Annotated in this window: 105 protein-coding genes and 3 pseudogenes (1 of these 108 cut by a window edge); 57 read left to right on the forward strand and 51 right to left on the reverse strand. The window is 72.0% G+C overall.

All coding sequences use genetic code 11. From position 1 onward, the window contains the following. Window positions 1–175: 175 nt before the first annotated feature. Entirely contained in the window at window positions 176–1,060 is an 885-nt protein-coding gene (locus tag RAN62_RS29715; protein WP_305788114.1) for an alpha/beta fold hydrolase, read from the reverse strand. Window positions 1,061–1,133: 73 nt separating this feature from the next. On the opposite strand from RAN62_RS29715, the gene RAN62_RS29720 reads away from it, so the two are divergent. The 3 genes from RAN62_RS29720 to RAN62_RS29730 all read left to right on the forward strand — a co-directional run bounded on the left by RAN62_RS29720 (window position 1,134) and on the right by RAN62_RS29730 (window position 5,079). Further along, window positions 1,134–1,688 (forward strand): TetR/AcrR family transcriptional regulator, encoded by a 555-nt coding sequence (locus RAN62_RS29720; protein ID WP_305788115.1) that lies wholly within the window; start codon window positions 1,134–1,136, stop codon window positions 1,686–1,688. Between the two features lie 45 nt (window positions 1,689–1,733). After that, window positions 1,734–3,530, forward strand: coding sequence for a bifunctional 3'-5' exonuclease/DNA polymerase (locus tag RAN62_RS29725; RefSeq protein WP_305788116.1), 1,797 nt, complete (start codon window positions 1,734–1,736; stop codon window positions 3,528–3,530). Between the two features lie 181 nt (window positions 3,531–3,711). Further along, window positions 3,712–5,079: a cytochrome P450 gene (locus RAN62_RS29730; RefSeq protein ID WP_305788117.1), complete on the forward strand. Its 1,368-nt coding sequence runs from the start codon at window positions 3,712–3,714 to the stop codon at window positions 5,077–5,079. Here RAN62_RS29730 and RAN62_RS29735 read toward each other — a convergent pair. Both RAN62_RS29735 and RAN62_RS29740 read right to left on the reverse strand, forming a co-directional pair. Next, on the reverse strand, window positions 5,076–5,630 hold the full coding sequence (locus RAN62_RS29735) for a TetR/AcrR family transcriptional regulator (protein ID WP_305788118.1): 555 nt from the start codon (window positions 5,628–5,630) through the stop codon (window positions 5,076–5,078). The genes RAN62_RS29730 and RAN62_RS29735 overlap by 4 nt on opposite strands. 159 nt (window positions 5,631–5,789) lie before the next feature. Next, window positions 5,790–6,188, reverse strand: coding sequence for a PASTA domain-containing protein (locus RAN62_RS29740; RefSeq protein ID WP_305788119.1), 399 nt, complete (start codon window positions 6,186–6,188; stop codon window positions 5,790–5,792). Between the two features lie 276 nt (window positions 6,189–6,464). Between RAN62_RS29740 and RAN62_RS29745 the strand changes: the two genes are divergently transcribed. From RAN62_RS29745 to RAN62_RS29770, 6 genes are all read left to right on the forward strand, one after another. Beyond that, on the forward strand, window positions 6,465–7,724 hold the full coding sequence (locus RAN62_RS29745; protein ID WP_305788120.1) for an ABC transporter substrate-binding protein: 1,260 nt from the start codon (window positions 6,465–6,467) through the stop codon (window positions 7,722–7,724). Further along, window positions 7,721–8,701 carry a carbohydrate ABC transporter permease gene (locus RAN62_RS29750; protein ID WP_305788121.1) on the forward strand — a complete coding sequence of 327 codons (981 nt, stop codon included), beginning with the start codon at window positions 7,721–7,723 and terminating at the stop codon, window positions 8,699–8,701. The genes RAN62_RS29745 and RAN62_RS29750 overlap by 4 nt, the downstream gene beginning before the upstream one ends. A 37-nt stretch (window positions 8,702–8,738) precedes the next feature. Then, window positions 8,739–9,557: a carbohydrate ABC transporter permease gene (locus RAN62_RS29755; protein ID WP_305788122.1), complete on the forward strand. Its 819-nt coding sequence runs from the start codon at window positions 8,739–8,741 to the stop codon at window positions 9,555–9,557. A 6-nt stretch (window positions 9,558–9,563) separates the two neighbouring features. Beyond that, a complete protein-coding gene (locus RAN62_RS29760) occupies window positions 9,564–10,757 on the forward strand; it encodes an ABC transporter ATP-binding protein (protein WP_305788123.1) in 1,194 nt (397 codons plus the stop codon). A 70-nt stretch (window positions 10,758–10,827) separates the two neighbouring features. Next, window positions 10,828–10,983: a hypothetical protein gene (locus RAN62_RS29765; protein ID WP_305788124.1), complete on the forward strand. Its 156-nt coding sequence runs from the start codon at window positions 10,828–10,830 to the stop codon at window positions 10,981–10,983. A gap of 28 nt (window positions 10,984–11,011) precedes the next feature. Then, window positions 11,012–11,404 carry a DoxX family protein gene (locus tag RAN62_RS29770; protein ID WP_305788125.1) on the forward strand — a complete coding sequence of 131 codons (393 nt, stop codon included), beginning with the start codon at window positions 11,012–11,014 and terminating at the stop codon, window positions 11,402–11,404. 24 nt (window positions 11,405–11,428) lie between these two features. Here RAN62_RS29770 and RAN62_RS29775 read toward each other — a convergent pair. Both RAN62_RS29775 and RAN62_RS29780 read right to left on the reverse strand, forming a co-directional pair. Then, a pseudogene (locus RAN62_RS29775) lies at window positions 11,429–11,968 on the reverse strand (DinB family protein); the annotation flags it as partial. A 13-nt stretch (window positions 11,969–11,981) separates the two neighbouring features. Further along, window positions 11,982–12,533 carry a TetR/AcrR family transcriptional regulator gene (locus tag RAN62_RS29780; RefSeq protein ID WP_305788126.1) on the reverse strand — a complete coding sequence of 184 codons (552 nt, stop codon included), beginning with the start codon at window positions 12,531–12,533 and terminating at the stop codon, window positions 11,982–11,984. An 81-nt stretch (window positions 12,534–12,614) separates the two neighbouring features. On the opposite strand from RAN62_RS29780, the gene RAN62_RS29785 reads away from it, so the two are divergent. After that, window positions 12,615–13,598, forward strand: a complete 984-nt coding sequence (locus tag RAN62_RS29785; protein ID WP_305788127.1) for an NAD-dependent epimerase/dehydratase family protein — start codon at window positions 12,615–12,617, stop codon at window positions 13,596–13,598. Window positions 13,599–13,603: 5 nt separating this feature from the next. Here the strand turns inward: RAN62_RS29785 and RAN62_RS29790 are convergent, their stop codons facing one another. Then, window positions 13,604–14,974 carry an FAD-dependent oxidoreductase gene (locus RAN62_RS29790; RefSeq protein ID WP_305788128.1) on the reverse strand — a complete coding sequence of 457 codons (1,371 nt, stop codon included), beginning with the start codon at window positions 14,972–14,974 and terminating at the stop codon, window positions 13,604–13,606. Between the two features lie 141 nt (window positions 14,975–15,115). On the opposite strand from RAN62_RS29790, the gene RAN62_RS29795 reads away from it, so the two are divergent. Further along, the gene (locus RAN62_RS29795) at window positions 15,116–15,349 is read left to right on the forward strand and encodes a zinc-binding dehydrogenase (protein ID WP_305788129.1); all 234 of its coding nucleotides are present in this window, start codon (window positions 15,116–15,118) and stop codon (window positions 15,347–15,349) included. 78 nt (window positions 15,350–15,427) lie between these two features. Here the strand turns inward: RAN62_RS29795 and RAN62_RS29800 are convergent, their stop codons facing one another. After that, entirely contained in the window at window positions 15,428–15,838 is a 411-nt protein-coding gene (locus RAN62_RS29800; RefSeq protein ID WP_305788130.1) for a hypothetical protein, read from the reverse strand. A gap of 444 nt (window positions 15,839–16,282) precedes the next feature. On the opposite strand from RAN62_RS29800, the gene RAN62_RS29805 reads away from it, so the two are divergent. Further along, on the forward strand, window positions 16,283–16,690 hold the full coding sequence (locus tag RAN62_RS29805) for a hypothetical protein (protein WP_305788131.1): 408 nt from the start codon (window positions 16,283–16,285) through the stop codon (window positions 16,688–16,690). 4 nt (window positions 16,691–16,694) lie between these two features. Here the strand turns inward: RAN62_RS29805 and RAN62_RS29810 are convergent, their stop codons facing one another. The 4 genes from RAN62_RS29810 to RAN62_RS29825 all read right to left on the reverse strand — a co-directional run bounded on the left by RAN62_RS29810 (window position 16,695) and on the right by RAN62_RS29825 (window position 22,022). Next, window positions 16,695–19,307, reverse strand: coding sequence for an MGH1-like glycoside hydrolase domain-containing protein (locus RAN62_RS29810; protein WP_305788132.1), 2,613 nt, complete (start codon window positions 19,305–19,307; stop codon window positions 16,695–16,697). A gap of 113 nt (window positions 19,308–19,420) precedes the next feature. Next, on the reverse strand, window positions 19,421–20,035 hold the full coding sequence (locus RAN62_RS29815) for a hypothetical protein (RefSeq protein WP_305788133.1): 615 nt from the start codon (window positions 20,033–20,035) through the stop codon (window positions 19,421–19,423). A 74-nt stretch (window positions 20,036–20,109) separates the two neighbouring features. Continuing rightward, on the reverse strand, window positions 20,110–20,796 hold the full coding sequence (locus RAN62_RS29820; protein ID WP_305788134.1) for a response regulator transcription factor: 687 nt from the start codon (window positions 20,794–20,796) through the stop codon (window positions 20,110–20,112). After that, window positions 20,793–22,022: a sensor histidine kinase gene (locus RAN62_RS29825; protein WP_305788135.1), complete on the reverse strand. Its 1,230-nt coding sequence runs from the start codon at window positions 22,020–22,022 to the stop codon at window positions 20,793–20,795. The genes RAN62_RS29820 and RAN62_RS29825 overlap by 4 nt, the downstream gene beginning before the upstream one ends. A gap of 198 nt (window positions 22,023–22,220) precedes the next feature. Here RAN62_RS29825 and RAN62_RS29830 point away from each other — a divergent pair, with 198 nt between their 5' ends. Next, window positions 22,221–22,664 carry a DUF1707 SHOCT-like domain-containing protein gene (locus RAN62_RS29830; RefSeq protein WP_305788136.1) on the forward strand — a complete coding sequence of 148 codons (444 nt, stop codon included), beginning with the start codon at window positions 22,221–22,223 and terminating at the stop codon, window positions 22,662–22,664. A 93-nt stretch (window positions 22,665–22,757) separates the two neighbouring features. Further along, entirely contained in the window at window positions 22,758–23,594 is an 837-nt protein-coding gene (locus tag RAN62_RS29835) for a metal-dependent hydrolase (protein WP_305788137.1), read from the forward strand. 37 nt (window positions 23,595–23,631) lie between these two features. Here the strand turns inward: RAN62_RS29835 and RAN62_RS29840 are convergent, their stop codons facing one another. The 3 genes from RAN62_RS29840 to RAN62_RS29850 form a co-directional block, all read right to left on the reverse strand. After that, complete coding sequence (locus tag RAN62_RS29840; protein WP_305788138.1) at window positions 23,632–24,651, reverse strand: ATP-binding protein; 1,020 nt, start codon at window positions 24,649–24,651, stop codon at window positions 23,632–23,634. A gap of 90 nt (window positions 24,652–24,741) precedes the next feature. Continuing rightward, window positions 24,742–25,620 carry an SDR family NAD(P)-dependent oxidoreductase gene (locus RAN62_RS29845; protein WP_305788139.1) on the reverse strand — a complete coding sequence of 293 codons (879 nt, stop codon included), beginning with the start codon at window positions 25,618–25,620 and terminating at the stop codon, window positions 24,742–24,744. A gap of 113 nt (window positions 25,621–25,733) precedes the next feature. After that, complete coding sequence (locus tag RAN62_RS29850) at window positions 25,734–26,294, reverse strand: TetR/AcrR family transcriptional regulator (RefSeq protein ID WP_305788140.1); 561 nt, start codon at window positions 26,292–26,294, stop codon at window positions 25,734–25,736. A 70-nt stretch (window positions 26,295–26,364) separates the two neighbouring features. On the opposite strand from RAN62_RS29850, the gene RAN62_RS29855 reads away from it, so the two are divergent. After that, on the forward strand, window positions 26,365–26,997 hold the full coding sequence (locus RAN62_RS29855) for a GNAT family N-acetyltransferase (protein WP_305788141.1): 633 nt from the start codon (window positions 26,365–26,367) through the stop codon (window positions 26,995–26,997). Window positions 26,998–27,034: 37 nt separating this feature from the next. Here RAN62_RS29855 and RAN62_RS29860 read toward each other — a convergent pair whose 3' ends face one another. Further along, the gene (locus tag RAN62_RS29860) at window positions 27,035–27,229 is read right to left on the reverse strand and encodes a hypothetical protein (protein WP_305788142.1); all 195 of its coding nucleotides are present in this window, start codon (window positions 27,227–27,229) and stop codon (window positions 27,035–27,037) included. Between the two features lie 83 nt (window positions 27,230–27,312). Here RAN62_RS29860 and RAN62_RS29865 point away from each other — a divergent pair, with 83 nt between their 5' ends. After that, the gene (locus RAN62_RS29865) at window positions 27,313–27,753 is read left to right on the forward strand and encodes a MarR family winged helix-turn-helix transcriptional regulator (RefSeq protein WP_305788143.1); all 441 of its coding nucleotides are present in this window, start codon (window positions 27,313–27,315) and stop codon (window positions 27,751–27,753) included. A 126-nt stretch (window positions 27,754–27,879) separates the two neighbouring features. Continuing rightward, on the forward strand, window positions 27,880–28,149 hold the full coding sequence (locus RAN62_RS29870; protein WP_305788144.1) for a hypothetical protein: 270 nt from the start codon (window positions 27,880–27,882) through the stop codon (window positions 28,147–28,149). 158 nt (window positions 28,150–28,307) lie between these two features. Here RAN62_RS29870 and RAN62_RS29875 read toward each other — a convergent pair whose 3' ends face one another. Beyond that, window positions 28,308–30,284 (reverse strand): SCO7613 C-terminal domain-containing membrane protein, encoded by a 1,977-nt coding sequence (locus RAN62_RS29875; protein ID WP_305788145.1) that lies wholly within the window; start codon window positions 30,282–30,284, stop codon window positions 28,308–28,310. Between the two features lie 215 nt (window positions 30,285–30,499). On the opposite strand from RAN62_RS29875, the pseudogene RAN62_RS29880 reads away from it, so the two are divergent. Further along, window positions 30,500–31,036, forward strand: a pseudogene (locus RAN62_RS29880) (ATP-binding protein); the annotation flags it as partial. Here RAN62_RS29880 and RAN62_RS29885 read toward each other — a convergent pair. Genes RAN62_RS29885 through RAN62_RS29895 form a run of 3 tightly spaced genes read right to left on the reverse strand, consistent with a single transcriptional unit; the run spans window position 31,033 to window position 32,742 of the window. After that, entirely contained in the window at window positions 31,033–31,419 is a 387-nt protein-coding gene (locus tag RAN62_RS29885) for a TIGR03668 family PPOX class F420-dependent oxidoreductase (RefSeq protein ID WP_305788146.1), read from the reverse strand. The pseudogene RAN62_RS29880 and the gene RAN62_RS29885 sit on opposite strands and share 4 nt — an antisense overlap. Continuing rightward, window positions 31,416–32,249, reverse strand: a complete 834-nt coding sequence (locus RAN62_RS29890) for an LLM class F420-dependent oxidoreductase (protein WP_305788147.1) — start codon at window positions 32,247–32,249, stop codon at window positions 31,416–31,418. The genes RAN62_RS29885 and RAN62_RS29890 overlap by 4 nt, the downstream gene beginning before the upstream one ends. A gap of 46 nt (window positions 32,250–32,295) precedes the next feature. Further along, window positions 32,296–32,742: a hypothetical protein gene (locus tag RAN62_RS29895; protein WP_305788148.1), complete on the reverse strand. Its 447-nt coding sequence runs from the start codon at window positions 32,740–32,742 to the stop codon at window positions 32,296–32,298. Window positions 32,743–32,829: 87 nt separating this feature from the next. On the opposite strand from RAN62_RS29895, the gene RAN62_RS29900 reads away from it, so the two are divergent. Beyond that, complete coding sequence (locus RAN62_RS29900) at window positions 32,830–34,692, forward strand: NAD-binding protein (protein ID WP_305788149.1); 1,863 nt, start codon at window positions 32,830–32,832, stop codon at window positions 34,690–34,692. Next, the gene (locus RAN62_RS29905) at window positions 34,607–35,107 is read left to right on the forward strand and encodes a hypothetical protein (protein ID WP_305788150.1); all 501 of its coding nucleotides are present in this window, start codon (window positions 34,607–34,609) and stop codon (window positions 35,105–35,107) included. Before RAN62_RS29900 ends, RAN62_RS29905 begins: the two co-directional genes overlap by 86 nt. Here RAN62_RS29905 and fxsT (RAN62_RS29910) read toward each other — a convergent pair. Beyond that, complete coding sequence (fxsT, locus tag RAN62_RS29910) at window positions 35,050–37,863, reverse strand: FxSxx-COOH system tetratricopeptide repeat protein (protein ID WP_305788151.1); 2,814 nt, start codon at window positions 37,861–37,863, stop codon at window positions 35,050–35,052. The two genes, RAN62_RS29905 and fxsT (RAN62_RS29910), sit on opposite strands and share 58 nt — an antisense overlap. Window positions 37,864–38,030: 167 nt before the next feature. On the opposite strand from fxsT (RAN62_RS29910), the gene RAN62_RS29915 reads away from it, so the two are divergent. Genes RAN62_RS29915 through RAN62_RS29930 form a run of 4 tightly spaced genes read left to right on the forward strand, consistent with a single transcriptional unit; the run spans window position 38,031 to window position 41,308 of the window. Continuing rightward, window positions 38,031–38,870 (forward strand): AAC(3) family N-acetyltransferase, encoded by an 840-nt coding sequence (locus tag RAN62_RS29915; RefSeq protein WP_305788152.1) that lies wholly within the window; start codon window positions 38,031–38,033, stop codon window positions 38,868–38,870. Continuing rightward, window positions 38,870–39,067: an FxSxx-COOH-like cyclophane-containing RiPP peptide gene (locus RAN62_RS29920; RefSeq protein WP_305788153.1), complete on the forward strand. Its 198-nt coding sequence runs from the start codon at window positions 38,870–38,872 to the stop codon at window positions 39,065–39,067. The genes RAN62_RS29915 and RAN62_RS29920 overlap by 1 nt, the downstream gene beginning before the upstream one ends. Continuing rightward, complete coding sequence (locus RAN62_RS29925) at window positions 39,060–40,196, forward strand: FxsB family cyclophane-forming radical SAM/SPASM peptide maturase (protein ID WP_305788154.1); 1,137 nt, start codon at window positions 39,060–39,062, stop codon at window positions 40,194–40,196. The genes RAN62_RS29920 and RAN62_RS29925 overlap by 8 nt, the downstream gene beginning before the upstream one ends. Beyond that, on the forward strand, window positions 40,193–41,308 hold the full coding sequence (locus RAN62_RS29930; protein WP_305788155.1) for an aKG-HExxH-type peptide beta-hydroxylase: 1,116 nt from the start codon (window positions 40,193–40,195) through the stop codon (window positions 41,306–41,308). Before RAN62_RS29925 ends, RAN62_RS29930 begins: the two co-directional genes overlap by 4 nt. Here RAN62_RS29930 and fxsT (RAN62_RS29935) read toward each other — a convergent pair. The 5 genes from fxsT (RAN62_RS29935) to RAN62_RS29955 all read right to left on the reverse strand — a co-directional run bounded on the left by fxsT (RAN62_RS29935) (window position 41,281) and on the right by RAN62_RS29955 (window position 49,779). Then, window positions 41,281–45,174, reverse strand: coding sequence for an FxSxx-COOH system tetratricopeptide repeat protein (gene fxsT, locus RAN62_RS29935; protein WP_305788156.1), 3,894 nt, complete (start codon window positions 45,172–45,174; stop codon window positions 41,281–41,283). The two genes, RAN62_RS29930 and fxsT (RAN62_RS29935), sit on opposite strands and share 28 nt — an antisense overlap. After that, entirely contained in the window at window positions 45,171–45,866 is a 696-nt protein-coding gene (locus RAN62_RS29940) for a TIR-like protein FxsC (RefSeq protein ID WP_305788157.1), read from the reverse strand. Before RAN62_RS29940 ends, fxsT (RAN62_RS29935) begins: the two co-directional genes overlap by 4 nt. 153 nt (window positions 45,867–46,019) lie before the next feature. Continuing rightward, entirely contained in the window at window positions 46,020–47,153 is a 1,134-nt protein-coding gene (gene fsxC, locus RAN62_RS29945) for an FxsC protein (RefSeq protein WP_305788158.1), read from the reverse strand. A 437-nt stretch (window positions 47,154–47,590) separates the two neighbouring features. Continuing rightward, a complete protein-coding gene (locus RAN62_RS29950; RefSeq protein ID WP_305788159.1) occupies window positions 47,591–49,378 on the reverse strand; it encodes an anthranilate synthase family protein in 1,788 nt (595 codons plus the stop codon). A 164-nt stretch (window positions 49,379–49,542) separates the two neighbouring features. Beyond that, window positions 49,543–49,779, reverse strand: a complete 237-nt coding sequence (locus RAN62_RS29955) for a hypothetical protein (protein ID WP_305788160.1) — start codon at window positions 49,777–49,779, stop codon at window positions 49,543–49,545. Window positions 49,780–49,927: 148 nt separating this feature from the next. On the opposite strand from RAN62_RS29955, the gene RAN62_RS29960 reads away from it, so the two are divergent. The 3 genes from RAN62_RS29960 to RAN62_RS29970 all read left to right on the forward strand — a co-directional run bounded on the left by RAN62_RS29960 (window position 49,928) and on the right by RAN62_RS29970 (window position 53,015). Then, a complete protein-coding gene (locus RAN62_RS29960; RefSeq protein ID WP_305788161.1) occupies window positions 49,928–50,302 on the forward strand; it encodes a response regulator transcription factor in 375 nt (124 codons plus the stop codon). A gap of 18 nt (window positions 50,303–50,320) precedes the next feature. Further along, on the forward strand, window positions 50,321–52,288 hold the full coding sequence (locus RAN62_RS29965) for an ATP-binding protein (RefSeq protein WP_305788162.1): 1,968 nt from the start codon (window positions 50,321–50,323) through the stop codon (window positions 52,286–52,288). Window positions 52,289–52,382: 94 nt separating this feature from the next. Then, window positions 52,383–53,015: an FMN-dependent NADH-azoreductase gene (locus RAN62_RS29970; protein ID WP_305788163.1), complete on the forward strand. Its 633-nt coding sequence runs from the start codon at window positions 52,383–52,385 to the stop codon at window positions 53,013–53,015. Here RAN62_RS29970 and RAN62_RS29975 read toward each other — a convergent pair. Continuing rightward, window positions 53,002–53,382, reverse strand: coding sequence for a winged helix-turn-helix transcriptional regulator (locus RAN62_RS29975; RefSeq protein ID WP_305788164.1), 381 nt, complete (start codon window positions 53,380–53,382; stop codon window positions 53,002–53,004). The two genes, RAN62_RS29970 and RAN62_RS29975, sit on opposite strands and share 14 nt — an antisense overlap. Before the next feature lie 9 nt (window positions 53,383–53,391). Then, on the reverse strand, window positions 53,392–54,213 hold the full coding sequence (locus RAN62_RS29980; protein WP_305788165.1) for a helix-turn-helix transcriptional regulator: 822 nt from the start codon (window positions 54,211–54,213) through the stop codon (window positions 53,392–53,394). An 86-nt stretch (window positions 54,214–54,299) separates the two neighbouring features. Here RAN62_RS29980 and RAN62_RS29985 point away from each other — a divergent pair, with 86 nt between their 5' ends. The 4 genes from RAN62_RS29985 to RAN62_RS30000 all read left to right on the forward strand — a co-directional run bounded on the left by RAN62_RS29985 (window position 54,300) and on the right by RAN62_RS30000 (window position 57,930). Continuing rightward, a complete protein-coding gene (locus RAN62_RS29985) occupies window positions 54,300–55,223 on the forward strand; it encodes an SDR family oxidoreductase (protein ID WP_305788166.1) in 924 nt (307 codons plus the stop codon). Next, entirely contained in the window at window positions 55,220–56,494 is a 1,275-nt protein-coding gene (locus RAN62_RS29990) for a M20/M25/M40 family metallo-hydrolase (RefSeq protein ID WP_305788167.1), read from the forward strand. Before RAN62_RS29985 ends, RAN62_RS29990 begins: the two co-directional genes overlap by 4 nt. Window positions 56,495–56,511: 17 nt before the next feature. After that, the gene (locus RAN62_RS29995) at window positions 56,512–57,096 is read left to right on the forward strand and encodes a TetR/AcrR family transcriptional regulator (RefSeq protein WP_305788168.1); all 585 of its coding nucleotides are present in this window, start codon (window positions 56,512–56,514) and stop codon (window positions 57,094–57,096) included. A gap of 108 nt (window positions 57,097–57,204) precedes the next feature. Then, a complete protein-coding gene (locus RAN62_RS30000; RefSeq protein WP_305788169.1) occupies window positions 57,205–57,930 on the forward strand; it encodes an SDR family NAD(P)-dependent oxidoreductase in 726 nt (241 codons plus the stop codon). 118 nt (window positions 57,931–58,048) lie between these two features. Here RAN62_RS30000 and RAN62_RS30005 read toward each other — a convergent pair whose 3' ends face one another. Continuing rightward, on the reverse strand, window positions 58,049–58,798 hold the full coding sequence (locus tag RAN62_RS30005; protein ID WP_305788170.1) for an oxidoreductase: 750 nt from the start codon (window positions 58,796–58,798) through the stop codon (window positions 58,049–58,051). A gap of 42 nt (window positions 58,799–58,840) precedes the next feature. Between RAN62_RS30005 and RAN62_RS30010 the strand changes: the two genes are divergently transcribed. Beyond that, complete coding sequence (locus tag RAN62_RS30010) at window positions 58,841–59,350, forward strand: TetR/AcrR family transcriptional regulator (RefSeq protein WP_305788171.1); 510 nt, start codon at window positions 58,841–58,843, stop codon at window positions 59,348–59,350. Here the strand turns inward: RAN62_RS30010 and RAN62_RS30015 are convergent. Continuing rightward, window positions 59,337–60,506 (reverse strand): cytochrome P450, encoded by a 1,170-nt coding sequence (locus tag RAN62_RS30015; protein WP_305788172.1) that lies wholly within the window; start codon window positions 60,504–60,506, stop codon window positions 59,337–59,339. The two genes, RAN62_RS30010 and RAN62_RS30015, sit on opposite strands and share 14 nt — an antisense overlap. A 51-nt stretch (window positions 60,507–60,557) precedes the next feature. Next, entirely contained in the window at window positions 60,558–61,406 is an 849-nt protein-coding gene (locus RAN62_RS30020; RefSeq protein WP_305788173.1) for a PHP domain-containing protein, read from the reverse strand. 140 nt (window positions 61,407–61,546) lie between these two features. Between RAN62_RS30020 and RAN62_RS30025 the strand changes: the two genes are divergently transcribed. Continuing rightward, window positions 61,547–61,810: an SCO0607 family lipoprotein gene (locus RAN62_RS30025; protein WP_305788174.1), complete on the forward strand. Its 264-nt coding sequence runs from the start codon at window positions 61,547–61,549 to the stop codon at window positions 61,808–61,810. Window position 61,811: 1 nt separating this feature from the next. Here RAN62_RS30025 and RAN62_RS30030 read toward each other — a convergent pair whose 3' ends face one another. Continuing rightward, window positions 61,812–63,020, reverse strand: coding sequence for a pyridoxal phosphate-dependent aminotransferase (locus tag RAN62_RS30030; RefSeq protein ID WP_305788175.1), 1,209 nt, complete (start codon window positions 63,018–63,020; stop codon window positions 61,812–61,814). Window positions 63,021–63,092: 72 nt separating this feature from the next. Between RAN62_RS30030 and RAN62_RS30035 the strand changes: the two genes are divergently transcribed. Further along, on the forward strand, window positions 63,093–63,542 hold the full coding sequence (locus RAN62_RS30035; protein ID WP_305788176.1) for a hypothetical protein: 450 nt from the start codon (window positions 63,093–63,095) through the stop codon (window positions 63,540–63,542). Between the two features lie 4 nt (window positions 63,543–63,546). Here the strand turns inward: RAN62_RS30035 and RAN62_RS30040 are convergent, their stop codons facing one another. From RAN62_RS30040 to RAN62_RS30050, 3 genes are all read right to left on the reverse strand, one after another. Continuing rightward, window positions 63,547–64,125: a DUF2716 domain-containing protein gene (locus RAN62_RS30040; protein ID WP_305788177.1), complete on the reverse strand. Its 579-nt coding sequence runs from the start codon at window positions 64,123–64,125 to the stop codon at window positions 63,547–63,549. Window positions 64,126–64,337: 212 nt separating this feature from the next. Then, window positions 64,338–66,551, reverse strand: coding sequence for a discoidin domain-containing protein (locus RAN62_RS30045; RefSeq protein WP_305788178.1), 2,214 nt, complete (start codon window positions 66,549–66,551; stop codon window positions 64,338–64,340). Window positions 66,552–66,761: 210 nt separating this feature from the next. Next, window positions 66,762–67,577 (reverse strand): helix-turn-helix domain-containing protein, encoded by an 816-nt coding sequence (locus tag RAN62_RS30050; protein ID WP_305788179.1) that lies wholly within the window; start codon window positions 67,575–67,577, stop codon window positions 66,762–66,764. A gap of 82 nt (window positions 67,578–67,659) precedes the next feature. Between RAN62_RS30050 and RAN62_RS30055 the strand changes: the two genes are divergently transcribed. After that, window positions 67,660–68,358 carry an SDR family NAD(P)-dependent oxidoreductase gene (locus RAN62_RS30055; RefSeq protein ID WP_305788180.1) on the forward strand — a complete coding sequence of 233 codons (699 nt, stop codon included), beginning with the start codon at window positions 67,660–67,662 and terminating at the stop codon, window positions 68,356–68,358. Here RAN62_RS30055 and RAN62_RS30060 read toward each other — a convergent pair. Then, the gene (locus RAN62_RS30060) at window positions 68,352–69,932 is read right to left on the reverse strand and encodes a sensor histidine kinase (RefSeq protein ID WP_305788181.1); all 1,581 of its coding nucleotides are present in this window, start codon (window positions 69,930–69,932) and stop codon (window positions 68,352–68,354) included. The two genes, RAN62_RS30055 and RAN62_RS30060, sit on opposite strands and share 7 nt — an antisense overlap. Before the next feature lie 227 nt (window positions 69,933–70,159). Here RAN62_RS30060 and RAN62_RS30065 point away from each other — a divergent pair, with 227 nt between their 5' ends. Genes RAN62_RS30065 through RAN62_RS30075 form a run of 3 tightly spaced genes read left to right on the forward strand, consistent with a single transcriptional unit; the run spans window position 70,160 to window position 73,085 of the window. Next, complete coding sequence (locus tag RAN62_RS30065) at window positions 70,160–70,537, forward strand: response regulator transcription factor (protein WP_305788182.1); 378 nt, start codon at window positions 70,160–70,162, stop codon at window positions 70,535–70,537. Then, a complete protein-coding gene (locus RAN62_RS30070) occupies window positions 70,537–71,640 on the forward strand; it encodes a HEAT repeat domain-containing protein (RefSeq protein WP_305788183.1) in 1,104 nt (367 codons plus the stop codon). Before RAN62_RS30065 ends, RAN62_RS30070 begins: the two co-directional genes overlap by 1 nt. Beyond that, on the forward strand, window positions 71,637–73,085 hold the full coding sequence (locus RAN62_RS30075) for a glycosyltransferase family 2 protein (protein ID WP_305788184.1): 1,449 nt from the start codon (window positions 71,637–71,639) through the stop codon (window positions 73,083–73,085). Before RAN62_RS30070 ends, RAN62_RS30075 begins: the two co-directional genes overlap by 4 nt. On the opposite strand, the gene RAN62_RS30080 is transcribed toward RAN62_RS30075, so the two are convergent. After that, complete coding sequence (locus tag RAN62_RS30080; RefSeq protein WP_305788185.1) at window positions 73,050–73,691, reverse strand: DUF3159 domain-containing protein; 642 nt, start codon at window positions 73,689–73,691, stop codon at window positions 73,050–73,052. The two genes, RAN62_RS30075 and RAN62_RS30080, sit on opposite strands and share 36 nt — an antisense overlap. A 62-nt stretch (window positions 73,692–73,753) precedes the next feature. Here RAN62_RS30080 and RAN62_RS30085 point away from each other — a divergent pair, with 62 nt between their 5' ends. Beyond that, window positions 73,754–74,356: an SAM-dependent methyltransferase gene (locus RAN62_RS30085; protein WP_305788186.1), complete on the forward strand. Its 603-nt coding sequence runs from the start codon at window positions 73,754–73,756 to the stop codon at window positions 74,354–74,356. A gap of 13 nt (window positions 74,357–74,369) precedes the next feature. On the opposite strand, the gene RAN62_RS30090 is transcribed toward RAN62_RS30085, so the two are convergent. Beyond that, window positions 74,370–74,639, reverse strand: a complete 270-nt coding sequence (locus RAN62_RS30090; protein WP_305788187.1) for a Txe/YoeB family addiction module toxin — start codon at window positions 74,637–74,639, stop codon at window positions 74,370–74,372. Then, window positions 74,636–74,899 (reverse strand): type II toxin-antitoxin system Phd/YefM family antitoxin, encoded by a 264-nt coding sequence (locus RAN62_RS30095; protein ID WP_305788188.1) that lies wholly within the window; start codon window positions 74,897–74,899, stop codon window positions 74,636–74,638. Before RAN62_RS30095 ends, RAN62_RS30090 begins: the two co-directional genes overlap by 4 nt. A gap of 122 nt (window positions 74,900–75,021) precedes the next feature. Between RAN62_RS30095 and RAN62_RS30100 the strand changes: the two genes are divergently transcribed. The 3 genes from RAN62_RS30100 (at window position 75,022) to RAN62_RS30110 (ending at window position 77,942) form a co-directional block, all read left to right on the forward strand. Beyond that, window positions 75,022–76,011: a YxiH-YxzG fusion protein gene (locus tag RAN62_RS30100; RefSeq protein ID WP_305788189.1), complete on the forward strand. Its 990-nt coding sequence runs from the start codon at window positions 75,022–75,024 to the stop codon at window positions 76,009–76,011. A 68-nt stretch (window positions 76,012–76,079) separates the two neighbouring features. Beyond that, window positions 76,080–77,204 carry an outer membrane protein assembly factor BamB family protein gene (locus RAN62_RS30105; RefSeq protein ID WP_305788190.1) on the forward strand — a complete coding sequence of 375 codons (1,125 nt, stop codon included), beginning with the start codon at window positions 76,080–76,082 and terminating at the stop codon, window positions 77,202–77,204. A gap of 87 nt (window positions 77,205–77,291) precedes the next feature. After that, on the forward strand, window positions 77,292–77,942 hold the full coding sequence (locus RAN62_RS30110; protein WP_305788191.1) for a hypothetical protein: 651 nt from the start codon (window positions 77,292–77,294) through the stop codon (window positions 77,940–77,942). On the opposite strand, the gene RAN62_RS30115 is transcribed toward RAN62_RS30110, so the two are convergent. Together RAN62_RS30115 and RAN62_RS30120 are read right to left on the reverse strand one after the other, a co-directional pair. Continuing rightward, window positions 77,937–79,106 (reverse strand): PP2C family protein-serine/threonine phosphatase, encoded by a 1,170-nt coding sequence (locus tag RAN62_RS30115; protein WP_305788192.1) that lies wholly within the window; start codon window positions 79,104–79,106, stop codon window positions 77,937–77,939. The two genes, RAN62_RS30110 and RAN62_RS30115, sit on opposite strands and share 6 nt — an antisense overlap. A gap of 67 nt (window positions 79,107–79,173) precedes the next feature. Continuing rightward, window positions 79,174–80,037: an EamA family transporter gene (locus RAN62_RS30120; protein WP_305788193.1), complete on the reverse strand. Its 864-nt coding sequence runs from the start codon at window positions 80,035–80,037 to the stop codon at window positions 79,174–79,176. Between the two features lie 69 nt (window positions 80,038–80,106). Here RAN62_RS30120 and RAN62_RS30125 point away from each other — a divergent pair, with 69 nt between their 5' ends. The 5 genes from RAN62_RS30125 to RAN62_RS30145 all read left to right on the forward strand — a co-directional run bounded on the left by RAN62_RS30125 (window position 80,107) and on the right by RAN62_RS30145 (window position 83,837). Then, entirely contained in the window at window positions 80,107–80,964 is an 858-nt protein-coding gene (locus RAN62_RS30125; RefSeq protein ID WP_305788194.1) for a LysR family transcriptional regulator, read from the forward strand. A 31-nt stretch (window positions 80,965–80,995) separates the two neighbouring features. Beyond that, entirely contained in the window at window positions 80,996–81,679 is a 684-nt protein-coding gene (locus RAN62_RS30130; protein WP_305788195.1) for a phosphatase PAP2 family protein, read from the forward strand. Window positions 81,680–81,716: 37 nt separating this feature from the next. After that, window positions 81,717–82,409 (forward strand): phosphatase PAP2 family protein, encoded by a 693-nt coding sequence (locus RAN62_RS30135; RefSeq protein ID WP_305788196.1) that lies wholly within the window; start codon window positions 81,717–81,719, stop codon window positions 82,407–82,409. A gap of 9 nt (window positions 82,410–82,418) precedes the next feature. Further along, the gene (locus tag RAN62_RS30140; RefSeq protein WP_305788197.1) at window positions 82,419–83,066 is read left to right on the forward strand and encodes a pentapeptide repeat-containing protein; all 648 of its coding nucleotides are present in this window, start codon (window positions 82,419–82,421) and stop codon (window positions 83,064–83,066) included. Between the two features lie 69 nt (window positions 83,067–83,135). Then, entirely contained in the window at window positions 83,136–83,837 is a 702-nt protein-coding gene (locus tag RAN62_RS30145; protein ID WP_305788198.1) for a GyrI-like domain-containing protein, read from the forward strand. Here the strand turns inward: RAN62_RS30145 and RAN62_RS30150 are convergent. Beyond that, complete coding sequence (locus RAN62_RS30150; RefSeq protein ID WP_305788199.1) at window positions 83,791–86,301, reverse strand: NACHT domain-containing protein; 2,511 nt, start codon at window positions 86,299–86,301, stop codon at window positions 83,791–83,793. The two genes, RAN62_RS30145 and RAN62_RS30150, sit on opposite strands and share 47 nt — an antisense overlap. A 194-nt stretch (window positions 86,302–86,495) precedes the next feature. Here RAN62_RS30150 and RAN62_RS30155 point away from each other — a divergent pair, with 194 nt between their 5' ends. From RAN62_RS30155 to RAN62_RS30165, 3 genes are read left to right on the forward strand one after another with little or no spacing between them, the layout of a single operon-like run. Next, window positions 86,496–89,105, forward strand: coding sequence for an AfsR/SARP family transcriptional regulator (locus tag RAN62_RS30155; RefSeq protein WP_305788200.1), 2,610 nt, complete (start codon window positions 86,496–86,498; stop codon window positions 89,103–89,105). Window positions 89,106–89,122: 17 nt separating this feature from the next. Next, window positions 89,123–89,701: a DinB family protein gene (locus tag RAN62_RS30160; protein WP_305788201.1), complete on the forward strand. Its 579-nt coding sequence runs from the start codon at window positions 89,123–89,125 to the stop codon at window positions 89,699–89,701. A 55-nt stretch (window positions 89,702–89,756) separates the two neighbouring features. After that, entirely contained in the window at window positions 89,757–90,170 is a 414-nt protein-coding gene (locus tag RAN62_RS30165) for a chymotrypsin family serine protease (RefSeq protein ID WP_305788202.1), read from the forward strand. Window positions 90,171–90,251: 81 nt separating this feature from the next. Here the strand turns inward: RAN62_RS30165 and RAN62_RS30170 are convergent, their stop codons facing one another. The 5 genes and pseudogenes from RAN62_RS30170 to RAN62_RS30190 all read right to left on the reverse strand — a co-directional run bounded on the left by RAN62_RS30170 (window position 90,252) and on the right by RAN62_RS30190 (window position 99,209). Next, on the reverse strand, window positions 90,252–92,468 hold the full coding sequence (locus RAN62_RS30170) for a transglutaminase TgpA family protein (RefSeq protein ID WP_305788203.1): 2,217 nt from the start codon (window positions 92,466–92,468) through the stop codon (window positions 90,252–90,254). Beyond that, on the reverse strand, window positions 92,462–93,598 hold the full coding sequence (locus RAN62_RS30175) for a DUF58 domain-containing protein (RefSeq protein ID WP_305788204.1): 1,137 nt from the start codon (window positions 93,596–93,598) through the stop codon (window positions 92,462–92,464). Before RAN62_RS30175 ends, RAN62_RS30170 begins: the two co-directional genes overlap by 7 nt. 476 nt (window positions 93,599–94,074) lie before the next feature. Next, window positions 94,075–95,064, reverse strand: a pseudogene (locus RAN62_RS30180) (AAA family ATPase); the annotation flags it as partial. A 21-nt stretch (window positions 95,065–95,085) separates the two neighbouring features. Beyond that, window positions 95,086–97,740, reverse strand: a complete 2,655-nt coding sequence (locus RAN62_RS30185; RefSeq protein WP_305788205.1) for a fibronectin type III domain-containing protein — start codon at window positions 97,738–97,740, stop codon at window positions 95,086–95,088. A gap of 125 nt (window positions 97,741–97,865) precedes the next feature. Next, window positions 97,866–99,209 (reverse strand): fibronectin type III domain-containing protein, encoded by a 1,344-nt coding sequence (locus RAN62_RS30190; RefSeq protein WP_305788206.1) that lies wholly within the window; start codon window positions 99,207–99,209, stop codon window positions 97,866–97,868. A gap of 198 nt (window positions 99,210–99,407) precedes the next feature. On the opposite strand from RAN62_RS30190, the gene RAN62_RS30195 reads away from it, so the two are divergent. From RAN62_RS30195 to RAN62_RS30205, 3 genes are all read left to right on the forward strand, one after another. Beyond that, window positions 99,408–100,652: a vanadium-dependent haloperoxidase gene (locus tag RAN62_RS30195; RefSeq protein WP_305788207.1), complete on the forward strand. Its 1,245-nt coding sequence runs from the start codon at window positions 99,408–99,410 to the stop codon at window positions 100,650–100,652. Window positions 100,653–100,798: 146 nt separating this feature from the next. Beyond that, window positions 100,799–102,043 carry a lamin tail domain-containing protein gene (locus RAN62_RS30200; RefSeq protein ID WP_305788208.1) on the forward strand — a complete coding sequence of 415 codons (1,245 nt, stop codon included), beginning with the start codon at window positions 100,799–100,801 and terminating at the stop codon, window positions 102,041–102,043. Between the two features lie 116 nt (window positions 102,044–102,159). Beyond that, the gene (locus RAN62_RS30205) at window positions 102,160–103,998 is read left to right on the forward strand and encodes a pectate lyase-like domain-containing protein (protein WP_305788209.1); all 1,839 of its coding nucleotides are present in this window, start codon (window positions 102,160–102,162) and stop codon (window positions 103,996–103,998) included. A gap of 1 nt (window position 103,999) precedes the next feature. Here the strand turns inward: RAN62_RS30205 and RAN62_RS30210 are convergent, their stop codons facing one another. Next, on the reverse strand, window positions 104,000–104,653 hold the full coding sequence (locus RAN62_RS30210; protein WP_438874572.1) for an HNH endonuclease family protein: 654 nt from the start codon (window positions 104,651–104,653) through the stop codon (window positions 104,000–104,002). Between the two features lie 93 nt (window positions 104,654–104,746). Between RAN62_RS30210 and RAN62_RS30215 the strand changes: the two genes are divergently transcribed. Continuing rightward, window positions 104,747–105,199, forward strand: coding sequence for a DUF4383 domain-containing protein (locus RAN62_RS30215; protein ID WP_305788211.1), 453 nt, complete (start codon window positions 104,747–104,749; stop codon window positions 105,197–105,199). 31 nt (window positions 105,200–105,230) lie between these two features. On the opposite strand, the gene RAN62_RS30220 is transcribed toward RAN62_RS30215, so the two are convergent. Continuing rightward, complete coding sequence (locus RAN62_RS30220; RefSeq protein WP_305788212.1) at window positions 105,231–106,214, reverse strand: radical SAM protein; 984 nt, start codon at window positions 106,212–106,214, stop codon at window positions 105,231–105,233. 48 nt (window positions 106,215–106,262) lie between these two features. On the opposite strand from RAN62_RS30220, the gene RAN62_RS30225 reads away from it, so the two are divergent. Continuing rightward, a complete protein-coding gene (locus RAN62_RS30225) occupies window positions 106,263–107,171 on the forward strand; it encodes an AraC family transcriptional regulator (protein WP_305788213.1) in 909 nt (302 codons plus the stop codon). On the opposite strand, the gene RAN62_RS30230 is transcribed toward RAN62_RS30225, so the two are convergent. Beyond that, window positions 107,145–107,777: a TetR/AcrR family transcriptional regulator gene (locus RAN62_RS30230; RefSeq protein ID WP_305788214.1), complete on the reverse strand. Its 633-nt coding sequence runs from the start codon at window positions 107,775–107,777 to the stop codon at window positions 107,145–107,147. The genes RAN62_RS30225 and RAN62_RS30230 overlap by 27 nt on opposite strands. A 97-nt stretch (window positions 107,778–107,874) precedes the next feature. Here RAN62_RS30230 and RAN62_RS30235 point away from each other — a divergent pair, with 97 nt between their 5' ends. Both RAN62_RS30235 and RAN62_RS30240 read left to right on the forward strand, forming a co-directional pair. Further along, window positions 107,875–109,077 (forward strand): cytochrome P450, encoded by a 1,203-nt coding sequence (locus RAN62_RS30235; protein ID WP_305788215.1) that lies wholly within the window; start codon window positions 107,875–107,877, stop codon window positions 109,075–109,077. 2 nt (window positions 109,078–109,079) lie between these two features. Then, window positions 109,080–109,274, forward strand: a complete 195-nt coding sequence (locus RAN62_RS30240) for a ferredoxin (protein ID WP_305788405.1) — start codon at window positions 109,080–109,082, stop codon at window positions 109,272–109,274. On the opposite strand, the gene RAN62_RS30245 is transcribed toward RAN62_RS30240, so the two are convergent. Next, window positions 109,226–111,193 (reverse strand): putative bifunctional diguanylate cyclase/phosphodiesterase, encoded by a 1,968-nt coding sequence (locus RAN62_RS30245; RefSeq protein ID WP_305788216.1) that lies wholly within the window; start codon window positions 111,191–111,193, stop codon window positions 109,226–109,228. The genes RAN62_RS30240 and RAN62_RS30245 overlap by 49 nt on opposite strands. A gap of 112 nt (window positions 111,194–111,305) precedes the next feature. Further along, window positions 111,306–112,258 carry the 3' portion of an ABC transporter substrate-binding protein gene (locus RAN62_RS30250; RefSeq protein ID WP_305788217.1) on the reverse strand. 289 nt of this gene lie beyond the right edge of the window, so the window shows 953 of its 1,242 coding nt (coding positions 290–1,242); the start codon falls outside the window, past its right edge — the gene reads right to left on this strand; its stop codon occupies window positions 111,306–111,308.

The raw sequence follows: 112,258 nt of genomic DNA on the forward strand, positions 1-112,258 counted from the left end.
GGCGGCGGTTGGCGCGAGTGGTTCCTCGACAACAACCGCGGCTTCCGGTTGCACGCCGGGCTGGTGTCGGGGTGGCCGACCTGGAGCGCATCGCCCACAAGATCGCGGGTTGCCTGATCCGTCGCGGGGGCTTCCGCGGGGGGCCCGGCCGGGACCGGGCCACCCGCCGGGCCGGTCAGCCGAGCTTGCGGCTCAGGAAGTCGTGGATGAGCGGGAAGACCTCGTCGGGGCGGTCCTCGAGCAGGAAGTGGCCGCTGTCGAAGAGGTGGAACTCGATGTCCTTCAGGTCGCGCTTGTAGGGGTGGGCGCCCGCGGCGGGGAAGATGACGTCGTTCGCGCCCCAGACGACGAGGGTGGGCGGCTGGGTGGTGCGCAGCCATTCCTGCACCGCCGGGTAGAGGCCCGGGTTCGTGCCGTAGTCGAGGAAGTAGTCGAGCTGGATCTCGTCGTTGCCGGGCCGGTCGAGCAGGGCCTGGTCGACGGTCCAGTTGTCGGGTGAGATGCGGGAGGGGTGGGCCATCCCGTCGGTGTACTGGAACGTCGTGGCGTCCAGGGTGATCAGGGTGCGGAGGGCGTCGCGGTTCTCCCGGCTGGGGTCGGACCAGTAGCGCTTGATCGGCGCCCAGAAGTCGTTGTCCAGGCCCTCGTCGTAGGCGTTGCCGTTCTGCACGACGAGCGCGGTGACGGCGCCGGGATCCGCGAGGGCGAGCCGCCAGGCGGTCGGCGCGCCGTAGTCGAAGACGTTGACCGCGTACCTGGTCACGCCGAGCTTCGTCAGCAGCTTTCGCACGTACGCGGCCGCGTTGTCGAAGGTGTAGGCGAACTCGGCGTGGCCGGGGGCGGCGCTGTGGCCGTAGCCGGGCAGGTCGGGCGCGATGACCCGGAAGCGGTCGGCGAGATGCGGGATCAGGTTGCGGAACATGTGCGACGAGGTCGGGAAGCCGTGCAGGAGCAGGACGACGGGGGCGTCGGCCGGGCCGGCCTCCCGGTAGAACATCTCGAACCCGTCGAGGTCCTCGGTCTTGTACTGCACGACGGTGGAAAACGGTGTCGTTGTCATGGCGACGACCATACCTACCTCTAGGTATGGTGGCAACCCTACCTCCAGGTATGGACGTTGCTAATCTTGTGGCATGGACAACAGGCGGCTGATCATCGATGCGGCCAAGGGGCTCTTCTGGCATCGCGGCTACTCGACCACGAGCCCGAAGCAGGTGATGACCGAGGCCGGTGTCGGGCAAGGCAGCTTCTACCACCACTTCCCGGCGAAGGCCGATCTCGGTCAGGAGGTCGTGCGGGAGAACGGGCGGGATCTCGTCGCGTCCGTGCGCGCCGCGATGGAGGGACTGCCGACGGGCCGCGAGCGTCTGGCCGCGTTCCTCGGGTCGGCCGGCGACGCGCTCGGTGGCTGCCGGATCGGAGGCTTCGCGTACGACGCCGGGATAGTCGACGAGCCCGGTCTGCGCGAGCCCCTCGGTGCCGCGTTCAACGAGTTGACCGGCCTGCTCGAGCAGGTTGTCCGGGAAGCTCAGGACGACGGCACCGTGTCGCCGAAGCTCGATCCGGCGACGACCGCTGCCACGCTGCTGGCTGTCGTCGAGGGCGCGTTCGTCCTCGCGCGGGCCACCGGCCGGCAGGCTTCCGCGGACGCGGCGACTGCCGGCGCTCTCGCGCTGCTGGACGGGTGACGCGGGTCGGCCAAAAGTGTCGTACCCCGGCGGCAGAATGAGTTCGTGCTGGTAGCCGTGGTTCCGTTGGAGGGCGGCCGGCACGGTGCTGGGCTGCTCCAGGCCGTGTCCGCCGACGGTGCCGTGCTGTCCGCGCCCGAGCGGGTGGCCGATCTGCCGGCCGCGATCGCCGAGCGTGAGCGGGCCGGGTCGCCGCGCTGGCTCTGGGCCGCCACGGCCGAGGTCTATCCGCCGCTGCTGCGAGCCGGAGTGCGGGTCGCGCGCTGCCACGACGTCGAGCTGACCGAGGCGCTGCTGTCCGGGCACGCGGGCCGGTGGGGAGAGCCGCGCTCGCTGGCGGCGGCTTTTGCCCGGCTCACCGGGGCGCCCGTGCCGCCGGATCCGCCGCCGCGCTCGGCCGAGCCGCCCGGGTTCGCCCAGGCGGCGCTGTTCGAGACGGGCGCGTCACCGCCGCCCGTGGCCGCCGACCGGGTGCTCGACGCCCTAGTGCGGGTCTATGCCGACCAGCATCGCCGGATCAATGCGCTCAGCGAGACGTCGTCGTCCGAGCCGGCGGTGGCCGGCGGCGCGCCCGTTGCCGCGGGGCGGTCCGTGGCCGGCGACGCGCCCGTCGTGGCGGGGCGGTCGGTGGCGTCGCGGAAGTTCGAGTTGCTCGTGGCGGCGGAGTCGGCGGGGGCGCTGGCCGGGGCGGAGATGGGTCACCTCGGCCTGCCGTGGCGCGCCGACGTGCACGACCGGCTGCTGCGGGAGTTGCTCGGGGCGCCGCAGCCGGTGGGCCCGCCCCGGCGGCTGGCCGAGCTGGCGGGGCGGATCAACGACGCTTTCGGCGTACGGGGGCTGCATCCCGACTCCCCGGCCGAGGTGCTCCGGGCCTTCGCGCGGGCCGGGGTCGACATTCCGAACACGCGCGCGTGGGTGCTGCGCAAGGTCGATCATCCGGCCGTGGCGCCGCTGCTCGAGTACAAGGAGCTCTACCGCATCTGGACGGCGCACGGGTGGGCGTGGCTCGACGCGTGGGTGAGCGAGGGGCGGTTCCGGGCCGAATACGTTCCGGGCGGCGTGGTCTCGGGGCGGTGGGCGACCCGGGGCGGCGGGGCGTTGCAGGTGCCCAAGGTGGTGCGGCGGGCCGTGGTGGCCGACCCGGGCTGGACGTTCGTGGTCGCCGACGCCGGGCAGCTGGAGCCGCGCGTGCTGGCCGCGGTCTCGGGCGACTCCCGGCTGGCCGCCGCGGGCGAGGCCGACGACCTCTATGCCGCCCTGGCCGCCGACTCCTTCGCCGGTGACCGGGCCAAGGCCAAGGTCGCGCTGATCGGCGCCATGTACGGGCAGACCGGCGGCAACGCGATCCCCGCCCTCGCCGTGCTGCGCAACCGCTATCCGATCGCGTTCGAGTATGTGGAGGCGGCCGCGCGCACCGGGGAGGCCGGGGGACTGGTCCGCTCGTGGCTCGGCCGCACCTGCCCGCCGTCCGCGAGCGCGTGGCGCGACGCCGGCCTCGATCCGCCCGAGGAGGTCGCCGGCAGCGCCGACGCGCCGCAGGGGGGTGCCCAGGGCCGGGCCCGTGGCCGGTTCACCCGCAACTTCGTCATCCAGGCGACCGCCGCGGAGTGGGCCCTGGCGCTGCTCGCGACCCTGCGCACCGAGCTGGCCGGGATGCGCGCGGAGCTGGTGCTCTATGTCCACGACGAGGTCGGCGTGCACTGCCCGGAGGAGGAGGCCGACGCCGTGGTGGCCGCGGTCCGCAGCGCCGCCGACCGGGCGGGGCGGCTGCTCTTCGGGCACACGGAGGTCCGCTTCCCGCTCGACGTCGCCGTCGTCGAGTGCTACGCCGACGCGAAATAGCAGGCGGGCGGCACGCCGGCGCGGAGCCGTTCAGCGCGAGCCAAAAGCATGACCCGACCGGCGTCACAGGCACGGGGGCCGCCGAGGTGGCCGGCCACGTGACGGGGCCAGGGTCGTCAGCCATGGGCCGGTGTTACGATCTCGCGCAAGTTAACACCCGTCAACTTGAAGGACCTCATCGATGCCGACCGTTGCCGATCTCCCCGAGCCGCCCGGTCTCCCTGTTCTGGGTCACGGCCCGGCCCTGGCCCGCGGCGGCACGATGCACCGCACGCTCTACCGGTGGCGCAAGCAGTTCGGCTCGACGTACCGCGTCCGGCTGGGCCCGGCCTCCGCAGTCGTCACCTCGGCGACGGACGTCATCGACATGGTCCTGCGCGAGCGTCCGGGAACGTTCCGCCGCGCCGGCTACCTCAGCGACGTCATCGATGAACTGGGTGGGCACGGCCTGTTCAATGCCGAGGGCGACGACTGGCGCCGGCTGCGCCGCAGCGCCGTACCAGGGCTCAGCGTGGCCTCCCTGCGGGACGCGTTCGCCACCATGGTCCGGTCGACCGGTCGTCTGCGCGACCAGTGGAAGACGGGGCGGCCGGACGAGCGCGTCGAGGTCCTCGACGATCTGATGCGCTACACGCTCGAGGTGATCGGCAGCCTGACCCTGGGCCACGACCTCGATGCTGTCCGGCGACCACAGGAGGACGGCCTCCATCAGCGCCTGCCATTGATCGCCTCGACGGTGGTCCGCCGGATGTACAGCCCGCTCCCGTACTGGCGCCTGTTCCGCCTCCCGGCCGACCGCCGCACCGACTCTGCTCTGGCGGAGGCGGGCGAGCTGATCGCCGAGCGTTATGCCGATGCGCGGCAGCGGATGAGCGCAAGCGAGGCGCCCACGTGCTATCTCGACAGCTTGGTCAAGGACAGCCTCGACGGCGGTGAGCCGCTGATGGAGCGGGACGCAGTCGGCGCTGTCGTCAACATGCTCGTCGCAGGAGAGGACAACACGGCCGCTCAGGTCGCCTGGGCGATGTATCACCTGGCCAGCTACCCGGAGGTGCAGGCGAAGGTGCGGGCCAAGACGGCGGACGTGCTGGGCGACCAGCCTTTCCCTGCCGACGCGGCCTCGCTGGCGAGGCTGAGCTACGTCGAGGCCGTCGCCAAGGAGACGACGAGGGTCAGCCCACCGTCGCCCTACATCATCATGGAGGCCGCCGAGGACACCGCGGTGCCGCACGGCACGGAATCACTGCGGGTCGATGCCGGCACGGTTCTCATCCTGCTGCTCGACGACGGCACGGAGCCCGGCCAGTTCCGGCCCGAGCGCCACCTGCCGGGCGCGGCCCCGGTGCCGGCGTCCCGGCAGTTCGGCGGCGGACCGCGCTTGTGCCCCGGCCGCAACTTGGCCCTGATCGAGAGCATGCTGCTCATCGCCATGGTGTGCCACAACTTCACCATCGAGCTGGACACTTCCCGTGGCCCGGTCGGCGAACGGGTCACGCTCTCGGTGTTCCCGACCAATCTTGGCGTACGGCTGCGGCCGCACCGGAGCTAACCGGCGAGGTCCCACGCGGTGAGCAGCCGGTCCAGCTGCACCGCCGGCTGCTCGGGCCACGGATGGTCGGGCTTGTGGATGCGCAGCGACACCACCCCGTGGATGGAGGCCCAGAGATCCTGGGCGGTGAGTCCCGGCGCGCCCCCCGAGTCTTCCAGGAGCTCACCGATGCGCCCCAGCAGCGCGTCCGCGGCGTCGCTGTGCACATGATCGGCACCCAGCTGATCAGCGCTCTCGAAGCGCAGTTGGTAGAGGCCCGGATTCGCCAGACCCCAGGTCAGATAGCCGTGCGCGAGACCGCGCAGCCGTTCCCGCGGCGGCCGGCCAGGATCGTCCGCCCCGGCGACTCCCTGGACGAACGACGCGTCGATGCGCAGCAGGACAGCCTGGTTGAGGTCGCTCTGCGAGGCGAAGTGCCGATAGACCGCAGTGGCCGAGACACTGCACGCCCGGGCGACCGCCCGCAGCGACGGAACCGCGAGTGACATCCTGGTCGACGCGAGTTCGACCGCAGCCACCAGCAAGTCGTCGTACAGGTTGTCGCTGCGCACCCGTCACCTTTCGGCTTGCCCCTGGCTTCCGCTGAACGATAACCGCAGCGAGCGACGCTGAACCCCGGCCGGTGCAGAACTCGCCCAGGAGCGCCGTCCCGGCCACTGCAGAAGCTCCGGCGAGTGCCGTTGCGGTACTGAGCCGATCACCGGCCGGGTTCAGCGGGCGCAGAAGAGCACGATGAGCGTGTCCGTGGCGAGCCGCCGCCCGGGTGCCACGGACTGGGTGCGGACGGTCCAGCTTTCCGGCAGTACCACCCAGCTGTCGTTGCGCGTGCCCAGCGAGACGTTGGTGAAGCCGAGGCCGCGCAGCTGCTCCTCCGCGACGGCCGCGTTCTCGTGGCGCAGATCCGGCACGGTGAGCTGCGGCGATGCGGCCCTGGCCGGCCGTGACGGCGGCGGCGGCGAGGCGGGCGTGGTCGACGGCGACGACGCGATCCAGGTCGAGTCGTCGTCAATGACCGCGCCGGCGACGACCCCGCCGCAGCACAGGACCAGCGCACCGGTGACCGCGGCGACGGCTTTGAGCACGCGGCCCGGCGACCACGAATGAGACACGAGCACCTCCCCGCGGTCGATCATCGGCCTTCGGCGCCGGGCCGGGCCACGGCCGATCGGCTGTCTGCCCGCGGCCCCGCGGCCCGAGCCGTGCAAAGGAACCCGGCGACCCGATCCCGGCATGATCCGGACACTTCCGGCGCGCGATCCGGCCGGTGACGTGCGAACCCGAGGTGGCGACCGCATGGATCGCACGTTGCGTGTTTGTTTCGTGACCACTACGGGCAGGACGGTCTCACGTCGACGAAGTGACCTAGATCACTATTGGGAGGGTCGATGGCACGAAACACATCCCGGCTCGGGTGCGCCCTCGCCGCATTCGCACTGCTGACGCCGCTGGCCGCGTGCGGATCGGGAGACGACGGCGGGCCGCCGAAGCTCAATCTCTACCAGTTCCCGGTGGAGAACATGCAGACGGTCATCGACAACTGCAACCAGGCTGCCGCGGGCCGCTACGAAATCGTCTACCAGGTGCTGCCCCGGGCGGCCGACGACCAGCGCGTCCAGATGGTGCGCCGGCTCGCCGCCGAGGACGACAGCATGGACATCCTGGGGCTCGACGTCACGTGGACCCAGGAATTCGCCAGCGCGGACTGGATCCGCGAGTTCACCGGGGCGGACAAGACCGAGGTGGAACAGGGCACCCTCGCCGGGCCGCTCGCCTCCGCCACGTACGAGGGAAAGCTCTTCGCCGCTCCCAACAACACGAACGTGCAGCTGCTCTGGTATCGCAAGAGCCTCGTGCCCGCGCCGCCGAAGACGTGGGACGAGATGATCCAGCAGGCGCTGCAGCTCAAGTCGCAGGGGAAGCCCTATCGGATTCTGACGATGGGTGCCCAGTACGAGGGCCTGGTCGTCCTCTTCAACACGCTGGTCGCCACGGCGGGCGGCCGCGTGGTCAGCGACGACGGCAAGACCGCCGTGATGGACGCCGGTGCGACCCGGGCGCTGCAGCAGATGCGCACGCTCGCCACCGCCGGGGTCACGAGCCCGTCGTTCAGCAACCAGATCGAGGACGACGTGCGGCTGGCGTTCCAGAACGGCGACGGCGCCTTCGAGCTCAACTGGCCCTTCGTCTATCCGTCGATGCAGAACGACGCGCCCGAGGTGGCGCAGGACACGGGCTGGGCCCGCTTCCCGGCGCTGGACGCGAACACGCCGAGCAAGGTCACCATCGGCGGCTCGAACCTTGCCGTCAGCGCGTTCAGCAAGCACCCGGACCTTGCCTTCGAGGCCGTCAAGTGCCTCCGCAACGCCGCGAACCAGAAGTACCTCGCTATCAACGCGGGCCAGCCGCCGAGCATCGAGAGCGTCTACGCGGAGCCGGAGATGGCCGAGGCCTACCCGATGCGGGACGCGATTCTCGACGAGCTCAAGGACGCCGTGCCGCGCCCGCTGACCCCGGCCTACCAGAACGTCTCCACTGTGGTGTCCGAGCGGCTGTCCCCGCCCGCGTCGATCGATCCCGCGGCGGACACCGGCGGCCTCAAGCAGGCGATCCAGGACGCCATCGACTCCAAGGGGGTGCTCCCGTGAGCATCGGTTCGACCACGCCGGGCGCCGCGGCGGCCGGAGAGCAGACCCGGGAACAGGTACGCCCGGAGCGCGCCACGCGCCGCAAGAAGCCCCTCAGCGAGGGCAAGCGCCAGGAACGCCGGCTCGGCTGGCTGCTCTGCGCGCCCGCCGCGTTCGTGATGGTGGCCGTCACCGCGTACCCCATCCTGTACTCGTTCTGGTTGTCCCTGCAGCGGTACGACCTCAAGTTCCCGGACGAGCGCGAGTTCGTGTGGTTCGAGAATTACGTCACCGTGCTGGGCAACGGCTACTGGTGGAGTGCCTTCGGCGTGACGATGCTCATCACGGTCGTGTCGGTCGTGATCGAGCTGGTGCTCGGCATGGGACTCGCGCTGATCATGCATCGCACGCTGATCGGGCGCGGGCTGGTGCGCACTTCGGCCCTGATCCCGTACGGCATCGTGACGGTCGTCGCGGCGTTCAGCTGGCGCTACGCGTGGACGCCGGGCACCGGATATCTCGCCAACCTGGTCTCGCCCGAGGGTGCCCCGCTGACCGAACGGGCGAGCGCCCTGGCCATCATCATCGGGGCGGAAATTTGGAAGACCACGCCGTTCATGGCGCTGTTGCTGATGGCGGGGCTGGCGCTCGTACCGGATGATCTGCTCAAAGCGGCATCGATGGACGGCGCTTCCGCGTGGCAGCGGTTCGTGCGCGTGATGCTGCCGGTGATGAAGCCGGCCATTCTCGTCGCGCTCCTTTTCCGCACGCTCGACGCCCTGCGCGTCTTCGACAACATCTATGTGCTGACGGCCGGGGCGAACAACACCTCCTCGGTGTCGATGATCGCCTACAACAACCTCATCCGCGGATTGAACCTCGGCATCGGCTCAACGATGTCGGTGCTCATCTTCCTCACCGTGGCGATCATCGCGTTCGTCTTCGTGAAGCTCTTCGGCACAGCAGCACCCGGCAGCGACGACGGGAGCAAGCGATGAAGCTCTTCGGGGCCGGATCCGGCGAGGGGGCAATGCGGTGAACGCGAAACTGAAGTGGGGCCTGCTCGACGCGATCGTCGTCGTCTTCGCCCTCGTTCCGGTGCTCTGGATCGTGTCGCTGTCGTTCAAGACGACCGCCACCCTCACCGACGGCAATTTCATCCCGCGCGATTGGACGCTGGAGAACTACCGGACCATCTTCCAGACCGATCAGTTCGTCCGGGCCCTCGTCAACTCGATCGGCATCGCGCTGATCTCCACGGTCATCGCCGTGGTGCTGGGCACGATGGCCGCGTACGCGATCAGCCGCCTCGATTTCCCGGGCAAGAGCCTGCTCGTCGGGGTCTCGCTCCTGATCGCCATGTTCCCGCAGGTGTCGCTCGTGTCGCCGCTGTTCGACATCGAGCGCCAGGCCGGGCTCTTCGACACGTGGCCGGGGCTCATCCTGCCCTACATCACCTTCGCCCTGCCGCTCGCCATCTACACGCTGTCGGCCTTCTTCAAGCAGATCCCGTGGGACCTCGAGAAGGCGGCCAAGATGGACGGCGCCACCCAGGCCGAAGCCTTCCGCAAAGTGATCGCGCCGCTCGCCGCGCCGGGCGTCTTCACCACCGCGATCCTCGTCTTCATCTTCTGCTGGAACGACTTCCTCTTCGCCATCTCCCTCACCTCGACCGAGCAGTCCCGCACGGTCCCGGTGGCGCTCTCCTTCTTCACCGGCGCCTCCCAGTTCGAGGACCCGACCGGCGCGATCTCCGCCGCCGCCGTGGTCATCACGATCCCCATCATCCTGTTCGTGCTGTTCTTCCAGAAGCGCATCGTCGCGGGCCTCACCTCCGGTGCTGTGAAGGGCTAGGAATCCATGGCAGACATCGTTCTCGACAAGGTCACCAAGAGCTACCCGGACGGCACCGTCGCCGTCCACGGCATCGATCTGGAGATCGCCGACGGCGAATTCATCATCCTGGTCGGGCCGTCCGGCTGCGGCAAGTCCACGACCCTCAACATGATCGCCGGACTGGAGGACATCACCTCCGGCGAACTGCGCATCGGCGGTCAGCGCGTCAACGACAAGGCGCCCAAGGACCGCGACATCGCGATGGTGTTCCAGTCGTACGCGCTCTACCCGAACATGACGGTCCGGGAGAACATGGCCTTTCCGTTGCGCCTGGCGAAAATGGACAAGCAGCTGATCAACCAGAAGGTCGAGGAAGCGGCGCGAGTGCTGGAGCTCACGTCCTACCTCGACCGCAAGCCGGCCAACCTCTCCGGCGGCCAGCGCCAGCGCGTCGCCATGGGCCGGGCCATCGTGCGCAGCCCCAAGGCCTTCCTCATGGACGAGCCGCTGTCCAACCTGGACGCCAAGCTGCGCGTCCAGATGCGTACCCAGGTCAGCCGGTTGCAGAAGCAATTGGGCACGACCACCGTCTACGTCACCCACGATCAGACCGAGGCCATGACGCTCGGCGACCGGGTCGTGGTCATGCGCGCCGGTTACATCCAGCAGGTCGGCGACCCCCAGACCCTGTACGACAGCCCGGTCAACCTCTTCGTCGCCGGCTTCATCGGCTCCCCGGCCATGAACTTCCTGCCCGTGACGCTCGAGTCGGGCCTGCTGCGGTCGCCGCTCGGTGACCTGCCGCTCAGCGACCGCCTCGGCAGCGTGCTGTCGGCGGCCGACGCCCCGCGCAAACTCATCATGGGCATCCGCCCCGAGCACTTCGAGGACGCCCGCCTGGTCGAGGGCACCGACGGCTTCACCTTCACCGCCCCCGTCGACCTGGTCGAATCCATGGGCTCCGACAAGTACGTCTACCTCAACGTCGACACCCGCGGCGGCGACACCCCGGCCTCCACCGACCTGGCCGAGCTGGCCGCCGACGCGGGCGGCGCCGACCTGCCCGAGCAAAATGGGCTGGTCACGCGGCTGTCGGCCGAGTCCCGCGTACGCGAAGGGGCCGACGCCCGGGTCTGGCTCAACCTCGACAAGGTCCACCTCTTCGACCCGTCCACCGGCACCAACCTGACCCTCCGCGAGGAGGTCGCCGCCGGCTGACGCCTCGTGCGGCCCGCGCAGCGCCCCGGCGTCGCGCGGGCCGTCGCAGGTTCCCTAGGCGGCTCCGGCGGTGCGCAGCCGCCGAGTCACCGTCGCCGTCGCGGCGGGACACGTTCTTGTGGAGGGCGGGGAAGACGTCGTCCTCGTCACGCAGGCGGGCGCCGTCGAGCCGGGCCACGGCGATCGTGCCGGTGGCGAGCGAGGCGACGATCTCGTCGAGGGTTGAAGCGGTCATCGGTGGAGACGATAGCGGGATGAAGACTTCGCGGATCGTACGCGCGGCGGGTCAGGTGGCGCTCGGGGCGGCCCTTCTCACCGCGGGCAAAGGCCACCTGACCACGCGGCGCCAGGAGTTCCAGGCGCAGGTGCCGAAGTGGTTCCCGGCCGACCCGGACACGGTCGTGGTCGCGTCCGGGTTCGTGGAGCTGGCCCTCGGCGCCGCCCTGCTGGTCACGTGGCGTCAGCCGGCGCGGCGGCTACTGGGCACGGGGGTGGCGGCCTTCTTCGTCGGGGTCTTCCCGGGCAACATCGCCCAGTTCGTCGAGCGCAAGGACGGATTCGGTCTCGACACCGACGGCAAGCGCGCCCTGCGTCTGCTCGGCCAGCCCGCCCTTGTGGCCTGGGCCCGCGCCGCCACCCGCGACTGAGTCCACCGCCGCCGGAGGAAAGGCCCGCGCCGCTCGCTCGATCGTCGCGACGTGGGCCGCGCGGGCCGCCGGGTCGATCTCTTCCTCGAACTCGGCCCGCAGCCCGGTCCGGCCGTCGAGCTGCTCGCGCAGGATGTCGGCGTGACCGGCGTGCCGGGTGGTCTCCTGCAGCACGTGGAGCATGATGCCGAACAGCGTGACGTCCGGCCGCGACCACCACGGCACGTGGCCGGGCGCGTCGAGGGCGAGCTGCCCGATCGTCGCGTCCGCGTGCCGGCGGGCGCGCCGATAGAAGCCGACGATCTGCTCGCGGGTCTCCGCCGGGGTCACCCACAGGTCGCTGCCGTCCGCGTCCTGCCATCGGCCCAGCGGCTCCGGGGACGGGCGGCCGAAGACCTCGCCGAAGTACCAGGCTTCCAGCGTCGCCAGGTGCTTCACGAGGCCGAGGAGATTGGTGCCCGTCGCCGTCAGGGGGCGGCGGATGTCGTACTCGGACAGGCCGTTGAGCTTCCAGAGCAGCGCCTCGCGGACCGTCTCGAGCCGGGCGTACAGGATGTCCTTCATGGCGGCGAGCTTGTCACGCCGCATCAACCGGGGCGCCGTAGCGCAGACCGTCGACCAGCAGCGCCACCATGCGCTCGTTGGTGGCCGCGGAGCCGGCGGAGCAGAGCAGCTTCACCGCGCTCAGGAACTCGCCGGCGTCGACGTCGCCCCGGATCGTGCCGGCGTCGGCCGCTGCCGTGAGGAGGGCGGCGAGGGCGGGTTCGAAGCGCTCCCGGAAGTAGGCCGGCAGCGGGCCGACGTCCGGGTTGCCCGACTGGACGGCCGCCGCGAGTCCGCGCCGGCTGCGCAGGAATCCGGTGAAGTCGCGCAGCCACAGGACCAGGGCGTCGTACGGCTCGTGCTCGGCGGCCAGGGTGACCGCGGTGCCGGCGCAGGCGTCGACGTCGTGGCGGAAGACCGCGGTGACCAGGTCGGCGCGGTCGGGGAAGTGGCGGTAGAAGGTGGCGAGCCCGACGCCCGCCCGGCCGGTGATCTCACGGACCGGGGCGTCGACCCCGGACTCGGCGAAGATCTCGCGCGCCGCCTCGATCAGCGCGTCGACGTTGCGTTGCGCGTCCGCTCGCATGGGGCCCCTTGCATAAGTGAGAACGTGTTCCATATATTGGCTAACTGATAGGCCGTTCCACTTAGAGATGGTAGGGCAGTCATGAGAGTTCTGGTGACCGGGGCCACGGGTTTTCTGGCCGGACACTGCATCGCGGAGCTGCTGGGCGCGGGCTGCGCGGTTCGCGGCACGGTCCGCAACCTGCGTACGGCGGACGTGGCGCACCTGCGCGCGCTGCCCGGCGACCTGGAGTTCGTCGAGGCCGACCTGTCCTCGGACGCCGGCTGGGCCGAGGCGGTGGCCGGGTGTGACTACGTCTGGCACGTGGCGTCGCCGTTCCCCAGCAGCGTCCCGCGCGACGAGAATGAAGTGATCCGGCCCGCCGTCGACGGCACGTTGCGAGTGCTGCGGGCGGCCGAGTCGAGCGGGACCGTGCGACGCGTGGTGATGACTTCCTCGGGCCTGACCGTGCAGGGCGCCGACGTCTCCACCGAGGCGGACTGGGCCGACGCGGACACCGCGGCCCCGTACCCGAAGAGCAAGATCCTGGCCGAGCGGGCGGCCTGGGAGTTCGCCCGCAACTCGCGGGTGGAGCTGGTCGTGCTCAACCCGGGCGCCATCTTCGGGCCGTTGCAACGCGCCGCGGGCACCAACTCGGTGGAGATGATCGGGCGCATGATGCGCGGCGCCCTGCCGCTGGTGCCGAAGATCGGCTGGACCGTCGTCGACGTGCGCGACCTCGCCCGCCTGCACCGGCTCGCCATGGAGACGCCCGCCGCGGCCGGCCGGCGCTACATCGCCGGCGACCAGTTCATCTGGGCGCGGGAGATGGCGGGCGTGCTGGCGGACCGCTACCGGCCGCGCGGTTATCGGATCCGGACGGGCGCGATGCCGTACGCGATGATGTGGTTGATCGCCCGGGTCGATCCGAGCGTGCGCCTGGGCCTCTCCTTCTGGGGCCGCCGGCATCCGGTCAGCGCCGCCAAGGCGGAGAAGGAGCTGGGCTGGGTGAGCCGGCCCCCGGCGGAGTCGGTGCTCGACACCGCCGAGAGCCTGATCGAAACCGGTCTGGTGCCCCGGCGCTGAGGGACTCAGTCCGCGATCGCCGGGAGCAGCGCCTCGGCACCGGTCCAGATGCGGGCCGAGTTGTGCGAGTGGAACGCGGCGCCGGACCAGTACGTGTTGTTGCGCCCCTGCAGCGCGTTGAGCCGCCGGTAGAAGCCCGCGGCGATCGCCTCCGGCGACACGTGCAGCTCGAACGGCACGTGCCCGGCGAACACCTCGAAGCCCTCGAAGCGAATCGGATAGGCGCTGACCCGCTCGAGGTCCGCCCGGATCGCCCGGCGCACCCGGGCGTCGGACAGCGGCGTCTCACTGCCGTACTTGACGCTGTAGACGCCCGGGATCCCGCTCGGGTTGATGCCGTAGATCCCGGGCAGTGGCGGCAGGTGGTACGGCGTTTCCGGAGCGATGTTCTCCAGCCCGAGGCCGTCGGGCAGACCCGCCAGCCGTACCACGCCGGTGTAGTAGGCACCGCTCACGAACTGCCCGAACAGCTGCTTCTCGTACGCGTCCAGGTCGAACCCCGCGAAGGCCCGCAGCCGCGGCGGGTACGTGACCACGAGCTTGCGGGCGACGATCAGCCGCGGTCCGCCGGGGGTCGAGACGAGCACCCGTACGCCGGAACGCTCCCGCGTCACCCGCACCGCCCGCGCCCCGAGCAGCACGTCGTCGCCGAGATGGTCGGTGGCCCGCTCGTACAGCAGGCTGTTGTCGTGCGCGGCGGTCGTCAGATAGGAACCGGCCAGCGTGTTCCGCACCACGCCCTGCCCGACCAGGTTGAGCGCATAGAGGGCGGGAAGACCGAGCAGATCCCCGATTCCCTGCCCGTACGCGAAGAGGAGCGGCACGATCGACCCCAGGTCGTGCTTCGCCACGAAGTCCCGGAAGGGCGCCACGAGCTCAGCCGGCACCGGGTCGGGCAGCTCGATCCGCGTGTCCAGCGGCCCGTACCGGCTGATGAGCTCGTAGTAGGCCGGCAGCGCGACCGGCGCCGGCGGCGTGTGCTCGACGCGCCGCCCGGTGCGGAAGTCGATGTACGCCGTCTCGCCGCCGAGCCCGCCCACCGGCACCAGCTCGATCCCGAACCGCCCGAAGTGCCGCCGCACCACCGGCTCGTCCTCCAGCACGACCACGCCGATGTCAACCGTGCCGCCGGTCCGCGGATCGTGCCAGGTTTCGGTGTGCCCGCCCAGCCGGTCGCTCGCCTCCACCAGGGCGACGCTGCGCCCCAGATCCCCGAGCCGCACGGCGATGTAGGTGCCGGCCGACCCGCCCCCGAGCACCACCACGTCGCGCCGCACCACCGGCACCCCGGCCGCCGCCGACGCCGGCGAGGCGACGAGGGGCGCGGCCGCGGCCGACCCCATCAGCGCGAGCATCTGCTTCCGAGTCAGTCCCATGCGAGCTCCTCCAGTCGTCGGCCCGCCACCGACCGTATGCCCGACCCTCCGCTGTGGACTGTCCGGTGCCCGACAACCGGCCGGCTCGGCCGCCGGTCAGGGCCTGTCGTCCGCGACCCGGAGCACGACCTTGCCCCGGGTGTGGCCCTGTTCCGCCTCCCGGTGCGCGGCAGCCACCTCGCCCGGGGCGTCCACCTGCGAGGCCTGGTGGTCGAGGCCGACCACGCGGGCCTGAGCGCCGTCGCCGGCCTGGCCGACCAGGGCCTGCTCCGGCCCCACATCGACGCGACCTTCCCGCTCGCCGAGGCGGCCGCGGCCCACGCCCGCGGGGAGTCCGGCCGGACCACGGGCAATATCGTTCTGACCGTACGCTGACGCCCTGCCGGTGTCCGCGAAAGCCGCCGGACACCGGCAGATTGTCCGGGGACAAGTGACGCTTCCGTGGCATGACGATCAGTCGTGCATGGCTGCGTCGAAGTGCACGGCCACCTCATCAGCGATGGCTTCGACATGGCGAGTGCCATCGACTTCGATGACGCGCATGCCCAGGGCTTCGGCGCGTTCGGCGGCGTCGGCCGCGAGGAGCCGGTCACGCTCCAGACGGTTGCGCCGAGCTTGCGCGGGATCAGGGAGGTCGGCGCCGAAGGCGGCAGCGCGGGGAAGGGTCGCGGCCTGGTGCCGGCGCCACTCGTCGGTAGGAACCAGCACGACCATGCGTCGCCGATCGTCGATCACGGTGGCGACCAGGTCGGGCCGGAGGTTCCATCCGTCGACCAGTACCGGGCGCGGAGAGACCAGCGCTCGCAGATCGTCCAGCACCCAGGAGAACCGTTCGGCGAAGCTGTCGAGCGCCTGGTCGGCCATCTGCCGCGCCGAGAGTTCGGTCCAGTACTCCGCCCAGTCCGTTGCTGGCTCGCCGCGGCGAAGGCGTTCTGCGATCCGCCGGTCCTCATGCGACCGGGAGTCCTGGTAGTCGCAGTGGTAGTGGGTGAGGCCGAAGCGACTCGTGAGGATGGCGCCGATCGTGGTCTTGCCCGACCACTGTCCGCCGCCGATTCAGAGGGCGTTACGGATTGTCCCGTCCCGGGTCCATTGCATGGCATCGAGACTGCTCCGGCATCGGTGAAAGAAACAGTCTTGTTCTTGGCGCGGCCGCGACGAGCCGGAGCCGTCTTTGTACGCGGCGAACGGGGCGGTGGGGGTGGGCGTGACTCCCGGGTTCGGGCCACGGTGCGGCGGTGTGCGACTGCGGGCGGCTTCCGGCGGCGATTCTTGTCCTCAGACGTTGTGCTGCCGAAAGGATGAATCGTGAAGGTCACCCATGGTGCCGTTGCCGCCGCTCTCGCCCTGACCGGGGTCGCCGTGGCGAGTCCCGCGCAGGCCGCCGCGCCGAAGCCTGGAGTCGTTGTGGATTACGCCTACCACGCGGTCAAGGTCAAGCCCGCGACGTTCTACCCGTACAAGGATCTGTATTTCAGCAGCGTCAAGTGGACGTCGCTGGGCAGGACGACGGGCTATGCCACCGCGGTGCAGAACGTCAACACGTGCAAGCCGAGCTGCGCCGACGCGAACTACAAGAGGACCAAGGTCAAGCTGAAGTTCACGACCGTGAAGCTGTCGGACTGCCGCAAGGTGTTCAGCAAGGTCAAGGTGACCGAGATCAAGTCGAAGAAGGTGCGGACGTTCGCCCTGCCGGTGTTCAAGAAGAGCTGCTGACCGATCAGCGGTCGTGGAGGGTGAGGATCAGGTCGACGACGAGGGCGGTCCAGCCGGTCTGGTGCCAAGCGCCCAGGCCGGCGCCGTTGTCGCCGTGGAAGTACTCGGGGAAGGCGATCAGGTCCTTCCAGTCGGGGTGGGTCTGGAAGAGTTCGTTCTTGCCGTAGATCGGGCGCCGGCCCCAGGAGTCGGGCACGAAGAGGGCGATCAGGCGGCGGGAGAGGTCGTCGGCGACGCTGGTCAGGGAGCACTTGGTGGTGGCGCCGGTGGGGTACTCGACCATCAGGTCGTCGCCGTAGAAGGCGGCGAACTCGCGGAGGGCCTCGATGAGGAGATAGTTGACGGGCATCCACAAGGGACCGCGCCAGTTGGAGTTGCCGCCGAAGAGGCCGCTCGTGCTTTCCGCGGGTTCGTAGCCGACCGTGAAGTCCTGGCCGCCCAGGGAGACTGCGAAGGGCTTCTCGAGGTGGGCCCGGGACAGGGAGCGGAGGCCGTACGGGGAAAGGAACTCCTCGGGATCGAGCATGCGCGCGAGAATGCGCAGCAGCTGGTCCTGACCCACCATCGACAGCAGGCGCTGCTGGCCGCCGGAGCGGGAGAGGCGCCGCGCGCTGATCACGTCGCCGTAGTCGCCCTGGCTGGCGAGCATCCAGCGCAGCCGGGCCGCCAGCTCCGGGAGCCGGTTGAGCGTGCCCGCGGTCAGGCGGGTGGTCGCGGCGAGGGGGAGCAGGCCGACGATCGAGCGGGCCTTGAGCGGCATCTTGTGGCCGTCGGGCAGGCGCAGGACGTCGTAGAAGAACGAGTCCTCGTCGTCCCAGAGGCCCTGGCGATAGGCGGCCTCGGCGATGTACGCGAAGTGCTCGAAGAACTTCGTCGCCATGTCCTCGTACGTGCGGTCGTGCAGGGCGAGGCGCAGCGAGATGTCGAGCAGGTTGAGGGCGTACATGGCCATCCAGCCCGTGCCGTCGCTCTGCTCGAGGACGCCGGCGACGGGCAGCGCGGCCGAGCGGTCGAAGGGGCCGACGTTGTCGAGTCCGAGGAAGCCGCCCTCGAAGACGTTGTTGCCGCCGACGTCCTTGCGGTTGACCCACCACGTGAAGTTGAGCAGCAGCTTGTGCATGACGCGGGCGAGGAAGTCGTGGTCGCGCCCGCCGTCGATCTCGAAGACCCGCAAAGCAGCCCACGCGTGTACGGGTGGATTGACGTCACCGAACGCCCATTCGTACGCGGGAATCTGGCCGTTGGGGTGCATGTACCACTCGCGGAGCAGCAGCAGGAGCTGTGACTTGGCGAACCCCGGGTCGACGCGCGCGATCGAGACACAGTGGAAGGCGAGGTCCCAGGCGGCGTACCAGGGGTACTCCCACGGGTCCGGCATGGAGATGACGTCGAAGCTGGCCATGTGCCACCAGGCGTTGTTGCGCCCGTAGCGGCGGCCGGGAGGCGGGGGAGCCGAGCCGGGGTCGCCGTGCAGCCACTGCTTGACGTCGAAGTGGTAGAACTGCTTGCCCCACATCAGACCGGCGATGCCCTGCCGCGCGACGGCGGCCTCCTCGGCGGACGCGGCGGCCGGGATCAGATCGGTGAAATAGTCATCAGCCTCGGCCTTTCGCGCGGCCACCACATCGTCGAAATCCGAAAAATCGGGAATGTTCGAAGCGTCGCTCAGCCGGAGCCGGATCGAGCGGCTCTCGCCGGGGCCCAGAGTGACCGCATAGTGCAACGCGCCCTTGGTCCCGACGCCGGCCGGATTGACGGTCGGCGCCCCGGCGATGAGGTGGTCATTGATCCCGTCCTTGGGGAACAGGCTCGTGCCCGGCAGGCCCCACAGCCGCTGCGAGTTCGTCTCGTTGTCGCACATCAGCGCGGGCGGCGATCCCTCGCCCTGCAGCGACAGACCGTCGAGGCTCCGGTGCTCGCCGACGATGCGGCCCGGCGACCCGGTGAGCTTCGGCACCGTGCGCCCGGGCAGGCCCCACGACCACGTGTTGCGGAACCAGAGCGTGGGCAGGACGTGCAGCGTCGCCTCGTCGGGACCGCGGTTGGAGACGGTGACGACCATGCACATGTCGCGCGGGCCGGCCTTGGCGTAGTCGACGGTCACCACCCAGAACCGGTCGTCGTCGAACACGCCGGTGTCGGCCAGCTCGAACTCCGGCTCGTCGCGCGAGCGCCGGCCGTTGACCGCGACCAGTTCGTCGTACGGGAAAGGGGCCTGGGGGTAGTGATAGCGCCACGTCATCCAGCTGTGCGTGGGCGTCGAGTCCTGGTACCACCAGTACTCCTTGGCGTCCTCGCCGTGGTTGCCGCCGTCGCCGCCGAGCCCGAACATCCGCTCCTTGAGGATCGGGTCGCGCCCGTTCCACAGGGCCAGGGCGAAGCAGAAGGTCTGCCGGTCGTCGCACACGCCGGCCATGCCGTCGTCGTTCCACCGGTACGCCCGGGAGCGCGCGTGGTCGTGCGGGAAGTAGTCCCACGCCGTGCCGTGCTCGCTGTAGTCCTCGCGGACGGTGCCCCAGGCTCGCTCGGCCAGGTAGGGCCCCCAGGCGCGCCACGGCTGCTCGCCCGAGTCCGCCTGCGCCAGGCGCTCGCGCTCCGCCACGCCGCCCCTCCTCATGTCCGTCTTTCAACTCTAACGGAAAGGCGACCGCAGTGATCCACTTCAAGGCCCGCGCACGTTCAAGGCCCGCGCACGGGATTCCGTGCGCGGGCGGGGGTGGCCCCGAGGGGTCAGCGCTTGGCGGAGATGGTGACGGCCGTGCCGCCGGTGGTGGTGCCGGTGCCGGTCAGGCCGACCGTGGCGCCGATCGGGAGGTTGGCCAGCGACACCTTGGCCCCGTTGACTGTGACCGTGGCCTTGGGGTCGACGTTCAGCTTGACGGTGGCGCCCGAGGTGGTGTTCACCGTCACGGTGCCCTTGGCGGCGTCGACGGCGGAGACCGTGCCGGAGAGGTTGAGCGACCAGCGGGACAGCGCGGCCACGAGCTTGGCCGACCGGACGCCGCCGGTGGCGGTGCCGGTGACCACGACGGTGGCGCCCGGGGGCAGGGCGGTCAGCGCGACCTTGCGGCCGTCGAGCGAGACCGCCGCCTTGGCGTCGACCGGGATCACCGAGGTGGCGCCGGTGGGCAGCTTCACCGTGACGGTCGTGGTGGTGACGGCGGCGACGGAGCCCGCGGAGACGAAGGGCAGGGCGACGTTGGCGTCGACCTTGACGCTGGTGCCGCCGTCGACGTTCACGCCGGCGGTGGCGGTGGCTGCCATCGCAGGGCCGGCCGCGGCGAGCCCGGTCAGGGCGATCCCGGCAACGGCGGTGACGACGGCGGCACGGTGACGCAGGCGCATTCAGGGTCTCCTTCAGCGTTTCTTCCGGTGAGGTGACCCCAGCAATCGGTAACCGCTTTGTAACTCTGAGTGTTTCAGCTGAGCCAGCCCGGGCGGATCAGGCCGGCCTCGTACGCGAGCACGACCAGTTGCGCCCGGTCACGCGCCCCGGCCTTGAGCATCGTGCGGCTGACGTGCGTCTTCGCGGTGGCCGGGCTGATCACCAGGCGGGCGGCGATCTCGTCGTTCGTCAGACCCTCGCCGACCAGGACCAGCACCTCCCGCTCGCGCTCGGTCAGCGGGGCGAGCCGCCGCTCGGCCTCCTCCGGGGGCGCTGCCGTCCGCCCGCGCCCGCCCGGCCCCGCGAACTCCCCGATCACCCGCCGGGTCACGCTCGGCGACAGCAGCGCGTCCCCGGCCGCCACCGCGCGCACGGCCCGGATCAGGTCGACCGGCTCGGTGTCCTTGACCAGGAAGCCCGAGGCGCCCGTACGCAGCGCCTCGAACACGTACTCGTCCAGCTCGAACGTCGTCAGGATCACCACCCGGGTCCCGGCCAGCGTCGGCTCGGCGGCGATCCGGCGCGTGGCCTCGAGCCCGTCGACCCCGGGCATGCGGATGTCCATGAGGACGACGTCCGGCCGCGTGGCGAGCGCCACCCGCACCGCCTCGAGCCCGTCGCCCGCCTCGCCGACCACCTCCAGGTCGGGCTCCGCCCCGAGCAGCGCCCGGAAGCCCGCCCGCACCAGCACCTGGTCGTCGGCCAGCAGCACCTTGATCACGACTGCTCCCCGTCGGTCGGCAGCACGGCCTCCACCAGATAGCCCCCGTCGTCGAGCGGTCCCGCCGTCAGCTTCCCGCCCAGCGTCTCCGCCCGCGCCTTCATCCCCGCGATGCCGCTGCCCTCCTCCGCCGTCCCGGCGATGCCCCTGCTTTTCTCCGCCTCGCCGCCGGTCTCCGCCGCCGCCGGCGCTTCGTTGCGAATCGCCAGGCCGAGCACCCCGGGCCGGTAGTCGATCGTCACCGTCGTCGCCGCCGCCCCCGCGTGCCGCCGGACATTGGTGAGAGCCTCCTGCACGATCCGGTAGGCCGCCCGATCCACCTCGGCGGGCAGCTCCCGGCGCGGGCCCGTCACCGTGGTGGTCACCGTGAGCCCCGTGCCCGCGGTCAGGTCCTCCAGCCGGTCGAGCCCGAGCGCCGGCTGCCGGGGCGCCGCCTCCTCCTCGGGCCGCAGCGCGCCGAGCACCGAACGGACCTCGCGCAGCGCCTCCGAGCTGGCCGTCTTGATCGCGCTGAGCGCCTCGCGGGCCTGCTCGGGGCGGCTGTCCATGAGGTGCAGCCCGACCCCCGCCTGCACGTTGATCAGCGACAGGTGATGTCCCAGCACGTCGTGCAGCTCGCGCGCGATGCGCAGCCGCTCGTCCGAGGCCTGCCGGCGCTCCTGCTCCTGCCGGGCGCGCTTCTGCTCGGCCTGCGCCCGCGCCTGCTCCGCCTGATAGGCCGCCCGGCTGCGCGAGCCGTTGCCGAACACCAGCGCCAGGACCACGGCGACCCCGGTCAGCACCGCCTCGCGCAGACCGATCCGGGCTTCGGCGGGCACGCCCAGCCGGGCGGCGAAGGTCCAGGTCACCATGACCCACACGAGCCAGCCCGCCGCCGCGACCGGGAGCGCCGGCCGGCCCCGCCCGATCTTGGCCGCGTGGAAGAGGGCGATCATCGGCGCGACCGCGAAGGTCCAGTGCGGCTCGGTCGTCGTGGCGTAGCCGATGCTCGCCGCCGCGGCGACGGCCAGCACCACGAGCGGCGCCCGCCGCCGGAACACCAGGGCCAGCGGCCCGATCACGAGCAGGGCCGCGGCGATCAGGTGCAGCGGCGGGTCGTGGGCCAGCGCCTCACGCATGTTGCCGAACCCGTGGAAGCCCAGCGCCATGACCGCCGCGAACCCGACGGGGGGCTCCCGGTGCTGCTGGCGCCGGCCCTCGGGCGGCTGCCACGAGTGGTCGCGCATGCCCCGACGCTACGGCACCCGGCGGGGCGGGACATCCGACCACGGGGAGACGCGGGACGGCCCTCGCGTACGACCGGGGGAGTACGCCCGGGGTGTCACGTGCGCCCCGGGTGGACGTACCGGATGGGCCCCGGGGGCGACGCCAAGCGCGGGCGATCGGCGGACGCTGGGACGCAGCCGAAGAAGAAGGAGCACGTCATGACCGCACCGAATCCGTCCGGCCCGGCCCGGATGCGGACCTCCGACACCGAGCGCGAGCAGATCGCGGCCATCCTGCGCGCGGCGATGGCCGAGGGGCGGCTCACCCTGGAGGAGGGGGAGGAGCGCCTGGGCGTCGTCTACGCGGCCAAGTTCCGCGACGAGCTCGCCCCGCTGACCGCCGACCTGCCGCACGGTGGCCGCGACGCCCTCGCCCGCACCCCCGAGGCGCGCGCCATGATCCGCCGGGAGACGGGCGGGCGCTTCGCGTTCATTGTGGTGCTCGGCGCCGTCCTCACCGGCCTGTGGTTCCTCTCCGGCGCGCACTTCTTCTGGCCGGCGATCCCGCTCGCGTTCCTGGTCCTGGGCACGATGAAGCACGCCCGGCACGCGCACCATCCTCATTGGCACTCCTCCGCGCGTCCGCGATCCAGCTGGGAGTGATCTTCATAACTACCCCGTAGCGGTGGCGGTCGTTGCCCGCCTTGCCCCCTGATGCGACAGTGGGCGTCCTCTGCGAAAGGGTGGGCAACGACGATGATGGGTCCGTCCCACGCGCTCTCGGGCGCGGCGGTCTGGCTGGCGGGCAGCTGGGCCCTGGACTTCTTCGCCGGGTACGAGCAGAGCCCGCTGGCCGTAGGCATCGGCGCCACGGTCTGCGCCGGCGGGGCTCTGCTGCCCGACCTGGACCTGTCCGGAAAGGTCACCCGCAACCAGGGCGGCGCCACGGTGGCCCGGACCTTCGGCGTCTTCTCCCTCTTCCTCGCCGAGGTGGTCGAGAAGATCTCGCTCGGCGTCTACACCGCCACGAAACTCAGCCGCGACCCCCGCCGCAACAACGGGCACCGGACGTTCACCCACACGCTGCCCTTCGCGGCGCTGGTCGGGTGGGGGACCACGGCGCTGGCCACCGCGTACGGGAAATGGGCTTTGCTCGGCATCGTCTTCTTCATGGCCGGCCTGGCGCTGCGCGGGCTCTTCGACGAGTGGGCCGAGCGGGCCGGCTGGGTCATCGTCACCGTCTCGGCCGCCGCCATCGCCTGGTTCACGGCCGCCAACCTGCCGGGCGACCGGGGCTATCCGATGCTGGGCTTCGCGGTGGCGGTCGGCTGCGTGGTCCACCTCTTCGGCGACATGATCACGAAGAACGGCGTACCCATTCTGTGGCCGATTCCGATCAACCGGCGCATGTGGCGGATGATCGGCATCCCGAACAGCATCGCGGTCAAGGTGGGCGGCAAGACGGAGACCGTGGTGCTGCGGACGATCTTCACGGTGGTGGCGGTGCTGTCGATCGCCGGAATGTTCGCGCCGCACGTGCTGCACCAGCTCAACCTCGACGTGTGGGCCGGCGACTCTTCCGAGGGGCCCTGACCGTCGGTTCTCGTTCGGCGGCTGTGGGCGGGTGCGGTCAGGACGGTCCGGCCGGGCGGCGGCTGCGGCGGGCGAAGGCGGCGGCGCGGGTGTGGGCGGTCTCGGCGCGGGCGAGGGCTCCGCTGTGGAGGCGGGGGCGGGTGTTGGCGGTGGCGGCCCGTACGGTGAAGGTCTCGCCGGTGCGCCACATGCCGATGTCGTCGCAGGCCTGCCGGGCCAGCCACAGGCCGATGCCGGTGCGGCGCGCGTCGGGACTCGGCCGGTAACCCGCGTCCGGCGCCGGGCGCCCGGCCCCGCCGTCGGTGACCCGGCATTCGACCGCCGCCGCCGTCACCCACAGGGTCAGGCCGACCGGCGGGGCGCCGTGGCGATAGCTGTTCGTGAGCAGCTCGTTGACGGCGGCGACGAAGTCGGTCCGGACCAGCGTCGCGACGTCGGCGAGACAGGCTGTGAGCTGCCGGCGGATGCTGCCCAGGTCGGTGATGGAGGCCGAGCCGGTGATCCGCAGCCTCGGCTCGACCGCCGGCACGGGCGGCGGCCGGTCGGGCGCGAGCTGCCGGAGCACCGCCCCGGGATCGGCGTGACCCGCCTCCGCCACCGGGCCCGCGACGGTGAGCCGGTGCGGGTGGCTGCGGCGCACGGCGGCCAGCAGCGGCGCGGGCGTGTCGGCCGGGTACGCGCACACCACCGTGATGCCGCTTCCCGGCAACGTCAGGTCCAGGGCCGCCTCGAAGTGCGCGGCCCGCTCCCAGGCGGCCCGGTCGTGGCCGTGGTCGGCCTCCCCGATGACCACGGCGCCGGGGGCCACGCCGCCGAGCCGGTGATAGGCGGCTACCGCGGCGGCCGGCCGGGTGTGGGCGTCCAGCCGGTCCACCGGGCCCGGGGCGCCCTGGCGTTCGCCCGCCGCCTCGAGCAGGTCCGCGAGGGGCGCGCGGTGCTCGGGGCGGCAGGCGAGCACGACCGGGCCGGCCGGGACGGGGCGGGCGGCGGCCACCTGGGTGAGCAGGTCGTCGACGTCCTGATAGATCAGCGCGACGTGCTGGGCGGGGTCGCTCATGCTCACCACTCTGGAACCGTTGCTGGAGCGATCACACTACCCCCGCCGGACCCCGCCGAATCGTCCCGACTGTGCGGGTTGCCCCGGCTTCTACGCGGCGTCGATCAGCTTGGTGATGTCGCTCAGGTCGGCGTCGCTGCCGTAGTCCGCGGCGGCGCTCACCCTGCGCCAGGCGCGGGTCTCGGCGAGCCACCGTTCCGCGGCGGGCTCGGTGACTCCGGCGGCGTCCGAGCCCAGCAGCAGCCGTTGCGGCGGGTCGGGCAGCTCGGCCACGCGGAGCAGGATGCGCGCGGCGCGGTCCGGGTCGCCGGGCTGCTTGCCGTCGGACTGCTTGCGGTAGGCGTGCATCGCCCCGACCGACGCCGCGTAGTCGGGACCGACCTCGGCGATGTCCATCGAGGCGCCGCCCCAGTCGGTGCGGAAGCCGCCCGGCTCGACGATCACCGTGCGTACCCCGAAGGGTGCCGTCTCGGCCGCGACGACCAGCGAGAAGCCCTCGACCCCGAACTTCGCCGCCTGGTAGGCGCCCAGCCCCGGCGACCCGCCGACCCGGCCGCCGACCGACGAGATCTGCAGGAACAGCCCCGACCGCTGCCGGCGGAACACGGGCAGCGCGGCCGTGGTGACGTTGACGACACCGAACAGGTTGGCCTCGATCTGGGCCCGGAACACGTCGGCCGGCATCTCCTCGACGGGGGCGCTGTCCGCGTAGCCGGCGTTGTTGACGACGACGTCGAGACGGCCGAACTCGGTCACGGCCGTCGCCACGGCCCGGTCGGCGGCGGCGCGGTCGGTGACGTCGAGGGGTACGGTGCGGACGCGGTCCGCGTACCGCCGGGTCAGGGTTGTCAGGTCCTCGGGACGCCGCGCCGTCGCGATCAGCATGTGGCCGGCGGGGTCGGCGAGGACGGCTTCGGCGAGCGAACGGCCGAGGCCGCGGGATGCGCCGGTGATGAGCCAGGTGCTCATGGAGATCCCCTCAATTCGGGCGGTTTGCGACCGCTGGGTGGGCGGTCTTCGCGACCGCTGGGTGGGCGGTCTTCGCGACCGCCGGGTGGGCGTTCTTCGCGGCCGCTGGGTGGTCAGGTGGTGAGGCGGCGGACGGCTTCGACGACTGCCGCGCGGTGGCCGGCGATCGTGGCGCGGGGCATCGCGGTGGCGCTGCCGGGGAGCCAGGCGCTGGCCAGCGCGAGCGTGAAGACCAGCAGATCGTCGGGGGAGAAGCTGCCGGGCACGGCCCCGCGGCGCTGGGCGTCGGCGACCAGGGCGGCGTTGACCTCGAGGGACTCGTTGAGCTCGGCCGGGTTGCGCTGCTCGGCGCCGGACTCGAGCCGGTGCCAGGTGGCGAGCTTGAGCTGGTGCGGGTGCGCGATCAGGTAGTCGAAGAGGCGCCCGGCGTAGCCCGGCAGATCGTCCGCGGTGAACGGCACCGCGGCGAGCAGGCGCCCGACATGGGTGTCGAGGACCGTGCCGAACAGCTGCTCCTTGTTGCCGAAGTACGCATAGACCAGCGACTTGTTGGCCCGGGCGGCCGCGGCGATGCGGTCGACGCGGGCCCCGGCGATGCCGAAGGTCGCGAACTCGTCCGTGGCGGCGGCCAGGATCCGGGCCTTCGTCGCCGTGGCGTCCCGCGCGTTGCTCATGCCGCCACGGTATCTAACTAACTAGTTGGTTGCGTCATGTTCCACGTCACACCGGTAGGCTCCGGCGACTGTGGACATCGCTGACATGATCATGGCGTGGGGCCGCGGCTGGGCCGTCTCGCGCGGGGTGCCGCCGCCGGTCGAGGTGCCCGGCGGGTTCCGGGCCGAGGTGGGGCTTCCGCACCATCGGGTACGTCACGTCCTGCACACGTGGTCGGCCGAGTCACTGCACGCTCTGGTGTTGCCGGACTCTGCCCCGGGCGCCTGGGTGAAGGTGGTCGGCAGTCGCGACGATCTGCGCGCCGCCTTGCCCGCGCCCTGGACGACGGCCGCCGACGGGTGGCTCATGAGTACCGAGTTCACCGTGGAGCCCGGCCGGCCCGTGGCGCCGTACCGGACAGAAGTGACCGAAAGCGGCGGGACCGTCACCGCGGTGGCTCGCGACGCGGACGGCACCCCGGCCGCCTGGGCTCATCTGGCGCGCGCGGGCGCCGTCGGCGTGGTGGACCGGGTGGAGACCGCGCCGGAGCATCGCCGGCGGGGCCTGGGCAGCGCGGTCATGCGGGCGCTGGGCCGCCATGCCGTGGAAAGCGGGATGGCGACCGGGGTGCTCGTCGCAACGAAGGACGGGTGCGGGCTCTACCGGGCGCTCGGGTGGGAGGTGCGGGCCGGGATCGCCGCGGCGTGGGTCCCGGCGGGCTGAGCAGCGCTCATCAGCGGCGGCGGGCTGAGTGGCTTCGTCAGCGGCGGCGGGCGGCCTGGCGGGCGGCCTTCTGCGCGCGGGAGTACGCCTTGCGCTCCTCGAGATCGCGCTTCCAGCCGTCGCGGGCCTCCTGGGTGACGCCCTCGACCGCGCCCTGCACGGCGGCCGGGCCGGCCCAGTACTTGTAGATCCAGTTCCAGAGGGCGCCGCCCTCGCGCGGGTCCTTCGCCATCGTGCCGCTCCTTCGTTGCCCGGCCAATTGTTGGTGCCCCAACCATTGGTAGACTAACAACTTCCCCGGAGGAGAGCCAAGACATGGGTGACACGATCGACACCGACCCCCTCGAGCTCGAGCAACAGGTCTGCTTCGCGCTGTCGGTGGCGGCCCGCAGCGTGGTGGCCGTCTACAAGCCGCTGCTCGAGCCGATGGGCCTGACGCATCCGCAATATCTGGTGATGCTGGCGCTGTGGCAGCACGCGCCGCTGTCCGTACGCGAGCTGAGCGGTCTGCTGCAGCTCGACCCGGGCACCCTGTCACCCCTGCTCAAGCGGCTGGAGTCGATCGGTTACCTGCGCCGCGAGCGGGACCGCGCCGACGAGCGCAGCCTGGCCGTCACCCTCACCGAGCGGGGTCGCGACCTGCGCGCCGAGGCCCTCAAGATCCCGCCCGCCGTGGTCGAGCGGCTCGGCCTGCCGATCGAGGAGCTGCAGACCCTGCACGCCGCGCTCACCCGCGTCATCGCAGCAGCGAAATAGGCCGCGGGCAGGACCTTTGACGATCATTCACCGGTACGGGGTCACGGCGCGCACGTGACGAGTTTGGCGGGCGGCCCCGCGGGGCAACATCCGCGCGCCACCAACGGTACACAGGGGAGCGCCACCATGGTCGAGCCGCACGTCAGCCTGGATCCCGCCCAGCTCAGCCCGGTCGAGGCGAAGCTGCAGGGCCCGCTCGAGGACCAGCTCACCTCCGCCCTCAAGCACGCCGCGGACAAGGTCTCCCACGACTACGCCGGCGAGCCCGTCGAGGCCGTGACGACCGAGCTGCTCGACGAGACGAAGGCCGGGCTGCACCCGGACATCGCCGACGGCTTCGTGCCCGACCAGCGCGACCTGCGCCGGGTGGCCGAGGCCATCGTCCGCGAGAACTGAGCCGCGAGCTTCGGTCCGCCAGGACTGAGCCGCGAGCTCTGAGCTTCAGTACGCCGGCCGTCGTGCTGCTCGCACGGCGGCCCTCGCGTGTCCCAGCTCACGCGCGCGGCGTCACCCCATCCGCGTGATCGCGGCGCGTGCCGCGGTGGAGTCCGGTGTCACCCCATCCGCGTGATCGCGGCGCGCACACGGTCGAGGTCGCGGCGGCGGCGTTCCAGGGTGACGGCCAGGGCGACCAGGAGCAGCCCCGCCGCCGCGAGCGGGATCCAGCGCGGCAGCAGATCCCACACCAGCACCACCTCGTGCAACGCGACGATCATCAGCGTGACGCCGCCCGCGACGACCGGCGCCCGCAGTCGCGTCCGCGTGCCGGCCACGGTGACGGCCAGCGCGCCGAGCCCGAGGGCCAGCCGGCGCACCGGGGCACCCTCGATGACGAGCACGGTCATCAAGGTGGGGAGGAGTGCCAGGACGAGCGCCGGACCGTACGCGGTCCAACTCGTCGTCCCCGGCTGCCGGCGCCGCAGGAACCAGCCGGCGGCACCCGCCGAGACCGCGACCGGCAGCAGGGCCAGCCGCACGGCCTCCGCGTCGACGGCGACCCAGGAGGCGTGCACCAGCAGGGCGTAGGCGACGACACGGTTGCGCCGCAGCGCCAGGGCGCCGGTAGCCACGAGTACGTCGCACAGGACGGGCGTCCACCACGGCCAGCCGAACGCGGCCGGTGCCGTGAGGGCTACCAGGGCTGCTCCCGTCAGGGCTACCTCCACCCGCCACGGGAGAAGGGCGGCGACACCGGCTGTGACGAGCGCCAGCACGACCACGACGCGCCAGTCCGGGCCCAGCATGGCGGGGAGTTGTCCGAGAGTGGTCACGGCCAGGGCGGCCAGGGCGCCGATGCGGGCGCCTCGGGTTCCGGGGGCTGCCGGGCGTACCCGGGAAAGCAGCGCGACCGCCGCGGCCAGGAGCGTCACGACCAGCGCGACCAGCACCGGAGCGGGATGGTCGCCGCCCGCGACATGGGCCAGACGGCCCGCGCCGATCGCGAGCGCGACGACCAGCAGGCCGGCGGCGACCTCGCGCAGCGGCGCCACCCGCGACTGGACGGCGCCCGCCAGGATCACCAGCGCCCCGGCCAGCAGCGCGCCCGCCGCGACCGACGCCGCACTTACCGACGTGGCCGTCGCCTCCGCCACCAGCGCGGCCGCCAGGGCCACGAACGCGGCGAACGCACCCAGCGCGTAGGTCACCAGAGCAGTCGGCTCGGCGGGACGCTTGTGCAGGCGGACCACCACCAGGTCCGCGGCGGCGAGCGCGATCATTGTGTACGCCCACCCCGCCGCACTGGGAGACAACGGCGACACGATCAAAGGCAGCACCGGCTGGGCGACTACGAGTGCGGCGAACCGGGGGCCGGCCAGGTCGGTGAGGTGGGCGTACCCGAAGGCGACCGCGGCCGTGACCGCGCAGACCGCACCGGCGTAGCCCGCGGGCTCGGTCAGAGGGAAGAGCCGGAGGTGCCACGCGGCGTACCCGTCGAGCAGAAGCAGCAGCAAGCCGACCGCGGCGAAGGTCTCCGCCGTCCCGCGCAACCGCCGCCGCACCGCCACAACCGGCGCCGCTAGCGCGACGACGGTGCCCACGCCGAGCACGGTGACCCGGCCCCGCAGCCCGAACTGCGACCACGCCACGGCCGTGAACACGATCGCGGCGACCGCCAGGAGTACGCCGCCGAGCAGGAACAGTGTGTTCTGCATGACCCGCGTCGACGCCTCGGCCGCCGCCGACGTCACGAACCCGGCCGACCGCTCACCCGCCGCCGTGGTCACCGGCGCGGTCATCGCGGGCGCCTTGGGCGCGGCGCCGGCGGCGGCGGACATGGCCGCCCGAACCCGGGCCGCCGCGGTCTCGCGCTCCTGCCAGGCCCGCCGCAGCGCCTCGTCGGTGCTGCCGACCGCCGAGCGCGCCATCGCGAGCGCGGCCTGCGCGGCAGTGAGCCGGGCGGTCAACGCGGGAATCTCGCCGTCCAGCCGGACGACCCGGGCGGCGTCGGCATCGGGAGCGCGGCCGCAGCCGGAACACCCGGCGACGGTGGAAGCCTCGGCGCGGCAGAACGGGCAGGGGTACGTGGTCACGCCGTCGATCCTCGCGGCGGCGGGGGTGCCCGCTCCTGAGTCGTCGTACTCAGACCGCTCGGGTAGGCGCCCTGGGTATCCCCGCCCACGCGGCACGAAAGTGCGTCGCAGATGTAAAGGCAAGTGCTCGCAAAACGAAAGGCTGAGCGTCGCAGATGTAAAGGCCGAGGCTCGCGGAATGAAAATTTGACGTAGGATCGACCCGTGATCAGGCGTCCGACCTGGCCCTGAGCCGGCCGACCATCGCCCGATACCTGCAGCTGCTGGACGAGGTCTTCCTGATCAAGCAGATTCCCGGCTGGTCGCGCAACCTCGGGACCCGGGCGACGCAAGCGGCGAAGCTGATCTTCGTCGACTCGGGCATCGCCGCTCAGCAGCTGGCCCTCGATGCCCACGCGTTGTTGCGGCCGGGGGCGCCCTTCGGGCAGCTGCTGGAGGGCTTCGTCCTGTCCGAGCTGGCCCGTCAGCTGACGTGGTCGGACCACCTCGCCGAGCTGCACCACTATCGCGATCACAACAAGGTGGAGGTGGACGCGGTGCTCGAGGATCGGGCCGGTCAGGTCGTCGGCATCGAGGTCAAGGCGTCCTCCACCGTGCGCAGCGACGACTTCCGGGGATTGCGGCGACTGGAGGAACGGCTCGGTGACGACTTCCGGGTCGGCATCGTGCTGTACACCGGGAGCAGCACCCTGCCCTTCGGGGAACGGTTGCGGGCTGTGCCGGTGAGTGCGCTGTGGCAGGTGGGAAGCTAGGGCTCGGCCGACCAGGCTTGCCAGCGGGTGACGGCGATGCGGAGGAAGGGGCCGGGCGGCGGGGTGGTCGCGTACTGGGGGTAGCGGGCGAGCAGCTCCGGGGCGGACTCGTCGGTGATCGTGGCGAGGCCGTCGGCGCGGACCCACCAGAGGGTGGACCAGTCGTCGTCGTAGTGGTCGGCGAGGACGCTGACGCGGGGCTCGTGGGCGATGTTGGTGAGGCGCCGCAGGGCGCGGTGGCGCTTGGGCTTGCCGTCGACGGCGGTGTGGATCGTGTCGCCCACCAGGGCGAAGACGATGGGAACCAGGTGCGGGGCGCCGTCCGGGGTGACCGTGGCGAGGCGGGCCGAGCGGGCGGTGGCGAAGCGGTCGGCGGGGGTCATCGGCCGGTGAACTCGCCGATCGCGCGCTCCCAGCGGTCGAGGGCCGGCTCGACGACGGACCACGGGCCGGACGGCAGCCACGCCGAGGCGCGGTGGACGCCGGCGTTCTCGAGCTGCTCGAGCACCTTCGGGTCGGACGGCACGCTGAGCAACTGCACCTGCAGCGGGCGCTCGGCGCGGGCGCGCAGCTCGGCGATCCGGTCGAACAGCGCCGGGTTCCGCGTGTAGTTGGGGAACCATCCGTCACCGTACTCGAGGACGCGGTCGAGCACGGTCGGGCCGTCCCCGCCGACGAGCACCGGAGGGTACGGGCGCTGGGCCGGCTTGGGCCACGACCAGATGCGCTCGAAGTTGACGAACTCGCCGGCGAACGAGGCTTCGCTCTCGGTCCAGATCGCCTGCATCGCCCGGACGCGCTCGCTCAGCAGCCGCATCCGCGTGCGTGGGTCGGTGCCGTGGTTGACCATCTCCTCCCTGTTCCAGCCGGCGCCCACTCCGAACTCCAGCCGCCCGCCGGACAGATGATCGACCGACGCGACCTCCTTGGCCGTCGTGATCGGGTCCCGCTCGACGACCAGGCACACCCCGCTGCCGACCCGCAACCGCGACGTCGCGGCGGCCGCGTCGGTGAGGGCCACGAAGAGGTCGTACGTGTGCCAGTACTTCCGGGGCAGCTCGCCGCCCGCGCCGTAGGGCGTCGCGCGGCTCGCCGGGATGTGCGTGTGCTCCGCGAAGAACAGGGCGCCCAGCCCCCGCTCCTCGACCCGGCGCGCGATCTCGCCGGGTCGCACGCCGTCATGGGTGGGAAAGTAGCCGGCACCGAACTCCATGCCGCCGAGTCTTTCACGCCGCCGGCCGCGACCCGCCGGACCGTCGTCAGTCGCCCGAGTGGCCGAAGAAGAACAGCTCCGCCGGCCGCCCCCGTTCGTCGTGCAGCACCGCGCACCGCCCGAACCAGCGCTCCCCGGCCAGCTCCGTCAGCGCCTCCGCGTGCGCCCGTGTCGGCGTGGCCGTGCCCGTGGCCAGCAGCGCCTGATCGGCCGTGACGGGCTCCACCGTGCCCGGCCCGTCGTAGTCGCCCGGCTCGATCATGTGCGACATGTCCAGGATCGAGTGGGTGCCCCCCTCCTGCACGTCGTCGTCGGCCCACAGCTCCTCGTGCGTGCGCGGCCGCTGCGGGAACTCGGCCGCCCGCTTCCCGGACTCCCCGGGCACGGCCCACCAATAGTCGCCGTCGGCGAGCACCTGCTCCTTCAACTCGCGCAGCGCCTTGGCCAGATCCGGCTGGTAAGGGACGTGATAGCCCCACTGTGACGCGCCCATGATTCTCCCTCGTGTGTGGACGCGATCAACCTAGCCACGGGGTACGACAGAATGCGTCAAGTAGCAGCACCGTGACAACATGTATCTATGGGTCCCCCGGGTCGGCGCACCGCGGTGGTCGTCCGGCTGGGGTTCGTCGGGCTGGCGGTCGCGGCGCTCGTGCTCGGCTACATCGGCCTCGACCAGTACTTCCGGCAGGAGGCGCTCGACGGGCGTACCTTTCTCAATCTGTTGTACTGCGATCTCCAGCTCTTCGTCCTGGGCGCCGACCCGCTGCAGGGCGCCACGGACTTTCCGCTCAGCCTGCAGCTGGCCCGGTTCGCGGCGCCCGCCGTCACGCTGTTCGCCCTGGCCGAGGCCGGTCGCCTGCTGCTGGCCACCCAGCTCAACCGCCTCCGCGTCCGCAACGCCCGCGGCCACTCGATCGTCTGCGGCGACTCGGCGGCCGCGATCGCGCTGGCTCGCAATCTGGCGACGGCGCGGCGGCGTACGGTGCTCGTCCGCAACCGGACCATCGGCCCGCTGGAGCTGCGCCGCGGCCGCCTGCTCGGCATCACCGGCGACGCCACCGACCCGGACGTGCTGCGCGGCGCCGGCGTGCTGCGCGCGACCACCATCTATGCCTGCACCGACGACAGCGCCACCAATGTGGCCATCGCCACCACCGCCGGCCGCGTCCTCGGGAGCAACGGCGGACAGGCCATGGTGTACGCCCAGATCCACGACCCGGATCGGGCGGTCACCCTGCAGGCCCGGCGGCTCGGGGTGGACGCGTCCCCCGGCCTGCGGCTGGACTTCTTCAACCTCGACCAGCTGGCGGTGCACGTCCTGCTCACCCAGCGGCCGCTGCGACCGGCCGGAGCCCGCCCGCCCCGGCTGCTGATCGCCGGCGACGCGCCGTTCGCCCGGGCGCTGCTGGTCGGCGTGGCGCGCAACTGGCGGCTCAAGCGGCAGGATGACGCCTCCCGGCTCCGCATCGACCTCGTGGCGCCCGGAGCAGCGGCGATCCTGGCCGCGCTGCGCGGACGCTACGTGATCGTCGACGAGGCGTGCGCCGTGTCCGCGTACGACCTGGAGCTCTCCGCCCTCCTGCGCGCCCGCCGTGATCTGCGTTACGACGACGCGTGGTTCTGCTACCGCGACGAGGAGTACGGCCTCCAGCTCGCCCTCACCGCCCACGAGCTGTGGCACCGGGTGCGCGGGCGGATCTTCGTGCCGGTCGAGCGGTTCGCCGGGCTGACGGACGCCTTCGGCGACGAGTCCGGCCAGCCCCTGCTCGACCAGGTGAACGGCAAGATCCGCCTGATCCCGAAGAACACGATCGCCTGCGACCCAGACCTGATCGCCGAGGACCTGGTCGAGCGGCTGGCCCGGCTGATCCACGAACGCTACGTGATCGCCGCCCGCCGCCGCCCCGCCGGAGCGACCGACCCGGCGGCCCTCGTGGACTGGGCCGACCTCGGCGAGGACCGGCGCCGGTCCAGCCGGGCCCAGGCCGGCTCGATCGGCGCCAAACTGCACGCGATCGGCTGCACCATCGTGGCCCGCACCGGACCGGACGACTTCCGTCTCACCCCCGCGGAGATCGACCTGCTGGCGGCGGCCGAGCAGCGGCGCTGGCTCGACGACGCGGTCGCGGCCGGCTGGCGCCACGCGAGCCGGCGGGACGAGGCGGCGAAGCGGTCCCCGTACGTCCGGGCCTGGGCCGATCTCGCCGACGGCGACCGCGAGATGGCCCGCGCGGCGATGCGCGACCTGCCGGCGATCCTCGCGGACGCCGGTTTTCAAGTGGTACGCCTGGCCGAGGGCACACTTGACGTGACGGACGGAGGAACCGATGACGCGAACGGTGACACGGGTCGGCGTGACCGGCCACATCCGGCTGACCCGGGGCTCGGCCCGGCCGATCTACCGCGAGCTCAGAATCACGCTCGCCGAGCTGGCCGGTGACGGCGACCTGCACGGCGTGACCTGCCTCGCCGAGGGCGCCGACAGCCTCTTCGCCAAGGCCGTCCGCTCGCTGCGCGGCAGCTTCGACGTCATCCTGACCGGCCCGCCCGGCCACCGCACGACCCGGCGCCTCCTGCGCTCCGCCCGCCACGTCCGGCGCGTCCGCCCCGACGCCCGCCCGGAGCTCAGGTACGCCGCCGCGAGCGCCGAGGTCCTCGACAGCTGCGACATCCTCGTGGCGGTGTGGGACGGCAGCGAGGACGGCACCTACGGCGGCACCGCCCACACCGTCGCCCTGGCCCGCGACCAGGGCAAGACCGTCCACGTCGTGTGGCCGCCCAAGGCCAGGCGCCGAGGCTACGTGGGCGGCGGCTCGATGTCACACTCCAGGCGGGCCCCGGCTGCCGCCGCCTGAACACCGGGGTGATCCTCCCCGAGCACGGCCGCCAGCCGCGCCACGGCCGCCGGATGATCGCCCTTCGTGTCGAGCGCGAGATTGACGGCGGCCACGAGCGTCTCGGGATGCTCCTCGCCCCGCACCCGGATCAGCTTGTCGAGCGTCGCCTGCCCGAGATCGACGGCCTCGCTGACCATGTGCTGGTGGGCGAGATCGTTGGTGAGCCCGATCGCGGTGATCAAGGTGTGCGGATGCTCGGGCCCCAGCTTCTGCGCCGTCTCGTCATAGGTGACCTCGTCGATGTTGTGCGCCTCCCGCCACTGCCCGAGCGCCCGCCGGACCACCGCGAGGTTGGTGGCGGCGGCCAGCGTCAGCGGGTTCTGCTCCCCGAAGAGCCGCCGATACCGGTCGTACGCCTCCGTGGCCAAGCTCCGAGCCCCGATCGCGTCCCCGACGGCCCGCAGCGTGTTCGCGTAGGTCATGATCGCCGCCAGCGTCAGGTGATGATCCGGCCCGAACCGCTCCTGACAGCCCCGGTAGTTGTCGGTGGCGGCTTCCATCGCCTCCCGATGCCGGCCCAGTCTCCTCAGCGCCACCGCCACGGTCCGGATGGCGATGGCCCAGTCGTCGTGCCGGCGCCGGGGCATCCTCGCCTGTTGCAGTCTCAGCGCTTCGGTGGCTCGTCCGAGGTCCAGCAGATCCCAGGCCTGGTTCCGGGCGGCGACAAGCGCGTCGGGCTCCTCGCCTCGGCCGGCTTTCTCCACGCTGGTGAGCAGATCGGTGTCGATCTCGAGGGCCTCGGTCGATCGGCCCAGCAGCCGGAGATCGATGGTCAGACTGCTGATCGCGAGAAGGGTCCTGGTACCCGCTTCGACCCTGCGCTTGTCGACCTCGTACGCCTCCTCGTATCTGCCGTCGAGGCGCAGGTAGAAGGCGGCGATGTGGGCGAGGTTGAGGGTCTCGGGATGGTTCTCGCCGTAGACCGGGTCGGCGCGCAGCAGACCCCAGGTCTCGAAGATCATTTCTCGGGATTCCGCGTAGTGGCCGAGCGCCCGCAAGGCGTTCGCGAGGTTACGCGTGGCGCGGACGGTCAGCCGGTGCGTCGGTCCGAGATCCTCGATCGCGCGCCAGGCGCCGAGTGCCTGCCGGGCGAGCTGCACGGACGCCTCGAAGTCGCCGATGCGCTCGAGATAGCGGATCTGATCCGCGACCGCTTCACGCGCTTCGATGACGGTCGAATGGGTGGCGTAGGAAGCGTTCAGATGGGGCCCGATCTCGGCGTGCTGCGGCCACGTCCGGGTGTCCTCCGGCGTGCCCGGATTGGCCGCCGCGAGCAGCCGGTGCGCGTCCACCCGTCGTTGCACCGCCGTCTGTTCCGGCATGCCGTCCCGGACCACGAGCTGGACGAGACGATGGACCTGGATGTGGTCCTGATCCCGGTCGACCTGGGCCAAGCCGTAACGCGTCAGCTGGGATGCGAGCTGACGCAGCTCGTCGGGCCGGTAGAGCGCCCGCCCCAGCGGCGGGGTGAGCACGGCGTCGCGTCCCCGGTGCAGCAAGGCCACCGGAACCGGCACGGGTGCCATGAACGAGAGAAGCTCGAGGAGCTGCACCGCCGCGACGGAGTCCGCCCGCAACCGGGCCGCGGCGACGTTCACGAACGTCGTCACCGTGGTGGTGCGGGAGCCGGCTCGCCGGCCGGCCGCCAGCAGCTCGTCGAAGTGCTCCGCGAAGAGGCGCAGATACTCGGCGACGGGCATGCCGGTCGAAGTCTGCATGGCGCACACCTGCTCCAGGCCCAGCGGCAAGTCGCCCAGCTGCTCCGCGAGTGCGTCGCAGTCCTCGGCCGATGCGACGACACCCCAGGCCCGCATGAAGGCGATGCTCTCCTCGCGGTCGAAGACGCCGACCTGGACCGCCGCGTCGGTCACGGCCGACCAGGCGGCGTTGCGAGAGGTCACGAGCACATGCCCCCCGGCGGCCGGCACCAGGTTGGTCAGGTCGCCGGGCTGGTCGGCGTTGTCGTAGACGAGCAGCCAGCGCAGGGCGCTGCCTTCCAGCGTGGTGAGCACGGTACGGATGGTCTGGCGCATGTCCGCCGCCGGTCGGATGCCGAGCTGATCCCCCAGAGCTGACAGGGCCGCGATGGCTTGCGAAGGATGCTCCGCGGGCACCCACCAGACCAGGTCGTACTCGCGTGCCCACCGGTGCAGATATTCGACAGCGAGCTGGGTCTTGCCGACGCCGCCGAGTCCGACGACGGGAAGCGGGGGTTCCGCCGGGCCGGTCAGCCCCGCGCGGATCCGGTCGAGCAACTGCACCCGCCCCGTGAAGTGCTGCCCTCGGGCGGGAGCGTTGGTGATCGTGGGTCCGGCGAGTGGTTCGCGCGGCGCGGGTGTCCCGGGCGAGGCTGCCACGAAGTCGTTGCGCAGCGGGGCGGGAGCCGTCCGGTCGGGCTCGTCGCTCGCCGCCAGCCAGAGCTGGTGGAAGCGGCGCACCTCCCGGTCGGCGTCGAGTCCGGTCACGGACCAGGCGGCGAGCTGGCGGACGACGCATTCGACCTTCACCCACTTGGGCAGGCCGCCGTTGCCGCGCAGGATCGCGTTGACGGTCTCGTGACTGACCGTGTCGCGCAGGGCGTCGTTGTCCCGGATGGCGGTGCTGATCTTCCGGGCGGACGGCTTGCCCGCCGCTCGGTGCAGCTCCTGGAGGGCCGCGGTGAGGTCGCGGAACGGCCCGACGGCAGCCGGACCCGATCGAGGAGCCGTCGGCACGCGCGCCTCCGTCCAACGTCAACAAATGTCAGGTTCTGCCAATCGGACGAAGTCCATTGGACGGCCTGCGTCAGCCGCCGTCAACTTCCGTCGGTCCTTGCCAGAACCGATCGTCCGAGTGGCCGATGGCGCCAGGATGGAAGGGACGACCCGCGGGGAGGAAACGGATGGATCCAGCGCAGGAAGTGTTGTCGACAGCCGAATCGCTCGAACGTGAATTCATTCATCTCGGCGTATGTCCGGGCGATGTCATTCTGCTCCACAGTTCCCTGCGTGCCGTCGGCTGGGTGTGCGGCGGGCCCACCGTCCTGGTGCAGGCGCTGCTGACTGCCGCCGGTCCGGCCGGAACGGTTGTCGTGCCGGCGCAGACCCTGGACAACCGGCACCCGTCGCGATGGGGGCACCGCCCGGTGCCGCCGGAGTGGTGGGCCGAGATTATCCGGAGTCTGCCCGCCTTCGACCCCGAACTGACTCCCAGCACCGCTATGGGCGCCGTGGCCGAACGGGTCCGGACCTGGCCCGGCGCCGCGCGCAGCGCCCATCCGCTGACATCCTTCGCGGCGATCGGTCCCCGGGCGGCCGAGCTGATGGCCGTGCACGAGCTGTCCAGCCTGCTCGGTGACCGCTCGCCCCTGGCGGCGCTGGAACGGTCCGGTGCCAAGGTTCTCCTGCTCGGCGTCGGCTACGAGTCGTGCACCGCTTTCCACCTCGCCGAAACGCGCTTGCCCGGCCTGCCGGTCGTCGAATTGACTGCCGCGGTAAGGACCGAACGCGGACGGGAGTGGGTAGCATACGAGTCGATCGGGCTCGATGCCGGCGATTTCGATCTCCTCGGAAAAGCATTCGAGTCCGACTGCGGCGAAGGCGGCGTTCTCAGCAGAGGCATGGTGGGTGCCGCGCCCAGCCGCCTCTTTCCACTCCGCGACGCGGTGCGCTTCGCTGAGGGCTGGCTCCCCGGCCGGCGACCCCTGCACGCCACTCCCGCTTCCGGCACCGAGGAGAAGTGATGACTTCGTTCGAGACGGATCTGTTGCGCGCCGCCGATCTGCCTTTGGACGACTTGCTCGCGCTGCGGGCGGCCGGCGACACGGTGCTCGACCACTGCCTGCGCCGGGTGGTGGAGGATGCCGCCTCCGGCGCCTGCGAGCGGGTGGCGGCGTTCAACGCGGCCCCCTTGCGCCGGTCCGCCCCGCGTCATGACTGAGCTCGTGCGGGACGTCCCGTTCCAGCAGTTCATCGTCAAGCTGCACAGCCGTTGCAACCTGTCCTGCGACTACTGCTACGTCTACCACCACGTCGATCAGAGCTGGCGTGACCGGCCGAAGGTGATGAGCCCCCGGACCATCGAGGCGGTGGCCGCCCGGATCGGCGAGCACGCCGAGGCGTACGGGCTGCGGGAGATCTTCGTCGTCCTGCACGGCGGCGAACCGCTGCTCGCCGGGCCCGCGGTGATCGAAGACGTGATCACCGGAATACGCTCCCGGGTGCCCGCAGCGACGCGGGTGGACGTGACGCTGCAAACCAACGGCACGCTGATCGACGAGCGTTTCGTCGAGGTCTTCGCGCGACACGACATCGGCGTGGGCATCAGCGTCGACGGCGGACGGGAGGCGAACGACCGGCACCGCGTCTTCGCCGACGGGCGGCCGAGCTTCGCACTGGTGGAACAGGGCCTCGCCCGGTTGCGCTCCGCCGGGGACCTGTGGACGGGCTTGCTGTGCGCCGTCGACGTGACCAACGACCCGCTGGCCACGTACGAGGAATTGGTGGCCCTGCGACCGCCGCAGATCGACCTGCTCCTGCCGCTCGCCAACTGGGTGCACCCGCCGGCAGCCGCAGCCGGCGGCACTCCGTACGCGGACTGGCTGATCACTGTCTTCGACCGGTGGTTCTGGGCGCCCCATCGGGAGACCGGCATCCGGCTCTTCGAGTCGATCATCGGGCTGCTGCTCGGCGGGATCAGCGACACCGAGGCGGTCGGCCTCAACTCGGCCAAGGCGATCACCATCGAGACGGACGGACAGCTCGAAGCCTCGGACGCGCTCAAGACGACGGCCCCGGGCCGGGGAGCCACCGGGTTGTCCGTCCATCGCGACTCGCTGGCGGTGGCGACCCGGCATCCACGGGTACTCGAGATGCACCGTACGTTCGACCGCCTGCCGCCGCTGTGCCAGACATGCCCGGTTGTCAAGGTGTGCGGCGGTGGCCACTTCTCCCATCGCTATGGTCACGACGGTGGCTTCGCCCATCCATCGGTCTACTGCGCCGATCTTCGCAAGCTCATCGGCCACGTGAATCGTGCTGTCGTCGATGCCCTGGGACTGGCGGCGTGAGCAGCCGGAGCATCAGGGTGACCGCCGCTCAGCTGGCGGACCTGGGCCGGGGCCACGGTGCTCCCGCCACCATCGCGCTCCTGATCGACGGCCAGTTGTCGCTCCGGCGGGTGGCGCTGGTCGCCGTGGCCGCGCGGGCTGCCCAGCTGCACCCGGACTTCGGCTCGGCCCTGCGGCTGGTGGCCCGGATCGACCGCGAAGCACCGGAGCGCGGCCGGGATCTGCTGCGTCATCCCTTCCTGGGCGCTTGGTTCCGCTCCGTCGCTCCTTCGCTCGCCACCGGGACGGCGCCTCCGCGAGCAGCCGGCTATCTCGGCGGTCTGGCCGCAGCCGTGGCGGCCGAAGCCGGCATCGCGGATCAGCTGACGGTTCAGGACGCATCGTGGACGCCGGACACCCGCATCGTCACCCACACGGCCGGCCCGCGGCACTTCCCGGCCGTTGTCACCGATGCCGACCCGCTGCGGGACCGGTTCGGCAAGCCGGTGCTGCCGGCCCTCCGGCCCGGCGACCAGGTGGAGTTCATGCGCACGCTGGAGCAGGCGTGGGCGCTGCTCGTCCAGGAGCAGCCGGAGCATGCGGCGGCCATGCGGCCGGCACTCCGGGCTGTCGTTCCCCTGCGGACGCCGGCCGACGGCTCTCAGGCGAGTGCGTCGGCCCGTGGGACCTTCGGGGCCGTCGCCATGTCGGCGCCCGGCGACCCGGTGACAGCGGCCGAACTACTGGTCCACGAGTTCCAGCACGAGAAGCTGAACGCGCTCCTCGACCTGGTACCGCTCTGTGCCGAGGGCGGCCCGGCCGTGTGGCACGCGCCTTGGCGGCCCGACCCCCGGCCCGCATCCGCGCTGCTGCAAGGCGTGTACGCCTTCGCCGGCGTCACCGGCTTCTGGCGGGAACGGCGACACCGCACCGCCGGATCCGAGCGGCGGCTCGCCGACAGCCGGTTCGCGCGATCCCACCAGCAGGTCTGCTACGGGCTTGACCAACTGAGCGCCTCCGGCGAGCTCACGCCCGCCGGCGAGATCTTCACCGCCGCGCTGGGCGCCACCCTCGACGCCTGGCGCCAGGACGCCCGGCGGGCCGGTCAGACCGCGAAAGGCGCGATGTCCTGATCTATCCGCCGGCCCTGCTGCGCCGCGCGGGTGCTCGGGTGGTCCGGACCGAACTTGTCGACCAGCTTGACGACGGCTTCCTCGCTGTACCGGGCCGCCCCGGCAGGATCGGTGTCCTGGTGGCTGAGGGCCCAGTTCGACAGGGCGGCAAGCAGCGCCGGGTGATCATCGGCATAGGCGGCGCGGCGCAGGCGGCCGAGAACGTCGGCGTCCGTCTTCGCCGCCAGATGTCGCTGCCCGATCGCGAACTGCGCGTTGGCCAGGGTGATGGTGCTGGCGACGGTGTAGGGATGGGCCGGCGCGAACAGCGTCTCGAGCCGGTCGAATGTCTGCTCCGCCAGCTGCAGCGCTCCCTCGAGATTTCCTGCCTCCCGCCGGAAGATCGCGAGGTCGTGGGCGAACACCATGGTCTCCGGATGGTCCGCACCGCGGGTTTCCCGGAAGGTCTGGTACACCTGTTCGCCGATGGCCCGGGCCTCGTCGACACGGCCCTGTGCCCACCTGACGTCCGCCTGCTCCAGCTGACAGCTCAGCGTAAGCCGATGCTGCGACCGGAGTACGTGCAGGGCTCGCCGCACCGCGTCGTCGATCACGTCCGCGGCCTTGTCGACCAGGCTGAGCCGGCGCAGCGCCACCGAGTACGTGTGCGCGATGCGGATGGTGCGGAACGGGCTCTCCCCGTTGCGGATGCTGGTGCCGTAGGCCGTCTCGAGCATGTTGCGGGCGGCCTCCAGCTCGCCCAGCTCGATGAGGTCGGCGCCGGTGTTCTCCCGGGAGCTGTTGGACCGCTCGTGGTCGATGCCGAGGATCTTGCGGCGGCGTTCGAGCGTGTCCCGGTCGAGCCTCTCCGCCTGCCGGAAGTCACCCACGAGCCGGAGTGACACGGCGAGGTTGTTGGCGGCGTTCAAGGTGTCCGGGTTGTCGTCGCCGTAGACCTCCCGGAACCCGTCGAGGGTCCGCCTGTCCAGGGCGGCCGCCTTCTCGTACTCGCCGCGCGCCCGGAGGTCCGCGGCCAGGATCATCGCGGTGGCGAGCGTGTAGGGATCATCGTCCCCGAGGGTGCGGCGCAGCCGGGCGAGACTGTCCTCGTTCATCGCGTATGCCTCGGCGTCCCGGCCCATGCCGCTGAGCGCCAGAGCGAGATTGCGCCGCAGCCGGAGCACGGAGACGTCATCGTCACCCGAACGGGGCAGCCACTCCCGCAGTGCCGCTTCGGCCAGATCCCGGCAGCCGACGAAGTCGCCACGGTTGAACAAGTAGCGCGTCATGTCGATGATCAATTGACGGGTCTCGGGCTCCGCCGAGCTCAGCGCGCCGCTGGTCTCCAGATGGGGGCGGATGGCTTCGTACTTGGCCCTGTTTTCGGCGTTGTCCGGATTGCCCCGGTCGGTCTCGGCCAGCACGCTCTGGATCTCTCGCCTTCGGTCCTTATGGGCCTTTTCGGACAGGCGCGAGCGTACTATATCCTGCGTCAACCTGTGCACGACGACCCCGCGCCTTTCCGGACCGGCCTCGTTCACGCCCGCGTTGACGCGGGCCAGGCCCAGTCGGCCGATCTCCTGGACCAGGGCCACGTGCCGGGCCGGGTCGTGCATGGTCGGGTCGATCGGGGCGAGCAGCGTGGTCATCTGTTTATTACTGATCATGCGGTAGGGGATGACCTCGGGCGCGAGAAATGCGAGAAGTTCGATGAGGCGGGTCGCCGCGGGATTGTTGGCGGCGAGACGGTCGTAGGCCAGGCCGACCGTCGACGCCACGGTCTGGTCATAGGTCGCAGGGGCGTTCTCGCTCATGGCTTCCGCGGCCCGATGATCCAGCAGATCGAGATAGTCGGTCACGGCCATGCCGGTCGTACTGAGCAGACCACCGGCCTGCTCGAGGGCGAGCGGAAGGTCGCCGAGACGGTTCGCGAGGCGGTCGGCGTCGGAGCGAGCCACCCCCTGCACCCGGCGGCCGAGCAGTTCCACGCTCTCGGCGCGCTTGAAGACGCCCAGGTCCAGAGATTCCAGCGCATCGGCCCAGCGTGGGTTGCGGGAGGTCACCAGGAGGTGTCCCGGGCCGGCCGGCAGCAGGCCCCGGAGTTCGGCCGGGTCATCGACGTTGTCGAGCACCACCAGCCAGCGGCGGACGGGCGCGGCAGTGCGGAAGGCATCGAGGACGGCTGCGATCTGCTCCTCGACGTCATCGCCGGGCAGGCCGAGCTGGGTGGCCACGTTGGCCAGGGTGAGGCGGACCCGGGCCGGTTGCGCGGCGGAGATCCACCAGATGCCGTCGTACGCGGCGGCGAAGCGGTAGCAATATTCCAGCGCGGTCTGCGTCTTGCCCACCCCGGGCAGGCCGATGAGGGCCAGCTGGGCGCCGTCGGGGCGCCGGGCGAGCAGCCGCTCGCGAATGCCCTCGATCACGCCGCCCCGGCCGGAGAACCGCGGATTGCGGTTGAGGCCGACCTCGAAGTGGGGAGCCCGGTCCGCCGGGAACCGGATGCTGTCGGCCGTCGGCGCGGGGTGCGGGCGCAGGACCGGATCGAGGCCCAGCGCGAGCGAGGTCATCTCCAGAACCCGGTCCTCCGCGGCGCCCATGACGTCGACCAGGGCGCGCGGTGGCACCCGGCGCTCGAGGGGGGTCGCATCCACCCGGAGCAACGCCGCGGTGGAGGGTGTGTCCGCGCCGAGCCGGTCGCGGATCCGGCGCAGCAGCCGCTCGCCGCCCTCCCGGGCGAGGAAGTCCCGGGAGTAGATCACGAGAAGGTCCTCCACCTTGTCGAGGTCGAGGGCCGAGTCCCGGATGTTGTGCAGGAGGGCGCTGTGCGTGCTGCTGTCGAGCCGGTCGCGCAGCCATTCGGCCCAGATGCGGTCCAGCGGGGCGTACGCCACCACGACAGCGCGCTTGTCCCGCGGCACCGTCTGCTCGAAGGCGCCGAGCACCCGGTTGCGGTCGGCCTCGGGAATGGTGTCGGCCGGACAGTCGTGTCCGGCGAGCCGTGACGCCAGCCGGACGTAGGGGCCCAGCAGCCGGCCGTTCTGCCCGGGCGTGTCGCCGAAGGCCGCCAGGATCTCCTCGTACGCGTAGTAGGGGATGTACGGCACCTCGACGCTGTTCCAGTAGCCGTCGGCGGACTCCGCTCCGAGGAACTTGAGGTGCGGCTCGAAGGTCCGCCGCGACGAGGTCCGGCCCCGCTCGAGCTTGGCCTTCTCGCCGTCCTCGATGCGCGTCGGCACGGGGTAGACGGTGATGTCGGGATTCATGTCGACGATCGACTGGGTGATGGCGGCGGCGCCCGCGATGCTCTGCGTGTTGAGGGTGAAGCAGTTGACCACGACATCGGGCAGATAGACGGTGCAGATGCCGCCGGTGTCGCTGGTGCCCGTCCGGCTGTCGATCAGCACGAAGTCGTACCTGCTGGTCATGTCCTCGCGCAGCGCCCGCAGAAGCTGCCGGCCCTGCCCCTGATGCCAGAAGCTGTCCCAGTCGAAAGTGCTCACGGCCTTGGCGTAACCGAGATCCAGCCGCCCGGCCCCGACGAAGTCGAGCAGGCCGCCGCGGGGAAACTCCCAGTCGAGCGAGGCCGCATACTCCTGGATGTGGACGCGCGACGAGCCGGCTTCGCCGCGGAGGGCCCGCTCGGAGTGCCGGCGGACGAGGTCCAGGATGCCGTCGGAGCTTTTCAGCTGCTTGTCGCGGAGAAACGGGTGGAAGTAGCGGTGCAGTCCCGGGGACTCGAGGTCCCAGTCGATCGCCAGGACCCGGTAGCCGTTGGTGGCCAGCAGCCACGCGACGTTGGCGAGCGCCATGGTGCGACCGGTGCCGCCCTTGTAGCTGTAGAAGGTGATGATCCGGCCGTCCGGGCCGGTGCCGCTGCCCGTCATCGGGCGTCCTCGGCCGAGGCGTGTGGATTGAGGATGGGCAGGTCGACATGGTCCGGCCGGACCGCGGCGCCGTTGCGGCGGCGGGGCACCGGGGTGCGGTCGGGCTGCTGATCAAAAGCGGTCCCGAAGGCGGCGCGGACCTCGTCGAACCGGGGCCGCCCGGTGGCCGGTGGCAGGGGATGCTCATCACTCAGTTCGACGATGCGGTCGGCGAGGACCTGGACGAAGGCCTGATAAGCGTCGTCGTGCCGGCGGTCGCGGATGAGGGCGCGCAGCTTGTGCTCCTCGTAGTCCGGTCCGAACGACGCCTCCTTGTACTGGTATTCCTCGGCGACGGCGGGCAGGTTGCGCATTCCGACCCAGAGCAGGGGAATGATGGATGACACCTGGCTGTCGCGGGACAACCGGGACTCGAACAAGGTCCACTCCTTGCCGCAGGCCTCGCTGGCGAAATAGGCGGGGCTCAGCAGCGGGATGAAGATCTGGGTGGTGCTCAGCGCGTCGACCAACCCCTGTGACCAGCGATGACCGAGCTGGAAGGACGTGTCGCAGAATCCGGCGCGCTGCTGCCTGATGCCGGCGAACAGGCGCACGTCACGGTCGAGATCCTCGTAGAACTTCTCGACGTGCTGATTGTCCTCGGGGGAGTGATGGACATAGCTGATGAAGAACCGCGGCGGAGGTGCAGGCATACCCACGGGCGAGCTCCCGGTAAGGAACAATCGTCGGGTTTGATCTCACGGTGCGGATTGTCGGCGCGGCTGGACCCGGACGATTCCCTTACGGGTTCGTGCCGGTCGAGGCAGGCCCTGGACAAGCCTCAGTGTACGGGCAATGTGCCAATATCACGGGCCCCGGAGAATGGGCCGGGGGACCAACGGTCCCTCCTCGGAGGACGCGTCGGCGCCCCCGCCGCGAAAGAGCCGGTTACGCGCTTCCTCGAGCAAGCCGGCAAGATCCGCGTCGAACGCGTGGACGCTCGGCACCTCACTGCGGACCAGCGACTGTGGTCCGGCCGCTGCGGCCCGGAACGTGGTGCGCAGTCCGAAGCGGAGCTCGGCCAGATGCTCGGTCGTCTCGTCGTCGAGCCGGCTGGCGGGCACCAGCAGTGCCGTGTCACCCAGTCCGCGACTGTCGATCTCGGCGAGGACATGCTGATAGGCGTCGAGCCGGGTCAGCCACCAGTCGCACAGGATGACGACTATCTCGCGCGCGGCCCGGGCCCGCTCGATCAGCTCCGGCACGTCGTCCAGCGCGGCGACCTCGGCCGATAGCGCCCGGTCGGCGGCGAGCAGCCGGGCGCGGCTGGCGAGCGACTCGGGCGCGGCGGGGAGATAGGGCGTCCAAGCCAGGGCCTCGTCGCCGTAATAGGCCACGTCCCGGCGGACCTTGTCCATCTCGTCGCGAGTGGCGGCCGCGATGACGAAATGGACCCGCGGGCCGGAGGCGGCGACGGCGAACGCGCTCGCCACCTCGGTGAGATCGCGAAGCGGTTTGGCGGGTGGCGCCGGGGCGGCTGCGGCGACGGTGATGATGCGCTCGGCGACGGCGCGCAGGAAATCGTGGTACCGCTCTCGAAGACTGCGCAGTCGCAGCAGTTGTCGCAGATCCCGTTCGTCGCCGTCGACCGCGGACGGGGTGAGGAGGGGACCGAGCCCGGGCGGGGGTTCGGCCGCGAGATCCCAGGCCAGCGGCACCATGGTGGGCACCGGCTCCCCGGGGGGCCAGCGATCGGCGAAGGCCTGCCACTGGCGCCCGCAGGCGTCCGAACCGAGGTAGCGGGGCGACACCAGGGCGAGAAAGACATCGCAGGACGCCAGCCGCAGCAGCAGCTCCGGCGGGGGGTGCCGGTCGCCGTTGCCGATGGTGCCCAGAAAGGAGGATGCCGAGTCCGGCACGTGATGGCGCAGGTCGTCGAAGAACTGCCTGACATAGGGGTCGTCGTCACCGGCTGCCGAGCTCAGGAAGAAAGTCGGCACTGGTCACCCCTCATCCCGGGCCTCGTCACCGAGCGCCGCACCTGGCTGCATCGCATGCGGGCAATGGTGTCGTAAGCCAGCTAGGCTCACGACAATGGGTGCTGATGCCGCATCGGGAGACGACCGGAGCATGTCCATGGGCGTCCTCTTCCCGCCTGCCGCCGCTCGCCGCGCAGCGGCGCTGAGCCGGGTGGGCCGCCCGGCCGGGGAGATCGGCGCGCTTCACCCGGTTTGCTCAGGGTAGGGGTGGGTGCAAGCCTTGGACAGTCGGAATAAGGACACACTTCGATGTCCTGACGGTGGTGCCGGGCGGCGGGCCCGGCGTGGTTCGTTGTGTGGCGGATCGGCGCGCGGAACGGCCATCGGGGGTCACCCGTTCGGGGCCGGTGGCCCAGGCGGAGGCTCTCGATCCGCCTGAACCACCGACATCTTCTTCGCTACCCGCTCACGGACGGGCTAATCACCCGTTCGAGAAGTGCCGGTAACAAGTCGCCCAGCACGACCAGGCCGTCCCTGCTCAGCACCGATTCGGGATGGAACTGCACGCCCGCGAATCCGGCGCCGCGCAGGGCGTGGACCGTGCCGTCGGGGTCCGCGGCGATCTCGAAGCCGTCTGCGTCTTCCGAGGCCAGCGCGGTGAAGCTCGAGTAGAAGCCGACCCGGCGCGTCGCTCCGAAGAGGTCGATGTCGCGGGCCAGCCCCTGATAGGGCGAGTCGCGGCGCCGCAGCGGCAGGCCGAGCACGCTCGCCAGGATCTGGTGACCCAGGCACACGCCGAGGATCGGGCGGCCGTCCTCCAGTGCGGCGGCGGCCAGGCCGCGCAGGCGGACCATCTTGGGCGAGTCCGACGCCGGGTCGCCCGGGCCGGGTCCCAGGATCAGAAGATCAGCCGGGGGTACGGCCGGAGCGCTCCACGGGACGACGGAAACGCTCAGCCCCAGCGCGCGCAGCTGGTGGGTGAGCATGGCGGTGAAGGTGTCCTCCCCGTCGACGATCACCGCCGTGCGCCCGAGCGACGGGTTGCCCGGGGTTCGCTCGTCCAGCCAGAAGCGGGCCAGCCCCTCGTTGCGGGCGGCCAGGGCGGCCAGGGCGGCCTCGTCGGCGACGGGTGGCTCGAAGGAGGAAGGCGCGCGGCCGTGCAGGGCGGCGAGCACCCCGGCCGCCTTGGCGTGGGTCTCGGCGACCTCGTCGGCGGGCGTGGAGTGCCGGACCAGGGTGGCGCCGACCGGGACGCGCAGCTCGCCGGCGGGGGAGATCGACGCGGTACGGATCAGGATCGGCGCGTCCAGCGTCTGGCGGCCCTCGTCGTCGTGGCCCAGCAGCGCGAGCACCCCGGCGTAGTACCCGCGGCCGCGGCGCTCGTGGCGGGCGATGACGCGGCAGGCGTTCTCGATCGGGCTGCCGGTGACGGTCGGCGCGAACATCGTCTCGCGCAGCACGTCGCGGACGTCGAGTGAGCCGCGCCCGGCGAGCAGGTACTCGGTGTGGGTGAGGTGCGCCATGTGCTTCAGGTACGGGCCGACGACCTGACCGCCGTGCTCGGCGACCGTGGCCATCATCTTGAGCTCCTCGTCGAGGACCATGTGCAGCTCTTCGATCTCCTTGCGGTCGGCGAGGAACTCGGCCAGTCCGCGCGGGTCGCTGTGCCGGTAGGTGCCGCTGATCGGGTTCATCATGACCAGCCCGGCGTCGACGCTGACGTGCCGTTCCGGGGTGGCGCCGACGAGCGTCCGGGTGCCCGTGTGCACCAGGAACGTCCAGTAGGCGCCCTGTTCGCCGGTCAGCAGCCGGCGGAACGCGGCCCGGGCGGCGTCGACCGGGTCGCCCGCGACCGTGGCCTCGTACACCCGGTGGATGACGAAGTTGGCGCCCTCGCCGTGGCCGATCTCCTCCCGCAGCACGTCCCCGACGATGCCGGCGTAGGTCTCGTCGTCGATGTCGAAGGCGCCCTCGGAGACGGACAGTTCGCCGGGCAGGCCGGCGATGATCTCCGCCAGCGGCACCGAGGTGACCGAGGACACCCGCAGACATTCGAGCGGAGTCCCGTCGTCCACGCATGCGAACCCGCGCTCGGTGATCTGCCGATAGGGGATCAGGGCCAGGGTCTGCGGGCCGCGGCCGGGCGGCAGGGGGATGTCGGCGAGCGTGGGCACGGTCTCCAAGGAGCCGCGGAGGAGCTCGACGTGCGGGGCGCCGTCGCGGTGCAGCAGGGCGAAGGGTTCCATGGGTCCTCGATCGGGTCGGGGACCGCCGCCGGGACTGCCCGGCAGAGAAGCCGACGGCCGCCTCGGGGAGGCGGCCGCGTGAGTGTTACGCGCGAGAAGTGACCGCCGGACCGGCGGGCCACCACATGCTCAAGCGCGCGTGCATGGCGGAGACACTAGCAGGATCAGCCGGCGTACGCCTTCCGCACCGCGCCGCGCGCCCACTTCATCCGCGTCGGGGCGCAGTCGGGGTGCTCGCCGAACTCCTGGGCGACCAGCGCGGCGCACCCGCCCTCGCCCAGCCGGCCGACCGTCTCGGTGACCGCGGCGCGGATCGACTCGGGCGTCGGCTGGTCCGAGCCCTGCAGGTCGGACAGGAACAGGGCTTCGATACGGACGTCGTCGAGGTCCACGGCGGTCATGATCTCCTCCTGCGGGTGTCTGGATCAAGAACACCGCGCGGAGGATGCATTCGTGCTGCGCCCGAGTTGCGGTGCGGTTGCGGGAGAACCAACCTCCGAGCAGGCAGAACCGATATTGTCCGGATAAGGGAGAATTGGGGGGTACGCCGTGACGGTGGTGCTGGTCGCCGACGACGACGCGGACATCCGGGATCTGGTCGCGTTCAAGCTCGAACAGGCCGGGCTCGAGGTGGTTTCCGTCGAGGACGGCCAGGCCGCGCTGGAGCAGGCCCGCCTGCGCCGGCCCACGCTGGCCGTGCTCGACGTCTCCATGCCCGGGCTCTCCGGCATCGACGTGTGCCGGATGCTGCGCGCCGACCCGGCGACGGCCGGCATCCTCGTCATCATGCTCACCGCCCGCGTGCAGGAGCAGGACGTCGAGGGCGGCTTCAGCGCGGGCGCCGACGACTACGTGACCAAGCCGTTCAGCCCGCGGGAGCTGGTGTCACGCATCCAGGCCCTGCTGACCCGGGCGCGGGCCTGACCCGCGGGTCACACGCCCATGCCCAGGAACCGGTCCGTCGGGCACCTGCTCACCCGGGCCTTCGGCGCGGTCGTCGGGCTGATCGTCGCCACGGGCGGGGCCGAGGCCACCGCGCTGACGCTGCAGCACCGGGTGGTCAAGCAGCTTTCCGAGTACGTCCAGCCGCTCGAACTGGCGAACGCCGAGCTGCGCACCACCCTCGGCGACGCCCAGCGCGGCCTGCGCGGCTATCTGCTGACCGGCGACGGGCAGCTGCTGGACTCCTACTACGCGGCGCGCACCGCCTATGAGCAGTCAGGGCGGGAGCTGAGCGACCTGGCGCACAGCGACGAGCGCGTCTCGGTCGACGAGCAGCTCGACCGGGCCGACGAGTGGTGGCGACTGGCCGAGCAGCAACGGCTGGCCCCGCCGCGCAGCGCCGCCGCGGCCGCGTACGTGAATCAGGGCAAGCCGCTCTTCCAGGCCTTTCAGGCGGAGAACGAGAAGCTGGACGCCAGTCTCGCCACGCGCGCGGCCGACCTGCAGCGGCGCAGTTCGCGGCTCAGCGAGGTGACCGTCGCCGTGGTCGTGGCCCTGACCGTGCTGGCCGCCGTGGTCGCGCTGGGCGCCGCCGGGCTGACCGCCCGCCGGATCACCCGTCCGCTGGCCCGGGTCGGCGCGGTCATCGGCCGGCGCCGCGCGGGCGAGCTCGAGGCGCGGGCCGACCCGGAGCGGGGGCCGACCGAGATCCGGGCCGTGGCGCTGGCGATCAACGAGATGGCCGAGGAGCACGAGCGCATCCGGCGGGCCGAGGACGACATCGCCCGGCTGCGCGGCGAGGTGCGCGCGCTCGGCTATCGCATCCGGGCCCACCTCAAGGTCGAGGACGCGGTGCGCGAGGCGATCGAGGGCGCCGCGGCCACCGTCGGCGCCGATCACGTGCTGCTGCGCCTGGCACCCGGGCAGACCGACGTGCCGGCGGTCGTCAGCCTCCGGGACGAACACGCGGGCGGCGTCCTGGCGGGGCTGACGGAGAGCGATGTCACGTGGTTGCGTACCGGGGATGTCTGGACCAGCGGCGACCCGGGGCCCGCGGCCGAGACCGGCGCGCTGGCGGCCTTCCCCGGGCCGGTGCTCACCGTGGCGGTCAGCGGCGGCGAGGAGCTGCTGGGCGCGCTCACCCTGATCCGCGACGCCGGGGCCGCGTGGAACCCGGTCGAGGTCCGGCTCACCGAGGTCATCGCCAACGATCTCGGCCGCGCGGTGCACCTGGCCCGCCTCTACGAGCGCGAGCAGCAGCTCGTCGCCCGCCTGCGCGACCTCGACACCGCCAAGACCGACTTCATGTCGACCGTCTCGCACGAGCTGCGCACGCCGCTGACCAGCATCGCCGGCTACGTCGAGCTGCTGCTGGACGCCGAGGCCGGCGAGCTCGACCCGCCGCAGCGCAAGATGCTCGACGTCATCGCCCGCAACACCCGCCGGCTGCGCGAGCTCATCGAGGACATGCTCACGCTGTCCAAGATCGAATCGGGCTCCTTCCGTACGGCCCGCAGCCCCGTCGATCTCGTCGCGCTCACCGATCACGCGCTCGCCGCCGTCGCCCCCGCCGCGGCCAAGGCCGGCGTGACCCTGTGCCGGGAGGTGGACGCCGCTCTCGAGCTGACCGCCGACAACGAGCAGCTGGATCGCGTACTCATGAACCTGCTCTCCAACGCCGTCAAGTTCACGCCGTCCGGCGGCACGGTCACGGTCTCCGCCCGGCGCGAGGGCGACGAGGTGCACCTCGCGGTCGCGGACACCGGCATGGGCATCCCGCCCACCGAGCAGCAGCAGCTCTTCGCCCGCTTCTTCCGCGCCAGCAACGCGATCCACCAGGCCATCCCGGGTACGGGCCTGGGGCTGGCGATCGTGCGCACCATCGTGGACAACCACCACGGCCGCATCGCCGTCGACTCGGCCGAGGGCGAGGGCACGACGGTCCGGATCGAGCTCCCGCTCCGCTGACGGCACGCACATGAATGTGCGTTTTGTAAGCTTTCCCGCGCGGACGCATGATGGGGCAACGCACAACTTGTGCGTTACTCCCTGGGAGCGAGCCTTGTCCTATCTGCTGCACATCGACGCCACCTCCTTCACCGCCGAGTCGATCTCCCGCCAGGTCGCCCGGACCTTCCGCGACGCCTGGGGCGGCACCGCGGTCGTCCACCGCGACCTCGCCGCGCACCCGATCCCGCACCTGTCCCCGGACGGCCTCGCGGCGCGGCTCAGCGACCGCGCCGGCCACACCCCCGGGCAGCGGGCCGCCCAGGCGTTGCAGGACGAGCTCGTCGACGAGTTCCTGGGCGCGGGCGGCTATCTCTTCACGGTGCCGCTCTACAACTACGGCGTCCCGTCGTCCTTCAAGGCCTGGATCGACCAGATCACCGTGGTCGGCCGCACGATCGCGCTCCCGGACGGCCCGCCGGCCCGGGGGAGGCACGCCGTCGTGGTCTCCTCGCGCGGCGGCGACTACCACCCCGGCAGCCCGAACCACGGGCGCGATCACCTGGTGCCGCACCTCGAGACGATCCTCGGTCAGGAGCTCGGCCTCGACCTGGACTTCGTCGTCCCGTCCTTCGGGCTGGCCCCGGTCGTGCCGATGATGGCCGGGCTCGTCCCGCTGCACGAGGCCTCGGTGACCGAGGCGCACGAGCAGGCCCGCAAGCTCGGCGAGGCCTTCACCCTCGGCTGAGCCCGCGGTTCCGGAGGATCTCGGCGTGGTGGTCCGACGCCCACTCCACGAGCGCGGTGGCCGTCCGCAACAGGCTGTCACCCAGCGGGGTCAGCGTGTATTCGACGCGCGGCGGCACCTCGGCGTGGGCGGTCCGGACGATCAGGCCGTCCTCGCCCAGCTGCCGCAGGGTCAGGGTGAGCATGCGCTGCGAGATGCCGGGCACGACCTGGTGCAGCTGCGAGTAGCGCAACGGGCCGTCGCGCAGGTTGGCGATCACCAGCAGGCTCCACTTGTCGCCCACCCGGTCGAGCACGTCCCGCACGAAGTCGCCGTGGACGACCGGCAGGTCCCCGCACGCCTTCGCCGACTCCGCAGTGCTGGTCACCGCCGCAGTCTAGACCGCTGAGAGGAGTTGCAGCTTTTCGTACGTCGCCGAGCCCGGCGTGGCGGTGAAGACGACCAGGGAGTGCGACTGGTGCCGGTCGAGCAGATCCTCGCAGCGGAGCTCGAGCAGGCCCAGCTCGGGGTGCAGCAGGCGCTTCCCGTCGTGGTAGCGGATGCCGACCATGCCTTCGTCCCAGTAGGCGCGGAACTCCTCGCTCTCGGACAGCAGCTGCCGGCCGAGCTGGGCCGCGGGCGAGGCTGGGCCCCGGCGGGCGATCACCTCGCGCAGACCGGCGGTGTAGAGCCGCGAGGTGTAGACGTGGTCCTCGGCCGGGTAGCGCTCGCGGGTCGTGGGGTCGGTGAACCAGCGATAGCCCATGCTGCGGGCCGGGCCGGTGAACCGCGTGTTGTCGCCGTTGAGGGCGACAGCCAGCGCGTTCTGCCGCAGCGTCTCACCGAGCTCGGTGACGATCTCGGCCGGGCTGTCCTCGAGGCGGTCGAAGATGCGCAACATGCCGGGGCTGATGTGGTCGCTGGACGCGCCGCGCAGGGGCGGCCGGTGCCCGGCCAGATGGAACAGGTGGTCCCGCTCGTCCAGGGAGAGGTGCAGGCCCTGGGCCATCGATGCGATCATCTGCTCCGACGGGTGCGGGCCGCGCTCGCGCTCCAGCCGGCTGTAGTAGTCGGCGGAGATGTGGCACAGCGCGGCGACTTCCTCGCGGCGCAGCCCGGACGTGCGGCGGCGCTGCCCGCGGGGGAGGCCGACGTCCTCCGGCTGCAGGGCCTCGCGGCGGCGGCGCAGGAAGAGGGCGAGCCCGGCTCGATCGATCACCCGTTCGTTCTACCAGCGGCCCGGTCCGCGTAGCCACGGATCGGCAGGCCGTGGCTACGGTCCGGCGACTCGGGCAGCCTGGGGTCATGACAAACCTTTCCGGAAAACTCGCCGTCGTCACCGGCGCCAGCGACGGCGTGGGCCTGGGCATCGCGCGGCGGCTCGCGGCGGCCGGGGCCGAGGTGCTCATGCCCGTACGCAATCGACGCAAGGGCGAAGCGGCGATCGCCTCGATCCGGCAGCAGCACCCCGGAGCCGCCCTGTCGCTGCGCGACCTCGACCTGTCGTCGCTGGCCTCGGTCGCCGCGCTCGGCGCCACGCTGACCGCCGAGGGCCGGCCGATCCACCTGCTGATCAACAACGCCGGCGTGATGACCCCGCCCAGCCGGCAGACCACCGCCGACGGCTTCGAGCTGCAGTTCGGCAGCAACCACCTCGGTCACTTCGCCCTGGTCGCGCAGCTGCTGCCGCTGCTGCGCGCCGGGCAGGCCCACGTCACCTCGCAGATCAGCGTCGCCGCCAACTCCAACGCGATCAACTGGGACGACCTGAACTGGGAGAAGTCGTACAGCGGCATGCGCGCGTACAGCCAGTCGAAGATCGCCTTCGGGCTCTTCGGGCTCGAGCTCGACCGGCGCAGCCAGGCCGCCGGGTGGGGCATCACCAGCAACATCTGCCACCCCGGCGTCGCGCCCACCAACCTGCTGGCCGCGCGGCCCGAGGTCGGCCGGTCCAAGGACACCCCGCAGGTACGGCTCATCCGCTTCCTCAGCCGGCACGGCATCCTGGCCGGCACCCCGGAAAGCGCCGGCGGCCCGGCTCTGCTCGCGGCGACCTCGCCCGGCGGGCTCTTCTTCGGCCCGAGCGGCCCCGGTCATGTGGGTGGCGCGCCCGCCGAGCAGAAGCTCTACTCCCGCCTGCGCAGCCCCGAGGACGCCGCCCGCATCTGGACGATCTCCGAGCAGCTGACCGGCACCTCGTTCCCCGCGGTGGCTACCATCGCCCGGTGAGTGCGCTGGACGCCTTCCGGGAGCTGATCCGGATCCCTGCCGTGGCGGGTGATCACGCGGGGTTGGACCAGGTGCTTGACACGCTGCGGCGGTGCTATCCGCTGCTGCACGAGCGGCTTGCGCTGACCCGGGTCGGCAGTCACGGGCTCCTGTTCCGGTGGGCCGGCGCCTCCTCCGACCGTCCCGTGGTGCTCATGGCACACCTCGACGTCGTGCCCGCCACCGGGGAGTGGACGCATCCGCCGTTCGGGGCCGACGTGGTGGACGGCGTCGTGTGGGGCCGGGGCACGCTGGACTGCAAGGGCAGCCTGGCCGCGATCTGCCAGGCCGTCGAGGACCTGCTCGCCGAGGGGTGCACGCCGGGGCAGGACGTGTGGCTGTCGTTCGGCTGCGACGAGGAGATCGCGGGGGAGAGCGCCCAGCTTGCCGTGCGCGAGCTCGCCCGCCGGGGCGTACGCCCATGGTTCGTGCTCGATGAAGGCGGCGCGGTCGCGCACGACGCCTTCCCCGGGGTGAAGGTGCCGATGGCCGTCATCGGCGTCACCGAGAAGGGCATGACATCGCTGGAGCTGCGGGTCGACGGCCGCGGCGGCCACGCGGCGACCCCGGCCCGCAACGGCCCGACCGCCCGGCTGGCCCGCGCGATCACGCGGCTGGACCGGGCGCCGATGCCCGCCGCAGTCCCGGACGCCACGGTCGAGCTGGTGCGGCGCGCCGCCCGGCAGATCAGATTCCCCGTCCCGGCCTGGGTTCTCAGGCGCTTCCTGCTGGCCCGCCTGCTGCCGGCGGCCGGACCCGAGGCGGCGGCGATGGTCCGCAGCACCATCGCCGTCACGACACTGAAGGCCTCCCCGTCCCTCAACGTCGTCGCCGCCACCGCCACCGCCGGCGTCAACATCCGCGTGCTGGTGGGCGACACCGTGGCGGGTGTCATCGCCCACGTCCGCAAGGTGATCGCGGACGACCAGGTCCACATCCGCGTCCTCGAACAGGCCGAGCCGTCGCCGTCCGCCCCGCTCGACGAGGCCTTCACCCTGCTCGAGCAGACCGTCGCGGCCCACTTCCCGGCCGCGGTCACCAGCCCGTACGTGACCATGGCCGCCACCGACGCCCGCCACTTCACCGACATCTGCCCGCGCGTCTACCGCTTCACGCCCTTCGCCATGACCCGCCGCCAGCGCGACAGCATCCACGGCGTCGACGAGCACGTGACCGTCGACGCCTTCCATACGGCGATCGCCTGGTACCGCACGCTGGTCGAACGTTTTTGACCAACTAGTCTGGGGGGATGGCCCGTCCCCGGAAGTTCGTCGAGCGCGACGTTGTCAGCAGCGCCGGCGAGGTGTTCGCCGTGCGTGGTCTCGCCGCCACGACGCTGGATGATCTGGTGCAGGCGACCGGGCTGGGCAAGCAGAGTCTCTACAACGCGTTCGGCGGGAAGCGGGAGCTGTTTCTGCGGGCGCTCTCGGAGGACCGGGAGGAGGCGGCGCGGGCCGTCTCGGAGGCGCTGGAGCACGGCGACGCCTCGCCGGTGGAGCGGATCCGGGGGCACATGCTGCGGCTGGCGATCGAGTTCAGCCGCAGCGACAGCCGGGTTTCGCTCACCACGCGGGCGCTCGTCGAGTCGACCGGCGAGTCCGACCAGCTGTCGGCGGTCACGAAGTCCGGCATCGAACAGCTCGCCGGGATCTACGGGCACTGCCTGGAGCTCGCGCGGGCCGCCGGTGACCTGCCGGCCGACGCGAACGTGCAGTCGCTGGCCACGTACTTCGTCGCGATCACGCGGGGGATGGAGCTGCTCGGCCGCGCCGGAGTCGGTCGCGCGGCCCTCACCGCGGTTGCCCTCGACTCGCTCCGCGTCCTCCGGAACTGACTTGTTCGACAGGTGCTGCCGGTCACACCTCCGCCTCATTTATTGACTATGTGGTCCATAACCCACTGTTATGGACCGGACGGTCAATAACGAGGGTACGGAGTGACCATGGGAGTGCTGGAAGGCAAGGTCGCGGTGGTGACCGGGGCGAACGCCGGCATCGGGCGGGCGATCGCGCGGGCCTATCAGGCCGAGGGCGCGCGGGTGTTCGTCACCGGCCGCCGCCAGGCGCAGCTCGACGAGGTGGAGGCCGAGCTGGGCCCGCAAGTGACCGGGATCCGGTGCGACGTGGGCCGGCTCGACGAGCTCGACGCGCTCTACGCGACGGTCGCCGAGCGGGCGGGCCGGATCGACGTCCTGGTGGCCAACGCCGGGATCGGGATCGCCGCCCCGCTGGGCGAGATCACCGAGGAGCAGTTCGACGCCATGTTCACCACGAACGTCAAGGGCTCGCTGTTCACCGTGCAGAAGGCGCTGCCCCTGCTGAACCCGGGCGCGTCGATCATCCTCACCGGATCGACGGCGGCTACCCGGCCCCAGTCGTTCCTGCCGGTGTACGGAGCGACGAAGGCCGCGATCCGGAACCTGGTGCGCGGGTTCGCCCACGGTGCCGGGGCGGGGCAGTACCGCATCAATGTGCTGTCGCCCGGCGGGACTCTGACGCAGGGCCTGATCGACCTGCTCCCGGCCGAGGCGCTGGCCGGCGCCGGCGCGACCGTTCCCCTGGGCCGGCTGGCCGAGCCCGAGGAGATCGCCGCGGCGGCCGTCTTCCTCGCGTCGAGCTACGTCAACGGCGCCGACCTCGCCGTCGACGGTGGCTTCGCCCAGATCTGAGCACCACCGGCCACCGGCGCACCCGCACCGGTGGCCGTCGACAGCTCCGGTGACGCGCCCGACGACGGTTCCGGTGCTGGGCGATGAGCTGCCGGTCACGAGGCGCTGCCCAGCGCGGTCAGACCTCGGCCAGGATGCCGCCGTCGACGCGGAACTGGGCGCCGGTCAGCCACTTGGCTCGGGGCGAGGCGAGGAAGGCGATCAGTTCGGCGGCGTCCTCGGGGTCGCCCGGGCGGCGCATCGGGACGTTCAGGTTGGCGGCGAGTTCGCGCTGGAAGTCCTCGAGGGGCAGGCCGCGCTGGTCGGCCAGGCGCTGGTGCTGGGCGACGGCTCCGGGGGTGGCGACAAAACCGGGCAGGACATTGACCACGCGTACGCCCGATGGGCCGAGCTCGACGGCGAGCGCCCGGCTGTAGACGTTGAGGGCCGCCTTCGCCGCTGCGTAGGCGGCCTGGACGGGCTGGGCGGTGTGGCTGGCGATCGAGGAGACGTGGACGACGACGCCGTGGCCGCGCTCGACCATGCCGGGCACGAGGACGCGGTCGAGGCGTACGGCGCTCATGAGGTTGGTCTGGAAGTCGGCCAGCCAGGAGTCGTCGTCGCGGCCGAGGACCGGTTGCGGTGACGAGCCGGCGCCCGCGTTGTCGACGAGCACGTCCACGCCGCCGAAGCGGTCGATGACCTCGCGGCCCAGGCGTTCGGCGCCGGCGGCGACAGACAGGTCCGCCTCGATGAAGGTCGCCGGCAGCGGCTCGTCGGGCGCGCGCCGGGCCGCGGCGATGACCACGGCCCCCTGCTCGGCGAAGCGCCGGACTGTCGCGGCGCCGATGCCCCGGCTGCCGCCGGTGACCAGAACTCGTTGATCCATACCCGGCAACGTAGCTTACTTACGCGTAAGTAAGCTAGCGGCATGAGACGGTCCGACACCCGGGAACGCATCCGCGCCACCGCGCTCGAGCTCTTCATCACCCAGGGGTACGAGCACACGTCGCTGGCGCAGGTCGCCGACCGGCTGGGCATCACCCGGCCCGCCGTCTACCACCACTTCCGCAGCAAGGAGGAGGTGCTCACCGGGGCGTACGCCGAGCTGCTGCCCCTGGTCGAGCGGGCCGCCGGGGACCCCGCGCCGCTGGACCGGATCTCGGAGCTGCTCGCCGGCGAGTTCGGGGACCTGCTGACGTGCAGCCGGGTCAACGAGCACGCCCTGCGCGGGATGCCGGCCGCGGTCGGGCTGATGCGCGCCTTCGAGGAGCTGGCCGCCCGGGTGGCGCCCGGAAGTGACGTCGAGTCCCGGATGCGCGGCCGGCTCGCGATCGACACGCTGATGATGGCGGCGATCCGGGCGGACCGGCTCGGCGGCACCCCGGAGGAACGCCGCCAGGTTGCGTTGCGGCTGGCCCGCGATCTCATCCGAAGGTGAGCGGCAACTTGTTCGGGCCGTGGATGCCGATGGCGGGGCGCCACGTGACCGGGCCGGCGATCGCGGGCGAACCGAGGCGGCTCGCCAGGATCGGGAGAGCCTCCTCGAGTTCGGCGTGGGCCAGGGCCGAGCCGAGGCAGTAGTGCGGGCCGGCGCCGAACTGCAACAGCGGCGCCTCGCGGACGACCGTGATGTCGAAGACGTCCCCGCCCGGATAGGCGCGCGGATCGCGCTGGGCGATCTGGACGGCCACGGTGAGCAGGCTGCCGGCGGGCAGGGGGAGGCCGCCGTACTCGAAGTCCTCGATCGAGCGGCGCAGGACGGTCGAGGCGGAGGGGCGCCAGCGCATGGCCTCGTTGACGGCGCGCTCGGCCAGCTCGGGGTGGCCGCGGAGAACGGCCCACTGGTCCGGGTGCTCGGCGAAGGCGACCAGAGCGTTGGAGAACTGGTCGCGGGTGTTGTCGTGGGCGCCGAAGACCAGCGTGACGAGCAGGTTGCGAACTTCGTCCCGGGTGACGGTGTCGTCGGTGCGCCAGGCGGCGATCATGCCGGAGATCAGGTCGCCGGACGGGTGGGCGACCCGGCGGTCGATCAGCGCGTCGACATAGCCGGTCAGGCCGGCGACAGCCCGCTCGACGCGCGCCGCGGTGTCGCCGCCCGCGGCCAGGCCGAAGATCATGCCGATGTCGCCGGTCCACTGGCTGAAGACGTCGTAGTCCTCGGGCGGCACCCCGAGCAGCTCGCACATGACCGCCAGCGGCAGCCGGTCGGAGAAGGATTCCACGAAGTCGGCGCCGTCGAGAGCCCCGGCGAGCTCGGTCGTCTTCGCGCGGATGAAGGGGCGCAACTGATCGACCGTACGCGGCGTGAAGGACTTGTGCACCAGGCCGCGCAACCGGCGGTGGTCGGCGCCGTCATGATTGACGATCATGGGGACCCACCAGTCGTAGATGGGTCCGGAGGTGATCCCGTTGGTGCGCAGATAGCCGTCGCCGCCGTGGTCGAGGCGGCGGTCGCGGAGCAGCTCGTGCGCCTCGGCGTGCCGCAGCACGACGGCACCGATCGGCGTGTCGGCGTACCAGGACGCCTCCTGGGCGGCGAAGACCTCCGGCGCGGTGAAGCTGAATGCCGGATCGACCACGTTGAGGAACGGCATGCCGCCGAGTCTGCCGCACCCGCGACCATGAACGGAACGGTCCACATGAGATCAACTGCGGCCCCAGAGGTCGTACGGGCGGGAGCCGGGCCGGAAACCGAACGCCGCCGCCATCTCCGCCGCCTCCCGGAAGCCGCGCGCCACCTGCTCGGGCACATGCGCGTCGCTGCCGAAGCTCACCGCGCCGCCGCCCTCCTCGTGCCACCAGCGCAGGATCGTCGCGTCGAGCGGCCGCCGGGTGTTGATCTCCAGCGCCCGGCCGGCCCGCGCCGTGGCGCGCAGCGCGTGCCGGTACTCCTCCTCGAACACCGTCACGTCGAGCGGCCCGGCCGACGCGGGCCACGAGCGCAGCGGATAGTCGACATGGGTGAGCACCTCGAAGACGTCGCTGCCCTGGACGAGTTCGACGATCCCGGCCAGATACTCGCGTACGACCTCGGTGGGATCGCGATGCGGCATGAGCGCCCACGGCTCGCTGAAGCCCCGCTCGGTGCGAAGGCAGTGCAGCGAGCCGATCACCCGGTCGAAATGCCCGCCCTTCAGCGTGCGGGCGACCGCGTCCGCGTGCCAGTGCGCCTCGCCGACCTCGACGCCGCTGAGAATGCGCAACCCGGGAAAGCGCTGCCGGCACTCTTCGATCGCCGCCAGATAACCCGCCACGTCGAACGCCGGTGGCGTCAATGTCCCCTCCGGCGTCACGAGACCGGCCAGATGATCGTGGGCGGCGGCGTCCGCGGCGGAGAGGGTCCACACCGTGAAGTCGAGATGCTCGGTGAAGGCGATCGACGGCAGGCCCAGCTCGACGGCCCGCGCACACGAGCCGGCCATCGATCCGCGCGGCGCGTCCCACGACCACTCGCTGTGGGTGTGATTGTCGGCCGGCAGCGTGGCGAGTTCCATGGCCTCAGAATGGACGACGGAGAGATCGGCATGCCGCTCGATGCGACCATTGTCACGCGCTCAGCTTGCCGCTTCTCCTCACGCCGCTCTGAGTACGCGTGCGGATCCATGCCCGCCGTTCGCCGACAAGACTCACCGTCATGCGAATCTTTCTGGCGAGCGCGGTGGCCCTGCTGACGCTGAGCGGCTGCTGGGGCCCGGACGCGATGTGCGGCGGCGGGGAGTACCCGGTCAAGGCGGTCGGCAGCACCACCGGCGGCGCCTGCGTGGCCGACGGCGAGGACCCGCCCCCGGGCTACGTCCGCTATCCCGAGGGCAAGGTCCCCACCCACGTCGGCGACGAGTGGGACACCTACTGGGACTCCCACGTCCTCGACGAGAACGGCCGCGAGAGCCCCGCCTGAGTCACTGCTCGTACGTCTCCAGGAAGCGGCGCAGGCGCTCGGTGGCGTCGTCGAGGACCTCGACCGGGGCGAGGAAGACCAGGCGCAGGTAGTCGGGGGTGGGCATGTTGAAGCCGGTGCCGTGGGAGAGCAGCATCAGCTCCTGCTCCAGCAGGTCGATGATCATCTGCTGGTCGTCCCGGATCTTGTGGACCGCCGGGTCGAGGCGGGCCCAGAGATAGAGGGCGCCGCGCGGCTTGACGACCTCGACGCCCGGGATGGCGGTGAGCTTCTCCCAGGCGTGGTTGCGCTGCTCGTACAGGCGGCCGCCGGGGCGGATCAGGGTCTTGATGCTCTGGTAGCCGCCGAGCGCGGTCTGCACGGCGTGCTGCGCGGGGACGTTCGGGCACAGGCGCATGTTGGCCAGCAGTTGCAGGCCCTCGAGGTACTCCTGGGCCTGGGAGGTGGGACCGCTCACGGCCATCCAGCCCGACCGGAACCCCGCCGCGCGGTACGTCTTCGACAGCCCGCTCATCGTCAGCACGAGCAGATCCGGGGCGAGGGCGGCGGCGCACTCGTGCTGCGCGTCGTCGTACAGGATCTTGTCGTAGATCTCGTCCGCCAGCACCAGCAGGTTGTGCCGGCGGGCGATCTCGAGCAGCCCGAGCAGCGTCTCCTTCGAGTAGACCGCGCCCGTCGGGTTGTTCGGGTTGATGATGACGATGGCCCGCGTGTTCGGCGTGACCTGCGACGCCACGTGCTCGAGGTCGGGCTCCCACCCGAGCGCCGACTCGCACCGGTAGTGCACCGCCCGCCCCCCGCACAGCGTCACCGCCCCGGTCCAGAGCGGGTAGTCGGGGCTGGGCACGAGCACCTCGTCCCCGGTGTTGAGAAGAGCCTGCAGCGACATGACGATCAGCTCGGACACCCCGTTGCCGAGGAACACGTCGTCCGGCTGCACATCCTCCACCCCGAGCGTCTGGTAGTACTGCGCCACGGCCACCCGCGCCGAATAGATCCCGCGCGCGTCGCTGTACCCCTCGGCGGCCCCCAGGTTGTGCACCATGTCCGCCACGATCGGCTCCGGCGTCGCCAGCCCCCAGGGCGCCGGGTTGCCGAGGTTGAGCTTCAGGATGCGGTGCCCCGCGTTCTCCAGCTCCTGGGCCCGCCGCAGCACCGGGCCGCGGATGTCGTACCGGACATGCTTGAGCCTGCTCGCCTGCGTCACCATCCCCCGAGCCTAACCACGAGATCCACCGGCCACCCGGCCCCTCACCACCCCGATCCGCGCGACAATCGGCGGATGATCAGCGACGAGATCCGGTTCGACTGCCGGCGGCGGAATGACGGCGGCGTGCTGGAGGTCGTTCCGTGGATCGGCGGCGTGCCGCTCACCGAGCTGATCGACCGGTTCGAGATCGCGGCCGGGATGCGGCCGGCCGGTGGTGCGTACGGCGGGCTGATTCCGGAATTCTTTCGTTTCGGCCCGATGGGGGAGCATTTCTCCGGCCGGTCCACCGGCGTGACGGGGCCGAAGACGCCCGTGCTCGGCTGCGAGTGCGGGGAGTGGGGATGCTGGCCGCTCCTGGCCGTTGTCACCGTGAGCGATGATCAGGTGAGGTGGGACGCGTTCGAGCAGCCGCACCGAAAAGCGCGTGACTATTCGGGGTTCGGGCCCTTCCGGTTCGACCGCCGCCAATACGACGACGCCTTGGCGGTTCTGGTGACGACGATCGGTCCTGACGCGGGGTGACTGGTCATGGCCGGTTGCTGCGCTTGATCGGGAGCCAGCTCGTCAGCATCGGCACGAGGGCGGACACCAGCGGTTCGCCGAAGACGCACAGCGTCTGTTCCCAGGGGTGGCCGAAGGTGCCGGTGCGCATGTCCTCGGTCAGGAAGATGTAGTAGTCGCCGTTCGGGAAGACCGTCGTGGGCCATTCCCGGTCTGTCTGGCAGGCGAGCAGATGCGGCCGGAGGCGGTAGGTCTGATGCTGCCAGTCGAGCACGACAAGGCTGGCGTCGGGGTCCAGCACGCGCACCATCGCGGCCAGCGCGAGGCTGTCGACGGCGGTCGCGCCGGCGGCGAACTGCGAGTGGTCGCCGGCGAAGATCGGGCCGAGGTCGATGGTCACCGAGGGCCGGGGCTCGTCGATGGCCGGCCACGACCGTATGCCGGGCCGGAAGGCGAACCGCTCGTCGAAGGCGGTCCAGTACGGGTCGTCGGCGTCCATGGCGATCGGTTCCCAGGCGGGCCGGGTCGCGAGAGCCGGGCCGAGCAGGCGTTCATCGGTTCCATGGACGATGCCGGCCAGTCGCTCCTGCAGGCCGCGCAGCACGGTGATCGTGTCGCGGTCGGTGAAGCCGGCGTCGGACTCCCAGTCCCGGGCCCAGCCCAGGGTGTCACTGGCGAAGGCCAGCTCGGTGGCGAGCAGCAGACGGCGGCAGTCACGACGGGACAGACGGCGCCGGTCGCGTACTCATATAACGCCGGCGGCCACCGGTGCGGGTGCACCGGTGGCCGCCGGGTTCAGATCACGAGCGCAGGGCCTTACGGGTACGCGACCACGTTGCGGGGAGTGGTGTTGCCGGCCGGGTTGGGGACGGCGCCGCCGGTGTCGTTGACGACGTTGGCGATGGTGCCGACGTCGCCCAGGGAGACGGTGAGGACGCTGCGGAGCTGGACGCCGGCTCGGTTGGGGACCTCGAAGGCGCGGTCCACGCGGACGCTGGGGTTGACGTTGAAGTAGGCGTAGGAGCCGCCGCCCCAGAGCTGGTGGTCGGTCACCGAGTCGGCCACCTTGTACGCGGCGTAGCCGTTGCCGCGCGGGCCGATCCAGGCGGCCTGGTTCGGGACGTCGTACGGCTTCTCGTTCTGGAAGAAGATCGTCTTGCCGCGGTTGCCGTTCCAGATGACCTCGTACTTCTGGTAGTGCTCGACGAACAGGCCGGTGGCGAGCACGTCGTCCCCGTTGACCAGGAGGCCGGTGTCGCCGGTGTTGACCGTCCAGCCGGTGGGGGCGCCGCCGTGGTCGGCCCGCCAGGCCCAGATGTGGTCGACGACGGTGTCGTCGCTGTGCACGGCGAGGGTGGTGGTGGCCTTGCCCTGGACGCTGCTGCCGATGCGGAAGAAGACGTCCTGCAGGCTGATCGGGTTGGCGGCGTGGTCGGTGTGGACACCGGCCTGGCCGACGCTCATCAGCGTGGGGCTGTTGGTCGTGCCGGCGTCGAACGTGAGACCGCTGACCTTGACGCCGTCGACGTCGGCGACGTTGAGGGCCTCGACGCCGCCCGACGGGATCAGGGTCGGGAAGCCGATGCCGGTCACCACCGTGTTGGGGCGGGTCACCCGGATGGTTTCGGAGAGGGTGTAGGTGCCGGGGGTGAAGAAGAGGTTCAGGCCCTGGGCCAGGGCGGAGTTGATCCGCGCGGCGCTGTCACCGGGCTTGGCGACGTAGAACTCGCGCATCGGGATCGAGGTGCCGGCGGTGTTGGGCCAGCTGGCGCCGGCGGAGTTGCGGCGCACGGCGGGCACGAAGACGCGGTAGAGGCCGGCGCTGTCGACGTAGAGGTAGGGCTTCTCCCGGGTGACCGGGGTGGTGGCCAGGGTGGTGTGCGGCGGGTTCGGGAACGCGTTGGCCGGGGCGCCCTGCACGCCGGAGAAGACCATGTTCCAGACGCCGCCCTCCCAGCGCCCGATCCGGCTGTCCCGGGTGTACCACTGCTGCTGGGAGCCCGAGGAGACGGTGCCGTCAACGACGGAGTCGGCCAGGTAGCCGCCGCTGGAGTAGCCCTGCCCGTTGTCCTGGTTGGAGGGCGCCAGGGTCAGGTTGCCCTTGATGTGCACGCGGCGCATCGGGGCGGCCTGCGAGACGGCCCACCGGTTGGTGCCGCCCTCGGGGACGATCGAGAGGTTCTCCATGCTGCGCCAGAAGTTCTGGGTCGCGTTCTTCTCGTCGCCGTAGTTCCAGCCGGAGTCGACGTTGACCGCGCCGTTGATCGTCACGTCGTCGGGGTTGAGGCCGAGACCGGCGACGGTGGTGTAGAAGCCGACGTTGGCCCACACCCGGCCGTAGGTGCCGGGCTTGAAGAGGAACACGTTGCGCTGGCTGCCGAACTGCGCGGTCGGGCTGCGCAGCTGCGCGTTGAACGCCGCGTCCACCGCGGACTGGATGGTCGACGCCGGGGTCGACGGGTCGAAGATCCGTACGTTCGAACCCAGGTCCGGGGTGTCGGACGTGGGCAGGGTCGGCGTGGTCGTCGTGCCGGCGAAGACCTGGAACTCCCACAGCGAGTAGCCGTAGGGGGTGGCCCGGGTGGTGCCGTTCATCCGCACGTACCGGCCGCTGCCGGTGGCGTTGAGCGTCTGGACGCCGGCCTGGCCCGCGGTCACCGGGGTGATGTTGGTCCAGGTGGTGCCGTTGGCCGAGGTCTGGATCATGAAGGCCGAGGCGTACGCGGCCTCCCAGTTGAGCACGATCCGGTTGATCGACTGGGTGCTGCCCAGGTCGACCTGCAGCCACTGGGGGTCGGCGAATGTGCTGGACCAGCGGGTGCCGGTGTCGCCGTCGACCGCGGCGGACGCGGCGTAGGCGGCGCTCTCCACGGATGAGGCGGTGGCCGTCTTGCCCTGGGACACGGGGATGTCCGCGGCGCTGGCGTTGGTGGCGACCGAGGCGACGGTGAGGCCGAGGGCCGTGGCGAGGACCGTGCTCAGCACGATCTTCCGGCGGCCGCGCCGGGGTGGCGCGAGGGAGGGAGTCATGTTCCTGCCTGTCGGGGGAAGGCGGGCGGGGGACGACCGTACGGAACAGCTGAGAGCGCTCTCTGGCAATTGTTACTTCGCGGTTGCGGGCCCGTCAATATTTCCGCAACAGCGGGGGCCGAAAGGCCATAGAAAATGACGCTCAAAAATACGTTATGCCGCGCGTCATGCCTGGTTGGTCCGGTTCAGCCACGAAAAAGTGCGTGGTGACTACAGCGCCGAAAAGGATTCCACCACGGAGGCCAGGCGGGCGGCGTCGGGCGAGCCGGGCGCCGCGGAGTAGACGATGACGCGGACGCCGGAGCCGGTAGCCTGGAAGACGTCGCCGTCCAGCCGCATGAGGCCGGCGACGGGATGGCTGATCCGCTTGCGCGCGCCCCGGTAGCCGGCCGGCCGGGCGGTGTCCCAGCGCGCGGTGAAGTCCGGGCACTCGGCGTGCAGGGCCTCGACCAGCTCGCCGAGCTCGGCGTCGCCGGGGTGGGTGGCACGGACGGCGCGCAGGTCGCCGACGAGGGCGTCGCGGTAGCGCTCACGCTCGGCCGGGTCGACCCAGATCGCCTTGGTGTCGGTGGTCATCTCGTACCAGACCTGGTTGCGGGCGCGGCCGGCGAGCGCCATCGGGTCGCCCATGAGCGCGGCCCACGCCGGGTTCCAGCGCAGCAGCCACCAGTCGGCGGAGTAGGCGGCGGCCGGCCGGTCGGTCGTCCGCGCGAGCAGGCGCTCGACGCTGTCCGGGAGCGAGCGGTCGATGGCGGACGACGGCGCCGCGAGCCCGGCCGACTGATAGAGCGCGGCGGCGTCGGCGGCGGTGAGACGCAAGGCGCGGGTGAGGGCGGCGACGACGGCCGGCGAGGGGTTGGTGGCCCGCCCCTGTTCGAGCTGCACGAGGTAGTCGACGGAGATGCCCGCGAGCGTCGCCAGATCCTCCCGCCGCAGGCCCGGCGACCGCCGGGGCTTGACCGAGGGCACGGGGGTGCTGCGATCACGCCAGCCCCTCAGGAGCGACGCGAAGCCATGATCCGTCACCCGGCCAGTGTGCCTGGTACCCGCAGTCCTACCGACGGGCGGCATCTTCTCCGCCCCGGGGCCGCGCCCCACGATGAGGATCATGAACGACATCACGATGATCACGGGTGGGAACAAGGGACTCGGCCGCGAGACGGCGCGCCGGCTGCACGAGGCCGGGCACACGGTGGTGATCGGCGCCCGCGCCCAGGACCGGGGACGCGCCGCTGCGGCCGAGCTGGGCGTGGCCTTCGTGCCGCTGGACGTCACGGACCAAGAGAGCGTGGCCGCCGCGGCCGCCTTCATCGGCCAGGAGTACGGACGGCTCGACGTGCTGATCAACAACGCCGGCATCACCGGGACCTTCGCCCCGGTCGAGCGGACGGTGGCCGCGGACGCCGGCGCTGTGCTCGACACCAACGTGCTCGGCGTCATCCGGGTGACGAATGTGTTCGTCCCGTTGCTCGAGCACTCGGACAATGCCCGGATCGTCAATGTGTCGTCGGGCGTCGGCTCGTTCCACGACACCCTCGCGAACGGCTATTTCGACTGGCGGGTGGTGCCCCCAATCTATGCGGTCTCCAAGACGGCGCTCACCATGCTCACCCTGAAGTACGCCAACGCGCTCCCGGGCATGCGGGTGAACGCGGCGGACCCCGGCTACACCCGCACCGACCTCAACGGCGGGGCCGGCGCGCACGACGTCACCACCGGCTCCGACGAGATCGTGCGGCTGGCCATGATCGGGCCGGACGGCCCCACCGGCACCGTGAGCAACAACAACGGAATTCTGGCCTACTGAGCCGCCGTTGCGAAGAGCTCCGGGCCGAACTCGGGCGTCAGGTCGGTGGCCGGCACGGTGAACCAGAAGACGCTGCCGCCGCCCGGGTTGGGCTCGACGCCGATCTCGCCGCCGTGGGCCGTGATGATGCGGCGGGCGGTGGCCAGCCCGAGCCCGATGCCGGGGTAGCCCTCGGCGGCCGCGGTGCGGTGGAACGGCCGGAAGACGCGGGCGCGCTCGTCCGCCGGGACGCCGATGCCGCGGTCGGCGATCTCGACCCGCCACCAGCCCGGGGCGTGCTGCCGGGCACCGACGGTGATCCGGGGCGCGGTGTCGTGGCGGACGTAGCGGGCGGCGTTGTCGACGAGCCGGCCGAGCACGTCGGCGAGCAGGTCGGCGTCGGCCAGGACCGTGGGCAGGTCGCCGACGTCGACGGCCGGGCGGTCCGGGTGGGCCAGGGCCACCCCGAGGGTGAGCGCGGTGAGGTCGACCGGGACCGGCTTGAGGGCGGCGTCGCCGGCCGAGGAGTACGCCACCAGCTCGTCGACCAGCGTCAGCATGCGCCTGGTGCTGCCGCCGATGCGGTCGAGGAAGCCGCGGGACGCCTCGTCCAACTGGGCGCCGGCCTCCTCGTGGAGCAGCTCGGTGAAGCCGGCGATGGTGTGGAGCGGGGCGCGCAGGTGCTCGCTGGCGGCCTTGGTGAAGCCGGCCACTTCGGCGTCGTCGGTCCCGGTGGCAACGGCGGCGGGGGCGCGGCGGGCGGCCGCGAGCCGGAGCACCGCGCCGGCCAGGAGCAGGCTCACGACGGCGGCGGCGATCAGGGCCAGCGGCGCGGCGAAGGGGAAGGGGGCGAGCGCGGTCGCGGGGCGGACCTCCGCCTGCCAGGCGTGCCCGGCCAGGGCGACATCGACCGTACGCGTCTCCGCGCCCGACGCCTCGCCGTAGGAGGCGACCCGGTGGGTCACACCCCCGGCCGACGTCTCGGTGAGCGTGACCGCCACGTCCGGACTCGGGCCGAGCGACTCGCGCAACAGGTCGCCGGCGCGCACGGCGATGACGACCCAGCCGCGGAACTCGGTGTCGTGCACCGGGGCGACCAGGTCGATCGCGGACTGCCGGTGGGCCGGGGGCAGGTCGAGGTCGGCGGGGAGCACGTGGGCCGGCCCGGCGGCCGGGCGCCCGGTGGTGCGGGCGGTCTCCAGGGCGCGGGCCAGGGCCGGCGGCGGGGCCAGCACCGTACGCGGCGGCGGGCTGCTGCCGTCGAGCGTGTGCTCGGCCAGGATGGCGCCGGTCGGGGAGACGACGACGATCTGGTGCGCGCCCGGGAGCCGGTCGGCGGTGAGCCGCGAGACGGCGGTGGCCAGGGCGCCCCCGGACGCGGCGGTGACGGCGACGTCGTGCAGCGTGTCGGCGTACCGCTGGGTGGTGGTGTCCAGAGCCCCGCGCACGCCCGCGACGCGCAGCTCGAGCCGGGCGGTGGCCGCGTCCCGGCCGGCCGCGGTCAGACCGATGGCCGCCGCGGCACCCGCGCCGAGGCCGAGGGTGAGCACGGCCGCGGCGAGGGCGACGGCACGCTTGCCCGGGGTCTTGGTCACGCAGCATTGTTCGGACGGTGCCGGGGCGCCGTTACTCAAGTTGCAGGAATGCAACCCGCGGCGGCGCCGGCGAAGCGTTGCGGCAGTGCAACCCGCGGCGGCGCCGGCGAAGCGTTGCGGCAGTGCAACCCGCGCGGCGCCGGAGAGGCGTTGCGGCAGTGCAAGTCGCGCGGCGCCGGAGAGGCGTTGCGGCAGTGCAAGTCGCGCAAAACGGATATGTTGGGCGGGTGGGAAGGACCATCCTGCTCGTCGAGGACGATCCGGACATCCAGCACCTCGTGTCGTACAAGCTGGGGCGGGCCGGGATGGATGTGATCGCCGTGGCCGACGGGGCCGCCGCGCTGCGTGCGGCGCTCGGCCGACCGCCGGACCTGGTGCTGCTCGACGTGCGGCTGCCCCGCAAGTCCGGGCTCGAGATCTGCCGCGAGCTGCGCGCCGGGCCGCTGCCCGCGGGCACGCCGATCATCATGCTGACCGCGCGCTCGCGGCCGCAGGACCTCGAACAGGGGTACGCCGCCGGGGCCACCGACTACGTCGTCAAGCCGTTCAGCCCCCGCGACCTGCTCGCCCGCGTCGAGAACGCCCTGCAGCGGGTCGCCCACTGATGCTCGCGGTCTTCACGTTCGTCATCGAGGTGCTGGCCGTCGTCGTCGCCGGGACGGTCGGCGGCATCGTCACGGCCCGCCTGGTCCGCGGCTCCCGCCAGCGTAAACGGGCCCGGCTGGCCGCGGGGCCGCGCCGGGCGCTGCTCGCCTTCGTCGCCGACAACGGGGAGGAGGGCAGCCACGACCTGGTCGCCATCCCCGCCGACGCGTGGCGGGCCGCCGAGCCGCACGCCCTCGCGCTGTTGCAGAAGCTGCGCGGCGAGGCCCACCTGGGGCTGGTCTCGGTGTTCCTGCGGCGGGGCGTCGCGCGGACGGCCATGGGGCACCTGCGCAGCCGCAGCCGGGTCCGGCGCGCCCGGGCGGCCCAGGTGCTCGGGGACCTGGAGCTGCGGCAGGCGGTGCCGGCACTGTGCGAGCTGCTGACGGATCGGCACGCGGAGGTGCGGGTGGTGGCCGTACGGGCGCTCGGCCGCATCGGTGACCCGGCGGCGGCCTGGCGCATCATCGCCAGCCTGGACCGGGCCGACCCGATCCCGTCGCTGCTGGCCAGCCACACGCTCGTGCAACTGGGCGCGGACGCGGAGGTGACCGTGTCGGCGGCGCTGGACCATCCGCAGGCCCGGGTCCGGGCGGTGTGCCTCGACGCGCTCGGGCTGCTGGGCGCCACGGCGTCGGTGCATCGCATCGCGCGTGTGCTGCGGGAGGACAGCCACCTCGACGTACGGGTGGCCGCCGCGGCCGCGCTCGGCAAGCTGGGCACGCGCACCGCCCTCGACCCGCTCACCCTCGCGCTGCACCCGTCGCGGCCCACCCCGTTGCGGGTCGCCGCGGCGCGGGCGCTCGGTGATCTCGGGGCCCCTTCGGCCGTACCGACGCTGGCGGGGCTCTTGACCGACGAAGCTTTCGCCGTCGCGCACGAGGCCGCGCACGCACTGCGCCGGTTGGGCCGGCCGGGGCTGGAGGCGCTGCACTATGCGCACGTCGGCTCCGGGGTCGCGGCCGCCCACGCCAGCGAGGCGCTGGCCTACGCTCAAGTCGTCGATGGACAGTCTTCAGTCCGGTCAGGGGCGGCGGGCGGGGCGGTTGGATGGGTTCCGGCGTGACTCGCGAGCTGGTCCGGGAGATCCTGAGCTGGACGGACTGGGGGATCTTCGCGTACTTCGTGGCGCTCAACAGCAGCTATCTCGCCCTTTTGCTGATGGCGGGGCTGGAGTTCGCGCGGCACCTGCGGCGGCTGCCGTTCGCGGGCGCCGACGACATGTTCCGCAGCCCGCTGACACTGCCCGTGTCGGTGATCGTGCCGGCCTACAACGAGGGGCCGGGCATCGTCGCGGCGGTCCAGGCCATGACCGCGCTGCGCTATCCCCGGTACGAGGTCGTCGTGGTCGACGACGGCTCGTCGGATGACACCTTCGAGCGGCTGCGGGAGCAGTTCGACCTCGTGGAAGTGCCCCGGTTGGTACCGGCCGACGTCCCGTACGAGGGAGATGTGCTCTCCGTGCACGTGGCCCGCGCCGACCCGGAGACCCTGACCGTGGTCCGCAAGACGAACGGCGGCAAGGCGGACGCCCTCAACGTCGGCATCAACCTCGCCCGGCACCCGCTGATCTGCATGGTCGACGCCGACTCGGTGCTCGACCCGGACGCGCTGCTGTCGGTGGCCAAGCCGTTCGGTGACGACCCGCTGCGCGTCGCGGCGTGCGGGGGCGTGGTGCGCATCGCCAACGGCTGCAAGGTCCTCGGCGGCCGCGTCGTCGACGTGCGCATGCCCCGCCAGTGGCTCGTCCGCATCCAGGTCGTCGAGTATCTGCGCGCGTTCCTCATGGGCCGCACCGGCTGGTCGCGGCTCGGCGGGCTGGTCGTGATCTCGGGCGCCTTCGGGGTCTTCCGCCGCGACCTGGTCGTCGAGGTCGGCGGCATGGACCGCGACACCATCGGCGAGGACGCCGAGCTCGTCGTCCGCCTGCACCACCACCTGCGCGGCCAGCGCCACGACTACCGGGTGATCTTCGTCGCCGAGCCGGTCAGCTGGAGCGAGGCGCCGTCCACGTGGCGGGTCCTCGGCCGCCAGCGCCGGCGCTGGCACCGCGGCATCGCGGAGATCCTGCGCAAGCACCGCGGCATGATCGCCAATCCGAGGTACGGGCGGATCGGGCTGATCGCGCTCCCGTACTACGTGATCTTCGAGCTGCTGGCCCCGTTCGTCGAGCTGTCGGCGCTCGTGCTCGTCCCGCTGGGGTTGTGGGCGGACGCGGTCGACGTGGCGTTCGCGTGGCGGTTCGTGCTGGTGGCGTACGGCTACGGGTTGCTCGTCAGCCTGGCGTCACTGTTCATCGAAGAGGTGTCGTTCCACCGGTATCCGCGCTGGGGCGACCTGGCCCGGGGCGTGGCGGCGGCGGTGATGGAGAACTTCGGCTACCGGCAGATCCTGGCGGTGTGGCAGATCACGGGGGCCCTGAGCGCGTGGCGGGGCGGCAAGGGGACGTGGGGGACCATGCACCGTGAGGGTTTCTCAACTCCCGACTTTGTCTCCGGCCGGGTGCCGTAGGCCCGGGTGGTCCGCGGGGAGGCTCTTGCGGATCACCCACCAGCTGACGGCGAGGCACGCGGCGACCAGCGGCCAGGTCAGCGCCGCCCGCGCCACGCCCAGCGCCACGACGGCATGCGCGGCCCACAGCGGGACGAAGACCGCGAGACGAACGACATATTGCAGAACCCAGACCCAACTGCCGCGCATGTACGCCCGGAGCAGCGCCGGATCGCGCCGCCACCGCGTCTTCTGCCCCAGCACCGCGCCGACGATGATCCCCAGGAACGGCCACCGCACGACGATGCTGACCGCCCAGGCCAGGGCGCTCGCCGCGTTCGAGGCGATCTGCAGCAGGAAGAAGTCCTCGGCCCGGCCTGTCCGCAGCGCGACGAGGGCGGCGACGGCGACACCGAGCAGCCCGACGAGCACCGCCCGCGGCTTGTCGCCGTTTCTCAACCGGATCGCGCCGACGACGACGGCGGCCACGAGCGCCGCGGCGGCACCCCACCAGATCGAACGGCCGCCGGTCAGCCAGCCGGCGACGAACACGACCGGCGGCACGGTGGCGTCGAGCGCGGCCCGGCGCCCACCCAGCAGATCCGCCAGCGACTCCGGTTCGGCCACGACCCACCCCTCGCTCGAAAGTTAGGTCAGCCTACCTTCCGGCGTCGGGCACAATCGTCGGCGTGCCACGTACCCCGGGCGACGCTCAGCCGCCGGAAGAATCCTTCTCCCTCGACCACTTCGTCAACCTCTATCTGGCCAAGGACGACCCCTGGGACAACGCCTTCAAGTGGTCCGACCAGCGCAAATACGCGGTGACCCTGGCCAGCCTGCCCCGCGAGCGCTACCGCCGCGCGTACGAGCCGGGCTGCGCCGTCGGCATCCTCACCCGCCTCCTGGCCGCCCGCTGCGACTCCCTGCTGGCCACCGACGCCGTCCCGGACGCCGTCGCCACCGCCCGGTCCGCGGTCGCCGACCTCCCGAACGTCGAGGTCGATGTGGCAGTCCTGCCCGCCGACCTGCCGCCCGGCACCTTCGACCTGATCGTCATCGGCGACCTGCTCTACTACCTCTCCGCCGCCGACCTCCAAGCCACCGTCGACGGCCTGGTCTCCCGCCTCGACCCGGCCGGCGACCTCGCGGCGGTCCACTTCCGCGACCGCGACAACGGCGGCAACTTCGACGGCTTCAACGCCCACGCCGCGCTGCTCGCCCACCCGTCCCTGGAACCGGTCGTCCACCACGAGGACGACTGGTTCCTCCTCGACATCCTCCGCCGCCGCTGATGCCGGCCCGGGGCTACTTGTCCGAGTAGTGGTAGCGGCAGGACAGGATCTCCAGCTCGCCGTGCGCGTCCACCACGCGGTACACGAGCCGGTGCTCGTCGTTGACGCGCCGGGAGGCCCACCCGGAGAGCTCGCCCCTGAGCAATTCGGGCTTGCCGATGCCGCCCTCGTCCCCGCGCCGGATGTCGGTGATCAGCTTGTTGATCCGCTTGAGGATCTTCTTGTCCCCGGTCTGCCAGCTCACGTACTCGTCCCACGCGTCGGGGTGCCAGACACTTTTCACGCGGGTGCCTCGGGGTCGGCCAGGTCGTGCTCGACGCGCTCGCCCGCCTCCATCTCGGCCATGCGCCGGCGGAGTTCGCGACCGTTGGCGCCGCGGGACAGGTATTCCGTCTCGCGCCATGCGTCGTAGTCGCTCTTGAGCATGACGACCAGTGGCTCGTGCCCGCTGCGAGTGACCACGAGGTCTTCGGCGTTGTCCTCGATGGCGTCGAACTCGTTGGCCAGATTGGCGCGCAGGTCGGACGCGGTGATGACCTTCATGGGACCTCCTGAGTTGTACGTTATATCGTACAACGCTCGAGCTTCTTGCGCTGCGCCGCTCGCCCTCATGAGGAGCGGAAATATTGATGGCCGGGCGGACGCCGGGATGATCGAATGGCGCCGTGGCCAAGCGAGACCCCAAGCGTGAGCGAGCCCTGCTCCGGCTGCGCCGGCACGGCCGGCTGGCGAGCGCGGACGACGGTGACGTCCTGGTGCGGGCGTCCGTCGGCCCGGAGGGCGAAGCGGTCGCGGTCTGGACGGCCGCGGCCGATCGGGAGGCGCTGACCTCGGTCACGGTCCAGCCGGGCTGGGCGACGTTTCCCGATCCGCGGGCCGCCTATCCGGCCGGCACGCGGGTCACCGTGCAGTCGGCGGCCGGGCTGCGAGAGGTGCGCATCGCCGCGATGCCGCTCGCGCACGTCACCGCTCAGCCGTTGCCCGGCGGGCGGATGCTGCTGGTGGGTGCGCGCTGCCGCTGGCGGCCCGAGGGCCCGGACCGCAACGCCATCGTGTACGACGCGGAGGGCGCCCCGGTCGGCGAGCACGTCTTCGGCGACGGCATCCAGCATCTGCTCACCACGCCGTCCGGCGGCATCTGGGCCGGCTACTTCGACGAGGGCGTCTTCGGCAACAAGGGATGGGGTGGCCCCGGGCCGGCGCCGGTGGGCTCCTGCGGACTGATCCGGTTCGGACCCGGCGGCGAGCAGGAGTGGCGCTTCGGCGGGCCGGACGGCGTCCCCTACATCGACGATTGTTACGCCCTCAACGTCGCCGGGGAGACCGTCTGGGCGTGCTACTACTCCGACTTCCCGCTCGTCCGGGTGCGCGACGGCCGGATCACGGTGTGGAGCAACGATCTCGCCCGCGGTGCGCAAGCCCTGCTGGCCGACGACCACCGGGTCGCCCTGATCGGCGGCTACGGGGGCCGGCACAACCGGGTCGTCGCCGGCGAGCTCGGCGACGACGCGCTGCGGGAGACGCGCCGGTTCCGGCTCGCCCTGCCCGACGGCCGGCCGCTCTCGGCCCGTGCCCGGGTCGTCGGTCGCGGACCGGACCTGCACGTCTTCTACGGCACCGAGTGGTACCGCCTGTCGCTGGACGATATCCCCTGACCACCCCGGCGGGGGACCTGTCCGGCGCGTCCGCCGCATGGCCCGCCGGGTGTTGATCACCTGGGTCCATGCGAAGAGTGGCTGCACTGACGATGGTTTCCGTGCTGGCGATGCCGGCCCCGCCCGCTGCCGCGGCGGCGCCCGACGAGTGGGGGCAGCGGGCCGGGCACGCGACGGGGGATCGGTTCAACCCGGGGGAGACGCGACTGACGCCGGCGACGGTGGGCCGGCTCGCGCCCGGGTGGTCGGTTCCGCTGGCGGAGGCGACGTGCGCGGACCCGAGCGAACCGCTGGTCGGGGCGCGGAACCTGGTCGTCGCGGCGTCGTACCGGATCAGTGCTTTTGATGCCGGCAGCGGGACGCTGCGATGGCGGACGGCTGACGCGGGGCGGCGGGACATCCGGCTTGTCGCGGTCGGCGGAGGCGAGGTGCTCGCGCAGTTTCTCGACTGCCGGTCGCGGAAGGCGTTCCTGACCGCGCTCGACGAGCGGACCGGGAAGGTGCGCTGGACACGGGCGATCACCGATCTCATGTACGCGCCGCTCGTGCGGGACGGCGTGCTGGTCGGCGGGTTGTGGGACCCGGCGCTCGGCGGGTACGGCATGCGGGCGTACCGGATCAAGGATGGTGCCCTGCTGTGGGCGCGCGCCGGATCGGTGCGCGGCGACGTCATGAGCTCGGTTGTCGTGACCGGTGACGCCGCGCTGGACGTTGTCACCGGGAAGCCGGTGTGGAGGCTGGACGCCGGGTGCAACACGCCGATCGGGGCGTCGCCGGACGGCGGGCGGTTCTCCATGCACTGTGGTGACTCGCGGGGCATCCGCGTGCTCCGGGCGAGCGACGGGCGGGTGGAGGCGACCTTTCCCAGCTACGGGCCGGTGACCGGGTTCGCGACGGACGGTCGGCGGGTCTACACCCAGGCCGGCGACAGTGTCCTGGCCCTCGACGCGCGTGACGGGCGGCATCTGTGGTCGGCGAACTATGCGGGCGATCCGCCGCTGACCTTCGCCGTCGCCGGGGGAGTGCTCTATGGCTGGCGCGGCAACGGGAAGGCCGTCGCGGCGCTGGCCTCCGCCACCGGCAGGCCGATCAAGCTCAGCCCGAAGACGGCGGCGCTGAGCGGGGAGAACCTGATGGTCGCGCACGGGCGGCTTTTCGGCACTACCGCGCACGGGGTCAGTACCTTCCGCTGACACGGCGGAACGTGCGGATCGCCCAGCCGGCGGCTTCCCCCCTGCCTCGCCGGGACTGCGGGGCAGGGGGTGAGTACCTTCTCGGGCGTGGACATTCAGGTGGTGGAGGGGCGGCTCACCGAGGCGCCGCACGACGGGGCGACCGGCGTCGAGAGGCGGGCCTTCGGGGAGTTCGTGGGGCCGCGGGGCGAGCTGGCGTCGTACGCGTTCGGGTGGTGCACCGGGTCGGAGCAGCAGTCGGCCGCGCTCACGATCGGGATGGGGATCGGCAATCCGGGCGGTGGCACGTTCCACGCGCGGATCTTCCCGCATGACGGCGGGTACGCGTCCTCGCTGGTCGACGAGCCGTTCGAGCAGGTGCCGGAGGGCGGCCCCGACCTGAGCGCCGAGGAGGCGCGGGCGCACGACACTCTGCCGTTCATCTGGTGGGTGGCCGATCTCGTGATGGAGCGGGACCGGCGGGCGTGGTGGATGAAGCACTGGCTGCTCGGCACGATGGCCGTTCAGACACCGGAGGTTCACGGGCTGCGCGAGCCGGTCCTCCTGGTGGTGCACGACGATGACGACGAAGAGGTTACGTGGCATCTCGTCGGCGCGACCGGCGCGGGCGACGATGGGACTGTCGCGCACCTGCACCACGCGATCGAGCGGGATCCGGCGTTGCTCGACGTGATGGACCTGGCGCCGGGCGAGCACGCCACTCGTGACCACGAGGGTGCACCGTGGAAACGCTCATGACGGGCCTGGCGGGCGCCACTGGATGAGGGCGGCGGTGGCGTCGTCGCGGAGTTCGCCGTTCTCGTACGAGACGATGGTGTGGATCAGGCGGCGCATGGTTTCGGCGGCCGGGGCGTCGGCGCGGAGTTCCGTACGCAGGAAGGTGTCGAGGCGGTCGAGGCCGAAGAGCTGGCCGTCCGCGGACCGGGCCTCCGTGATGCCGTCGGTGTAGAGCGCGAGCGTGTCGCCGGGCTCGAGCGGGATCTCGGTGACCCGGGGCGGGCGCCGGATCATGTGGCCCAGGCCGAGGGGCAGGGCCGTGGGCGTCGGCGGGGACGGCATGGACCGGTCGCCGCGCAGGTGGAGCTCGGCGGGGTGACCGGCGGCGATGCGGCGGTAGGTGCCCGTGGCGGTGTCGAGCTCGGCCAGCACGGCCGTGACGAAGGAGCCGGAGTATTGCCGGCGGATCCACTTGTCGATCGAGCGGTAGGTGTCCACCAGGCCGAGGCCCGAGCGGCGGGCGTTGCGATAGGTGTTGAGCGTCAGCGTGGTCAGGGCGCTCGCGCTGATGCCGTGGCCGACGGTGTCGAAGAGGGCGACGTGCAGCAGGTCGCCGTTGGCCGCGTAGTCGAAGGCGTCGCCGCCCACGTCGTAGCACGGCTCGAGGACGGCGGTGACCACGGCGCCGTTGGCGGCGAAGGAGAGCGGGGGCAGCTGGTTCCAGATGATCTCGGCGGCGAGCTGCATGGGGAGGCGCCGGCGCGTGCGTTCGACCGCGTCGCCGTAGAAGCGCCGGCTCGCCACCAGCTCCGCCACAAGCGCGGCGATCACGGCCAGGTCGCGGCGCAGGGCGTCGTCGGCCTCCCCGCGCAGCCAGACCTCGAGCACGCCCAGCCGCTCGGCGCCGTGCAGCAGCGGCAGCCACAGGCACGAGTCCTCCTGGGCCGGTCGCGCGGTGCGGAAGGCCAGGCCGGGCAGTGTGTCGTTGACCTTGCGCGGGTCGCTGTCGCCCGGCGTGCCGTGCAGCGGCCACAGCGACAGCTGCTCGTAGTCGATCATCAGGGCGGTGAGCCGCTCGGCGCCCAGCAGCGGCGCCACGGCGGCGAGGGCGGGAGGCAGATCCTCCGGGCGGCTGCGGCGGCGCAGGTCGAGCAGGCGGCGTACCGCTTCCATCGGATCGGCCATGTCTGCTACCTACCCACTCCTGCGCCCACCGAATGGTGGACAACGGACTCAACCGCGAGACTAACGGTCAGTCCTTGCCCGGCGCACTCGCGGAGACCGGGGCCGGCATTGCCACGGCGCCGGCGTTGGCGGCGATCACCAGGGCGATGGCCAGCCCCTCGACGGGGCTGAGCCGCTGGTGCAGGACGACATAGCCGGCGACCGCGGCGACGGCGGGTCCGAGGCTCATCAGCACGGCGAAGGTCATGGTGGGCAGGTGGCGCAGGGCCAGCAGCTCCAGGGAGTAGGGCAACGCGGAGGACAACACCGCCACGGCGGCGCCGGCGGCCAGGACGGGCGGGTCGATCAGCGCGGTTCCGGCCGTGGCGGCGCCGAGGGGCAGCGTGATGATCGCGGCGGCGGTCATGGCCAGGGCCAGGCCGTCCGTACGGGGGAAGCGTTGCCCGGCCCGGGCACTGGCCACGATGTATCCGGCCCAGACGGCGCCGGCCGCGGCCGCGAAGCCGATCCCGGCCGGGGTGAGCCGGTCGAACCCGGTGCTGCTGAGCACCGCGACCCCGGCCGCGGCCAGGCCCGCCCAGAGCCAGCCGGCCGCGCGGCGGGCGGTCACCACCGACAGCACGAGCGGCCCCAGGACCTCCAGCATCACCACGGGACCGAGCGGGATCCGCGCGATCGCGTGGTAGGCCAGCGTGTTCATGCCGGCCAGCGCCGCTCCGAAGCCGGCGATCAGCCACCAGTCGGCGCGCCGATGTCCCCGGACGCGGGGGCGGCTCACCGCCAGGAGCACGAGCGCCGCGATGGTCAGCCGCAGGGTCACGACCCCGTCCACGCCGACCCGGGGGAAGAGCAGCGCCGCGACGGCCCCGCCGAACGGACCCGACAGCAGGGCTCCCAGGACCAGCCCCACCGCCGTGGCATCTCGGTTCACGCGTCGACGTTAGAAGCCGCTCCTGCGGCCCGGGAAATGCCGAATGGGCTGCGGTTATGCTCTGTGGTCATGACCGTGGAGCTGCGGCATCTGCGCGCCTTCCTCGCCATCGCGGCCGAAGGCACCATCACCCGGGCGGCGGCCCGGCTGCACGTGACGCAACCCGCGCTCTCCCGCACGCTGCGCCAGCTGGAAGCCCATCTCGGTGCCCGCCTGATCGACCGGTCCACCCATCACCTGCGGCTCACCCCGGCCGGGTACGCGTTCCAGTCGCGGGCCGCCGCCGCGGTCACAGCCGTCGACGAGGCCCTCGGCGCCGCCCGGGCCGGGACCTGGCCCTTGCGCCTCGGGCACGCGTGGTCCGCCCTGGGCGAGCACACCACGCCTCTGCTGCGTCGCTGGAAGGAAGAGCACCCGGGCACGCCGCTGCACCTGCTGCGCGTCGACGATCGAAGCGCCGGGCTCGGCCAGGGCGCCGTCGACGTCGCCGTCATCCGGGGTGAGGCCGGCCTCCCCGCCGGGGGGAACGCCGTGGTTCTCCTGGTCGAGCCGCGGATGGCCGCCGTCGCCGCCGACAGTCCGCTCGCCCGGCGGCCCCGGCTCACCCTGCGCGATCTCGCCGCCGGGCCGATCGCCGTCAACACCATCGCCGGCGCCGCGACCCTCGGTCTCTGGCCACCGTACGCGACCCCGGCCACCGTCGAGGTCGCCAACACCGACGACTGGATCGCCGCCGTCGCCGCCGGTCACGCCGCCGGTATCACCACCACGGGCACCGCGGCGACCTACCCGGATCCGGCCGTCGCCTACGTTCCGCTCGCCGGCGTCCCCGCCGTGCCGGTGCATCTGGCCTGGCAGCAGCCGCCGAGCCATCCGGCCGTACCGGATCTCGTCGCCCTGGCCCGGCGGGTGATCCCCGAGGCATAGGGGCGACCGGCCGCGGGTAGTGGTCTTCTTCATGAGACTGGGGCTGCGCGTCACCACTGTCGCCGTGATCGCGGTGGCGGTCCTGGTGCCCTTCGCGTTGCTCGCCGTCCTGGTGGCGGGCGACTGGGCGCCGCTGCACGAGGGGGACGCGAGCGTCACGCAGGCCGTGCACGAGTGGGCGCTGCGGCATCCCGGGTGGGTGGACGTGAGCGTCTGGTGGACGAACATCTTCGCGCCCTGGCCGTTGCGGGCGGCCGCGCTGGTGCTGGTCATCTGGCTGTGGCGGCGGCGGCACCGGGGAGCGGCGCTCTGGGTGGTCACGACCATGGCGGCCGGCGGGATCCTGGGCGCGCTGCTCAAGCTGCTGGTCGAACGGCACCGGCCGAGCTTCCTCGACCCGGTCGCGCGGGCCGCCGGCTTCTCGTTCCCGTCGGGGCACGCGCTCAACGCCGCCCTCGCCGCGGGTGTCTTCGTCCTCGTCCTGCTGCCGATCTTCCGGCACCGCTGGCCGGTCTGGGCCGCCGCGGCCGTGGTCGCCGGGCTGACCGGGCTGACCCGGATCGTGCTCGGGGTGCACTGGACGAGCGACGTCGTGGCCGGGTGGCTGCTCGGGGTGGCCGTCGTCGCGGCGACCGCTGCGGCGTTCACCCATCGCGGGCTGCTGCCCGTCGTCGAGCAGGGCGTGGACCCGGGTCTGGCCGCCGCGACACGTTGATGCGTATCTGTGAAAGCGGCTGGGTACAAGCGCGGCCATGTCCGACGTCGTGGTTCAGTTCCTGAAGCGGATCCTCGCCCCGGTGGCCGTACTCTTCGTGGTCATGGTGGGGTTGGGCCTGCTCGTCACCAAGGTGATGGCGCACACCTGGCCGCTCACCGTGGAGGACACGGTCAATCGTGACTTCGCGAGCGACCGTGAGCCCGTGGGAAACGCGATTTCCTACTTCTTCAGTACGGTCGGGAGCACCCCGGTCATCATCGCCGTCACCGCGCTCGTGGCGATCATCCTGCGCCTGGTGCTCAAGCGATGGCGGGAGCCGCTGTTCCTGTGCGCCGCGGTCAGCGCCCAGGCGATCGTCTTCTTCTTCACCACGCTGGTCATCGACCGGCATCGCCCCTCGGTCACGCACATGGACACCTCGCCGCCGACGTCGAGCTTCCCGTCGGGGCACACGTCCGCGGCGGTCGCCCTCTACATCGGGCTGGCGTTCCTGCTCGCGTCGCTGGCCCATCACACGTGGGTGAAGACGCTGTGCTGGCTCCTCGTGCTGGTGCCGGTGGGCGTGGCGCTCGGCCGGCTCTACCGGGGCATGCACCACCCGTCGGACGTCACGGCCTCCTTCTTCAACGGCATCACGTGCATCGTCATCATGGCGCGGGGCATCCTCGACCGGACGGTGCAGTGGACCCGCCACACGGCGGGGCGCCTCCGGACGGCCCACGCTTAAGCTTTCGGCGTGACAGACCTTTCCGACCTGCCGTACGCCAAACATCTGCAGCCCTTCGCCGGCCCCCTCGGCCGGGACGAGGACTACACCGAGGTCCACCTGGACGGCGGCGAGCTCGAGGATCCCGTCGCCTCCGGTGCCCGCTTCGGCGAGAGCGCGATCACGGGGACGACGTTCACGGGCGGCGACTTCGGGCAGGCCCGGCTCAGCGACGTGTGGATCAGCCGGACGAGGTGGATCGGCACGAGCTGGGCCGAGGCGGAGCTGATGGACGTCACGGTGCTCGACGGGGTGCTGGCCGGCGTCCAGGCGTACGGGGGAAGCTGGCGCCGCGTGGTCGTGCAGGGCTGCAAGGTCGACAGCCTCAACCTGCGCGGCGCCCGCCTCCAGGACGTCGTCTTCCGCGACTGCGACCTGACCGAGGTCGACTTCGGCGGCGCCACCCTGGTCGGCGTGACCTTCCCGGGCTCGGCCCTGCGCCGCGCCCGCTTCAGCCGCGTCGTCGCCCGGAAGCCGATCGACCTGCGCGGCGCCCGCGAGCTCGACGTGGCCGAGGGCTGGGAGAGCCTCCGCGGCGCGATCATCGACCGCGACCAGCTCGCCGAGGCCGCCCCGGCGCTGGCCCAGGCCCTCGGCATCGTGGTCCGGGACCGCTGACCGGATGGCCCCCAGATGTCGGGCGGCGCCGGCGTGCCCCCGGCGAGAGTGGATGCCGAAGGGGGCCAGATGACCGTCGCCGCGGCCGACGTGGTCCGCGGCGAGGAGAGCCTGCTCACCATCGCCGTCCGGTACGGGTACGGCTCGGCCGAGGCGTTCGGGCGGGCGTTCCGGGCGGCCCACGGCGCCGGCCCCGGCGAGGTACGCCGCGCAGGCAGCCCCCTTCGCACGCAACCGCAGCTCAGGTTCCGCCTGACCGTCGAAGGGAACGACCGCATGGACACCCGCATCGCCGACCGCCCCGCGTTCCGGATCATCGGACACGCGACCCGCGTACCGCTGATCCACCAGGGCGTCAACCCGCACATCCAGCGCCACGTCACCACTTTGCCGCAGGAGGAGCACGCCCGGCTGCGGGCGCTGGGCGACACCGAGCCGGCCGGGCTGCTCGCGGTCAGCGACGACCTCGATCCCGACCGGGCGGAGGGCAGCGAGCTGACCTATGTGCACGGGGTTGCCGTACGCGAGGAGACGCCCGCGCCCGACGGCCTGGACGTGATCGAAGTCCCGGCCGGGCGCTGGGCCGTCTTCCGCGCCGCGGGCCCGCACCCGCGGACGTTGCAGTCGCTGTGGGCCGCCACCGCGACCGAATGGTTCCCGTCGAACCCGTGGCGGCTGCGCCCGGGCCCGGAGATCGTCGCGACGCTGGAGCGGGCCGCCGACTTCAGCACCGCGACGTGCGAGCTGTGGCTGCCTGTCGAACCCGCGTGACACGGCTGCCGCGACGGCGTGCGCCGGTGCGGTAACGGTCGGCCAGCCGGTCCCGGATGTCGGAGTGCCGGAACTGGTAGGCCGCTCCCTCCCGGCGCAGGACATTGAGGTCGTACGCGTCCTGCAGGAACGACATCAGCCGCCAGGGGATCTTGCCGGTGACCGCCAGCGTCACGTGGGCCGTCACGAAGGCCGGCCAGGAGGTCAGGCAGGCGGCGAAGACCCCGCCGATGCAGAGCCCGAAGCGGAGACCGGTGACCGGTCCGAGCGGCGGCAACGCGGCAGCGGCCCCGGTCACGGCGAAGAGGGCCCGGCCGAGGACGCCGATCCCGAGGGCGCACACGGCGCCGATGGCCAGGAGGTGGACGAGGGCCGACAGCCGGTCGCTGCGCAGGGTGGAGAGCGGGCTCGCGGTCGGGATCGTCTTGACCGGCTCGTTGAACCACCGGAGGAAGCCGCCCACGAGTCCCACCGGGATCCCGGCGGCCAGGCCGAAGGTGGCGCCGAATGCGAGGCCGTACCCGAGGTCGCCCTGCTTGAGCCCGCCGACCAGGCCGCCGGCGCAGCCCACGAGGACGCCGACGGCCAGCGCCGAGGCCATCTGCGGCACCGGCCAGGTGCGGCGCCGGCCGAGCCGGAGTTCCGTACGGGCCGGTGCCGCCGGGTCCGGATGGTCGATCAGCAGCCGCGCCGAGACGCCGGCCATCGTGACGCCGAGGGTCACCGCCAGCCAGATGCCGAGGGCCGTGCTCGCGAACTCGTCCGGCCCGGTCACCGCGGCGTAGATCCCGCACGCCGCACCGTCGAGGGCGCCGACCAGGAGCCCGTACGCCGCGGCAGCGCCCGTGGATCCGGCCAGCCGTGCGGGTCGTACCAGGCAGAGGCCGACGCCCAGGGCCATCTCGACGGCGTCCAGGCCCGCCGCCCGGGCGCCGACCATGGGCCAGCCGATCAGGGCGACCGACACGGCCGTGGTGACCAGGGCCGACACCCACGACACGGGCAGGCCGCGGCGGCCGCGCAGAAGCCCGAGCAGGACGCAGACGGCGATGCCGATCGCGAAGCCCTTCGTGAGCCCCTGGGGGAGTCCGCGGCTGAGCCCGTAGCACCCGGCGGCCAGGACACCGGCCGCTACGCCGAAGGCGCGTGCCGGCACGGCCCGGTGCAGGCGCCACCAGAGCAGCTCGACCTTGTCGAAGCCGCGCATCTGGTCGGCGATGAAGCCCAGCCACCGCTCGGCCCGGCCGGGATCCCAGGCGATCCGGGCCGGGCGGTCGTCGCCCTCCTCGTCGCCGGCGTCGTCCGCCGCGTGGTAGACGACGGGAACGTACTCGTCGAGCAGCTCGAGGCGGACGTCCTCGGCGGTGGGGTACCGCGCCGGATCGGTCAGGCCGCCCGGGCGGCTGTCCGGCCCGGCGTAGACGGCGCCGGCCAGCGTGAGCAACAGCGGGCTGGACAGCGCCGAGCCGACCGGGGTCCCGGCCCCGGCGCGCAGGGCGGCGAAGACCGGCTCCCAGCGGGCCAGGTCCCCGGCCGAGTCGCAGTGCGCCGCGAGCCAGGCCACGGCATCGTGGGGGTCGACCGCCAGTGGGCTCAGGACCGCGGCGTCGGCCAGCGGCGGATCTTCCGCCACCAGCTCGTTGTACTCCGCGAAGCGGCACGTCACGACCAGGGCGCCGGTCGGGAAGTCCGCGTTGAGGCGCCTGATCGCCGCGGCCCGCAGCGGGGCGGGGACCTCGTCCAGGCCGTCGAGCACGGGCAGGACGTGCCCGCCGTCGACCAGCGCCCGCGCCGCCCCGGAGCCGAACTCCGCCGCGTCACCCAGCAGGGGATAGGTCTCCGTGATGCGGCGGGTGATCCACTCCCGGGCGCTTTCCCGGCCCGGGTCCCAGGAGGCCAGCGACAGCAGCACCGGTACGGGCCCACCGTCGCGTTCCCGTCCGAGCAGGCCCAGCGTGAGCAGCAGCGCGTAGGTGCTCTTCCCGCATCCGGGCACGCCCGCGACGACGGCCCGGGGCTGGTGCTCGCGGTCGCCGGTGGCCAGGAACATCCGCGCGAGATAGTCGGCGTACTCGTCGCGGGTGAGGATCGCGGGCATCCGCAGCCGGTTCAGGGCCCGCCGGAGCTTGCCGACGATGCCCGTACTGTCCGCGCCGAGCCGGTCGGTGACACGCCGGCTGTCCGTCGCCCAGCGCACCCGCAGCGGCGGGTCGGCGACCAGGCTGCGCCGCTTCGCCTCCTGCTCCCACTGTTTTCCGACATGCCCGGCCAGCGCTTTCCGAGCGGCCGCCAGCTGCCTGTCGTCGGTGCGCGGCGCGGCCGGGGTGCTGCGCAGCACCTGGGCCAGCCAGACGAGGAGCGGGACGACGGCGGCGACGATGGTCGCCACGAGGCTCGCCGTCGTGGAGCTCGAGACGATGCCGATTCCCACCAGGACGACGATGCCGAGAAGAACGGTGACCACCGAGATCAATTTCGCCTGTGTGCCCATACCGGAGTGTCGAATCCGGGGGCGGAACTCCGGGCGGAACTCCCGCGGCACTCGGAGTGTCACCTTCCTGACAGAGAGGAACGGCTGCCGGCCGATCGGGGTAACCGGGCGCAATGGAGGTGCGGCTTTTCGGGCCGGTGACTGTCCGGCACGACGGTGAGCCGCTCATGCCTGCCCGCGACCTGGCCCCGCTGCGGTGCCTGCTCGCCGTGCTGGCCGTCCACGCCGGAGAGCCGATCTCACGCGACCGGCTGATGCGGATGGTGTGGGACGACCGGCCGCCGGCCCCGGCCACCTTCGGCAAGTATGAGCGCTGGTGGCGGACGGCGCTCGCACCCGGCGGTGCCGTTCTGGAGACGACCCCTTCGGGTCTGTGCCTGCGGCTGCCCCGAGAGGCGGTCGACGTGCACCGGTTCCGTGACCTCGCCCGACGTGCGGCCACGGCCACCGGCCCGCGCCAGGCCGCCGCGCTCGCCACGGCGGCGCTGGGGCTGAGCGAGCAGACTCCGCTGGACGGTCTGCCCGGGTGGTGGGCGAGCAGCACGCGGGCCACGCTCGAACAGGAGCGGCTGGACGTGGCGAAGGTGCGGTTCCAGGCGTGGTCACGCGCGGGCGAAGTGACGGCCGAGCGGATCGACGAGTACGAAGCCGAGCTGGGCCGGCACGGTCCGGACGACGACGCCGTCGTCCTGCTGATCCGGGCGCTGCGGCGGGCGGGCAACGAACCGCGGGCCGCGCACGCCCTGCGCCGGCATCGCGAGCGGACCGAGCGGCTCGGCGCGACCGTCGGGACCCGGCTGCTGCGGCAGGCGCGCCCCGTCCGGAGCCTGCGCTCCGGCCTCCCGCCCCAGGAGGCGGCCGGCTATCAGGAACGATCGGCCTGGTACGGCCCGGACGGCAGCGCGACGCGGTGCTGGATCCTGTCCGGTGACGCCGGCGTCGGCAAGACGCAGCTCGCCCTCCGCATCGCCGGCCGGATCGAGGCCGAGCGCGCCACCGACGCGGTGGTGTGGGTGGACGCGCGCTCCCGGCAGTCGATCGTCGCGGGCTACGCCGAGGCACTGCGCATGGTCACCGGCACGGCGGAGGCCCACGCCGAGCGCGCGGCCCGCGCCTTCCTCACATGGCTGGGCTCGGGCGACGCCGACTGGCTGGTCGTGCTCGACGACGTGGGCGACGTGCACGACCTCCGCGGCCTGTGGCCACCCGGGACGGACGGCGGCACCACGATCGTCACCACCCGCCGCCGCGACAGCAACCTGCGCGGCCCGCACCGCACGGTCGTCGAGGTCGGCGAATTCACCGAGGACGAGGCGCGGGACTACCTCACCCACAAGCTCGCGCAGGAGAGCGGCGTCGACGCCGTGATCGCCCGGCTCGGCCGGTTGCCGGTCATGCTGTCGCAGGTGGCGGCCTACATGCTCGACCGCGGTCTCACCGGCGGCGGCTTCCTCGAGCGACTGCGCGAGCGGGGGCTGACCGGCGTCGTGCCCGAGCGGTCGGCGCTGCCCGACGGGCAGTCCGTCCGGCTGGCCGGCGTCTGGCGGCTGTCGATCGACCGCGCCGACCAGCTCGATCCGCCGGGACTGGCCCGGCCCGTGCTGCGGTTGATGAGTGCCCTTTACCCGGGCGGCGTGCCGGAGCGCCTCTTCGGCACGGCCGCGGTCGCCGCCTGGCTCGGCCGGGCCGCCACCGACGTGCAGGACGCCACCCGGGCGCTCGAGCGGCTCAGCCTGGTGACCAGAGTGCACGCCGACGGCGACCGCAGCGTGCAGGCCCACGCGCTGCTGCTGGAGATCACGTGGACGGCACAGCCCGCCGCGGACCGGGCGGCGGCGCTGCGCCCGGCGGCCGACGGTCTGCTGGAGATCTGGCCGGAGACGGAACGCTCGGCCCCCGTGGCGGCCCTGCTGCGCGCCAACGCCCGGGCACTGATCGACCACGACTCGTTCGAGCTGTGGACCCCGGCCCCGCATCCGCTGCTCGGCCGTCTGGCGCACAGCCTCGGTGAGTCGGGCGACCTCGCCGGTGTGGGCGAATACCTCGACCGCCTGCTGGCCCGGGCGTCGGAGGGGCTCGGCGCGGACCACCGTTTCACCCTGCGGACGCGGCATTTCGCGGCGTACTGGAAAGGGCAGGCCGGCGAGCACGCGGAGGCCACCCGCCGGCACACCGCGCTGCTCGCCGACTGCCGCCGCGTGCTCGGTCCCGACGATCCGCTCACGCTCAAGGTCCGGATCTATCTGGCCCGGTGGTGCGGGCAGAGCGGCCGCCCCGGGGACGCGGTCCGCGATCTCCACGCGCTCGTTGCCGACCTGCGGCGGGTGCTGGGCCCCGACGACGAGGACACGCTGACCGCGCGCAACGACCACGCCCACTTCCTCGGCCTCGACGGTCATCCCGGCGACGCGGTGCGCGCCTTCGACGCCCTGCTGGCCGATCGCCGGCGCATCCTCCACCCCCGGCACCCGCACGTGTTCGTGGCGGCCAACGACCTGGCCTACTGGACGCTGGCCGCGGGGGACGCCGCCGAGGCGCTGCGGCTGTACGAGGACCTGGTCCCCGAGATCGCCGACACGCTGGGGCAGCACCACCCGTACGCCCTCGGCGGAGCCGCCAACCGGGCCCGGGCCCGCGGCGAGACAGGTGACGCCACCGGCGCCGCCGCCGAACTGGCCGAGCTGGCCGGGAAGGCGCGCGGAATCCTCGGCCAGCAGCATCCCCTGACCGTCCGCACGGCCGCCTACGCCACCGAGTGGGCGGAGCGAGCCCGGTGATGTGGCAGAGTCGCCCCATGAAGGACGAGCTGCGCCACTATCTGCAACGAGGCCGCGAAGCGCTGCTGTGGAAACTCGACGGCCTCAGCGAGTACGACATCCGCCGCCCGATGACACCGACGGGCACCAACCTGCTGGGGCTCGTCAAGCACGTGGCCATGGTCGAAGGTGGCTACCTCGGCGCCACCTTCGGCCGGCCGCTGCCGGACATGCTGCCCGGGCACGGTCCCGACGACGGGCTCAACGCCGACATGTGGGCCACGGCGGAGCAGTCGCGGGACTTCATCGTCGCCTTCTACCAGCGGGTGTGGGCCCACTCCGACGAGACGATCGCCACGCTCGCCCTCGACACCCCGGGCACCGTCCCGTGGTGGCCGGACAACAGCTCGGTCACCCTGCACCGCATCCTCATCCACGTCATCGCCGAGACCGACCGCCACGCGGGCCACGCCGACATCGTCCGCGAACTCCTCGACGGCGCCGCCGGCCTGCGCCCCGACAACGACAACCTCGCCACCGGCGATCCGGCCTGGTGGCAGACCTACACCAAGAGCCTCCAGGACACGGCCGACACCTTCCGCACGCCGCCGGCATGAGGGCGGAAGACCCTACCGGAAACGGTGATCGGCAGCCACGGCCGCCGACGACGGCATGGTGGCGCCGTACGTCGTCACCGGCGGCGTCAACTATGCGACCTACTGGCTCAACGGCCAGCCGGCGAACCGCGTGTGGGACACCAACGTGAGCCCGCTGTTCCCGATCACCGGCATGTACACGTACTCCCAGATCGGGGTCGGCTGGGTGGCCTGCCACACCGGCGCCACCTCGCTGAACACTCGGTGCGGCACCGTGACGGGCAAGAACGGCGGCATCGTCACGAACATCTGCACGCGCCCCGGCGACAGCGGCGGCCCGCTCTTCAGCGAGGTCGACAACCGGGCGTACGGGGTGTTGAGCGGCACCACCAACGAGGACATCTGCTCCGGCTCCCACTTCTCGCCCCTGTCGGTGATCTTCGCCGCGGCCCAGGCCAAGTCCGGCATCAGCTTCGCCGTCAACAGCTGATCCCCCGGCAGCGCGGTACCGCCTCGCCGGTTCCGCGCTGCCGGCGCTCAGTCCCCGGTCATCCGGACAGCCGGGCACCGGTCAGTGGCGACCCGGTCGCGCGTCGCGGTGCCAGCGCAGGGGGCCGGGGTGGATGGTCCACCAGAGTCGGCGCCACCAGGGGCGGTCGGCGCGGAGGGATTCGGCGTACGCGGTCACCTCGGCGCCCGCGCGGGAGGCCTGGGTCTCGTCGGCCGCGCCCGGGGCGAAGGCGACCGTGTTCACCCCGTCGACCAAGGCCGTCAGTGGGGCCGGGAGGTCAGGTGGGGCCGCGAGCCGGGCCGGGTCCGGCGGGACTTCGGGTGGGATGGCGGGGCGGAGCGCCTGGGCGGCTGCTTCTGTGGCGGCCAGGTGGGGTGGGACGGGGCGGCCGGCGAGGCGCTGGGCGTCGGTGAATTCGAGCCAGGCGCCGGCTATGCGGTCGTCGGGGGTGCCCTCGGTCAGGCGGCGCCGGGTCAGGCCGCGGCGCAGGGACAGGAGGGTGAGCACTGCCGCGGCGAGCAGCACGATGATGCCGCCGGACGACAGGGCGATCGGTGTCGCTGCAGTGCCGCCGGGGGCCGGTGGCTCGGCGACTGCGGCGGGTGGCGTCGAGGCTGGTGGCGTACTCGGGGGTGGGGCCGGCTCGGATGACGGCGGGGGGTCGGACGGTTTGGGGGTGAAGTCCTCCTCGACCGGGGTGGGCTCGTCGCTCTTGGGCATCGGGTCGAAGGCGACCCAGCCGAGGTCGTCGAAGAGGACCTCGGGCCAGGCGATCGCGTCGGCGCCGGTGACCGGGCCGCCCGCGCGCGGGGCGTCGAAGCCGACCACCACCCGCGACGGCAGGCCGGTGAGCCGGGCGAGCAGCGCGAACGACGCCGCGAACTGCTCCGACGTCCCGACCTGGCCGCCGCGGTCGCGGTCGCCGAAGAGGAAGAACTGCAGATTGGGGTACGCGTGCCCGCTCGGCGCGTCGGCCACCTTCTTGTAATGCCCGGCCAGGAACTCCTCGATCGCCGCCGCCCGGTCGTAGGCGGCGCCGTTGCCGTCGGCGAGCTGGTCGGCGAGGCGCTGGACGTTGTCGGGGACGCCGGGGCCGACGGTCAGATAGCGGACCACCGCGTCGCCGCCGGGGGAGTCGGCCGTCGGGAGCAGGTTGACGTCGGGTTCCTGGCTGTCGGAGGTCACCGTGTACGTCAGCCCCGGGGTCAGCTCCTCGGGCCGGATCACCGTGCCGGTCGACGCGTCGTACGCGATGCGGGTGCCCTCCACCCCGGTCGGCGTCGGCACGACGGGCAGCAGCCGCCCGGTCAGCCCGTCGACGGTGATTCGTTGCGTGATCCGGGCGACGGGGACGTCGGGCAACGCCGCCGGGGCGGGCAGCACCCGGCCCGCGTTGCGATAGGTGGCGCCGACCCGCCACGTGATGCCGTCGTAGTCGGGGAGTACGGCCAGCCGGAGCCGGGTCTTCCCCTTGCCTGTACCGCTCGGGCCCACGTCGAGGAGCTTCTGGTCCGGCGCGAGCGCCCAGCCCGAGATCCGGTTGAGGGGACTCTCGTCGAGGCTGTCCACCTGCGGCGGCTCGACGTACTGGCGGGGGTCGACCGGGGTGGCACTCACCCGGCCGCCGACCCACGGCCCGGTCACCGCGATCAGTCCGAGCAGGACGACCAGGCCGATCGCTGCCGGTCTGGTGCGAGGGGCGTCCGCCGGCTCGGTGCTCCGGCCGCGGCTCGTGACGGCCAGAGCCAGGACGACCAGCCCCGCGAACGTGAGCGTGGGCCATCCGGCGCTGCCCGCGTTGGGCCCGATCACATAGAGCGCGCCACCGTAGAGCGCCGCCGGCGGCACACATCCCAGCAGCACCCGCCCCGACCGGGCGCCCACCTCGTGCGCGAGGAGCCCGGACAGCCAGGCGGCGACGACCGGGACGACCACCGTGTCCGGGGTGGGCTCGACCGGGATCATGGCCGTGAGCAGCCGGGGGATGCCGTTGACGAGCGCGTCGCGGACGATCTGGGTCAGCGGGCCGGCCAGCTCGGCGCGGTCGGCGGCGATCGTGAGGGCCAGCCCGGTGTAGCCCGCCAGCAGCAGCACCGACACGGGCGCCACGGTCCAGGACGGCAGCCTTCTCGTGGCCGCGCCGGCGCCGACCGAGAGCACGGCCGCCCCGGCGACCAGCTGGGTGAGCAGGTCGCCCGAGTAGATCCGGCCGAGCACGACGCCGGCGAGGACGATCAGCGCGGCCAGCACCACCGGGACCACGACGCGTCTCACCATCCGCGCACCCCGTCCCAGGCGCCCGCGAACTGCTCGCCGCTCTCGGCCTCGATCACGATGACGCCGCTGCCCGCTGCCACCGGCGTCGCTCCGCGGTCACCCAGCAGACCGGCGATCACCACGGCGTACGGGCCCCGGAGCGCGCTCACCGTGCCGAGGTCGGCGCGGCCGCCGGGACCCGTGAGGTACACGAGCGTGTCGCCGAGGCGGCTCTGGCGCAGGCTGCGTACGGTGGCTTCGAGGTCGCCGTCGCCCGGGGCCGCCTCGGTCAGCACGTCGAGGAAGGGGCCCCGCGCCCGCCCCGACACCAGGTGCAGCGTCACGGGCAGGTCCTCGCGCACCGCCGCGGCGACGACGGACGCGGCCGCCTCGCACGCGATCTCGAACGACTCCGGGTCGCGGCCGGGGTGCGCGCTCGCCCGATCGTCGAGCAGCACGACGATCGTCGGCTCACTGGTGTCGAGCTGTTCGCGGACCATCAGCTCGCCGACCTTGGCCGAGCTGCGCCAGTGGACGCGGCGCAACTCGTCCCCGACCACGTACTCGCGCAGGGAATCGAACGTGATCGTCCCGTGCGGCACCTTGTCGATGTGTCCGTCCAGGCTGCGGGCCATCCCGGCGGGCACCGCGCGGAGCAGGTGGATCCGCGGGTGCACCCAGACCGTCGCGGTTTCCCCATAGGTACGCGACAACGTCAGCAACCCGAGCGGGTCGGTGCGCGTGACCCGCAACGGCCCGACCGGCACCACACCCCGGCGCGTGGTCGGCACGGGATAGTCGACGGTGGTGTCGCTGCCGGGCCGCAACCGCAGCAACGGTACGGGCACACTGCCGCCCCCGCACCGGTCCACGGCGACCAGGTTCGCGGCGCGCAGCCGGCTGGTGTTGCGCACGGTCAGCGTCATCCGCGCCGCCTCGCCCCGGGCGACCCGGTCGGGATCGGCGACCCGCTCGACGCCCAGCCGGGGCCGCCAGATCGCGAACACCACCCCGCACGCCAGCGCCGCCACCGCCGCGGCCCCGAGCAGCGCCAGATCCGGATAGCCGAACCGGAATCCGGCCGTCAGCAACAGCACCGCCGCCCCGGCGACCCCGGCGCCGCGGCTGGTGATGCCCCGCAGCCGCTTCACGCCCCGACTCGGGGAGCGTCAGGGAAATTGGCCGCACCCCCGGGCACCGTCTCGACCGCAGCCGGCGGCGCAGTATTCCCGGGGTAGGGAGGCGTCGGCCGACCGCCGGTGCCGGCCGCGGACGAACCCGGAGCCGCGACAGACGGATAAGTCGCCGTGGCGGCGTTACCGGGGTAAGGCGCGCTGGTAATGCCGGGGTAGGGCACAGCGATATTGCCGGGATCGGCCGCAAGCTTGTTCGCGCCGACGTTGCCGGAGTAGGCCGCGGGCGTGTCCGCGGCGGAGGTGCTCGGATGAGCCGCGGGCTTGTCCGGGCCGGCGTTGGCGGGCTGAGCCGCGGGCGTGGCGGGGACGGCGTGGCTCGGATAGGCCGCTGGCGTGGCCTGAGCGGCGACGGAGGGATAGGGCGCGGTGGCGGCGTTGCCGGGATAAGGCGCGGCGGCGCTGCCGGGAGCGGGCGTGGCCCCGGGCCGGGACCCGTTCGCGGCCGGGCCCGTTCCGGCGGGCAGCGGGACGGCGACCGAGCGCACCGCGTCCTCCAGCACCTCGGCCGCCGTGACGCCGCGCAGCTGGGCATCGGCGGACAGCAGGAGCCGGTGCGCGAACACCGGCCCGACCAGCGCCTTGAAGTCCTCGGGCAGGACATAGCCGCGTCCGTGGATCAGGGCGTAGGCCGACGCCGCGCGGGTCAGGGCGATGACCCCGCGCGGGCTGACGCCGACGCGGACCTGCGAGTGGTTCCGGGTCGCGGCGGCGAGGCGGACGGCATAGGTGTAGAGGGCGTCGGCGACGTGCACCCGCTGGGCCAGCTTGACCATCTCGCCGACCGTGGCCGTGTCGGTGACCGGCTCGAGGGTGTCGGGGGAGCGTCCGGCCGCCCCGCGCAGCACCTCGACCTCGACCTCCTCCGACGGGTAGCCCACCGAGAGCTTCACGAGGAAGCGGTCGAGCTGCGCCTCGGGCAGCCGATAGGTGCCGTCCATCTCGACCGGGTTCTGCGTGGCGACGACCAGGAACGGCTGCGGCACCGGGTGCGGAACGCCGTCCACGGTGACCCGGCGCTCCTCCATCACCTCGAGCAGCGCGGACTGCGTCTTGGGGGAGGCGCGGTTGATCTCGTCGGCGATGACGATGTTGGCGAAGACCGGGCCGGGGTGGAACTCGAAGCCCCGGCTGGCCTGGTTGAAGATGGTGACGCCGGAGACGTCCGAGGGCAGCAGGTCCGGCGTGAACTGGATGCGCCGCCACTGCCCGCGCACGGCCGAGGCGAGCGCCCGGGCCAGCGTGGTCTTGCCGACGCCGGGCACGTCCTCGAGCAGGACGTGGCCCTGGGCGAAGAGCGCGGTCAGCGCCAGCCGGACCACGTCGGGCTTGCCCAGCACGACCGTGCCGACGCGGGCGGCGAGCTGGGCCGCGATGTCCGCGAACGTCTGGACGTGCTGGGGCGGGATGGGTGCGGTCGTCACGGTTCTACCTCGGGGAGCGGCTCAGCAGGTCGGCAGGTCGTCGATGTCGTCGCCGCCGTCGAGGTTGATCCAGGCCCACGGGATGTAGTTCTTCCCGTCGTAGTTGACCTGCACCCACCACGTGCTGCGCTTCTCGTTGTTGTAGATGTAGGCGTAGACGCTCTCACCCTTCTTCTTGCAGTAGGCCTCGAGCCGCCGTCCCGGCTTGGCCCAGCCCACCTGCTTGTCGTTGTCCTGCTGGGCGACGCTGAAGACCTCGTTGCCGTTGCGCCCGTCGACGTCCTCGTCGCAATAGGTCGCCTCGGCCCCGCTCGACCCGTTGTTGCAGGTCGCCGTGCCGTAGAGCGCGTCGGTCCTCTGCGCGCGCGCCTTGGTCGTCTCGCCGGCGGCGTTCTTGGCGGTCACCGTGAACGTGTACGCCGTGCTGGGCTTGAGCCCGCTCACCTTGAGGCTGGTGCAGCTGCCGGTCGCCGAGCCGCCACCTCCCGACGCGGTCATCGAGCACGTGGCCGTGCCGCCGCCCGCGTCCACGGTGAACGACACCGTCGCCGTGTCGAACGTCGCCGACGACCCCGTCACGGTGACGCCCGGCTTGGCGACCGTGCGGGCCGTGGCCGAGCCGGGCTCGCCCTCGCCCGCCTCGTTGACCGCCTTGACCTCGACGGCCACCGTCTCACCCGCGCCGAAACCGGTCAGCGTGGCCTGCGTGCCGTCGGTCACCTCGGTCGTCTTGCCGCCGGCGGTCACCAGGTATTTCGTCACAGGTCGCCCGTTCTCCGCCGGCGCCGCCCATTGCACCCGGATCGTGCCGGGCTGGTCGCCGACCGTGGCGGCGTCGACGCCCTCCACCTTGCCGGGCTTGGTGAACGGCACGACGCTCCCGCTCACCGGCGACGCCTTGGAGCCGGCCCCGCGCGCGTTGACCGCGACGACCGTGAACGCGTATTGCTTGCCGTAATCCAGCTCGCCGTCGGCGATCGTCAGCGTGGTCTCGCCGCCCTTGACGTCGCCGATCGGGGCGCTGCCGCCCTCGCTGATCGCGGTGACCGTGTAGCGCGCGATGTCGACGCCCTGGCCGTTCGCCGCGGGCCAGCTGACCGTGACGCTGCCGTCCGGCCGGGCCTCGGCGGTCACGGCGGCGGGCGCGTCCGGCACCTCGGCGGTCGGCTTGACCGCGTTGCTCTCGCGGGCCGGGCCGTCGCCCTTCTTGTTGACCGCGTGCACGGCGAACTTGTAGGTCTCACCGTTGGTGAGCCCGGTGACCACGAGGGCCCGCTGGTCGGCGCCCACCTGGAACGTCTTGTCCGCGCCCTCGACCACGTAACGGGTGATCGCGGCGCCGTTGCCCGGCGCGGCCCGCCAGGTGACGCGCACCTCGGCATTGCCCGCGGCGGCCCGGACGTTGCGGGGCGCGCCCGGCTTGCTCGCGACCGGCTTCTTGGGCTTCGGCGGCGGGGGCGGCGGGTCCGGCGGGGTGGGCGGCGGATCGCCCCCGAGCACGTCGTCGGCGTATTTGTCGACGCTGCGCACCTGGTGCGAGTCGTCCACGACGCGGGCCGTGGCGGCGCTCGGCGCGTTGATGAACAGGTAGTTCTCCCGGACCTCGAGCTCGAGCGGACCGCCCGGGTTCTTGAAGCCGATCGGCTTCTGCTCGGTGCCGGCGACATCGAAGACGTGCACCGAGTCGCTGTCCGCGTCGGCAACGTAGAAGAAGCCCTCGTAGGGCACGGCGGGCTGCAACGCGTCGGCGTCACCGTCGCCCGGCACCGTGAACGTGGCGGTCGTGGCGCCGCCGCGCACGGCGAAGACCTTGCGCGTCTCGGGCACCGTGACCGGGACGACGTCACCGTCCACATGGGTGGGCAGCGTGCCGATGCCGTCGAGCGGGAGGGTGACCGACTGCTTGGCCTTGCTGGTGATCGTGGTCAGCGCGTTGGTGGTGCGGTTGAGCACCGCCACGCCGTCCTCGAGGGTCGCCAGCGTGAGATCGTGGCTGGCCGCGGCGACAGCCTCGGTGCGCACCTGGGCGGGCCCGGCGGCACTGGCCCCGGCGCCCGCGCTCGCCGCGGTGTCGGGCAGCGGCGCGGGGGTGATGGCCGACACGGTGCCCTCGGCGGGCAGCGCGATCCACAGCTCGCCCTGGCCGTCGAACTCGCCGCCCGCGATGCCCGGCGGGTAGTGCAGCGGCTCGCCGATCGGCGCCAGCGTGCGCGGGTCGAGCTGCGTGATCTGCCCCTGCACCGAGTCGATGACGAACGCGGCGTCCTCGTGCAGCGCGACGTGCACGCCGATGCCGGCCGAGGTGGAGAACTGCTCGTGCGCCTCCTTGAGCGACGTCAGGTCCATCGTGCTCACCTTGCCGGTGCTCGCGTCGCGCAACAGCACGAAGCGGTCATTCTGCACGATCTCGACGCCGTGGGTGCGGGCGCGCGGCACGTCGACGCGGGTGTCCACGCGGGCGGTCACGCCGTTGACCCGGGCGACCTCGCCCTTGCCCCGGCTCCACAGCCAGGAGGCGGCGTCGAAGCTGGCCACGGCCTGGTCGGCGGCGCCCAGCCCGAGGACCGTCGCGCCGAGCCCGGCGACGAGCGCCATCACCACACCCAGCGTGACGAGACCACCACGGCTGCGCCAGCGCCTCCGTGGTTGTGCCGTGCCGGCATCCATGCTGCTCAAAGCCCGCGTCCCTCCCCGTGTGGCGCCTGCTGCCCGTCCAGAACGGAGGCCATCATAGGGCGATTCGGGCTGCGGTCGACAGCTCGCAAGTCACAGTTGTGGATAACTGTGGTTGCATGTAGTGATCATCTTGTGGACGGGGACGCCTGGTCACGACGGGTGCAGGTCTGCGGCGAGGTCGAGAACTCGCTCGAGCTGTAGACGGCCACCACCGCGAAGCAGTAATCGAGATTGTCGTTGAGGCCATTGAGGTCGAACGACGTCGTGGCCGGGCCGACCTCGCCCATGGGGCGGAGTTGCGAGCCGGCCTGGGCGCCGGTAATCATGAAGGAGGCGCGGCCGTTGGCCGGGTCGGACCAGAAGAGTTGGACTGACGCTCCGTAATCGCGGAGACGCACGTCCGTGGGGGCCGGGCCCTTCAAGGTTGGCACATCCGACGCGGTGGGCTTGTCACCCGGATCGGCGAGCACGATGACGAGCGCGACCACGGCGATGGCCACGCCCAGCACCGCGGCGATGGCGGCGAAGAGGGCCGGCGCCCGCAGGCCGAAGGACCCGGACCGAGGCGGTGGCGTCGGCGCGGGACCCGCGTGCGGCGGTGCCGACACCGGCTGCCGCTGCTGAGGTACGGGCGGGAAGTGCTGCTCCGCCGGAAAGTGCTGCTCCGGCCCGCCCCCGACGTGCTGCTCCGGTTCGAAGTGGCCCTGAGGTCCGGCCCCGAACTGCTGCTCCGGGGCCGAGTGGCTCTGGCGTCCGGACGTGAAGTGCTGCTCCGCCGAGGGATGAAAGCCCTGCTCCGGCACGCCGGGAGAGCGCTGCTCCGCCGCGGAAGGGAAGCGCTGCTGCGGGGCCACAGGAGCGTGCTGCTCCGCCGCGCGCGAGTGGAACTGGTCCGGCGCGACGGGAGGGCGCTCCGCCGCCGGGAAAGGCGCGACCGGCGGATGCGACACCGGGGCGGGCGTGTGCGGCGGCGGCTGCGGGGCCGGTGACGGGCGGACCGGGGCGGGCGGGGGAGTGGGCAGCTCCATGCGTACCGTCGGGGGGTCCTCGCCCAGGTAGGCCCGCGCCTGCGTGACCATCCAGTGGTCCGCGCCCAGCGCGCGCGGCCCGTGCGCCGCCACCCGGCCGAAGGCCCGCCGCGCCTCGTGCCTGTTCTCCATCTCCTCGGCGACCAGCCCGAGCTCGTACGAGATGGTCAGCATGAGCGGATCGGCGTCGCCCAGCCGCCACTGCCCCGCGGCGAAGGACTCCTCGAGGACCCGCCGCGCGCCGCTCGTGTCGCCGCCGCGGCGCAGGATCACGGCCAGCTGGTGGGCGGTCGTGAGCACGTCGGGGTCGTCCTCGCCCAGGCTGGCGCGGCCGACGTCGAGCGCCTGCTCGAGCAGGAGGACGGCCTGCACGGGATCGCCGGCGCCGGCCAGTGCCTGTGCGCGCTGGCGGCTGCCCTGGAGGGAGGTCGGGTGGGACACGCAGCAATGCTGCCCGAGACGTTGCGATCACGCCAGTACGCATGGTCACACCGGCGCTCATTGGTGCATACAGCAATCTTCTCCGCCCATGACGCAAACGGGCATGAACCCAGTAGCCGGAAACCGCAGGACATAGCCGCATGACGAGGCCTTGCCCGCCCCGGCGGCCGCGGGCACGCTGACCCGCGGGAGGCTCTCATGGCTCGTTCGCGTACGGTGGCCGCAGCCGCCGCCTTCGTCCTGTTTGGTCCGTTCGTCGCCGCCGGTGGCAGCTCGAGGCCCAACCCCGTCATCGCGTGGCACGTCAACGCCCAGAACGCCATCTACGAGGTGGCGCGGCAGCCGCCTTACATCGCCGGCCGCAGTTTCGCCATCGTCTCCGGCGCCGTCTACGACGCGGTCAACGCCATCGCCGGCACTCCTTACGAACCGCTCCTGGCGGCCCCGCGCGCCCACCGGGGCGACTCGGTCGACGCTGCGGTGGCCGCGGCGGCGTACCGGACACTGCTCTGGCAATTTCCCGCACAGGCAGCGGATCTGACAGCGCGCTACGACGCGGCGCTCGCCGCCGTCCCCGACGGCCGGGCCGAACGTGGCGGCGTCGCCGTGGGAACAGCTGCGGCGGAGACAATGATCGCCGCCCGGACGAATGACGGATCCGCCGCGGCCACGCAGTGGGCCACCAGTGAGGAACCAGGGAAGTGGCGGCCCACCCCGCCGACGTTCACCCAGGACGGCGCGGCCGCGCCCGGCGTGAAACCCTTCGTCATCCGGTCCGGCGCGGCCTACCGCACGCCGGGACCGCCGGCCCTCACGAGCGCCGAGTACGCCCGCGAGCTCCACGAGGTCCAGGCGCTCGGCGGCGCCACCAGCACCGTGCGCACCCAGGACCAGACCGAGTCCGCGAAGTGGTGGCACGACCGCCGCATGTCCGAATGGGAGATCCGTCGCAACCTCGCCACCTCGCAGCGGCTGAGCACCCTGCAGACGGCCCGCCTCTTCGCCATGACCGACGTGGTCCAGGCCGACGGCGGCATCGCCTGCTTCACGGAGAAGCGCCGCTGGGCCTTCTGGCGCCCGATCACCGCGGTCCAGCTCGCCGGCACCGACGGCAACAGCGCGACGACCGCGGACCCGGCCTGGATGCCGCTGCTGATCACGCCCGGCTTCCCCGAGTACCCGTCCGGCCATGCCTGCTCGACCGGCGGTGTGATGGCGACCATGCGGGCGTTCTTCGGCCGCGACGACATCCCGTTCAGCGCGTCCAGCCAGGACTCCGGCACGACCCGCACGTTCAGCGGCTTCTCGGCGGCGGTCGCCGAGGTGACCGAGGCCCGCATCTGGGGCGGCGTCCACTTCCGCTCGGCCGACGAGGACGGCGTCCGGCTCGGCGAGCGAGTGTCGGCCTACGTCCTCGCCCACGCGTTCCGCCCGCGCCACTGAGGACCGGCGACCCGGGGCGAGCAGCGCGGCTCGCCCCGGGCCGTCCCGCGCGGGCCCTCGCCGCGTCGCGGCCGCGGGGGAAAAGGCCCTTGATCCGACAGATCCGGGCGCTTCCCGAGGTCGCAACAGCGGCGCACCCTGGCGGAATGACCTACACAGTGCTGCAAGGACGCTTCGTCATCCGCTATCCCGACCTGCCCCGGCAGGGGCCCGAGCCGGACGGCGACACCATCAAGTTCATGCCGGACGATCCGGGTCTGGCCGAAGAGCTGCCGCGCCCGTCCGGTACGCCCCCGGACCTCACCGCACGCGGCATCTCCGTGCGGCTCGAGGCGATCGACGCGATGGAGACGCATTTCGCCGAGGCACACCAGGAGCTGCTCGGGGCGAACGCGGCGCGCGACGAGCTCCTGAAGGAACTCGGCTTCACGAATGTACGGTTCTTCGCCGATCTCCCCAACAAAGTGGAGAGTGCCGATCAGGACAGCGTGCCGGGGACCGTACTCTCCAATGGGATCGACGCCCATGGACGGCTGATCGGTTTCGTCTTCGCCGGTACGCCACCCGCCGACGACGGGGCCACGGTGTTTCTCGCGGAGACGCTGACCGACCGGTCGGCGAACGCGCACCTGCTGGCGGCGGGTTTCGTCTATCCGGCTTTCTATGCCACTTTGCCGGCGTCGTTGCGTACCCATCTGGGTGGGGTCTCGCGGAAGGCGCGGGAGAATCAGGCGGGGATCTGGGCCCGCTCGACCGCGGATCCGAACGGTGCCGCCCTGATCGCCGACCTGGCCGCGCTGCAGCGGCTGGTGATCTGGCCCAAGCTCTTCCGGCGGCTGGTGCCGTTCCTGGCGACACGCGGAATGAGTTTCGACGCCTGGCTGCGGTCGGACCCGGTGAACCGGGACGACGGCCTGTTCCTGCTCGACCGGCTCGAAAGCGGCAATCTCCACGACATCGTCGAGAACAACGGGCAGCGTTTCCGGCTGACCGTCTGGCCGGAGGATTTCATCATCGATCCGGATCCGGCGCCGCAGGGTGCGCCGACCACGGGCGCCCGGCCGGCCACGGGGGACGTGCTGATCGTGGCGGCGCTGCCGGACCCCGCCGGCACGGACCGGGGCAACGAGCTGATCACCCTGCTCAACACGACCGGGGCGACCGTCGACCTGGCGAGCTGGACGTTGCGGGACCGGGCCGGGCGTACCCAGACGCTCAGTGGCATTTTGACGCCGGGTGCCGTTCTGCAAATCGTCGCGGCGGGCGGGATGACGCTGGGCAATCAGGGCGGCGCGGTGACGCTGGCGGACGCGCTGGGCACGGTGGTCGACCGGGTGGCGTACGAGGGCGGGCAGGTGAAAGAGGGCAGAACGATCGTCATAGGGAGGTGATCGGCCAGCCGAACGGGCACGGCTGGTTCCGGAACCGGGGCGATCTGTTGACTTTGACCGCGGCCTATCGCTTTCTGTGATCTGGTTACACCCTTGTTACGGAAAGGACCCCCCGCATGACGACACGCCGGCGCCTCAGCCGGATCCTCGCCGTCGGCCTGCTGGTCGCCACGGCTGGAACCCTTGTCGGTACGCCCGCAACCGCCGCGCCGGTTGTGCGGACGCCGGATCTCGGCGCCAACGTCACCGTCTTCGACCCCAGCATGCCGGTGGAGCAGATCCAGGCGACCCTGGACGCGACTCACGCCAAGCAGGTCGACAACGAGATGGGCACCGCGCGTTACGCCTATCTCTTCAAGCCCGGCACCTACGGTACGGCCGACAAGCCCCTGCAGATCAAGGTCGGCTACTACACCGAGATCTCCGGCCTGGGCGCCTCGCCGTCCGACGTGGTGATCAACGGCAAGGTGGAGGTCTACAACCGCTGCCTCGCCGACGGCGGCACGAGCAACTGTCTCGCCCTGGTCAACTTCTGGCGGACGCTGTCCAACCTGACCATCAACGTCAACGGCGCGGGTCAGGACGGCTGCCGCGCCGGGGCGAACTTCTGGGCGGTGTCCCAGGCGGTCTCGCTGCGGCGGATCAATGTCAACGGCGGCTTCACGCTGATGGACTACTGCACCGCCGGCCCGCAGTACGCCAGCGGTGGCTTCATCGCCGACTCGAAGTTCGGGGCGGTCACGAACGGCTCGCAGCAGCAGTGGCTGACCCGCAACAGTGAGGTCGGCAGCTGGTCGAACGGCGTCTGGAACCAGGTGTTCTCCGGCGTCGTCGGCGCGCCCACGGACGAAGCGTTCCCGAACCCGCCCTACACCACGGTCGAGCAGACCCCGGTCAGCCGGGAGAAGCCGTACCTGTTCGTCGAGAACAACCAGTGGAAGGTCCAGGTCCCGGCGGCGCAGCGCAACAGCAGCGGTGTGTCGGCGAAGTCCGGCCGCAGCCTGAAGCTGAGCGACTTCTTCGTCGCGAACCCGAAGACCCCGGTCTGGCTGATCAACGCCAACCTCGCGCTGGGCAAGAACCTCCTGCTCACCCCCGGCGTGTACGACATCGCGAGCAGCATCAACGTGCTGTGGCCGAACCAGGTCGTGCTCGGCCTGGGTCACGCCACGCTGACCGCGGTCAACGGCGCCACGCCGCTGACGGTGGCCGACGTCCCGGGCGCGGTCGTCGCGGGCGTCACCATCGACGCCGGTCTCAAGGAGTCGAAGACGCTGCTGCGCGTGGGCGTCAAGAACGGCTTCGGGATCAGCACGCCGAGCAACCCGACCACGCTGTCCGACGTCTACTTCCGCGTCGGCGGTCCGCACATCGGCAAGACCGACACCGCGCTCGAGGTCAACAGCGACAACGTGCTCATCGACCACACCTGGGTGTGGCGCGGGGACCACGGCGTCGAGGGCTTCACCGAGGGCGTGAACGGCGACACCCAGCGCTGGCGCACCAACACCGGTCGCTACGGCGCCGTCATCAACGGCGACAACGTGACCGCGACGGGCCTGTTCGTCGAGCACTTCCAGAAGTACAACACCGTCTGGAACGGCGACAAGGGCACGACGATCCTCTACCAGAACGAGCTCCCGTACGACCCGCCGACGCAGGCCGACTGGATGAACGGCAAGGTCGAGGGTTACGCGGGTTACAAGGTCGGAGACAAGGTCAAGACCCACACGCTGTACGGCGCCGGGGTCTACGTCTTCAACCAGAACAACCCGGAGATCCACACCGAGAACGGCTTCGAGGTGCCGGACCGTCCCGGCGTGAAGCTGCACCACATCATGACCGTGAACCTGAGCGCGGGCACGATCGACCACGTCGTCAACGGCGTCGGTCCGGCCGCCCCGCCGTCGACGTCGGGCACCCCGCAGTACCTCGCGGAGTACCCGGCCAACTGATTCAGCAGGTGGCCAGCATCGAGGTGAGTTTGCTCTTCTCGGTGCTGGTCACCGTCAGGTCGTACACATACTTGACCTTGATCCACTGCCGCGCGTACGTGCAGTGGTAGCTCGTCAGCGGCGGCACCCACGAGTCCGGCGCCTTGTCGCCCTTGGACTGGTTGACGTTGTCCGTGACCGCGAGCAGCTGCGGGTTCGTCAGATCGTTCGCGAAGTTCTCGCGCTCGGCCGTGGTCCACGCCCACGCCCCGGAGATCCACGCGTTCTTCAGCGGCACCATGTGATCGATGTCCACGTCCGACGCGGCGGTCCAGGTGGCGCCGTCGTAGACGCTGTACCAGGACCCGGAGGCCGAGGCGCACGCCGAGTCGGTGACCACGCCCGACCCGTCGCGCTTGAGGACCGTCTCGCGGGTGTTGCAGCTGCCCGAGACGGTGGACCAGTGCGGGAAGAGCTCCCGGTCGTACGTCGTCGTGTGCGTCGAAGCCGCCACGGTGAGCGTGGCGAGGTAGGTCCGGGCGGTGGCGGCGGTCGGGGTGCCGGGCGGCGCCGCGTCGGCGGCCCCGGTCGTGACCACCTGCGTGGTGAGGGCCAGAGTGGCGGTGACGAGGAGAGCCAAGATTCTCTTCACCTGGCGATTGTCGGGCGCAGACATTGACATGCATACATGTCAAAGAAGTCATTCCGCTGAAGTTTCGCCCCACACCGCGAGGGCATGCGAGCGGTCCCCTACGACAGGAGACCTGACATGGCCACCGCTTCCGGCGCCGGCGACGTCGCATACTCCCGGCATCGCACCGCCGTCCAGACCGCGGCCCTCGCCGTCGGCATCGTGTTCCTGCTCGTCGGCGTCCTCGGCTTTATCCCGGGCGTCACGACGAACTACTCCGACCTCGGCTTCGCCGGGCACCACAGCGAGGCGAAACTGCTCGGCATCTTCCAGGTGTCCGTCCTGCACAACATCGTCCACCTGCTCTTCGGCGTCGCCGGGCTCGCTCTGGCCCGCACCGTCGGCGGCGCGCGCAACTACCTCATCGGCGGCGGCGTGATCTATCTGATCCTCTGGCTCTACGGCCTGGTGGTCGGTCAGAACACCGCGGCCAACTTCGTCCCCCTCAACACCGCCGACGACTGGCTGCACCTGGTGCTGGCCATCGGCATGATCGCCCTCGGCTTCCTGACCACACGCCGGCGGGTCTGATCCTTCCGGGCTCTGCCGCCGGATCGTCGCCTCAGAAGATCCGGCGGTAGAGCGAACACCCCGCGCACACCGCCGGCGGCCGGTCGGTGGTCAATCTCCTGCGGAATTCCCGGTACGCGGCCCCGCGCCAGATCTCCGGAAAGCTCTGCTCGTCGAGCCGCCCCAGCGCCACCCGGTCGTCGCCCATGACCATGCAGCACGGTTGCACGACGCCCGTGCTCGTGATGTACGCGGCGTCCCACGGCCACGAGCAGCCCCGGCGGTCACCGGCGGGCTCCTCGGTGTGCGGCAGGCGCAGCCGGAGACCGGTGGCCGCGGCGGCGGTGCGGGCTTCCGCGAAGGCGGGCGGGGACATTGTCCACAGAGCTTGGTCGGCGGCGAAACCGCGGATTTCCTCGTACGCTCCGGCGGGGTCCGTGTCGGAGAAGCTGTGCGACAGATTCTGCACGTGCAGCTCGTCGACGCCGAGATCCCCGAGCAGCCGGACCAGATCGGGCAGTTCCGCCACGTTGTCGCGCATGGCCACGAAGACCACCCGCACCCACGGGGTACGGCTCCCCGCCGCCCGTTTCGCCGCGATCAGCCCGCCCAGATTGGCGACCACGGTGTCGAAGGTCGCGCCGGCGCGGATCTTCTCGTACGTGTGCGCGCGGGCGCCGTCGAGCGACACGTGCAGCCAGTCGACCCCGCTGTCGACCAGCTCGCGGGCGCGGCGGGCGTGCAGGAGCGTGGCGTTGGTGTTGAAGCCGACCGTGATGCGGTGCTCGACGGCCGTACGGATCATGGCGGGCAGGTGGGGCGACAGCAGCGGCTCGCCGAGGCCCTGCAGGGTGAGCCGCCGCAGGCCGGGCACGTCCGTGACCAGGCGCTCGAAGAGCTCGATCGGCATGGCCCCGGCCAGCTTGTTGACCGGCGGGCGATAGCTGACCAGGCACATCGTGCAGCGCAGGTTGCACGCGGAGGTGATCTCGAGCTGCAGATGCTCGGGGAGCGGCGGCATCAGATCGACCGGCATCACTTCCGGGTGCCCCGGCGCCCGCGTGGCAAACGCTATCGTCGGACGATGACCGAGCCACCGGTGGGGGAGCGGCGGGGCCTGCTCTACTTCAGTGACGGCTCGGTGGCGTACGCCGGGCATTATCTGCACGAGGACGTGCACCCGGACCACACGCACAGCTTCGTCGAGATCGCCGTGATGATCGACGGCGCCGGCGTGCACCGGTCGATGGCCGGCCGTCACCGGATGAGCGTCGGCGACGTGGTGCTGCTGCGGCCCGGGGTGTGGCACGGCTACGAGCAGTGCCGGGGCCTGCGCCTCTACAATTGCTGCTTCTCCGTCGACCTGCTGCACGGCGAGCTGGCCTGGACCCGCGAGGACCCGCTGCTGGGCTATCTGCTGTGGACCGGCCCCTATGCCGCCCAGCGCCGCGGCATGCTCACCGCCACGCTCGGCGCCGACGACCTCGCCCGGTGCGTGACCCACCTCGACGCCCTCGACCGGCTGCGCGGCGCCCCGGCCGACCGTTACCGTGGCGACATCATCGGCCACCTGTCGCTCTTCCTGGCCACCCTGGCCCGCGCGGTCGGCCCGTCCCCGGCCCGGGCCCACCCGGCCGTCACCAGCGCCATGCGGCTGCTCGAGGCCGACCCGGCCCGCCGCTGGACCCTGACCGAGCTGGCCGACAGCCTGCACCTGACCTCGAGCTATCTGGTCCGGCTGTTCAAGGCGACGACCGGCCTGCCGCCGATGGCCTATCTCGCCCGCCACCGCGTGGAGACCGCCGCCTCCCTGCTGCTGCACACCGACGAGCCGATCACGCACATCGCCCGCAGCGTCGGCTGGCCCGACCAGAACTACTTCGCGCGCCGCTTCCGCGCCCACTTCGGCCTGAGCGCCTCCGCCTATCGCACCCGCTTCGCCCACCGGACCGTCCGGGTGCCGGCGCTACACGACGGGTCCCCTCCCCGGTGACCGCACGGGGGCGGTGAAGAGGCCTTCCAGCGCGTCGATCAGGTGGGCGCCGGTGGCGGCCCAGTCCGCTTCGGTGGCGCCGGCGCGCTCACGGTCGGCGCAGGTGTGGGCGATCAGCGTATGGGCCATGTCGACGCGGGTGTCGCGTACGTCCGGGGGCAGGTGGGTCAGGCACGCGCGCAGCTGGTCGAGGACGGCGCGGCGCTCCGGGGCGTGCTCCTCGGCGGCGAGGCGGCGCAGGGCCGGGTCGGTCAGCAGCTGGGCGGCGAAGCGGGCGTACCAGCTGGGGGTGCCCAGGGCCGCCAGGTGCGCCGTGCTCGGCAGGACCAGGCAGGTCAGCCAGGCCCGCAGGTCGGTGCGGCCCGCGTGCTGGGCGGCGAGGGCGCGGCGCAGGCTCTCGCGGGGCTCGTTGTGGTGCTGCAGGATCGCGCGGATCAGGTCGGTCTTGGTGCCGAAGTGGTAGCCGACGGCGGCGTTGTTGCCCTGGCCGGCGGCCTCGCTGATCTGGCGGTTCGACACCGCGACGATGCCCTGCTCGGCGTAGAGGCGCTCGGCGGTGGCGAGGATCAGCCCGCGGGTGGGGCGCTCGGTGATTGTTTCGCGCATGGGTGACGGTCCTGACCTGGGATGTTGCGGTCCAGGATAGACGGGCGGCGCATTCAGTCACTTGACTTACCGGAATGGGCGGCGTTGAGTGGTTTGGGTGAGAGAAGCCATCACTTTTCCCGCCGAGCGGGCCGAGCGTTGTCCCTTCGATCCGCCGCCTGTGCTGCGTGAGGTGCAGGCCGAGGCGCCCCTGACCCGGGTCCGGCTGTGGGACGGGTCCACCCCCTGGCTCGTCACCCGCTTCGCCGAGCAGCGCGCGTTGCTCGCCGACCGGCGGCTCAGCGCCGACGTGACCCGCCCCGGCTATCCGTCGTCGGCCCCCGCCCGCCCCGGCGGCACGGGCGGCAGCATCGGCTTCATCCTCATGGACGACCCCGAACACCTGCGGCTGCGGCGCATGGTCACGGCGCCGTTCGCCATCAAGCGGGTCGAGGCGCTGCGCCCCACGGTGCAACGGATCGTCGACGACCTCATCGACGCGATGCTGGCCGGTCCGAAGCCCGTGGACCTGGTGGAGGCCTTCGCGCTGCCGGTGCCGTCGCTGGTCATCTGCGAGCTGCTCGGGGTCCCGTACGAGGACCATGATTTCTTCCAGTCCCACAGCCGCAACCTGATCAACCGGACCGTGTCACCGGAGACGCGCGGCGCGTCGTTCCAGGCCCTCCACGACTATCTCGGCGAGCAGCTGGCGAAGAAGCCGGCCGACCCCGACGGCGACGTGCTCTCGCAGCTGGTGGCCCGGGTCGAGACCGGCGAGCTGGACCGCGGCGACGCCGCCGGCATGGGCGTCCTGCTGCTGCTCGCCGGGCACGAGACGACCGCCAACATGATCGCGCTCGGCACCCTCGCCCTGCTCGAGCACCCGGAGCAGCTGGCCCTGCTGCGCGACGCCGACGACCCGAAGGTGGTCGCGGGCGCGGTCGAGGAGCTGCTCCGCTATCTCAACATCACGCACACCGGCCGCCGGCGCGTGGCGCTCGAGGACATCGACATCGCCGGCGTCACGATCCGCGCCGGCGAGGGCCTGATCCTGGCCAACGACATCGGCAACCGCGACCCGCAGGTCTTCCCCGACCCCGACACCCTCGACCTGACCCGCGACGCCCGGCGGCACGTCGCGTTCGGCTTCGGCGTGCACCAGTGCCTCGGCCAGCCTTTGGCCCGCATGGAGCTGCAGGTCGTCTACAGCACGCTCTACCGCCGCATCCCGACCCTGCGCCGCGCGACCGCCCTGGACGAGGTGCCGTTCAAGCACGACGGGGCGGTCTACGGTGTGTACGAGCTGAAGGTGAGCTGGTGACCATGAAGGTGCTCCTCGACCAGGACAAGTGTGTCGGCTCCGGCCAGTGCGTGCTGGCCGCCCCCGAGGTCTTCGACCAGCGCGACGAGGACGGCGTGGCGATCCTGCTGCAGACCGAGCCGCCGGAGTCCGACGGCGACGACGTGCATCACGCCGCGCTGGTGTGCCCGGCCCAGGCCATCGACGTCGAGGACTGATCCGCGGCCCACGCCAGGATCTCGCCGGCCGGCAACGGGCGGGACATGTGGTAGCCCTGGGCGTATTCGCAGCCCAGCTCGCGGGCGATCGCGTACGTGTCCGCGTCCTCCACGCCCTCGACCACGACGGCGAGCTCGAGGGCGTGGGCCAGCTCGACGATCGCGCCGATGATGGCGCGGCCGCTGCCGGGGGAGGTGAGCTTGGTGGTGAACTGGCGGTCGATCTTGAGTTCGGTCAGCGGCATGCTCTGCAGGTAGCTCATGGACGAGTAGCCCGTACCGAAATCGTCGATGGACAGCAGGACGCCCAGCTCGCGCAGCTCGGCGAGGACCGCGGTGGCCCGGGCCGGGTCGCTGATCATGGCGCTCTCGGTGATCTCCACGGTCAGGTGCGCCGCCGGTACGTCATAACGGGCGAGCAGCAGCCCGATGCGTCCCGGCAGCCCGGCGTCGAGCAGGCAGGCGGCCCCGACGTTGACGGCGACCGGGATCGTGCGCCCGTCCGCGCGCCACCGCTGGTACTGGTCGAGCGCGAGGGCGAGCAGCGCGTCGGTCAGCGCCGGCATGAGGCCGCTCTGCTCGGCGGCGGGGATGAACTGGTCCGGGAAGAGCAGCCCGCGGACGGGATGGCGCCAGCGCACCAGCGACTCGACGCCGCTGAACCGGCCGTCGGCCATGCGCACCTTGGGCTGGTAGTGCAGCTCGAGCTCGCCGACCGCGATGGCCCGGCGCAGCTCACCGACCACGGTCAGCCGCTCGAAGCTGTGCTCGTCGGCGTCCCGGTCGTACAGGCTGATGCCGAGGTGGCCGCGCTTGGCCGCGTACATGGCGACGTCGGCGTGCTGCAGCAGCTCAGCCGCGTTGCCGCTGGGCCGGGGATAGAGCGCGGCGCCGACGCTGGCGCTCACGTCGACCGCGATGCCGTCGAGGTCGGCGACGCCGTGCAGGGCGTGGAGGACACGGTCGCCGATCGCGAGCAGGTCCGCCGCCTCGTGCACGCCGGGCAGCAGGACGGCGAACTCGTCGCCGCCGAGCCGGGCCACGAGGCTGTCCGCGCGTACGGCCGAGGTCAGCCGGCGGGCGACCTCCTGCAGCAACAGATCGCCGTAGTGGTGACCGAGCGTGTCGTTGACCTCCTTGAAACGGTTGAGGTCGAGCAGGAAGAACCCGACGCCGGTGCCGTCGCGGTCCGCGGTGGCGATCGCTTCCTTGACGCGCTCGGTGAGCAGCTCGCGATTGGCGATGCCGGTCAGCCCGTCGTGCGAGGCGCGGTAGCGGCTCTCGGACGCCTGCCGCTCGGTGCTGGTCTGGTACATCAGCAGCACCAGCGCGCACAGCAGCACCAGCACCAGGTCGACGCCGGACATGATCTCGACCGCGCGCAGCAGCCGGTCGCTGTCCCGCCGGCTCTGGGCCAGCAGCGCGTTGATCTCGTCGTCGTTGCGCTGCACGCTGTCCGCGGCCTGCTTGCGCAGGGCGGCGGCGCTCTTGGCGGCCTGCTCGGCGTCCGCCATCTCCTGCGCGCCGTCGCGCTCGCTGTCGACGAGGTTACGCAGGGTGTAGCTGTAGCCGTCGTAGGCGTTGTGCAGCGCCCGGGCCCGCCGCGCGTCCGAGCCGCCGTGCACATAGAGCCAGCGCAGGTCGCCGGCGGCGGAGCCGATGACCGAGGCGAGGGTGCCCCGGCTCACCTCCTCGTCGCCGCGCAGATAGTCGGTGAGCGTCTCGTACTCGACGCCGATCTTGCCGTAGGCGTTGCTCCAATGCTGGCTGACCAGCTCGCGCTCGGCGACCCCGGCGGCGGCGCGCGCGGCGGTCTGCGTGCTGAGGACGGCCAGCCCGGCGAGCAGGATGAGGCCGATCAGCAACGCCGCGATGGCGCACCGGGCCACGACCCGGCGCCTCATCCAGCGCAGCGACATCCGCATGCTGCTCCGATCGGCCCGGCACGCGGGCCCTTGAGCATTCCTTGAGCTGCCGCTCAGTTGAAACCCCGGCTCGGTGCCTCGCCGGTTGCTCTTGCTCGGTGCCTCGTCAGTTGACGCCCTGCTCGGTGGCCAGCTGCCGAGCCGTGGCCACCGCTGACGCCCACGCCGCGTCGCCCTTCTTCTCGCCCGCGTCGACCGCGGCGAGCTGGGTCAGGTAGACCTCGGCCAGGGCGGCGTCGGCCGGGGCCTCGTACACCCGCTTGATCTTCTCCGCGGAGGCCGCGAAGACCTCGACCGTGACCTGCCCGCCGAAGAAGGGGTCCGGGCGGGTCAGGGCATTCATCTTGTACGCCGCCGGGGTGGCCGGGAAGAGCGCGGCGTCGGTGAAGTTGCGGGCCTCGTTCTCGGGCGTCAGCAGCCAGCTGATGATCTCGAAGGCGAGTTCGGGCGCGCCGCCGGCCGCCGGGATCGCCAGGAACGAGCCCCCCGAGTTGGCGCCGGCCGCCGGACCGGCCGCGACCCGCCACGACCCGGCGCTGTCCGGCGCGGCCTCCTGCAGATCGGCGGCGTGCCACGCGGCGCCCAGCTCGATCGCCAGCTTGCCGTCCCGGACCGCGGCGTCCCACTCGTCGCCGTGCCCGGGCGGGATGTTCGCGCTCAGCCCCCGCTCGACCAGCTCCACGGCCAGATTCCACGCATCCCGTACGTGCGCCTGGTCGCCGACGAAGTGATTGCCCTCGTCCACGAACCGCCGCGCCTCCTGGCCGACCGCCGTCGTGAACAGCTCCGGCGCGTTCCGCAGCCAGTGCACGCCCGGATTCCTGCGCCGGAACGTGGTGCCCGCCTCCAGGAACCGCTCCCACGTCGGCATGGCGCCCGCCTCGAGACCCGCCCGGCGCAGCAGGTCGGACCGGTAGAACATCGCGGTCGGCCCGATGTCGATGGGCAGCCCGATCTGCTGCCCGTCGGCGGTGCTGCCCTGGGCCAGCTTCCACGGCAGGAACTGCCCGGCCAGGTCGCGCGCGCCGAGCGTGTTGAGGTCGACGAAGTCCTCGGCCC

The sequence above is a fragment of the Symbioplanes lichenis genome, assembly GCF_030709675.1.
GTDB lineage: Bacteria > Actinomycetota > Actinomycetes > Mycobacteriales > Micromonosporaceae > Actinoplanes > Actinoplanes lichenis.

Coding starts and splice junctions, on each gene's coding strand:
- RAN62_RS30125 (WP_305788194.1), top strand. CDS start 80,107: ATGACCGTGGAGCTGCGGCATCTGCGCGCCTTCCTCGCCATCGCGGCC.
- RAN62_RS30015 (WP_305788172.1), bottom strand. CDS start 60,506: ATGCCGTTCCTCAACGTGGTCGATCCGGCATTCAGCTTCACCGCGCCG.
- RAN62_RS30055 (WP_305788180.1), top strand. CDS start 67,660: ATGAACGACATCACGATGATCACGGGTGGGAACAAGGGACTCGGCCGC.
- RAN62_RS30035 (WP_305788176.1), top strand. CDS start 63,093: ATGATCAGCGACGAGATCCGGTTCGACTGCCGGCGGCGGAATGACGGC.
- RAN62_RS30030 (WP_305788175.1), bottom strand. CDS start 63,020: ATGGTGACGCAGGCGAGCAGGCTCAAGCATGTCCGGTACGACATCCGC.
- RAN62_RS30135 (WP_305788196.1), top strand. CDS start 81,717: ATGTCCGACGTCGTGGTTCAGTTCCTGAAGCGGATCCTCGCCCCGGTG.
- RAN62_RS29925 (WP_305788154.1), top strand. CDS start 39,060: ATGACTGAGCTCGTGCGGGACGTCCCGTTCCAGCAGTTCATCGTCAAG.
- RAN62_RS30070 (WP_305788183.1), top strand. CDS start 70,537: ATGCTCGCGGTCTTCACGTTCGTCATCGAGGTGCTGGCCGTCGTCGTC.
- RAN62_RS29895 (WP_305788148.1), bottom strand. CDS start 32,742: ATGGGCGCGTCACAGTGGGGCTATCACGTCCCTTACCAGCCGGATCTG.
- RAN62_RS30005 (WP_305788170.1), bottom strand. CDS start 58,798: ATGGATCAACGAGTTCTGGTCACCGGCGGCAGCCGGGGCATCGGCGCC.
- fxsT (WP_305788156.1), bottom strand. CDS start 45,174: ATGACGGGCAGCGGCACCGGCCCGGACGGCCGGATCATCACCTTCTAC.
- RAN62_RS30230 (WP_305788214.1), bottom strand. CDS start 107,777: ATGCGCGAAACAATCACCGAGCGCCCCACCCGCGGGCTGATCCTCGCC.
- RAN62_RS29835 (WP_305788137.1), top strand. CDS start 22,758: ATGATGGGTCCGTCCCACGCGCTCTCGGGCGCGGCGGTCTGGCTGGCG.
- RAN62_RS29965 (WP_305788162.1), top strand. CDS start 50,321: ATGCCCAGGAACCGGTCCGTCGGGCACCTGCTCACCCGGGCCTTCGGC.
- RAN62_RS29900 (WP_305788149.1), top strand. CDS start 32,830: ATGGGTCCCCCGGGTCGGCGCACCGCGGTGGTCGTCCGGCTGGGGTTC.
- RAN62_RS29770 (WP_305788125.1), top strand. CDS start 11,012: ATGAAGACTTCGCGGATCGTACGCGCGGCGGGTCAGGTGGCGCTCGGG.
- RAN62_RS29995 (WP_305788168.1), top strand. CDS start 56,512: ATGGCCCGTCCCCGGAAGTTCGTCGAGCGCGACGTTGTCAGCAGCGCC.
- RAN62_RS30115 (WP_305788192.1), bottom strand. CDS start 79,106: ATGGCCGATCCGATGGAAGCGGTACGCCGCCTGCTCGACCTGCGCCGC.
- RAN62_RS29745 (WP_305788120.1), top strand. CDS start 6,465: ATGGCACGAAACACATCCCGGCTCGGGTGCGCCCTCGCCGCATTCGCA.
- RAN62_RS29840 (WP_305788138.1), bottom strand. CDS start 24,651: ATGAGCGACCCCGCCCAGCACGTCGCGCTGATCTATCAGGACGTCGAC.
- RAN62_RS30020 (WP_305788173.1), bottom strand. CDS start 61,406: ATGGAACTCGCCACGCTGCCGGCCGACAATCACACCCACAGCGAGTGG.
- RAN62_RS29985 (WP_305788166.1), top strand. CDS start 54,300: ATGACAAACCTTTCCGGAAAACTCGCCGTCGTCACCGGCGCCAGCGAC.
- RAN62_RS29760 (WP_305788123.1), top strand. CDS start 9,564: ATGGCAGACATCGTTCTCGACAAGGTCACCAAGAGCTACCCGGACGGC.
- RAN62_RS29825 (WP_305788135.1), bottom strand. CDS start 22,022: ATGCGCGACCACTCGTGGCAGCCGCCCGAGGGCCGGCGCCAGCAGCAC.
- RAN62_RS30105 (WP_305788190.1), top strand. CDS start 76,080: ATGCGAAGAGTGGCTGCACTGACGATGGTTTCCGTGCTGGCGATGCCG.
- RAN62_RS30200 (WP_305788208.1), top strand. CDS start 100,799: ATGACCTACACAGTGCTGCAAGGACGCTTCGTCATCCGCTATCCCGAC.
- RAN62_RS30210 (WP_438874572.1), bottom strand. CDS start 104,653: ATGTCTGCGCCCGACAATCGCCAGGTGAAGAGAATCTTGGCTCTCCTC.
- RAN62_RS29885 (WP_305788146.1), bottom strand. CDS start 31,419: ATGACCCCCGCCGACCGCTTCGCCACCGCCCGCTCGGCCCGCCTCGCC.
- RAN62_RS30215 (WP_305788211.1), top strand. CDS start 104,747: ATGGCCACCGCTTCCGGCGCCGGCGACGTCGCATACTCCCGGCATCGC.
- RAN62_RS30195 (WP_305788207.1), top strand. CDS start 99,408: ATGGCTCGTTCGCGTACGGTGGCCGCAGCCGCCGCCTTCGTCCTGTTT.
- RAN62_RS29780 (WP_305788126.1), bottom strand. CDS start 12,533: ATGCGAGCGGACGCGCAACGCAACGTCGACGCGCTGATCGAGGCGGCG.
- RAN62_RS30155 (WP_305788200.1), top strand. CDS start 86,496: ATGCCTGCCCGCGACCTGGCCCCGCTGCGGTGCCTGCTCGCCGTGCTG.
- RAN62_RS29920 (WP_305788153.1), top strand. CDS start 38,870: ATGACTTCGTTCGAGACGGATCTGTTGCGCGCCGCCGATCTGCCTTTG.
- RAN62_RS30225 (WP_305788213.1), top strand. CDS start 106,263: ATGACCGAGCCACCGGTGGGGGAGCGGCGGGGCCTGCTCTACTTCAGT.
- RAN62_RS30245 (WP_305788216.1), bottom strand. CDS start 111,193: ATGTCGCTGCGCTGGATGAGGCGCCGGGTCGTGGCCCGGTGCGCCATC.
- RAN62_RS30000 (WP_305788169.1), top strand. CDS start 57,205: ATGGGAGTGCTGGAAGGCAAGGTCGCGGTGGTGACCGGGGCGAACGCC.
- RAN62_RS30045 (WP_305788178.1), bottom strand. CDS start 66,551: ATGACTCCCTCCCTCGCGCCACCCCGGCGCGGCCGCCGGAAGATCGTG.
- RAN62_RS30025 (WP_305788174.1), top strand. CDS start 61,547: ATGCGAATCTTTCTGGCGAGCGCGGTGGCCCTGCTGACGCTGAGCGGC.
- RAN62_RS29810 (WP_305788132.1), bottom strand. CDS start 19,307: ATGAGGAGGGGCGGCGTGGCGGAGCGCGAGCGCCTGGCGCAGGCGGAC.
- RAN62_RS29785 (WP_305788127.1), top strand. CDS start 12,615: ATGAGAGTTCTGGTGACCGGGGCCACGGGTTTTCTGGCCGGACACTGC.
- RAN62_RS29860 (WP_305788142.1), bottom strand. CDS start 27,229: ATGGCGAAGGACCCGCGCGAGGGCGGCGCCCTCTGGAACTGGATCTAC.
- RAN62_RS30160 (WP_305788201.1), top strand. CDS start 89,123: ATGAAGGACGAGCTGCGCCACTATCTGCAACGAGGCCGCGAAGCGCTG.
- RAN62_RS30010 (WP_305788171.1), top strand. CDS start 58,841: ATGAGACGGTCCGACACCCGGGAACGCATCCGCGCCACCGCGCTCGAG.
- RAN62_RS29730 (WP_305788117.1), top strand. CDS start 3,712: ATGCCGACCGTTGCCGATCTCCCCGAGCCGCCCGGTCTCCCTGTTCTG.
- RAN62_RS30170 (WP_305788203.1), bottom strand. CDS start 92,468: ATGGTGAGACGCGTCGTGGTCCCGGTGGTGCTGGCCGCGCTGATCGTC.
- RAN62_RS30220 (WP_305788212.1), bottom strand. CDS start 106,214: ATGCCGGTCGATCTGATGCCGCCGCTCCCCGAGCATCTGCAGCTCGAG.
- RAN62_RS30205 (WP_305788209.1), top strand. CDS start 102,160: ATGACGACACGCCGGCGCCTCAGCCGGATCCTCGCCGTCGGCCTGCTG.
- RAN62_RS29830 (WP_305788136.1), top strand. CDS start 22,221: ATGACCGCACCGAATCCGTCCGGCCCGGCCCGGATGCGGACCTCCGAC.
- RAN62_RS29800 (WP_305788130.1), bottom strand. CDS start 15,838: ATGGCCGACCAGGCGCTCGACAGCTTCGCCGAACGGTTCTCCTGGGTG.
- RAN62_RS29865 (WP_305788143.1), top strand. CDS start 27,313: ATGGGTGACACGATCGACACCGACCCCCTCGAGCTCGAGCAACAGGTC.
- RAN62_RS29790 (WP_305788128.1), bottom strand. CDS start 14,974: ATGGGACTGACTCGGAAGCAGATGCTCGCGCTGATGGGGTCGGCCGCG.
- RAN62_RS29870 (WP_305788144.1), top strand. CDS start 27,880: ATGGTCGAGCCGCACGTCAGCCTGGATCCCGCCCAGCTCAGCCCGGTC.
- RAN62_RS30095 (WP_305788188.1), bottom strand. CDS start 74,899: ATGAAGGTCATCACCGCGTCCGACCTGCGCGCCAATCTGGCCAACGAG.
- RAN62_RS29890 (WP_305788147.1), bottom strand. CDS start 32,249: ATGGAGTTCGGTGCCGGCTACTTTCCCACCCATGACGGCGTGCGACCC.
- RAN62_RS30145 (WP_305788198.1), top strand. CDS start 83,136: ATGACCGTCGCCGCGGCCGACGTGGTCCGCGGCGAGGAGAGCCTGCTC.
- RAN62_RS30165 (WP_305788202.1), top strand. CDS start 89,757: ATGGTGGCGCCGTACGTCGTCACCGGCGGCGTCAACTATGCGACCTAC.
- RAN62_RS29915 (WP_305788152.1), top strand. CDS start 38,031: ATGGATCCAGCGCAGGAAGTGTTGTCGACAGCCGAATCGCTCGAACGT.
- RAN62_RS29720 (WP_305788115.1), top strand. CDS start 1,134: ATGGACAACAGGCGGCTGATCATCGATGCGGCCAAGGGGCTCTTCTGG.
- RAN62_RS29955 (WP_305788160.1), bottom strand. CDS start 49,779: ATGACCGCCGTGGACCTCGACGACGTCCGTATCGAAGCCCTGTTCCTG.
- RAN62_RS29815 (WP_305788133.1), bottom strand. CDS start 20,035: ATGCGCCTGCGTCACCGTGCCGCCGTCGTCACCGCCGTTGCCGGGATC.
- RAN62_RS29940 (WP_305788157.1), bottom strand. CDS start 45,866: ATGCCTGCACCTCCGCCGCGGTTCTTCATCAGCTATGTCCATCACTCC.
- RAN62_RS29950 (WP_305788159.1), bottom strand. CDS start 49,378: ATGGAACCCTTCGCCCTGCTGCACCGCGACGGCGCCCCGCACGTCGAG.
- RAN62_RS29715 (WP_305788114.1), bottom strand. CDS start 1,060: ATGACAACGACACCGTTTTCCACCGTCGTGCAGTACAAGACCGAGGAC.
- RAN62_RS30130 (WP_305788195.1), top strand. CDS start 80,996: ATGAGACTGGGGCTGCGCGTCACCACTGTCGCCGTGATCGCGGTGGCG.
- RAN62_RS29850 (WP_305788140.1), bottom strand. CDS start 26,294: ATGAGCAACGCGCGGGACGCCACGGCGACGAAGGCCCGGATCCTGGCC.
- RAN62_RS29845 (WP_305788139.1), bottom strand. CDS start 25,620: ATGAGCACCTGGCTCATCACCGGCGCATCCCGCGGCCTCGGCCGTTCG.
- RAN62_RS30240 (WP_305788405.1), top strand. CDS start 109,080: ATGAAGGTGCTCCTCGACCAGGACAAGTGTGTCGGCTCCGGCCAGTGC.